Below are 113,487 nucleotides of genomic sequence, written 5' to 3'. Positions count from 1 at the left end.
GACAGCCGTCGATCACTTCGCCCAGATTATGCGGCGGGATATTGGTCGCCATGCCGACCGCGATGCCGCCCGCGCCATTGACCAGCAGGTTCGGGAAACGCGCCGGGAGCACCGTGGGTTCGCGCCGCGAGCCATCGTAATTGTCGGTGAAATCGACCGTGTCCTTGTCGAGATCGTCGAGCAGCGAGTTGGCCACCCGCGCCAGCCGCGCTTCGGTATAACGCATGCTGGCCGGCGGATCGGGATCCATCGAGCCGAAATTGCCCTGGCCATCGATCAGCGGGACCCGCAGCGACCAGTCTTGCGTCATGCGCGCCAACGCATCGTAGATCGCGGAATCGCCGTGCGGGTGATAGTTACCCATCACGTCGCCGACGATCTTGGCGCTCTTGCGGTAGGCCCGTCCGGCGACGAAGCCGCCTTCCTGGCTGGCGAAAAGAATGCGCCGGTGGACCGGCTTGAGGCCGTCACGCACATCGGGGAGCGCCCGGCTCACGATCACGCTCATCGCGTAATCGAGATAGCTGGTTTTCATTTCATCGACGATGTCGATGCGCGCGTATTCTTCACCGCCGGGAGCGGGAATATCGAGAAGATCGGTATCGTCGGACAAGATGTGTTTCCGTACTGCGAAATGCTTATGTTCTGATGGTTTGGAGCCTAGGCGAAAGGGCGCGCCAGCGCCACTCGCGAGCGGGAACCAAAGCCCGGTTTCGCGCGCTTTTTCCACATATGGGTGGTGCAGTCGCGAATAGTAACCATGAACCGAGGGGCGAAGGCGCATTCAATGCGCGTTCAGCCCCGTTCCGGTAGAAGAATTTGCAATGAGCGCGCGCACGCGGCATGTGCCGCCCAGTCCTTTTCATACCGGCGCCCGGCGCGCTCAGCCCCCTTTTCACTCTTGGGAGTTTACCACATGATTTTCACTCATCTCGCCCGCAAGAACGGCGCAGCTTCGACCTTCGCTCTGGCCATCGCTCTGGCGACCGGCGGCGTGATCGGCGCCGCGGCAATCGAAACTCCGGCGTTCGCGCAGAAGAAGTCGAAGCCGAAATATTCGAAGGCCTTCATCGCGACCTACCAGCCGCTCGAAGTCATCGCGACCACCGAGCCGCTCGACTATCCCGCGCTCAAGGCGGGCTTTCCCGGCCTGATTGCAGCGACCGAGAACAATGACGACCGCTATGCGGCCGGCAGCTTCATCTATTCGAACGCTGCCAAGCAGCAGGACCAGGCGGTCGCGCTGCAGGGCATGGAGCTGATGCTGCAGAGCGGCAATGTGCCCGAAGAAAACATCGGCCAGTTCAACTTCGTTGCCGGGCAACTCGCCTATGCGGCGGAGGATTATGCCAAGGCACGGCCCTACTTCCAGGCGTCGGCAGATGCCGGCTATACCGACAATGATCCGCTGATCTTCGTTGCGGAAAGCTACTTCGCGGAAGACCAGGCGCAGCAGGGTCTTACCTATCTGAGCGACCTCATCAACGCCAAGGTCGCTGCCGGTGAACCGGTCGACGAGGCATGGCTGAAGCGCGGTCTGGCGCAGGCTTACAACAACAACCTCAACGCCGAGGCCAACAAGTATTCGAGCTGGTACGTGACCCAGTACCCGGGCGAGGACAGCTGGGGCGATGCGGTCGCCATCCTGCTGAACACCGGTGGTTACGAGAACCCCGAGATCCTCGACCTTCTGCGTCTCGGCAAGCGGGTTGGCGTCCTGCGCGACGGCAAGCTGTATCTCGAATATGTCGACGCGGCCGACTATCGCCGCCTTCCCGCGGAAGTGGTTTCGGTGATCGACGAGGGCTATGAGAAGGGCTTCCTCGACCGGACCGATCCCTATGTCACCGATACCCGCCGCCAGGCCGCCGAGCGCACGGCAGCCGACCGGGCCGATATGGACGGGCTGATTGCCGACGCGAACAAGGCGGGTGCGACGATCAACACCGTTCTCGCTGCCGGTGACACCCTGCTCAGCCACGATCGTCCGGCGGATGCGGAAACCTTCTACACGAAGGCGCTCACCATTCCCGGTGCCAATACGGCGATGATCATGACCCGCCTTGGGATCGCCCAGTTCGACCAGGGCCAATTCGCCGAAGCCGAAGCGACCTTCAACAAGGTCGAAGGCGCGCGCAAGCCGATCGCCAATCTGTGGGCGATCTACACCGCGCAGCAGGCTGCAGACACGATGTAAGAGCGTTGAGCTCGGATCGAATGGGAAGGGCGCGGACTGCGGTTCGCGCCCTTTTTCGTCAGCGCAGCCGCTTGACGAAGCTCTGGCCGTTGCCGCGGCGTTCGACCGAGAAATTGGGGATCGTCTCGATCAGATCGGTGAGGCGGGCAAAGCCGTAATTGCGGGTGTCGAAGCTCGAGCGGTTGCCCGCGCGCTGGCCGACTTCGGACAAATTGGCGTAACCCTTGTCGTCGCGCTTGCTGGCGGCATAGGCATCGAACAACAGGTCGAGCAGTTCCTTGTCGAGGACGTTCGATTCCTTGCTCGGTCCGCCTTCCTTGCGGCTGCCCTTTTCGGCCTTGATCAGCGCATTCACGTCGATGAACCGCGTGCACGCCTGGCGGAATGCCTCGGGGGTCTTGGCGCCGCCGAAACCGTACACCGGCAGGCCGTCCTGCCGGATACGCATGGCAAGCGGCATGAAATCGCTGTCCGAACTCATGATCCCGAAACCGTGGACACGGCCGCGATAGAGCAGGTCCATCGCGTCGATCGTCATCTTCATGTCGGTGGCGTTCTTGCCCTTGGTCATGTCGAACTGCTGCTGCGGTTCGATGCCATAGCGGTGCATCAGGTCGATCCAGCCCTTGAGGCTGGTCTTGCGCCAATTGCCGTAGGCCCGGCGGATATTCACCTGGCCCAGCTCGGCGAGGACGGTCAGGACCGGATCGATCCCCGAGGGGCTCGCATTATCCGAATCGATGAGAAGGGCGATGTTGCGCTGTTCGAATTCCGACATGCCCGCTCCATGACCGCAGGACCCGCGCGGCGCAAGTCACGAGGCGGGCAGGAACTCCCCGCTGGCTTCGTCGAGCAGGTGAAGGATGCCATCCGAAATCGCGAAATAGGCGCCGCGCACGGCGAGCGATCCGTCGGCTTCCTTCTCCCGCACGCAGGGAAAGGTGCGCAGGTTTTCCAGGCTGACCTTGACCGCCGCCAGTTCCATCGCGCGCTCTGCCGCGCGTCCGCTGGTGCCCTGCGTGGCGGCGATCGGGCCGCGTACCGTATCGAGCATGTCGATCCAATGCGCGACGAAGCCGCCTTCGCCGAGCTCATTGCCATGCAAGTCCTGTGTCAGCGCGGCCTTGCAGCCGCCGCACATGCCGTGGCCCATGACGACCACTTCGCGCACCTTGAGGAACTGGACGGCAAATTCGAGCGCGGCCGATACGCCGTGACGTCCGGGGGTGGTTTCGAACGGCGGGACCAGTGCCGCGACATTGCGGACGACGAATATCTCGCCCGGGTCGACGTCGAAAATCTGCGCCGGATCGACCCGGCTGTCCGAGCAGGCGATGACCATGACCTGCGGCGACTGGCCGCCCTTGAGCTGTTCCCAGCGATCGTGCTGGCGCTGCCAGTCGCCTTCGCGGAAACGGCCATATCCTTCGATCATATCGGCAAATGTCTTCATGCGCCCTCCGCTGCCCCGAAACGTGGTGCGACGCAAGTACCGGTGCGACTGGCGGTGGGTTGCCGTGGGCGGGGAGGGGGCCTAGATGGGCGGCGACATGAACGACCTCTCCTCCGCACCCCAGCCCGAGGGCGAACGCCCCAAGATGCAACGCAAGCCCGACTGGATCAGGGTCAAGGCGCCCGTCAGCAAGGGCTATCAGGAAACGCGCAAGCTGATGCGCGAACTCAATCTGCACACGGTGTGCGAGGAAGCGGCCTGTCCGAACATTGGCGAATGCTGGACCAAGAAGCACGCCACGGTGATGATCCTTGGCGATACCTGCACGCGCGCCTGCCGGTTCTGCAACATCAAGACGGGCATGCCGATGCCGGTCGACCCGCTCGAGCCCGAGCACACCGCGACCGCTGCGGCGGCGATGGGGCTGGAGCATATCGTGATCACCAGCGTCGACCGCGACGATCTGCCCGATCGCGGGGCAGGCCAGTTCGTCAAGGTCATCAACGCGCTGCGCCGCGAGACGCCCAACACGACGATCGAAATCCTCACGCCCGACTTCAAGGGACGGATGAAGGAGTCGATCGCCGAGATCTGCGAAGCCGGGCCCGATGTGTTCAATCACAATCTCGAGACCGTGCCGCGGCTCTATCCCACGATCCGCCCGGGTGCGCGCTATTACGCTTCGCTGCGCCTGCTCGAAGAGGCAAAGGCAAACAATCCGCTGATCTTCACCAAGTCGGGCATCATGCTCGGCCTCGGCGAGGGCCGGCTCGAAGTGCACCAGGTGATGGACGACATGCGCAGTGCGGGCATCGATTTCATCACCATGGGCCAGTATCTCCAGCCCACGCCCAAGCATGCCAAGGTCGAGGATTTCGTCACGCCGAAGCAGTTCGCTGCCTTTGGTTCGATCGCCCGCGCCAAGGGCTTCCTGCAGGTCGCCTCGAGCCCGCTCACCCGGTCGAGCTACCATGCGGGTGACGATTTCGCCGAAATGCGCGCCGCGCGCGAAGCAAAGCTAGCCAAGCAGGGCGCCTGATGCCCGGCATTCGTGAGAAACGGCGGCTGCCCTACAGCCAGGAGCAGATGTTCGACCTCGTCGCTGATGTCGGCAGCTATGGCGAGTTCCTGCCGTGGGTCGTCGCGACCCGCGTGCGCAGCGACAGCGAAACCGAAATGACCGCCGACATGCTGGTCGGGTTCAAGGCAATCCGCGAGAAGTTTACCTCACGCGTCGTCAAGCAGCGGCCCGAGCATCTCGAAGTGTTCTACGTCGACGGGCCGCTCAAGGATCTCGACAACAACTGGACCTTCACGCCCACCGAAGACGGCGGGTGCGAGATCGATTTCTGCGTCGATTTCACCTTTCGCAACGCCGTGTTCGAGGCGCTGGCCGGGCAGTATTTCGACCGCGCGTTCCGCAAGATGGTGCAGGCCTTCGAAGACCGCGCCGATGCGCTCTATGGCCGGGAAAACGCGGCTGCCAACCTCTAGGGTAGCAGTAGCTCGAGCGCGCAAATCGTCGCGGCGCGGCGGATATTCGCACGCGAGGTCGGTTCGAAGAGCTTGAGCTCGCCCTCGGGCTCACCCTCGGCGCCGCGCACCACGCGCGCGAACACAACCGTGCCGACAGGCTTGAGATCGGTGCCGCCGCCGGGTCCGGCAACGCCGCTGATCGCGACCGCGACATCGGCCTTGCTCTTCTCCAGCGCGCCCTTGGCCATCGCCCAGGCACAAGCGATCGACACCGCGCCGAAGGTTTCGATGATCTCGAGCGGGACGCCGAGCGTTTCCATCTTCGATTCGTTGGAATAGGTCACGAAGCCACGATCGAACATGGCGGACGATCCGGGAATCTCGGTCAAGGCCGCGGCGACCAGGCCACCGGTGCAACTTTCCGCCACGGCGACCTGCCGGCCGGCGGCAGAATTGGCTTCGACGACCGTGCGCGCGAGTTCTTCGATATCCGGCGGGAGAAGGGCGGTGGTCATGGCCGGTCGGGATCGCATACCTGCGGATCCCTTACCTTGGAGACATCCAGCACGAAGGCCAGCAAGCCGCCAAAATTCTTGGGCGGCAGCGGGGCGAGCAATTCCATCGCGCGTTCGATCTTCGCGCAATCGTCGGGTTTGATCTCCTCGCCGATTTTCTGTGCGAGGAAAGCATCCACGAAGGGACGCAGCGCTTCGGGCGGCAGGCTCCTGAACATCTCTGACCGCTCGCTCGCGGCCCCGTCCTCTTGCCCGCTGGTGGCGAAGTTCATGAATACGCGCAGGGTTCCGGGCCAGCTTTCGGTCTGCATCGCGGCATAGGGCGCGACGAACTCCCCGCCGCGGGACGCGAAGAACCCGTCCGATTCGAGATAGGGCGTGCAGGATGCCGCGAAGCCTTCGGCTATCACCGGAACCGCGTAAATTCCGGCATCGGTTAGGTCTTCAGGCGCGATGCACTGCTGCGCGAACGCCGCTTGCGCGTGCAGCAGCCCAATACTCGCCACTGCTCCTGCAGCGATCTTGCCGTAGTTCGATTTGCTCACCCGTTACTCCCTGATAATCGTTGCGACGGCCTGCGCCGCGATCCCTTCACCGCGTCCGGTAAACCCCAGCCGTTCGGTGGTGGTGGCCTTTACCGATATGGCATGGATGTCAACGCCGAGCAGTTCGGCGATCCGGGTCCGCATGGCTTCACGGTACGGGCCGATCTTGGGTGCCTCGCAGATGAGCGTCAGGTCGATATTGCCGATCGCGTAACCGGCATCGCCAACGAGCTGCGCGGCATGGGTCAGGAAACGGTCGCTGCTGGCACCCTTCCATTGCGGGTCGCTGGGCGGGAAATGGCTACCGATGTCGCCATTGCCGATCGCTCCAAGCAGGGCATCGACGATGGCATGCAGGCCGACATCGGCATCGCTGTGCCCCGCCAGCCCCTTGTCATGCTCGATGCGGATACCGCCGAGCCAGAGTTCCTCACCTACGGCAAGGCGGTGGACGTCGTATCCCATCCCGGTCCGTACGGGTGGCAGTCGGGTCATGAAATCCTCCGCGAAAGTCAGTTTGGCCAGACGTTCGTCACCCGTCACGTGCGCGACCTCGCCGCCGGCCGCGCGCAAGACCTGAGCATCGTCTCCCGCGGGGGCGTCGCCCTGCCAGGCATTGTGAGCGGCGAGGATCGTCGCGAAGCGAAACGCCTGCGGGGTCTGCACCCGGCGCAATTGCTCGCGCGGGGCCGTCCCTCTCATCATGCCGCCTGTATCGAGCGACAGGCTGTCGACCACCGGCAGCACAGGAATCGCTCCGGCGTAGTCATCGAGAGCAGCAAGCAGACGCTCGATAACGGTACGGGGGAGGTCGGGACGCGCTGCATCATGGATGAGCACGCGTTCGGCCGCGCCTACCGCTCGCAGCGCGTGGGCAACCGATTGCTGGCGCGTCTCGCCGCCAGGCACCAGGCAATATCCCTCGAGCCCCGACAGCGCCGCATGCGCCGCCTGATCGCCATTCTCGGGCACTGCGATGACCAGGGGGCTGGCACCCGCCGCGAGCAGGCTTTCGACCGAGTGCCGCAGCACCGGCTTGCCCCGCCAGCGCGCAAATTGCTTGGGCAAGGGCTGTCCTGCGCGCAGGCCCTGACCGGCCGCGACCACGATCGCGGCGAAGCCGGGGAGGGGAGCTGGATCCTGCATACGAAAGCAGCGCGCTAGCGGCTTGCCGTTTGCGCTGCAACGCACTATGTGCCTGCCCAATATTTAGGCAATGAACTCCGGCATGACCTTGCATCCCCTTCCTCCGGCTCCGCCGCAGCCGATCCTCGTCGGTGACGTGTCGATCGACACGCCGGTCGTGCTCGCGCCGATGACCGGGGTGACCGACCTCCCGTTCCGCCGCCTGGTGCGGCGCTATGGCTCGGGCCTCAACGTGACCGAGATGATCGCCAGCGAAGCGGCGATCCGCGAAACGCGCCAGAGCGTCCAGAAGGCGGCTTGGGACGCGATCGAGGAACCGGTGTCGATGCAGCTGGTCGGCTGCGACCCGGTGAGTATGGGCGACGCGGCGAAACTCCAGCAGGACAATGGCGCGGCGATCATCGACATCAATTTCGGCTGCCCGGTGCGCAAGGTCGTCGGCCAGCTCGCCGGATCGGCGCTGATGCGCGAGGTGCCGCTGGCAACGAAGCTGATGGAAGCGACGGTCAAGGCGGTTGACGTACCGGTGACCGTCAAGATGCGGATGGGCTGGGATCATGCCGATCTCAACGCCCCCGAACTTGCGCGCATTGCCGAGGACCTGGGGGTCAAGATGATCACCGTCCACGGCCGCACGCGCAACCAGATGTACAAGGGCCACGCCGACTGGGCGTTTATCCGTAAGGTAAAGGACGCGGTCTCGATCCCGGTCATTGCCAATGGCGATATCTGCACGATCGCCGATGCCGCGGCCGCGCTCGAACAATCGGGTGCCGACGGGATCATGATCGGGCGCGGGGCTTACGGCAAACCGTGGCTGCTGGGCCAGATCATGCATTGGTGGCGCACGGGCGAAGTGCTCGAAACCCCCTCATTCGACGAGCAATACGATGTGCTGGTTGAGCATTACGAGTCGATGCTCGACCATTATGGTGAAGGGGTCGGCACCAAGATCGCGCGCAAGCATCTGGGCTGGTATACCAAGGGCATGCACGGCTCCGCCGAGTTCCGCAATTTCGTCAACTTCATCGACGATCCGCGCAAGGTGCTCGAGGAAATCGAAACCTTCTACGAACCCTTCCTGCGGCGCCGCGCCGCGTGAGCACACTCGCCGGCGCACCCGATGCGCGCGCCCAGCTCGCCGCGCTGATCTTCGCGGTCCTGCTGCTCGACGAGGATGACAATATCGTCGAAGCCAACCACGCGGCCGAGGAGATGCTTGGCCGCAGCGCACGCAAGCTGTGCGAGAAGCGCTTCTGGGACGTCATCGGCATTTCCGACGAACGCCTGAGCGAAAGGCTGGCGACCGTCGATGCGCAGGTTATCGCGCGCGGCGTCACGATTGCGACCGCCATCGGCGACCGGCGCGTCAACATCAGCAGCTCTCCCATGCATGGCGAGGCGGGGTGGCGGGTGATCACGCTTTCCGATGCGGGACAACCGGCAAATGACGAGGATGAAAACGAGCGCGTGGAATTGCGCGCGCCGGCAGTTCTCGCCCACGAAATCAAGAACCCGTTGTCGGCCATTCGCGGGGCGAGCCAGCTGCTGGCCCGGCGGGTCGCGGGCAAGGACAAGCCGCTGGCGCAGATGATATCCGCCGAAGTGGACCGGATTGCCCAGCTGATTGACCGGATGCAGCAGCTCGGCGCGAAACCGGTGGAGATCACCGGGCCGTGCAATTTGCACGAGGCGATCCGCAATGCCATGGCCACGGTGCGCACCGGGCGCAGCGCGCCCTGCGAACTGGTCGAGGAATTCGATCCCTCGCTGCCCCCCGTGGCTGCCGATCAGGGCGCGCTGGAGCAGGTGCTGATCAATCTGATCGCCAACGCCTGCGACGCGAGCGCGGGCATGGACAATCCCCGCGTCAGCGTGCGGACGCGGTTCGTCAGCGGGCTGGTGTTCAACACGATCCGGCTGGGCAAGGCGACACGCCTCCCGATCGAGATCACCGTGACCGATGGCGGTGCGGGGATCGATCCGGCGCTGCGTGATCACGTGTTCGAACCCTTCGTATCGAGCAAGCCACATGGGCAGGGCCTTGGGCTCGCGCTCGTGCGCAAGCTGCTGCGCGATATGGGCGGGCGCGTCTCGCATGCGCGTGACGAGCGGGCGGGCGAAACCCATTTCCGCATCAACCTGCCGGTGGCGGGCTAGGGAGAACGATGGCGCATACTGTTCTTCTGGTCGAAGACGACAAGGGCATCGCGACGGTGATTACCGAGGCGCTGCGCGAAGAAGGCTTCGATGTTACCGCCTGCGAGAGCATAGCGCGGCGCGATGCCTTGCTGGCCGACAACCGCTTCGACGTGATGCTCACCGACGTGATGCTGGAAGATGGCGACGGACTGGCATCGATCGACACCGTTCGCAGGCTGGCCCCAGCCATGCCGGTCATCGTATTGTCCGCGCAGAACACGCTCGATACGGCGGTGCGTGCGAGCGACAGCGATGCGTTCGAATATTTCCCCAAGCCGTTCGACCTCGACGAACTGACGCAGGCGGTGGCGCAGGCGGTCGCCAATCGTCCTTCGAGCGAGCGTGAGGATGAGGCCGAGGACAGCGCGCTGCCGCTGATCGGGCGCAGTCCTGCGATGCAGGGCGTCTACCGCATGATCACCCGCGTGCTGCGCAATGATCTCACCGTGCTGATCACCGGCGAAAGCGGCACGGGCAAGGAACTGGTTGCCGAGGCGATCCACCAGTTGGGCTCGCGCAAGACCGGACCCTTCGTTGCGGTCAACATGGCGGCGATCCCGCACGATCTGCTCGAAAGCGAGCTGTTTGGGCACGAGCGCGGCGCGTTTACCGGCGCAGTGAGTCAGCAGATCGGCAAGTTCGAGCAGGCCAATGGCGGCACGCTGTTTCTCGACGAGATCGGCGATATGCCCGCCGAAGCGCAGACGCGCCTGCTGCGCGCGCTCCAGTCGGGACGGATCCGGCGGGTTGGCGGGCGGCAGGAAATCGGCGTCGATGTGCGCATAGTCGCAGCGACCAATCGCGACCTCGCCCCCATGATTGCCGACGGGCGGTTTCGCGAAGACCTCTATTATCGGCTCAACGTCGTCCCGATCCATTTGCCGCCCCTGCGCGAACGCCCGGAAGACATCGGCGCCCTGGTGCGCCACTTCCTCGGCCAGGCGGCGGGCGAGGGGCTTCCGCTTCGTCAGGCGAGTGCCGATGGGATCGAAGCGCTCAAGGCACGGGCATGGCGCGGCAATGTCCGCGAATTGCGCAATGCGGCGTTCCGGCTTGCGCTGATGGCGCGCGACGACACGATCGACCGCGCGGCGGTTGAAGACGTGCTCCCGACCGCCCGGACCGATGCGGACGATGGCAACAAGCATGGTTTCGAGGCCGCGGTCGAGGCATGGGTCGACACGGCGCGTCCGGCGGATGGCGCGGTCTATCACGCCGCGCTTGCTGCCTTCGAGAAGCCCTTGTTCGAATTGGCGCTCGAACGGACCGAGGGCAATCAGCTTCGCGCGGCGCGCCTGCTGGGTATCAATCGCAACACTCTGCGCAAGCGACTTTCAGAGCTCGACATCGCGCCGGAAACCTTCACCCGCAGGCGATAGCGTCGACATCCATCCGCTGCCGTCCACAACTGATCGAATTTGCACTTGCAACTTTGCAACAGTCCCGTTGTATGTGCGCCACGATGACGACAAGCATAGCAGGAACAAGGCGGCAGATACCGCGCTGGTGGCGCAGGTTCGTGGTTACCTCGCGGCGGCAGAACCTGTTTGGCTATATCGAAGTCACTGCAGCGGTTGCTTTCCTGATCATGGTGGCCAGCACCTGGGCCACCTTCACCAATGCGCCGCCCGATGGTGCATTGCTGCCATCGCGCCAGGTCGCAGGTCTGCTTATCGGCACGCTTATTCCCGCCATGGCACTGCTGGTGCTGGCCGGCCGGCGCGTGGCACTGAAGCGTGCAGCCGGAAGCACGGCGCGGCTGCATGTCAGGCTGGTGTTCTTCTTCTCGCTGATCGCGGCGGTGCCGACGCTGCTGGTCGCGGGCTTCGCTGCCTTCCTGTTCCAGTCGGGGGTGGACTTCTGGTTCTCGGACAATTCGCGCGGGCTGATGGAGAATGCCAACCAGCTGGCCGAAGGATATTACGAGGAGAACCAGCTCGATCTCGGCAATGAGACGATCTCGATGGCGATGGATATGCGCGCCATCCTCGGCCGGGTCGAAGTGACCGATCCCAATTTTGCGCTCGTCTATCAGTACCAGGCCGAACCGCGCGATGTGATCGAGAGCGCCATCCTGCAGGCGATGCCCGATGGTTCGATGCGCACTGCGGTGGTTTACGGTCTCAACGAAACCAGCGATCCGCGCGCCTTCGCGCAGAACTCGCTGGAGCGGTTGTCGAGCGGCGAACAGGTGGCGGTGCGCGGCAGCGCCGAGCGGATCGAAGCGGTCGCGCCGATCGATCGCGCCGCCGGGATCTATCTTTATACTGCGCGCAATGCGGAAGCAGGCTCGTTCCGCAGCTGGCAATCGGCGCGCTCGATCTCGACCGCCTATGACGAATTGACCAAACGGGCGCGCGCGCTGCAGCTGCGGTTCAATCTAGCGCTGTTTTTCGTTTCGCTCGCATTGGTCGGCCTCGCGGTGTGGTTTGCGCTACGCTTTGCCGACCGCCAGGTCGAGCCGCTGACCGAGCTGGTGGCGGCGGCGCACAAGGTGGGGGCGGGCAATTTCGCGCTGCGCGTCGAAGGGCGCACCGGGGCGGATGAAATCGGCCTGCTCAACCGCGCTTTCAACCGCATGACCGCGCAGCTCGAAAAGCAGACCGACGCGCTGCTGTCAGCCAATACCGAGCTGGAAGAGCGCCGCAGCTTCATCGAGGCGGTGCTGGAATCGGTCAGCGCGGGCATTATCTCCGTCGATGCCGATCTCAACGTCCTGCTGATGAACGCCGGAGCGCAGGCGATGCTCGGCAACGAAACCGGGGAAGGGCACCTGCCCGAGACACTCGACGAGCTTGCCCCGCAGATCGGTGCGATGGTCCGGGCGGGTCTCTCGCGAGGGGTCATCTCGCACAGTCGCAATGGCGAACTGCTTACGCTGGCGGTCAAGATCGGTCCCGAAAGCGACGGCCATGTGATCACCTTCGAGGACATTACCCGCCAATTGCTCGACCAGCGCCAGGCCGCCTGGTCCGATGTGGCGCGGCGGATCGCGCATGAGATCAAGAATCCGCTGACGCCGATCCAGCTCGCGACCGAACGCCTCAAGCGGCGCTACCGCAAGCAGATCGAAATCGATGGCGAGCTGTTCGACGAGCTTACCAATACGATCGTGCGGCAGGTCGGCGACCTGCGGAAGATGGTCGATGAATTTTCCAGTTTCGCGAGGCTGCCCAAGCCGACCTTCCGCACCGAGGATGCGATCGACCTTATCCGCCAGTCGCTGTTTCTGCAGGAAGTGGCGCATCAGAACGTGGATTACCGCTTCCACACCACCGCAGCCCCCCCGGTGCGGATCCAGTGTGACCGGCATCAATTGGGGCAGGCGCTGACCAATACGCTCAAGAACGCCTATGAGGCGATCGAGGCGAAGGCGCACACTGCCGATGTCGATTACCGCGGCAAGATCACGGTCGAGGTCGAACCCGGCGACGAGGACGTCACCGTGTCGATCGAGGACAATGGCATCGGCCTGCCGCAGGACCGCGTGAATATCCTCGAACCCTATGTGACGACGCGCGAGAAGGGCACCGGCCTCGGGCTCGCGATCGTCAACAAGATCGTCGAGGAACACGGCGGCGAAATGACATTCACCTCGGTCGAAACCGGGGGCACGCGCGTGACCATGCGGTTCGCGCGCGATCCGCTCGCCCTCGATGGCGACGCGCAGACAAGCATGAAAAAAGAAGGATAGGGACGCATGGCGCTGGATATTCTCATCGTCGACGACGAACGCGACATCCGCGAACTGGTTGCCGGAGTGCTGAGCGACGAGGGCTATGAATGCCGCACCGCGGGCGACAGCACCTCGGCGCTTGAGGCGATCGACGACAAGCGGCCGAGCCTGGTCCTGCTCGACGTGTGGCTGCACGGCAGCCCGATGGACGGGCTGGAGGTGCTCGACGCGATCAAGGCACGCGAGCCTGACCTGCCGGTGATCATCTTTTCGGGCCACGGCAATATCGACACTGCGGTCAGCGCGGTCAGCCGCGGCGCGGTCGATTTCATCGAGAAGCCGTTCGAGGCCGAGCGCCTCCTGCATCTGGTCGAGCGTGCCACCGAGACCGAACGCCTGCGCCGCGAGAACACGCGCCTGCGCGAGAACCAGGGGCAGGGCGACGAGTTCACCGGCAACTCGGCGGTCATCAACGCCGTGCGCGCCACGCTCAAGCGGGTCGCCAGCACAGGGAGCCGGGTACTGGTGACCGGTCCTGCCGGCGCCGGCAAAGAGGTCGCCGCGCGCCTGCTCCACAGCTGGAGCTCGCGGACGGACAAGGCCTTCGTCATTGTCAATTCTGCGCGGATTACGCCCGAGCGGTTCGAAGAGGAACTGTTCGGCGAGGAAGCCGATGGCAAGCTGGTCCGCCCGGGACTGCTGGAAACCGCGGATGGGGGCACGCTGTATCTCGACGAAGTTGCCGACATGCCGCTGTCGACGCAGGCCCGCATCCTGCGTGTCCTGACCGAGCAGAGTTTCGTCCGTGTCGGCGGGACACGGCAGATCGGCGTCGATGTGCGCGTCGTCTCCTCGACCTCGCGCGATCTGGCGGGTGAAATGGAAGAGAAACGCTTTCGCGAGGATCTGTTCTACCGGCTGAACGTCGTTCCGGTGGAAGTCCCCTCGCTGGCCGCGCGGCGCGACGACATCCCGGCGCTCGCCGACAGCTTTTTTGCCCGCTATGCGACCGAGCAGGGCCTGCGGCCACCCACGATCAGCGAAGAGGCGATGGCCGCACTCCAAGCCTATGACTGGCCTGGAAATGTGCGCCAGCTGCGCAATGTGGTCGAGCGCACGATCATCCTGACCCCGCGCGACAGCCTTGAACGGATCGAGGTCGACATGCTTCCCGAAGAAGTGCTTGGCGGCAAGGCCGGCGGCAGCGGCGGAGTGGGGGCGATGATGGGCGCCCCGCTACGCGAAGCGCGCGAGAATTTCGAACGCGAGTATCTGACCGTGCAGATCCGTCGTTTTTCCGGGAATATCTCGAAGACCGCGAACTTCATCGGCATGGAACGCTCGGCGCTGCACCGCAAACTCAAGCTGCTGGGTATGGTCGAGCGCAAGGGACCGGAGCGGAAGAACTGACGCGTCCCGCGAAAGTTGGACATTGTCTGACAAAACAAGGAATCCGTTGCGCTACTTGGGATTGTCTTCCACAATAGGCAGGTCCGCGAAGATTTGCGGATACACTCGGGCGTGGTGGGCGCCCAGATTGCGGCCTTTCCACGGGCTGCCAAAAACGGGAAAAGTACATGTCCGGCGATCGAACACTTTCGGCACGACCGCGCCCAAAATCGCCCGAAACGGGCCCGGCAAGCCGCCCTGCCAACCTGCAGGACGCCTTCCTCAACCTGCTCCGCAAGAACAAGGCTCCGGTGACCATGTTTCTGGTCAAGGGCGTCAAGCTTCAGGGCATCGTCACGTGGTTCGACAATTTCTCGATCCTGCTGCGCCGCGATGGCCAGTCGCAGCTTGTCTACAAGCACGCGATCAGCACGATCATGCCTTCGCAGCCGGTCGATACCACGCAATTCGCCAGCCAGGGTTCGTCCGCCAGGCAGCGCCTGTTGCAGGACGTTTTCCTCAGCCGGGTGCGCCAGGCCGAAGCCCAGGTGACCATGTTCCTCGTTAATGGGGTCATGCTGCAGGGGCGGATCGCCGCATACGACCTTTTCTGCATGCTGCTCGAGCGCGACGGCTACGTACAGCTGGCCTATAAGCACGCCGTGTCGACGATCCAGCCAGCCACCCCGGTCGATCTGACCGAGGAGTGGGAAGAAGACGAAAACTGAGCTTCGACGATGACCTGATGGGCGAGGTTTCGCGCGGGGCGCGGGCACTAATTGTGTGCCCGGACATCCGCGGGATGGCCTATGATCTCGACGCGCAGTCGCGGCTTGCCGAAGCCGAGGGGCTGGCGCTGGCGATCGGCATTGCCATCGCCGACAGCTTCGTGCTGCCGGTGCGCGACCTGCGCCCGAACCTGCTGTTCGGGGCGGGGCAGGTCGACAATATCCGTATCGCCTGCGAGCAGAACGAGGCCGAGCTTGTCGTCGTGGACGGAGCTTTGAGCCCGATCCAGCAGCGCAATCTGGAAGAAAAGCTCGCCCGCAAGGTCATCGACCGGACCGGGCTGATCCTCGAAATCTTCGGCGAGCGTGCGGCGACTGCCGAAGGCCGGTTGCAAGTCGAGCTCGCGCATCTCGATTACCAGCAAAGCCGCCTCGTGCGCAGCTGGACCCACCTTGAACGCCAACGCGGTGGCTTCGGCTTCCTCGGCGGTCCGGGTGAAACCCAGATTGAGGCCGACCGCCGGATGATCCGCCAGCGGATGGGGCGGCTGCGCAAGGAACTCGAACAGGTCCGCAAGACGCGCGGATTGCACCGCGAACGCCGCGAACGTGCGCCATGGCCGGTGGTGGCGCTGGTCGGCTATACCAATGCGGGCAAATCGACGCTGTTCAACCGCCTCACCGGAGCTGCGGTGATGGCGGAAGACCTGCTGTTCGCCACGCTCGACCCGACCATGCGCGCGATCACCCTGCCGGGGGTGGAGAAGGCGATCCTGTCGGATACGGTGGGCTTCATCTCCGATCTCCCGACGCAGCTGGTGGCCGCTTTTCGCGCGACGCTGGAGGAAGTGACCTCGGCCGATGTCATCTGCCACATCCGCGATATTTCCAACCCCTCGACCGCTGCACAAAAAGCGCAGGTGTTGCAGATCCTGCGCGATCTCGATGTGATCGAAGGGGAAGGGGAGGCATCCTCGATCCCGATCCTCGAAGTGTGGAACAAATGGGACCAGCTTGAGCCCGCGCTGGCCGAGGAATTGGCCGCCCAGGCCCAAACGAACGAGGATATCGTCACCACATCGGCGTTGACCGGCGAGGGAGTGGACCTTCTGCTCGAACGCCTGGGCGAGATGCTGACCCGAAATGCGGCACTGCGGACTTTCGAGGTTCCGGCGGGCGATGGACGCCGGATCGCGTGGCTGCACGCGCATGGTGAAGTGATCGAGGACATCGAGAGCGAGGACGGCGGTTCGCGGCAGATTACCGTAAGGCTCAACCCCAAGGAACTGGGGCAGTACGAGGCGCTGGCCTAGCCGGTTTCGCGCTTGGCGCGCTGCCAGTATTCTTCCTGCCGATCGAGATCGAGCGCGGCGAAATCCTCACCTTCGTTCTTGGATAGCTGTTCCATTACCTTGAAACGGCGTTCGAATTTGGCATTGGAGGCGCGCAGTGCCTGTTCGGGATCGACGCCGTAACGGCGCACGATATTGACCGCGACGAAGAGGACGTCGCCGGCTTCGAGCAGTCGCTCCTCCTCGGTTTCAGCCTCGTCGAGTTCCGCCAGTTCTTCTTTCAGTTTTTCGAGCGGACCGACGCTATCGGGCCACTCGAACCCGACGCGCGCCGCGCGTTTCTGTAGCTTGTGCGAGCGGAGCAAGGCGGGCAGCGCCTTGGCAACGCCGTCCATCGCGCTGGTCGCCCCCGATGCTTCGCGCTCGGCCGCTTTGAGATCTTCCCAGCGGCCGTCTTCCATGACGCCGCCTTCATTGCCGAAGATATGCGGATGCCGTGCTTCCATCTTGTCGCAGATATCGCGCGCGACATCGGCATAGGTGAAGCTGCTGGCTTCCTCGGCCATGCGCGCGTGGAAGACGACCTGGAACAGCAGGTCGCCAAGCTCTCCGCGCAGATCGTCCATGTCGCCGCGTTCGATCGCATCGGCGACCTCATACGCTTCCTCGATTGTATACGGCGCAATGGTCGCGAAATTCTGCGCCGTGTCCCATTCGCACCCGGTTTGCGGATCGCGCAGGCGTGCCATGATGGCGAGGAGTCGGTCGGTTTGCTTGGACATGGTCAAGACTTACCGCCGAGGGGTAGCAATCGGAAGGGCTCCTCTGGCGGCTTCCACGGCAAGAATGTCAGTGTGATAATATATATTATGTTAAATGAAGGGGTGGTCTAGCGGGCCAGGTCGATAAACAGGATCACGACCGCGAATATGCCTGCCCACGCTCCCGCCATGAAGAACCCTTTCCTCCAGCCGACCTCGCGCGCCCGAAACCCGGCGGCAACCAGGACCAGGAAGCCCGTCAGCGAAATCAGCGAGACAATCTGGTGTTCGTTCACGCGGCCATCACCAATCCGTCGAAACCGACCGTTACATGGTCCGGCACGTCCGCGCACAGGCTGCGGTAATCCATGCTCTTGTCCATATGCGTCAGCACGGTCCGTTTGACCTTCGCCTTGCGCGCGAGATCGATCGCCATGTCGAGATGCGCATGCGTGGGATGCGGCCGCCTGCGCAGGCAATCGACCACGAGGATATCAGCGCCTGCAAAGCAGCGGACCATCGCAGGCGTTATCTCGCTGAAATCAGTCGCATAGACGATCGACTTGCCGTCCGCGTCGAAGCGGAAACCCGTGCTGGTCACCGGTCCGTGCGGCATTTCGACATGGTCGAACGAAAACCCCGCAACCAGTTGAACATCCTTGATATCTTTGAGCGATACCATCGTCGGATAACCGAACTGGCCTTCGAAGACATAATCGAACCGCCGCCGCAGCCGTTCGCAGGTCACGCTGCTGGCGAAACCCGGCAAGGGATTGCTGCGGTCGTAGCGCATGACGCGCAGATCATCGATCCCATGGCAGTGATCGGCATGGTCATGCGTCCAGAACACCGCATCGACTTTCTCGATATTGTTGCCGAGCAATTGCGCGCGCAAATCGGTCGAGGTGTCGACGAGGATCTTCTGGCCAGCGTCGTTTTCGACGATTACCGACACGCGCGAGCGCCGGTTGCGCGGTTCGGCGGGATCGCACTCACCCCAGTCATTGCCAATCCGCGGCACCCCGGTGGAGGTGCCAGAGCCGAGCATCAGTACCTTCACGCGTCCGCCTTGCTGAAGAGCGCGTAGAAGTTGCGTGTCGTATAGTCCGCCAGGCTCTCAAGGCTTTCCCCGCGCAGATCGGCAAGGAATTGCGCCGTATCGCGCACGAAGCCCGGCTCGCACGGCCGGCCGCGGTGCGGAACGGGCGCAAGGAACGGGCTGTCGGTTTCGACCAGCAGCCGATCTGGCGGGATATCCTTGGCGAATGCCTGCAAATCCTTCGCGTTCTTGAAGGTCACGATCCCCGAGATCGAAACCGACAGGCCGAGGTCGAGCACCCGCTCGCCGAATTCGGCGGAGGCGGTGAAGCAGTGGATCAGCGCGGGGAAAGCGCCCTTGCCCAACTCGTCCTCGAGGATCGCCAGCGTATCATCCTCGGCATCGCGGGTATGGATGATGACGGGCAGCTGCACTTCGCGCGCGACATCGATATGGAGGCGGAACAGCCGCTGCTGCGCTTCGCGGTCGGAATGGTCGTAATAATAATCGAGCCCGGTCTCGCCGATCCCGATAACATTGGGATCGCGCGTGGCTTCGAGCAATTCGGTGCGGGTCAGGTCGAGGTGTTCGTCGGCGTTATGCGGATGGATACCCACGCTGGCGAAGACATCCGCCTTTGCCTGCGCGGTCCCGACGACCTGATCCCATTCGGCCCGCTTGGTGGAGATGTTGAGAAAGGCCTCGACCCCTGCCTCGCGCGCACGGTCGAGCGCTGCGGACTGACCTTCGACCAGACCTTCGTATTCGAGATGGCAATGGCTATCGACAAGCATCAGGCTGCCTCCTCTTGCACCAGCTCGAGCCGCGGGAAGACGGGGGTCGGTTTGTCGATCGTGTGGCCCGTAGCGGCCAGCCCTTCGAACCATGCCGTATCGGCGAGATCGGCGTAGTTCCGCCGGTCACCCGCAATTCCCAATTGATCGAGCACCGCGCCGGCCTTTTCGGGGACCACGGGCTGGATAGCGATCGCGAGGTCGCGAATGGCGATGAACAGCGTTTGCAGCACGGCTTTCATGCGTTCGGGATCGGTCTTCTTGAGCGCCCAGGGCGCCTGTTCGTCGACATAGGCATTGCAGGCATAAACCGCCTTGAGCCATGCCTCGATCCCGACCGAGAAGTTGAGGCACTCGAATTCGCGCGGCAGAATCTCGGCGCAGGCTTCGCCGACCTTTTCTAGCAACGCCTTGTCGTCCGCTGCCGTGCTGAAACTCTCGAGCTTGCCGTCCATATTCTTGGCGATCATCGACAGCGTGCGCTGCGCGAGGTTGCCGAAGCTGTTCGCGAGTTCGGCATTCACCTTGTTTACAAGCGCTTCTGCCGAATAGCTGCCATCCTGCCCGAAGGTGACCTCGGCCATCAGGAAGTACCGCAGCGCATCGACGCCGAATGTCTCTGCGAGTTCCATCGGGTCGGTGACATTGCCCGCCGATTTCGATTCCTTCACTCCGCGATTGAGCAGGAAGCCGTGTCCGAATACCTTCTTCGGCAGCGGCAAATCGGCGCTCATCAGGAAGGCGGGCCAGTAGATCGTGTGGAAACGGACGATGTCCTTGCCGATCAGGTGCAAGTCGGCGGGCCAGAATTTCTCCCACATCTCGCCGCCATCGGGATAGCCGACACCGGTGATGTAATTGGTCAGCGCATCGACCCAGACATACATCACATGCGCGTCGTCGCCGGGGACCTTCACGCCCCAGTCGAAGCTCGTCCGGCTGACCGACAGGTCCTGCAATCCGCGTTCGACGAAGGCGATCATTTCATTGCGGCGGCTCGCCGGCTCGATGAAGCCGGGCTTGGCGAGCAATTCGAGCAGGGGCTCGGCATAGTTCGACAGGCGGAAAAACCAGGTTTCTTCCTCGGTCCATTCGACCGGCGTGCCCTGCGGCGACAGTTTTTGCCCGCCTTCGCCCTCGACCAGTTCCTTCTCGTCGTAATAGGCTTCGTCGCGGATCGAGTACCACCCCTCGTAGCGATCCAGGTAGAGATCGCCCTTGGCCTCCATCGCCTGCCAGATCGCCTGGCTCGCGCGGTGGTGATCGGCATCGGTCGTGCGGATGAAGCGATCATAGGAAATGTTCAAAATATCGAACAATTCCCTGAAATATCCGGACATTTCATCGGCCAGTTCGCGCGGCGTAACGTCCAGGTCGCGCGCCTTCTGCGCCATCTTCAGCCCGTGCTCGTCGGTGCCGGTCTGGAAGCGTACTTCGCGCCCTTGCTGGCGCTGGAAGCGGGCGATTACGTCGGCCGCGATCGTCTCATAGGCATGGCCGATATGCGGCTTGCCATTGGGATAGTGGATCGCGGTCGTCAGATAATAGGGTTCAGCCATCGGCCCGCTCGCTAGCCGTAGCGGCGTTGGCGAGCAAGGTGCCGATTTCCATCGCAAGCAATCCGGCGTCGAAATTATAGGTTGGCTGTTCGCCCGTGAGCCGGACCAGCTCGCTATGCGTATCGATCACCGGACGCGGATCGGCGAGGCCGGGGTCAAGCCGCTGCGCGACGACCGAGCGCGCCAGCTCGAGCACGGCACGTATCCGGTCGCGGTCGGGCCGCGCGCCGATCAGCCCGGCGAGCGTGCCGCGCAGCTGGAAATCGGGATCGCCGCGGTCGAGAATATTGCGCATCGCCTGTGCGACCTTGCCGAGCTCCATGTCGACGAACTGGAGCGCCGCGCCGGGTGACCCGGCTGCTGCGGCGATGGCCGCCGCGCGTGTCAGATCGTCTGCGCTGGGGGCCAGATCCGCGAGCAGGCGATCCATGTCCATGTCCGGAATCGTCGGGAAACGTAGCACCCGGCAGCGCGAGCGGATCGTCGGGAGCAAGCGTGCGGGACTGTGCGCGACCAAGAGGAAGAACGTGCCGACCGGTGGCTCCTCGAGGCTCTTGAGTAGCGCATTGGCGGCGTTCCGCTCGAGGTCGTCGGCGGGATCGATGATGATCGCGCGGCGGTCGCCCAGGGTCGGCCGGGTGCTGAGGCGGGTCTGCATGGCGCGGATTTGCGCGATACGAATACTGCGCGCCTGCTCGAAAGGCTTGCCATCGGCGCGCTTGCGCTCTTCCTTGTCGTCCTTGGGCCCGTAGGTCAGCGTATGGATGTCGGGATGGTGCGCTGCGTCCCCCTCGCCGGCGCCGACCAGCGCGCGGGCTGCGGCCAGCGCGAAGGTGGCTTTGCCAAGCCCCCGGCGACCGGCGAGCAGCCAGGCATGATGCATCCGCTCCCCGCCGAGCGCTTCGCGCCATTCGCGCCAGGCGGTCTCGTGACCGAGCAGCATCAGGAAGCCGTCCCGAAGTGCCGTTTGACGGCACCGAGAACGCGCTGGTGGACCTCTTCGACCGTCCCATTGCCATCGACGATCGCGAAGCGTCCGGGCTCGCTGCGCGCAAACTCGAGGAACGCTGAATTGACCGATGCGTGATAGTCGGCCGCGCGCCCGCCGATCGCATCGCTGGTGGCCCCATCGCGCTGCACAAGCCGTGCTGCGACATCTGCCGGCGGGACGTCGATGACGATCGTCAGATCGGGCAGCAGGCCCGCGCTGCCGATCTCGTGCAACGCTGTGACACAGCCGTCCCCGAGCCCCCCGGCCATCCCCTGGTAGGCGCGACTCGAATCGAGAAAGCGGTCGCACACTACCCAAGCGCCGGCGTCGAGCGCAGGGCTGATCCGGCGTGCGACATGGTCGGCGCGCGCGGCGGCGAACAGCAGCGCTTCCGCCTCCAACGTCCAGCCCTCGCCCGGCGGTGCCAGAAGCAGGGCGCGGATCTCTTCGGCACCCGGCGTACCCCCCGGTTCGCGCGTCAGCTCGACCTCATGGCCCTGTTCGCGCAGGTCCTCGGCAAGCAGGCGCGCCTGGGTGGATTTGCCCATGCCCTCCCCGCCCTCGAAGGCGATGAATGTCCCGCGGGTCAAGCGACCCAGCTCCGCATGGCATTGAAGACGCGCTGGAGCAGGGTTGCCTCGAGCACCTCCTCGCTGGCGACGAGCGGGACGCGGTGGTCGGGCATACCCTCGATCGAGACGATCAGTTCGGCCACCTCCTCGCCCTTGGCGATCGGCGCCTGCAACGGGCCTTCATAGCGCAGCGCCAGCGAAACCTCGGGATCGGTTCCCTTGGGCACCGATATCCGCACCGGTCCCGCCGCGGTCAGCCCGACTTCGCCGGCGCCGCCCTGTTGCACACGGGCGCTGGCGATGCGCGCACCATTGGTGAACAGCACACGGCTGTCGAAATGCTGGAAGCCCCATTCGATGAATTGGCGCGAGGCCGCATTGCGCTCCCGCCCACCCGGGCTGCCCGCGACGACCATGACCAGCCGCCGCCCGTCGCGCTGCGCCGAGCCGAGGAAGCCGAACCCCGCCTGGTTGGTGTAGCCGGTCTTGATCCCGTCCGCTCCCGGTACCACCCCGATGATGGGGTCGTGGTTGCGTTGCTCGATCCCGTTGTATTTGAGGCCCTTCGCGCCGACGAAATGGCGGTATTTCGTCGGATGGCGGGTGACCATGGTCTGCGCCAGTGTCCCCAGATCGCGCGCGGTGACGAAGGTCTTGCCGTCGTCCATCCAGCCATTGGGGTTGCCGAAATGGCTATCCGCCATGCCGATATCGCGCGCCTTGGCGTTCATTGCCGCGACCCAGTCTTCGACCGATCCGGCAGCGCCTTCGGCAAGAACGACGGCGCCATCATTGGCCGAGACGGTGGTTACGCCGTGGAGCAGATCGTCAACCGTCACCCGCGCATCGGCAGGCAGGAACATGGTCGATCCCTTGCGATGCCACTTGCGGAAGGTGTCGGGCCGGACGCCATAGACCTGCTGCGGGAACAGCCGCCCCTCCTCCATCCATTCGAAGGCGAGGAAGGTCGTCATGACCTTCGTGATCGAGGCGGGCATGAAGCGACGGTCGATATCGCGCGCGTAGAGGATCTGCCCGCTCGACGCGTCGAGCAGGTAGGCGATCGGCGCATTCTCTGCGGGCGGGATCCTCGCGCTCGGGGCGCTTTGTGCACCGAGCGGTGAAGCGACGAGGGCTGTTGCCAATACAGCCAGCGAATTCAGGCAATTACGCAAGGTTGCTCCCGTGCCGGGCGAGAGCCGCGGCGTATCAGTCGAGTGAACGTATTTCCGCGTCGCTATAACCGCGCTCGCGCAGCTTGGCGAGCGCCTGCTCCGCCTGTCCACGGGTGGCGAAGGGGCCAACCCGGACAAGCGCGAGATTGCCGCTGGTCTCGACATAGCCCTGGACCTCGCGCGCCAGCCGATCGGCATTGGCGCGGACCGAAAACGCCCCGAGCTGGACCGTGTAGGTCCCATCCGCGGTCACCGGGACCATCAGCGGTGCGCGCGCTGGGCCGCCCTCGACCGCCATCGGCAGTTCGGGGCGGGTAACCGCACTATCTTCGGCGGGAGCCGGCGAGCTATCGGGATCGTCCTGGGTCGGGGCCACTGCAGCTTCCTCGTCGGGGTCGAGCGTGGCGATAGCACCGGGAACCGGCGCGATGCCACTGACCTGCGCCTGCCTTGCATCGCCCAGCGGCGCCGAACCGCGTTCGGGCAAACGCCGCTTGAGCACTTCGAGCAGGCCCGCAGGCGTATCCATCCTCGGCGGTGCCTCGCCCCCGGCGCGCAGCTGCGCGCGTTGCTCTTCGGGGGGATTGACCCGGCGCATCCGTACCGGCGCACCTTCGCCAATGCCCAGCTGCGCCAAAGCCGCTTCGGAAAGCGAGACGAGGCGGTCGTTGGTCATCGGTCCGCGCCGTTCGATCCGGACGAGCACGGTGCGCCCCGTATCGAGCGCAGTGACTTCGACATAGCTGGGCAGCGGCAATGTGCGGTGCGCGCCCGTGACGCCCGCAGCGCCGGGCTCGTCGACGGTGGCATAGCCGACCTGGTCGTAATTCATCGTGTCGACGGGGGTGTAGGTGATACCGTCAACCGTGAACGGATCGCCGACCACCACCGGATAATCCTCCGCCGGTCCGTTTGCGATCGAACGCTCCACGGGACCGGAAGCAGTCTGCGCGGTGCTGGCGCAGGCGCCGAGGCTGAGCAGCGCGAGACCCGCGACCGAGGCGAACGATATCCTAATTGGCAATTTCATCGGCCAGCAGCCCTACACTCATCGCGTAATAGTTCGAGCAATTATACTCGAGGATCACCCGATAATTCGAGGTTAAGAGCCAGGCCGGTGTTCCCGGACCGTCGGGCTGGAACAGCGTGACGAGCGTATTCTCGTCGAGCGCGCGCTGGGGCTGGACGCCTAATGCGCGCCAATCGGCCACGGTCTTGTAAACACTGTGCCGCTCATGGACGCGTGAACACACCGGGGCGACAATGCGCGTGCGATGCGCAGCGACATCGAAGCCTGAGGGCAGGTAAGCGCGTACGCCCCAGGGCTGGCCGGTGCGCCACCCGGCATCGCGGAAGTAGTTTGCGATCGAGGCCAGCGCATCGGCGCCGTTGTTCATGATGTCGGCGCGCCCGTCGCCATTGCCGTCGGCGGCAAGGCGCAAATAAACCGAAGGCAGGAATTGCGGATTGCCGAAGGCGCCCGCCCAGCTGCCCTTGAGCTCGCCGCGCGAATAACCCTTGTCGGCCACTTTCATCAGCGCGACCCACTCGCTCGAGAAAAGCTCGCGGCGGCGCCCTTCCCAGGCAAGCGTTGCCAAGGCCTGCGACAGGTCGAACCCGCCCTTCACCGCGCCATAGGCGGTTTCATGCCCCCAGATCGCGACCAGAACCTCGCTGGGGACGCCATATTCACGCTCTATCGCGCGCAAAGATCCCGACCAGCTTGCCCGCGCGTCGCGGCCGCCGCGAATGCGCGCCGCATCGACATGCGAGGCGATGTAGGGCGCGAGCGGCGGATAGCCCGTGCTGGTGGGCGCGCCGGGTTGGCCGCGGTCGAGTTCGATAACCCGGTAATTGGGTGCGAGCCCCGCGGTCATCCGCTGGAGCGTGCCCTCGCCCACCCCTTCGGCCCTGGCCCGCGCCATGAGCAGCTGGAGGTAGGCGTCGAAGCTCAAGCCCTCCTTTGCCTGGGCGGGGATGGCGGGGAGCGAAAGGGCGATGGCCCCGAGGGCAGCGAGCAAGCGTCGGAAAATCATGCGCTGATTGTCGCAGAGCGAAGCTGAACGGCAAGTGTCATTCGTCGTTTACGGGAAACCTCCCGTCCCTGTTCCTGGAAATGCGTGACAAGGCGCAGCGATTTGACTAGCTAGCGCCGCGCTCGCGGAGAGGTGGCAGAGCGGTTGAATGCACCGGTCTTGAAAACCGGCAAGGGTGCAAGCCCTTCGTGGGTTCGAATCCCACCCTCTCCGCCACGATCCCCGGTCAGTCCTTGTCGCCTGGTTTGCGGACCAGCGACTGGGCCTTGCGGTCGCCCTTCGGATAGTCCTCCGGATCGATCGATGACTGGTTCTGCAATGCCTTGTGATCCTTGATCGTCTTGCTGTCATCGGCGTCCTGCGCCGCGTCGTCCTGGGCTTGCGGGGTATCGCGTTCGGGAATGGTCATCATGGTCTCCTTTCCCCACCAACGCCCGTCATGCCGACAAGTTGCGTCTAGCGGCCTCGCGCGGCGATCTCGTCCATCGCCTCGCGCAGCTTGGGGTCCCATTCGGCCTTGAGTTCCCTGATCTTGGCGAGCAGTTCCTCGTTCTCGTAGGCAGGGATGTCGAGCCGGTAGGTATCGGCCACCTCGCGCATCGAGGTCCGGTCCATCGTCTCGAAGGCCTCGACCATGGCGATGGCAGACTGGCGATCGAAGCCCAGCGCCTCATAGACCGAGCGGCCCATCCGCAGGCTGCTGTCGTAGGTTTCGCGGACGATGTCGCGGCAGCCCATCGCCCACAGGTGATAGACATGGTCGCGGTCCTTGGCGCGCGAGACGACGTGCAATTGCGGGAAGTTGGCGCAGGCATAGCGTACCAGCTTGTCGATCTGCTCGCGCTCGTCGAGCGCCACGACGAGGATACGCGCGCGTTCGATCCCCGCGCTGGCGAGCAGGTCGGGCCGGGTGGCGTCGCCGTAATAGGTCGAGACCCGAACTTCTTCAGGACCTCGAGATGCTCGCTGTTGTAGTCGATCACCGTGACGCGGTGGCCCGAGGCATCGAGCATCCGGTCGACAATCCCGCCGACCCGCCCGCGCCCGGCGATGATGATCGGGTTGTCCTCGTCGATCGCATCGGCCTCGCGGTCGCCCTGCCCCGCGCAATAGGCATGCGCGATCAGCTTGTCATAGGCGATGAACAACAGCGGGGTGACGAGCATGGTCAACGCGACGATGAGCAAGAGCTGGGCCGCGAACTCGGGGGCGAAGACCGCATTGGCGACGCCGAAGGCGATCAGCACGAAGGCGAACTCGCCCGCTTGCGGGAGGCTGAGGCAGAACAGCCACAGCGCCTGATGCCGCAGCCCGTAGAGCCAGCCCACGACCAGCAGCACCCCCATCTTGGCGGCGATGGTGACCGCGGCCCAGAACAGCACCGAATCCCAGATCGTCGCGGCGAGGCCGAAGTCGATCCCCGCCCCCACGGTGATGAAGAACAGGCCCAGCAGCAGTCCCTTGAACGGGTTGATATCGCTTTCGAGCTCGTGCCGGTACTCGCTGGTCGCGAGCACCACGCCGGCGATAAAGGCACCGAGCGCGGGCGACAGGCCGACCAGCGACATCAGCAGCGCGATCCCGATCACCACCACCAGCGCGGCGGCGGTGAACAGCTCGCGCAGATTGGCGCGCGCGATGTAGCGGAACAGCGGGCGGATCGCGAAGATGCCGATGGCGATCACCGCCGCCACCGCGCCTACGCGCGTTACCGCCGCTACCCAGATCGACATGGGCGCGGTGAGGTCGATCCCGCCATGCGCCCCGCCCTCGCCGTGACTTGTGGCCAGTGACGCAAGCTCGGGCAGCGCGAGCAGCGGTACCAGCGCGAGGATCGGGATGACCGCGACATCCTGGACCAGCAGCACCGAGAAGCTGGCCTCGCCGCCCTGCGTGCGCATCAGCCCCTTCTCGGTCAGCGTCTGGACGATGATCGCGGTCGAGCTGAGCGCGAGGACCATGCCGACCGCCAGCGCGGTCTGCCAGGGTTGGTCGGCGAGCAGCGCGATACCGGTCAGCACCAGCGTGGTCAGCACCACCTGCCCGCCGCCGAGCCCGGCGAGCTTGCCGCGCATCGCCCACAGCCGCTTGGGTTCCATCTCGAGCCCGATGATGAACAGCATCATCACCACGCCGAATTCGGCGAACACCTGCAGCGCCTCGACATCGACCGACAGCGCGGCGAGCAGTGGTGCTATCGCCATGCCTGCAAGCAGGTAGCCGAGCACCGAGCCAAGCCCGAGGCGGGTGGCCAGCGGCACCGCGAGGACCCCGGCCAGGAGGATCAGGAAAGCCAGGATCAGGAAACCGGTCACGCTGTCATCCCCCTCGCGCCGCGGCGCGTGTCAGGCCTCAGATATGAAGCGCGCGGCCATAGCTCGCAAGCACGCTCTCATGCATCGATTCGCTGATCGTGGGATGCGGGAACACCGTCTGCATCAGCTCGGCCTCGGTGGTCTCGAGCGTCTTGCCCACGACGAAGCCCTGGATCATCTCGGTGACCTCGGCGCCGATCATATGCGCGCCGAGCAGTTCGCCGGTCTTCGCATCGAACACGGTCTTCACGAAGCCCTCGGCCTCGCCCAGCGCGATCGCCTTGCCATTGCCGATGAAGGGGAAGGTGCCCGCCTTCACTTCCCGGCCCGCTTCCTTTGCCTTGGCCTCGGTCAGCCCGACGCTGGCGATCTGCGGGCGGCAATAGGTGCAGCCCGGGATGTTGGCGCGGTCGAGCGGGTGCGGGTGGACGTCCTTGTTGCCGAGTTCCTTCGCAATCGCCTCGGCGGTGGTGACGCCTTCGTGGCTCGCCTTGTGCGCCAGCCACGGCCCCGGTGTGCAGTCACCGATCGCCCACAGACCCTTCGATTTGGTGCGCCCGTAATCGTCGATCTGGATGAAACCGCGGTCCATTTCGGCCAGCTTTTCCAGCCCGACATTTTCGGTGTTGGGGACTATGCCGATCGCGGTGATGCAATGGCTGAATTCGGTCTCGCTTATCTTGCCCTTGCTGTCCTTGATCTTGGCGGTCACGCCCTTGGCAGTAACCTTGAGGTCCTCGACCCCCGCGCCGGTCATGATCGTCATGCCCTGCTTGGTGAGGCTCTTCTCGAGGAAGGCCGAGACCTCCGCATCCTCGACCGGCACCACGCGGTCGAGCATTTCGACCACGGTCACATCGACGCCCATGTCGTTGTAGAAGCTGGCGAACTCGATCCCGATCGCGCCGCTGCCGATCACCAGCAGCTTCTTCGGCATTTCCTTGGGCGTCATCGCGTGGCGGTAGGTCCACACGCGTTCGCCGTCCGCCGGAGCGAAGGGCAGGTCGCGTGCGCGCGCGCCGGTGGCGACGATCACATGCTTGGCGGTGAGCTTCTCCTCGCCCTTGTCGCCCTTCACGGTGAGGCTGGTGGGGCCGGTCAGCGTGCCCTCGCCCATACGCACCGCGATCTTGTTCTTCTTCATCAGGTGCGTGACGCCCTGGTTGAGCTGCTTGGCGACCCCGCGGCTGCGCTTGACCACCGCCTCGAGATCGGCCTCGATCGCGCCTGCGATCTTGAGCCCGTAATCCTTGGCATGCTGCGCATAATGCAGGATCTCGGCCGAACGCAGCAGCGCCTTGGTCGGGATGCAGCCCCAGTTGAGGCAGATCCCGCCGAGCAGTTCGCGCTCGACGATGGCGGTCTTGAGCCCCAGCTGCGCGCAGCGGATGGCCGCGACATAGCCGCCGGGGCCGCTGCCGAGCACGATGACGTCGTATTTGGTGTCAGCCATGATTCGTCTCTGTAGTCTCTCGTTTGGTCGCAGACATGGACCGGGTGTTACACGGTCCAAGCGAAGAAAATCCGGGTCGCGCGGGACCGCGAATTGCGGCGGTCCGGAGCGGGAAATGCGTGCGGGTCATGCGGCTGCGTATCGCATGGACCCGGGCCTGTAGGACAGCGCTCATAGCCCCTCTCCCCTTGCGGGAGAGGGTCGGGAGAGGGGGCTGCGACATTCCTATCAAGCCCACCGCTCCGCCACCGCGCGCGGGCGGTCGTTTTCGTCGAGCAGGACGAATTTGAACGTGCCTTGCGCGACCTTGGTTTCGGCTTCGCCATTACGCTCGCGCCCGATCGCTTCGGCAGTGATGGTGAGCGAGGTGGTGCCGGTCGCGGCGATATCGCAATAGACCGACAGCTCGTCGCCCACCTGCATCGCGCCGGGAAATGCGAAATCACTTGCCGAGACGACCACCGCCTTGCCCTTCCCCTCGCGGCTCGCGAGCGACCCGGCGCCGAGCGCCATCTGGCTCATCAACCACCCGCCGAACACCCCGCCATAGGGGTTGAGGTCGGTGGGCATGGCGGTGACGCGGATTAGGGGGAAGCGGTCAGTCATGCTCGCGACGGCTCCTCACCTCATCATTCCGCTCCCTCAAACTCTCGAGATATGGATCGCTCTCGACCGCATTTTTTGCCCTCAAGAAGAAGAAGGCGCCATGAAATGCGATGGCGATTATCCAAAAAAAGATCACCACGTGACGATAAAATTCCAGAGGGTCTTCACAACCGGATCGCGACCTGCACCTAGGCGAGTCTGGCCATAACCAAAACTGAAGGACGACAGCAGCCAAAAGCAACGCCAACTTCCACTCGATTCTTTCAACAATCAGCGAGATGCTGAGCGCGACTAAAGCCGAAGCAGAAGTCAGAATGCCGATGGGAATGAGAACCGGCGAGGCAAACAAATACCAGATCAGGTCTTGAGACCTAACGGAACTTAGAGAACCGCTAAAATACGCGAACTCGGCTACTACCAACAGAAAGCCAAGAACAATTGCAGTAGCAGCCCGGCTGGAGATCGAGTCGATCAAACCACCAGCCCCATCGGGTTCTCGCACAGTTGCTGGAAGGCTTCCATCAGTCGCGCGCCGTCGGCGCCGTCGATGGCGCGGTGGTCGAAGCTGCCGGTGGCGCTCATCACCGTGGCAACGCCGAGCGCGCCGTCGATCACATGCGGGCGCTGCTCGCCTGCGCCGACCGCGAGGATCATCGCCTGCGGCGGGTTGATCACCGCGTCGAACTGCTTGGTGCCGAACATGCCGAGGTTGGACAGGCTGGCGGTGCCGCCCTGGTATTCCTGCGGCTGCAGCTTGTTGTCCTTCGCCTTGGCCGCCAGCTCCTTCATCTCGGTGCTGATCTGCGCGAGGCCCTTCCTGCCCGCATCGCGGATAATCGGGGTGATCAGGCCCGAGGGCGCGGCGACGGCGACCGAGATGTCCTCGCGCGAATACTGGTACAGCTCGTTGCCCTGGAAGCTGACATTACATGCCGGAACGCGCTGGAGCGCGCGGGCGAGCGCCTTGATCAGCAGATCGTTGACCGAGAGCTTCACGCCATCGGTTTCGAGGCTGGCATTGAGCTGCTTGCGCAGGTCGAGCAGCGCATCGAGCCGCACGTCGACGGTGAGGTAGATATGCGGGATCGTCTGCTTGGCCTCGGTCAGGCGGCGCGCGATGACCTTGCGGACATTGTTGAGCTTGGATGCTTCGTAGGGCGCATCGAGATCGCCGCCGAGCGTCGCGGGCCTGGGCGGCGCGCTGGCCGCGGGCGCGGACGCTTCGGCCTTGGCGGGGGCCGCCCCGGCTTCGAGCCCTTCGACATCGGCCTTGATGATCCGGCCGCGCGGGCCGGAGCCGGTCACGTCCGCAAGATCCACGCCCTTCTGTTCGGCGATCCGGCGCGCGAGCGGTGAGGCGATGATGCGGTCCTTGCCCGTCGCCCCAGCGGAAGCTGGGGTCGCTTTCGGTTGCGCGGTGTGGGTAGCGGTCCCAGCTTGCGCTGGGACGACGTCCTTTTCTTTCGGCTGAGCGGGGATGGTTTCCGGCTCGCTTTCCGCTTCGCTCTTCGTATCCGCGGGCGCCGCAGCGGCCGCTTCGTCGAGATCCTCGCCCTCTTCGGCGAGCATCGCGATCACGGTGCCGACCTTCACCCCTTCGCTGCCTTCCTCGACCGCAATGCTGGCGATCGTGCCTTCATCGACGGCCTCGAATTCCATCGTCGCCTTGTCGGTTTCGATCTCGGCCATGATGTCGCCGGCCTCGACCTTGTCCCCCGGCTTGACCAGCCATTTGGCGAGCGTGCCCTCCTCCATGGTGGGCGACAGGGCGGGCATCTTGATCGGCGTGGGCATGGTCTGACGTTACGTCCTCGCTGGGGAGAGAGTTGTGCCGCGACCTCTGCCGAAGATGCCCCTGCGCTGCAAGGTCCTTGCGCAGAATACGAATTTACGGGTAACCCGCGCGCAAGGATCGGGGAGCAATTATGCGCACATACCTTGTCGTGATGGACGAGACCGAGGAGGCCAAGCAGGCGCTGCGGTTTGCCTCGCTGCGCGCGCAGAAGACCGGCGGATCGGTGCATATCCTCGCGCTCGTGCCGCAGCAGACCTTCAACGCCTTCGGCGGGGTCCAGGCGACTATCGAACAGGAGGCGCGCGAACGCGCCGAGGTGATGGCCAATTCCGCCGCGGGCAACATCTTTGCCGAAAGCGGCAAGATGCCCACCATCGCGGTGCGACCGGGATCACCTGCCGATGTCATCCGGAAATATATCGACGAGCACGGCAATATCGCCGCGCTGGTGCTGGCGACGCATGCCGAGGGCGGCTCGGGCCCGCTGGTGACGCATTTCGCAGCGCATGCGGGGCAATTGCCCTGCCCGCTCTATCTCGTCCCCGGCGGGCTCAGCCGCGAAGAGATCGACCGCCTCGCCTGAGCGATCAGGTCAGCGTGCCGCGGGTGGGATAATCCTTGTCCAGCGTGAAGCTGATACCGCTGAGCAGGTCATCGAGATCGGGCCGCGTGAATGGCGCGTTCTGGACCACGGCGAAATGCAGCGTGCCATCGGGCTTGACCAGGAACAGTCCCGGTTCGGAGAAGATGTCGGGTTCTTCGCTGCCCTCCCGCTTTTCGCTGATGTAGAGGCCCCATTCGCGGGCCTTTTCCTCGCTCAGCGAATGCGCCAGCGGGACCTCGCCCGTGTCCCATTCCTCATGGCTGACCGCGGCGCGTTCGGGGCTGTCCATCGACACTGCGAAGACGTTGATGCCCTTGTCGGTGAACTGGTCGAGCTTGCCGCTCAGTTCGGTGAGGTACTTCTTGCAGATCGGGCAATGCTTGCCGCGGTAGAACACCAGCAGGGTGAACGCCTCGGGCTGCTGCTTCGACAGTTCGAAGCGCGCATCGATGGTCAGCGGCAGGTCGAGATCGGGGACGCTCTGGCCGGGGATAAGCTGGGTCATGAAGGCTCCTTCACCAACCCAATGAGCCGCCCCCCGGCGTGTTCCGTTACTTCTTCTTGCGCCCCTGATGGCGGATGTTCCCCGGGCGCCCGCGCTTGCCTGCGGGGTGCGACTGGCGCGGGGCACCCTGGCCCTTCTTCGGACCCTTGTTCTGGTGCGTCCGCTTCTTTTCCGGGGCGCGGTTGCCGCGCGGTTCGATCCCCGCGCCATCGCTGTCGGGCACTTCGAACTTGAGCGCGCCGGTCAGCGCATTGGCTTCGGCGAGCTTGAGCTTGAGCCGGTCGCCGACGGCATATTCGGTGCCGCTGCGTTCGCCGACGAGCTTGCGCGCGCCTTCGTCATAGCTGAAATATTCGCGCCCCAGCGTGCTGACCGGGACCAGCCCGTCGCCGCCGAGCTGCTCGATCGTGGCGAAGAAGCCGAAGCCCTGCACCCCGGTGATGCGCGTGTCGAAGGTCTCGCCCACGCGGCCCGAGAGCCAGGCCGCGACATAGCGGTCGATCGTGTCGCGTTCGGCCTCCATCGCGCGGCGTTCGGTCTGGCTGATCGCGTCGGTGATCTGGTGCAGCGCGGTTTTGTCACGGTCGGACAGGCCCGAGCCTTCGGGCAGGTCGACCTTTGGTTTGGGCTGTTCGAGCTTGTAGGCATCGACCAGCGCGCGGTGCACCAGCAGGTCGGCATACCGCCGGATCGGCGAGGTGAAATGCGCATAGCTGCCGAGCGAGAGGCCGAAGTGGCCCGCATTCTGCGGCCCGTAAAACGCCTGCGTCTGGCTGCGCAGCACCGCTTCCATGATGAGCGCTTTTTCCGCCGGCTCGGAAATGTCCTTGAGCATGCGGTTGAACAGGCCCGGCGTGATCACCTGGCCCAGCGCGAACTTCTTGCCCTGCGTGGCGAGATATTCGCGGAAGGCGAGCAATTTCTCGCGGCTCGGCTGTTCGTGGACGCGGTAGACCACCGGCGCGGCCTTGGCCTCGAGCGCCTTGGCCGCCGCGACATTTGCAGCGATCATGAAATCCTCGACCACGCGGTGCGCGTCGAGCCGTTCGCGGATCGCGATCTCCTCGATCACGCCCTCGTCATTGAGGCGGACCTGCCGTTCGGGCAGTTCGAGATCGAGCGGGTCGCGTGCCTGCCGCGCCTTGAACAGCAGCTTCCACGCGCCCCACAGGTTCTGCAGATATTCGGGCGCGTCGCCCGCATCGATCGCGGCCTGCGCGTCCTCATAGGCGATGTTCTTCGCCAGCCGGACGATGGCGCGGGTAAAGCGCCAGTCGCTGACCTTGCCGTCCTTGTCGATGCTTATGTGGCAGGCCATCGCGGCGCGGTCGACATCCTGCTTGAGGCTGCAGACATCGGCGCTGAGCACTTCGGGAAGCATCGGCACGACGCGGTCGGGGAAATAGACCGAATTGCCGCGCTTGCGCGCCTCGCGGTCCAGCTCGCCGCCGGGGCGCACGTAGTAGCTGACATCGGCGATCGCGATGATCGCGCGGTAACCGCCCTTCCCGTCAGGCTCGGCCCAGATGGCATCGTCATGGTCGCGCGCATCGGCGGGATCGATCGCGACGATGGGGACGTTGCGCAAATCCTCGCGGTGATCGGGCGAGAGCGGCAGGTCGACCGCGCGCTCGGCCTCGGCGATGGTTTCGCTCGGGAAGACATGCGGGATGCCATGCTTAGCGATGGCGATCAGGCTGAATGCCTTGGGTGCCAACGGGTCGCCGATCACCTCGACCACCTTGACCTTCGCGCGGGCGGATTTGCCCATGCGTTCGGCCAGCACCAGCTCGCCTGCCTCCGCCTCGCCCAGATCGCCGATCGGCGCACTTTCGCGTACGCGCTTGTCGACCGGAGCGAGCCATGGCTTGCCCGCGCCATCGAATTCGACGACGCCCATCATGCCTTCGGTGCGCGCGGGAAGCTTCTTCATCGGCGTCGCGCGCCAGCCGTCATCGGTTTCCTCGTTGCGCGCGAGGATCCGGTCGCCGCGCTTCAGCGCAGCCATCTTGGTCGTTTCGCGCACCACCAGCCGCGGCGGCTTTTCCTTGCTGTCGGGGGCCCAGTTCTCGGGCTCGGCAATTACTTCGCCATCCTCGATCGCGACGACCTTGAGCACGGTCACCTTGGGCACGCCGCCCATCCGGTGATAGGCAGTGCGCTTGCCGTCGATGAGGCCTTCCTCGGCCATGTCCTTGAGACGCTTTTTCAGCGTGATCTTTTCCTGACCCTTGAGCCCGAAGGCCTTGGCGATTTCGCGCTTGCCAGCGGGCGTGTCGGAGGTCTGGATGAATTCGAGTATCTGTTCTTTCGACGGCATCCCCTGACGCCGCCGGTTCGTGTTCTGTTTTGTCATGCGCGCCATATGGGGATGGCAAGGCCCGGTGTCACGGTCTGACTAATAGGCCTTTGCCAGCAGCACGCGCTCGACCGCGGGTTCGCCGGTGAAGATGCACGCGCCATCGACCGCCTCGGCCCCGATCGGCACGTTGCGGATGGTGAGCTTGTGGTCCTTCAGCCGCTCGACGACCTGTTCCAGCGCGGCGCCGGTCGGCTTCGACCATTGCACCTCGACCCAGCCGGGATAGCGCGAGGCGGAGAAGTGCTTTTCCACCTCGGCGAAATCGGTGACCCCGCGGGTGATGTTCGCATCGCGGCGCTCGGCAGCCCGGGCAAGCAATGCTGCCTGCATGTCGGTGAGGATCGCGGGAATGGCCTCCCCTGCGGCTTCGCGCGTCGGGTTCTCGAAGGCGGGCTTGCCGGTTTCGGCATCCCACAAACGGTCGCGGCGCAGCATGCTGACAACGCCATTGTCCATGTCGCGCCCGCCCACCTCGACGATCACCGGCGCGCCCTTGCGGACATAGTCCCAGCGCTTCTGCGCGGCCTTGCCCGGCCGCGTGTCGAGCAGCACGCGGAGCGGTTCGCCAAGCACGCTCTGGCCGGCCAGCGTCGCGCGCAGGACCTCGCAATAGTCGATCAGCGCCTGGTCTTCGGGCTTGTCGCGCAGCATCGGCAGGATCACCACCTGCTGCGGCGCGATCTTGGGCGGCAGGCGCAGGCCGTCGTCATCGCCATGCGTCATGATGACGCCGCCGACCATCCGCGTCGAAACGCCCCAGCTGGTGGTATGCGCCAGGCTCTCGCCGCCCTCGCGGTTCTGGTACTTGATCCCCGAAGCCTGCGCGAAATTGGTGCCGAGATAATGGCTGGTGCCCGCCTGCAGCGCCTTGCCGTCCTGCATCATCGCCTCGATCGACCAGGTCTCGACCGCGCCCGGAAAACGCTCGTTCTCGGGCTTTTCACCGGGCACCACTGCCAGTGCGAGGTCCTCGTCGGCAAAGGCCCGGTAAACCTCGAGCATGGTCAGCGTGTGCTCTTTCGCCTCCGCCTCGTCGGCATGCGCGGTATGGCCTTCCTGCCACAGGAATTCGCTGGTCCGCAGGAACATGCGCGTGCGCATTTCCCAGCGCACGACATTGGCCCACTGGTTGAGCTTCAGCGGCAGGTCGCGCCAGCTCTGGATCCAGCGCGCCATGGCATCGCCGATGATCGTTTCCGAGGTCGGGCGCACCACCAGCGGTTCTTCCAGCTTGGCCTCGGGATCGGGGATCAGCCCGCCATCCTTGCCCGCGATCAGCCGGTGATGCGTGACCACCGCCATTTCCTTGGCAAAGCCTTCGACATGCTCGGCCTCACGCTCGAAATTGGAGAGCGGGATGAAGATCGGGAAATAGGCATTTTCATGCCCCGTCGCCTTGATCCGGTCGTCGAGCAGGCGCTGCATGCGCTCCCAGATGCCGAAGCCCCACGGGCGGATCACCATGCAGCCGCGCACGCCCGATTCCTCGGCCATTTCGGCGGAGCTGATGACGTCCTGGTACCAGGCGGCGAAATCATCGTCGCGGCGTGTGTTCAAGGCATGGCGGATCTGGGCCATGGTCAATATCCCGTAATTGCTGGTCGGAGCGGCGCGCGGGCCGATGCCGTCATTTGCTCATCTCGTCCAGCTTCTTCTGCATCGCGGCCATCTGCGCGCGCATCTCGGCAAGGTCGTCGGACTGTTCGGGCCTGGGGGACTTGGACGCGGCGGGGATGAACGCCTCGGCGGCATTCTGCATCATCTTGAAATTGGCCTCGGCCATTTTCGCGAGCGGATTGGCTTCGATGCCCTTGGCGAAGGCCGACTGGATCTGTTCGCGGTTGCGGTGCAAATTTGCCATGCTGGCTTCGAGATAGCTCGGCATCATCGCCTGCATCGAATTGCCATACATGCTGATCAGGTCGCGCAGGAAGCTGACCGGGAGCATGTGCGTGCCGTGGCTTTCTTCCTCGACGATGATCTGCGTCAGGATGGTATGCGTGATATCGTCGCCGGACTTCGCATCGAGGACGTTGAAGTCGACATTCTCGCGGACCATCTTGGCCAGATCGTCCAGCGTGATGTAGCTGCTCGTATCGGTGTTGTAGAGCCGCCTGTTGGCGTACTTCTTGATGATGATCGGTTCGCCCTCGGCGGTCCGCTTGGCCATTCTCGCATGCTCCCCAATTGTGCAATGCGAGACGCTTAGCACGTGCACAAAGTGCGACGCAACACAGCGCGCTGCTCAGCCGAAGCGGTGACCGAGGATTGTCAGTAATTCATATTGCGAAAGAGTGGTTTGCCGCGCAGCATCGGGCAGGTGATAGGGCAGCGCGACCCAATCGCCCTCCCCCACGTCCGGCGCATCGGACAGGTCGAGGACGATCATATCCATTGACACCTTGCCAAGGATCGGCAGCCTGCACTCGCCATGCGTAAAATGCGCCCCTGCCCAGCTGCGCAGGATGCCGTCGGCATAGCCCAGCGACACCACGCCGATGCGCATGGCGCGGGATGCAGTAAAGGTGGCGTTGTAGCCGACCGTTTCCCCCGCCCCGATCTCGCGGCACTGGATCACCCGCGCTTCGGGATAGGCCACCTGGCGGATATCGCCCGCCAGCTCGCTGCGCGGGATGCCGCCATAGAGCGACAGTCCGGGGCGGGTCAGATCGAAGCCATAGTCGCCACCCAGCGCAATACCGGCGCTGTTGGCGAGGCTGGCCTCCTTGTGGCGGACCGCGGAGCGGCAGGTGCGGAAGGCGTCAATCTGGCGCGCATTCATCGCGCTGTCCTCGTCGGCGCAGGCCAAATGGCTCATCAGCACTTCGATCTCGAGCTGCTGGACGGCCGGGTGGGGCAGGTCGGCGGGGGATATGCCGAGGCGGTTGATCCCGGTGTCGACCATTAGATTGCACGGCCCGCCGCCGCTCTCGAGCCACAGGCGCGCCTGGCGCAGGCTGTCGATGACCGGCCTGACCCTTACCGCCCGCGCATAGGCGGCTTCCCCGGCGTCGATCGGACCGTGCAGCACCGCCACCTGCCCGGGCGGGACATGGCGCAGCACCGCGGGCACTTCGCTCCAATGCGCGACGAAGAAATCGCGGCACCCGGCCTCGCGCAGCACCGGCACGCAGGTCTCGACGCCCAGACCATAGCAATTCGCCTTTACCGCCGCCCCGGCGCGCGCGCTGCCCGACAGCGCGTCGAGCGCGCGCCAGTTATGCGCGAGGGCATCGCGATCGATACGCAGCAGCAGGGTCGGCGGCGGGAGCGTGGTCATCGGCGGCTCACGGAAGGACGGGAGACGCCGGCGGATCCTGCCCGCTATCCTCGAAATCGCGCGGCGGCCCTTCGGGCAGGCCCCACCAGGCCACGACCAGCCCGAAGCCGACCACCGCCATCGTGTACCACAGGCCCGAATAGGCATTGCCGGTCATTGCCACGATATAACCCGCGATCAAGGGCAGGAAGCCGCCGAGGTAGCCCGCCCCGATATGATAGGGGATCGACATCGAGCTGTAGCGGATCCGCGCGGGGAACATCTCCGACAGAAGCGCGGCGACCGAGCCATAGGTCAGCGCCGACAACAGGCCGAGCACCAGCAACAGGCCGATGATCCCGGCGATGCTCGCGAGTGACGGGGTCTGGCGTTCGAAGGAATAGCCATTGGCCTCAAGCCAGCTCTGGATGATCGCACGGCGCGTGTCATCGGGCAGGGCCTCGTAGCCATAGGTCGCGCTGCCGATTGCCAGTTCGGTGCGGGTGTCTTCGGTAATGGCATAGGGAACGCCAAGCGCGGTCAGATCCTGCAGCGCGCGGCCGCAGGCGCTGGCCTGGACTTCGGCGAAGGGATCGTATTCGCATTCGGCTCCGCTGATGGTGACGGGCGCGGCGCGCGCGCTGTCCTGCAGGCCCGGATTCGCGAGCGCGCCGATCCCCCAGAACACCGGGAACAGCAGCGCAAGCGCGGCGATCGCCCCGATAATGATCGGCTTCTTGCGCCCGACGCGGTCGGACCATTTGCCGACCACGATGTAGAACCCCATCGACAGCGTGCCCGCGATCAGCAGCATCCATTCGACCACGCCCTCGTCCACGCGCATCGGTCCGCGCAGGAACGACAGGCCCGAGAAGAAGGCGGTGTACCAGATCGTCGTGAGCACACCGGTGATGCCGAACAGCGCCACGAAGATGCGCTTGGGATTGCCCGGATAGGTGAGGCTTTCCTTGAACGGATTAGCCGAGGTTTCGCCTGCCGCCTTCATCGCTTGGAACACCGGGCTTTCGGACAGCTTGAGGCGCATCCAGAGCGAGATGAACAGCAGCACGATCGACAGCAGGAAGGGAATGCGCCAGCCCCATGCGGCGAAATCGTCGGCCGGGATCAGCGCGCGGCAGGCGATCACCACCGCGATCGACAGCACGAACCCGCCGACCACGCTGGCCTGGATGAAGCTGGTGTAGAAGCCGCGCTTTTCGGGCGGGGCATGCTCGGCGACATAGATTGCCGCGCCGCCATATTCGCCGCCCAGCGCCAGCCCCTGCAAGATGCGCAGGCCGATCACGATGAGCGGCGCGGCGATACCGATGCTGGCCGCGCTCGGGATCAGGCCGACACCGGCGGTGGCGATCCCCATCAGCGTCACGGTGACGAGGAAAGTGTATTTGCGCCCCAACCGGTCGCCGAGAAAGCCGAACAGGATCGCGCCAAGCGGGCGGAAGCCGAAACCGACCGCGAAACCGGCCCACACCAGCAGGATTTCCAGCGTCTCGTTATCGCTCGGGAAGAAGGCTGCGCCAATCAGCGCGGCGAGCGTACCGTAGATGAAGAAATCATACCATTCGAAGATCGTCCCCGCGCTGCTCGCGGCAATGACCAGGCGGATTTCCTTTTCGGACGGCTCCCTGTGCGGTGTGACGGCACCCTCGGGCATGTCGCGCTCCCTCCCTCGCGATTGTTCTTGGCGTGAACGCGGGTCTAGCGGGGGTCGCGGGGCTTGGAAAGCGCGTCCAGCGCAGCTCTCCACGGCAAGAGAATCGCCTCGTGCCGCCCGCGGTGCGGGCGGGCCGGTTCCAGCAGCGTGAGCCGGGGGAGGAGCGAGCTTGGCGCCTCGCCCTCGAGCCATTTGGTCAGCGACTGCAGGGTGCGCGCGATTGCCGCTGCATCCATGCCCCGCGCCTCGCGCGCGAAAATCGCCGCGGAGGCCTGGCCGACCGCGCAGGCGGTAACCTTGAGGCCGATGGTTTCGAGCCGGTCATCTTGGCTGGACGACAGGTCGATCACGCTACCGCAACTGCGCGAGCGAGCAGTGCCGCTTGCAATGGCCGCATGGTCGTAGGGATAGTTGGCCAGCTCCACCGCCAGGGCGAGCAGCTCGGGCGAATAGAGCGCAGGCGCGCGGGTGGTCGCCATCACTCGGGCGCGGCGGCCTGCTCGCGCAGGATGGCGCGGCGGTCGGCCAGCACTTCGACCAGCGCGCGCGAGCTGGCATCGACGAGTTCGTAACTGCGCGCCGTGGTGATCCAGGTGGGCCGCCCCTTGAAGCCCCACACCGTATCGTAGCCCAGCACCAGCAGCGAGAAGGCGATCACCACGATCACCATGCCCTTGAGCGCTCCGAAACCGAAGCCGAGGACGCGGTCGACCGGGCCCAGCACCGAGCCGCGCGAAGCGGTCCCGACATTGTTGGCGATGACTTTCATCGCGGCATAGGGGATCAGCAGCAGCAAGGTGAACGACAGCAGCGAGGTGGTGATATGCGCGCCGATGTACTCCTGCAGCGCAGTCGTCAGCGGCGTATGCAGGAACCGGATCGCAAAAGCGGCCAGCACCCACGCGGCAAGCGAAAGCACTTCCTGCATGAACCCACGCAGGAAACCGCCCACGGCGGCGATGCCGACGATCGGCAGGACAATGTAATCGAAACCCGTCATTTCTCTACCATGGACCGGGACTTATGAATTCCCGATTATCCGGTCAACGAGATTGGCCAATTGTCCCAAGCCGTCATAGGTCAGCGCCTCCGACCCGCCCTTCACATCCGCCGGTCCAAAGCCGCGGTCGAAGCCGAGCTTGGCGGCTTCACGCAGGCGCAGTCCGCCATGTGCGACCGGGCGGATTTCCCCGGCGAGCGAAACTTCACCCAGCCACACGCTGCGCGGCGGCAGCGGCTTGTCGGCCATCGCGCTGACCAGCGCCGCGGCCACCGCAAGGTCGGCCGCGGGATCGGACAGGCGATAGCCGCCCGCGACATTGAGATAGACCTCGGCCGAAGAGAAATTGAGCCCGCAGCGCGATTCGAGCACGGCGAGCAGCATGGCGAGCCGCCCGCTGTCCCACCCGACCACCGCGCGGCGCGGTGTGGCACCCGATTGCAGCCGCACGATCAGCGCCTGGATCTCGACCAGCACCGGGCGCGTCCCTTCGATCGCGGGGAATACCGCACTGCCGGCCATCGGCTCGTCGCGGCCCGAGAGGAACAGCATGGAGGGGTTGTCGACTTCCTCCAGCCCCTCCCCCGCCATCGCGAAGACGCCGATCTCGTCGACTGCGCCGAAGCGGTTCTTGAGCGCGCGCAGGATGCGGTACTGGTGGCTGCGCTCGCCCTCGAAGCTCATCACGACATCGACCATGTGCTCGAGCACGCGCGGCCCGGCAATGCTGCCGTCCTTGGTCACATGCCCGACCAGCACCAGCCCGACCCCGTTTTCCTTGGCGTAGCGGATCAGTTCGAAGGCGCAGCCGCGCACCTGGCTGACCGTGCCCGGCGCGCCTTCGATCGTGTCCGAATGCATCGTCTGGATCGAATCGATCACCAGCAGCTTGGGCGCGTCCATCGAACCCAGCGTGGTCAGGATATCGCGCACCCCGGTCGCGGCGGCGAGCTTGATCGGCGCGTCCGACAGCCCGAGCCGCGCGGCGCGCATGCGGATTTGCCCGGCAGCTTCCTCGCCGCTGACATAGACGACGCCATGCCCGCCGCGAGCGATCTTGGCCGCGGCCTGAAGCAGCAATGTCGATTTGCCGATGCCCGGATCGCCGCCCAGCAGGATCGCCGAACCCGGGACCAGCCCGCCGCCCAGCGCGCGGTCGAATTCGGCAAGGCCGGTGGGCTGGCGCGTCGGCAGGGCGCCGGGCTTGTCGAGCTCGACGAACTCGACCGCGCGCCCCCCGCTCGACAGATCGTGTTTCATCGAGAACACCGTCGCCGGGGCATCCTCCGCCAGCGTGTTCCATTCGGCGCAATCGGGGCATTGCCCCTGCCAGCGATTGGATACGCCGCCACAGGCCTGACAGACATAGCGTTTCTTGGGTTTCGCCATGCGCGCTTGCTAACCGGAACATTTCGCGAACGCAATTGCCTTTGTCGGTTTATCCCGTCATGAGGTCCGACAATGCGTCAAAAGGAATTGCGGATAGCGCTGGTCTGCTACGGCGGAGTGAGCTTGGCCATCTATATGCATGGCGTGACGCGCGAGCTGTGGCAGCTTGCCCGCGCCAGTCGCGATTTCCACGCGCAGGGGCCCGCGCGCGGCGGCGTGGAAGCGGTCTATCGCGCGCTGCTCGGACGGATCGCCGACGAACATGACCTGCGCTTGCGCGTGCTCCCCGATATCATGAGCGGGGCCAGCGCGGGCGGGATCAATGCCGTGTTCCTCGCGCAGGCGGTCCATTCGGGCCAATCGCTCGAACCACTGACCGACCTGTGGCTCGAATTGGCCGATGTCGACGAACTGGTCGACCCCGCGGCGCGCCTCAAATGGCGGTTTTCGAAGATGTGGGCGCAGCCCTTCGCCACCTGGCTGCTCAGCCGGCCCGGCAGCAACCTGGCCGATGCGGTGGCCCCCGAGACGCAGGCCGAGGTCGAGCGCAAGGTGTCGCACCTGATTCGCGGCCGGTGGTTCGAACCGCCGTTCTCGGGCCTCGGCTTCTCGCGCATGCTCGAACGGGCCTTCTCGGCCATGGCCGCGAGCCCGGTGGAAGAGCCGCTGCTGCCACCCGGCCATCCGCTCGACCTCTATGTCACCGCGACCGATTTCCACGGCTATCTCGAATTGCTGCGGCTGCACAGCCCGCCGGTGGTCGAGGATACCGAACACCGCATGCCGATTTCCTTCCGGACGCGCACGCCGATGACCGGCGGCATCGATATCGCCAATCCGCTCGAGCTGGTGTTCGCTGCCCGCGCGACAGCCAGTTTCCCGGGGGCCTTCCCGCCGCTGCGGATCGAGGAAATCGACCAATTGTCCGACCTCACCGAACGCAGGTGGCCGGAGAGGGAGGCGTTTCTCGAACGGATCATGCCGGTGCATGTCGCGCGGGAAACAATTGATAATGTGTCGCTTATCGACGGGTCGGTGCTGGTCAACAAGCCGTTCGCCGGGGCCATCGCCGCCTTGCACGAACGCCCCGCGCAGCGCGAAGTCGACCGCCGGTTCCTTTATGTCGATCCGCGGCCCGACCGCTATGGCGATGATGGCGGCAAGCGTGAGCCGGTGGGCTTCTTTTCCGCGATCTTCGGGTCGCTTTCGACGCTCCCCCGCGAACAGCCGATCCGCGACAATCTGGAACAGCTCGAAGAGCAAAGCCGCGAGGCCGAACGGCTCAGCCGCATGGTCGCCGCGCTGCGCCCCGAAGTTGATGCCGCGGTCGACCGCCTGTTTGGGCGAACGCTGTTTCTCGACCGGCCCACCCCTGCACGGCTGAAAGCGTGGCGGCAGAAGGCGCAGCAGGCCGCCGCCGAGCGTGCGGGTTATGCCTTCCATGCCTATGCGCAAGCGAAGTTCACCGGTATCGTCGTCCGCCTCGCGCGGTTGGCGTTGGCCGCTGCGCCCAAGCTGGGGTTCGACGATCCCGCCCCGATCGAGGCGGTGCTGCGCGAGGAGTTGATCCGGCGCGGGCTGAACACGCTGGCTGCGCCCTCGGGCGGTGCATCGCCCGAAGCGATCGCCTTCTTCCGCGAACACGACATCGGTTTTCGCATCCGCCGGTTGCGTCTGCTCGCGCGGCGGCTTGCGCGCGACTGGGAGGCCGATCCCGACATTTCCGACGAGGCACTCGAACAGGGCCGCGACACGGTCTACCGGATACTCGCGCTCTATTTCGAACGCGAGGGCGTTGCCGCGCTGGGCGCCGATTTCGTGCCCCTGGCCGAGGGGGTGATGCGCGACCCGGGGTCGCTGCTCGACATGATCGAGGCGAAGCGCCTGCTTCCCGGGCTCGACGACCGCGCCGAGGAAATGCTCGCTGCCGCGCTCGAGCAGATGCCCAAGAACCTGCGCCGCCGGATGCTGCTGAGCTATCTGGGCTTTCCCTTCTACGATGTCGCGACGCTGCCGCTGCTGCGCAATGAAGGACTGACCGAATTCGACCCAGTCAAGGTAGACCGCATCAGCCCCGACGATGCGCGCAGTATCCGCGAAGGCGGAACGCCGGCCACGCTGCGCGGGGTCGAGTTCTATAATTTCGGCGCCTTCTTCAGCCGGGCTTACCGCGAGAACGATTATCTGTGGGGCCGGTTGCACGGGGCGGAGCGGATGATCGACCTGGTCTGTTCGACGCTGGAAAAGCCCTTTGCCGCCGAAACCTGTCGCCACTTCAAGCGCGCGGCCTTCCACGCGATCCTCGACGAAGAGCAGATGGCGCAGCGGTGTACACAGCGCCTGATCGACGAGATCCGCGCCGAACTTGTCGAACGAATGCCCTAGCCCGCGGCGCGGCCGAAGAAGAGCAGCATCACCAGCCGAGCGCTTTCGGCGTCGGTGCCGAAGCCCGGCGCGGCATTGTGGAACTGCCAGGGTGAAAACAGCACGAGCCGGTTGAAGCGCATCGGGACGCGCATCACGCGCTCCCATTTGCCCGCCTGCGTGGTATCCTTATTGACTACATCGCCGACCAGCGTGTCGAGATCGGCATAGCCCGACGCTGCAAGTTCGGCGCCATTGGCGGGCACGCGTTCGAGGCCGGTACGCTTGTGGCGAAAGAAATCGGTCCCGCCGGCCCCCGGTCTGGCGCAATCTTCGGGGCGCGAGAGGTAGAGGATGCCGGAGTAGAAAGCGGGGTCGATATGCACCCCGCTGCGGCCCTTGTCCGCTTTCAGCGTCATCCGGCAACGGCCATGCTCGGTCTTGTCCGCCCCCTTGAGCGCGAGCCCGAGATGCCGCGAGACCGAAGCGTTAATCCCGTCCATCGGCAACGCGCCGGTTGAATCGCGGCCCGGATAATTCCCCCCGTTCCCGGCGGCGCATAGTCGAGCGCGAGCGCAGCCCGCCGCGCGGCCCAGGGGTCGGACAGGAAATCGTCGATGATCGTCAGCGAAGGCAGCATGGGCCGCGCTTATCGCCAGCGCAGCCCTGCTTGGCAATCACCCGCCGATCACATCCTTGAGCTTGTTGAAGAAGCCGCGGCTTTCAGGGCATTCGTCGCCGGTTTCCAGCTCGCGGAACTGTTCGAGCAGCGCGCGCTGTTCCTTGCTCAGCTTGGTCGGGGTCTCGACTGCGATCTCGACCACTAGGTCACCGCGTCCGCGGCCCTGCAGTACGGGCATGCCCGCACCGCGATGGCGCAATTGCTTGCCCGACTGGATACCCGCCGGAATTTCGATCGTCACATCCTCGCCATCGAGGTTGGGAATATCGATCGACCCGCCCAGCGCAGCGGCGGTGAAGCTGATCGGTACGCGCGTGGCGAGCGTGGTGCCTTCGCGCTGGAAGATCGCATGCGGTTTCACATGGAGGAAAATATAGAGATCGCCCGGAGGCGCGCCGCGCGGTCCGGCCTCGCCCTTGCCCGACAGGCGGATGCGGGTGCCGGTATCGACACCGGGCGGGATTTCGACCTCGAGCGACTGCGCCTTGTCGACGCGTCCCTCGCCGCGGCAATCGCGGCATGGCGAGCTGATGACTTCGCCGCTGCCATGACAATTGGGGCACGGGCGTTCGACGACGAAGAAACCCTGCTTGGCGCGGACCTGGCCCTGGCCGTGGCACAGGTTGCAGGTGCGCGCGCGCGTTCCGGGCGTTGCGCCCGAGCCGTGGCAGGTTTCGCAATTCTGCGAGACTTCGATCTCGATTTCGGTCGATTTGCCGTGGAAGGCTTCCTCGAGTTCGATCTGCAGATCGTAACGCAGATCGGCACCGCGGCGCGGACGGGCACGCCCACCGCCGCCAAAGGCGCTGCCGAAGATGGTCTCGAAAATATCCCCGATATCGCCAAAATCGGCGCCGGGATGGCCGCCGCCACCGGGGCCGCCCTGCTGGAAAGCGGCATGCCCGAAGCGGTCGTAGGCCGCGCGCTTCTGCGGGTCCTTGAGCACTTCATAGGCGGCGCTGAGCGCCTTGAACTTCCCCTCGCTCTCGGTGCAGCCGGGGTTGCGATCGGGATGGTGCTTCATCGCGAGCTTGCGATAGGCCGACTTGATCGTCGCCCCGTCGGCATCGCGGCTCACTCCGAGCAATTCGTATAGTTCGGTTTCGGTAGTCGACATGGCTTCCCAATGACTAATCGCCACCGGTGCGTTGGGGCACCGGTGGCGATTGGTTTTTCATCGTCCGATCAGTTCTTCGCGTCTTCGTCGACTTCGGAGAACTCGGCGTCGACCACGTCGTCCTCGGCCGCGCTATCCGCTGCTTCGGCATCTCCGGTAGGCGCGTCGGCAGCATTGGCCTGCTCCTGCTCGTAGATCGACTGGCCCATCTTCATCGCGCTCTGCGACAGGTCCTGGGCCTTGGCGTTGATGTCGGTAGCGTCATCACCTTCGAGCGCGGTCTTGAGCGCCGCGACCTTCTCTTCGACTTCGCTCTTCAGCGAAGCGTCGATCTTGTCGCCATGCTCTTCGAGCTGCTTCTCGGTTGCGTGGACGAGGCTGTCGGCCTGGTTGCGGGCCTCGGCGCTTTCGCGGCGCTTCTTGTCCTCGTCGGCGAACTTCTCGGCATCCTGGACCATCTGGTCGATATCGTCATCGGACAGGCCGCCCGATGCCTGGATGCGGATCTGCTGCTCCTTGCCGGTGCCCTTGTCCTTGGCACTGACGTTGACGATGCCGTTGGCGTCGATGTCGAAAGTGACCTCGATCTGCGGCACGCCGCGCGGGGCAGCCGGGATACCGACCAGGTCGAACTGGCCGAGCATCTTGTTGTCCGCGGCCATTTCGCGTTCGCCCTGGAAAACGCGGATCGTCACCGCGTTCTGATTGTCCTCGGCGGTCGAATAGGTCTGCGTCTTCTTGGTCGGGATCGTCGTGTTGCGATCGATCATCTTGGTCATGATGCCGCCAAGGGTCTCGATGCCCAGCGAGAGCGGAGTCACGTCGAGCAGCAGCACGTCCTTGACGTCGCCCTGGAGGACGCCGGCCTGGATCGCTGCGCCCATGGCGACGACTTCATCGGGGTTCACGCCGGTATGCGGCTTCGAACCGAAGAATTCTTCCACGACTTCGCGAACCTTGGGCATGCGGGTCATGCCGCCGACGAGGATGACCTCGTCGATCTCGTCCTTCGAGACACCGGCATCGGCCAGCGCCTTCTTGCACGGTTCGAGCGTACGCTTGATCAGGTCGCCGACGAGCTGTTCGAGCTTCGAGCGGCTGAGCGTTTCGACGAGGTGCAGCGGGGTCGAGCTGCCGCCTTCCATGCGCGCGGTGATGAAGGGCAGGTTGACTTCGGTCGAGGCCGAGCTCGAGAGTTCGATCTTGGCCTTCTCGGCGGCTTCCTTGAGGCGCTGCAGCGCGAGCTTGTCAGTCCGGAGATCCATGTTCTCCTTCTTCTTGAACTCGTCCGCGAGATATTCGACGATCGTGCTGTCGAAATCTTCGCCGCCCAGGAAAGTGTCGCCATTGGTCGACTTCACTTCGAACACGCCGTCACCGATTTCGAGGACCGAAACGTCGAAGGTACCGCCGCCAAGATCGTAAACGGCGATGGTCTTGCCGTCTTCCTTGTCCATGCCATAGGCGAGCGCCGCGGCGGTCGGTTCGTTGATGATGCGCAGCACTTCGAGACCCGCGATCTGGCCGGCGTCCTTGGTCGCCTGGCGCTGCGCGTCGTTGAAGTATGCGGGAACGGTGATGACCGCCTGGGTGACGGTTTCGCCAAGATAGCTCTCGGCGGTTTCCTTCATCTTCTGCAGGATGAAGGCGGAAACCTGGCTGGGCGAATAGTCTTCGCCGCCGGCTTCGACCCATGCGTCGCCGTTCTTGCCCTTGACGATGTCGTAGGGAACCAGGCCCATGTCCTTCTTGGTCAGCGGGTCATCGAACCGGCGACCGATCAGGCGCTTGATCGCGAACAGCGTGTTGTCGGGATTGGTCACCGCCTGGCGCTTGGCCGGCTGACCGATCAGACGTTCGCTGTCCTTGGTGAAGGCAACGATCGACGGTGTGGTCCGCGCGCCTTCCGAATTCTCAATGACCTTGGGCTTGCCGCCGTCCATCAAGGCGACACAGCTGTTGGTGGTGCCGAGGTCGATACCGATAACTTTGCTCATGGTTTCCCCATCTGTTTCAAGTCGTTGGACACCGCACTTTGGGTTCCCCAAAGCTGGCGGAACCGGTTGGCGGCTCTATCCGGTGGTGTGTTACCCGCGTGATATAGGTGCGGTTTTCCTTGGCACAAGGGAGAGCGCGCGCTAGTTTTTGCGCAGGACGAAGAGGGGATGAAATCCATGAAATTCACATATTTCGCACCAGCAGCGCTGGCTTTCGCTACGGTTACACTGGCCGCTTGTTCGGGCGGCGCCGAGGAAGCAGCGGCACCCGCGGTCGACGAGGTCGCACTGGAACTGAGCGACGCACGCCTGATGCTGCCGGCGGTATCTGGCAATCCGGGCGCGATCTATTTCACCGTCGCCAATACCGGCGAGCGCAATTACGCGATCCGCCGCGCCGATGTGGAAGGCGCCGGCCGTGCAGAACTCCACGCATCGATGCAGATGGATGGCGAAATGACCATGGACAGCGTGGGCCAGGTATTGGTCAATGCGGGGGATGAAGAGACTTTCGAACCCGGCGGCTACCACGTTATGGTGTTCGATCTCGACCCGGCAATCGCGGCGGGCGACACGGCCGAGATGACGCTGACCGTTGTGGGCGGCAAGCAGAAGAGCTTCCCGGTCGAAGTCCGCGCCGCGGGTGACGAACGCTGAGCGATGGGCGCGACACGCTGGGGGTTGCTGCCCATGACGAAGCGGTCGCGCCAACCTGCCCCGTAGGAGGGGAACGTCCGCTGACAGCGGGCGAGATTGCGCTCGCCCAATCGGTTTTCGGGCACGCGATCGATTATGCCAGGGTGACGATCCGGCGGCGGAAGTGGTTTCCCTTCCAGCCCCGCCGGATCACCATGGCCCCGCGCGGACACGTGCATTTCCACCCTCGCGGCGATGCCTATTGCGATGATTTCTCGACCACGCATGTGCTGCGCCAGGGGTTGCTGATCCACGAGCTGGTGCATGTCTGGCAGGTCCAGACCAGGGGCGACTGGTATTTGGTCACGCGCCGGATGCCATGGGCGCGCTATGATTATGCGCTCAAACCCGGTTGGCCGCTCGAACGCTATGGCATCGAGCAGCAGGCCGAGATCGTGAAACACGCCTTCTGGCTGCGCAATGGTGTCAAGGTCGCGGGCATCGCCGATCCCGCAGCATACGACCTGCTGGTCCGCTTCCCCGGGGCCGAGCGCTAGGAAGTGCGGGCAGCCGATGCAAAAAGGGCCGCCCCATGCGGGACGGCCCTTGTTCGTTCGGTCGGATGTTCATCCGACCAGGCGATCAGCGCCAGTAGCGGGCGTAGCGATCGTCGTCACGGCAGTCGTCGTCGACATAGCGGCCATCGCCGTAATAGCCGTCGCAATCGTCGTCCTTGTCGCTGACATAGCCGATCACCCCGCCGATCGCGGCACCGGCTAGCGCGTAAGTTTCGAGGTCTTCGCCCAGCAGTGCGCTCAGCCCGGCACCGGCAGCCGCGCCGGCAGCTGCGCCCTCGACCGCGTAATTCTGGGCGCAGGCGCCCAGTCCGAGGCTCGAGGCGAGTAGCGCGGGTGCGAGTAACAGCTTGGTGTTCATGGTATCTCTCCGTTTGCGTCCCTGTCGGATCACCTACGGACGAGCGGCTTCGCCGTTCCTCAGTCGTAGGTCACGCCGGGCAAACCCTGCCCGCCATCGGCGATAAAGGCATTGATGCGCGCTTCGAGCGCGGGCAGCGGCACCGAACCGAGCGACAGCACCACATCGTGGAACTTGCGGATGTCGAACGCTTCGCCGAGTTCCTCTTCCGCCTTCGCACGGACGCGGCGTATCGTCATCTCGCCCAGCTTGTAGGCCAAGGCCTGACCCGGCCAGCTGATGTAGCGATCAATCTCGGTGCCCACTTCGCGGTCGGACAGGGCAGTATGGCTCGACAGGTAATCGACCGCCTGTTCGCGGCTCCAGCCATAGTGGTGGATGCCGGTATCGATCACCAGCCGCGCCGCGCGCCACATCTCGTAGGACAGCCGCCCGAACTTCTCATAGGGCGTGCGATAGATCCCCATCTCCTCGCCGAGATATTCGACATAGAGCCCCCACCCCTCACCAAAGCCCGAAAAATAGGTCTGGCGGCGGAACCGCGGGGCTTCCTCCTGTTCGAGCGCGACCGCGCCCTGGAAACTGTGCCCGGGCGCGCATTCGTGCAGCGTCAGCGCGGGGATGTTGTAGAGCGGGCGCGAAGGCAGGTCGTAGGTGTTCATCTGGCACGCATCGAGCCCGCCGCGCCCCGCGGTGTAGAAGGGGGCGATTGCCGGATCGACCGGGCGGATCGTGAACCGGTGACGCGGCAGGAAGCCGAAATAGTCGGCGAGCTTTCCATCGACGCGCTTGGCGACATAGGAGGAAACCCCCATCAGCTCATCGCCGCTGCGCGCCACGAATTGCGGATCGGTGCGCAGGAAGGTGACGAATTCGGCAAGCGTGCCGTCGAAGCCCGCCTCGTCCTTCACCTTTTCCATTTCGGCGGTGATCCGCGCGACCTCGTCGAGCCCGATGCGGTGGATCTGCTCGGCGGTCAGGTCGAGCGTGGTGTATTGGCGGATCTGCTGCGCGTAATAGGCCGCGCCATCGGGGAACTCGCTCGCGCCAAGGGTCGTGCGCGTATTGGGCAGATATTCCTCGCGGAAGAAGGCGAGCCATTGGGCATAGGCGGGCGTTACGTGCTTCGCGATTGCCGTGCGCCCGGCTTCGCGCAGGCGCTCCTGCTCGTCCGCGGGAATGCTGCGCGGCATATCGGCGAAGGGCGCCCAGAAGGGGCTCTGCTCGGGATCGTCGACGACATAGGATGCGATCGACACATCGCGTCCTTCCAGCGTCACCCGCGGAACCGAAAACCCGCGCGCCAGACCGGCCCGCGCATTGGCGGTCTGCTCGGCGAAATAGCGCGGGATATCGCGCATCCGCCCGATGTAGTTCCGATATTCTTCGGCCGTGGTGAAGCCGCCGCGCGGGGCCAGATAGGACCAGAAATTGCTGTCGCTGTCGAAGGGCATTTCCCATTCGGCAAAGCGCGCATCACCGATTTCGGCCTCGAGCAGAGTGCGCAGCACCAAGGCGTCGGTCCGCCCCTTTGCGCCCAGCGCGGAACGGTCGATTGCCTCAAGCTCACTAAGGTATTCTACGTAGCGTGCCGCCCGTGCCCGCTGCGCTTCGGGCGTGACCGACCACAGGCTGGCGCCGCGCTCGGTGCTGCCATTGACGTTTTCGGTCAGCCCGAATTGCTCGAGCTGGTAATCGTAATAGCTGTCCGCCACCGCCGCGAGCCGCGCATCGGCCGCCTCTTCGGCAGCGAGCGGCGATGCAGAAACGACGGCAAGGGCGCATGCGGCCGCCCCAAAAATCCAATGCATTATCAACCCTCCGTTCTTGTCCCGCCAGTGGCCGTGCCATCAAGGAACGGAATTATTGCTTGGAGCAATGAGCCGCCCTCTTCTACGAGACCCGACTGCGGGTAAAACTCGCTCACGCGGTAGTCGAGCCCAATCCCAATGGGCGTGATATGCTCGCGCTTCTCGATTTCAGACATGGCCTCAACCATATCTTTGAACAGGAAACTGTTCCCGTTCGCTGCGAGCGTCGCGTCGTCCACTGGCGCCCCATCCGACAGGACGACAAGCATCTTGTTGGGTGTTCGCTCCTGAACCAATCGGTCCGCCGCCCATCGAAGCGCTTCGCCATCGACGTTCTCCCGAAGAATATCCGTCCTGAGCAGCGCATCCCAGTCATCGTCGCCACCGGGCGAACCGAAATCGGAAACAACAATGTGAACTAGGGCGCACAATCGCCCGGGGTATTCGGGCGATCCATCTGCAAGCCAGTTTTTCCGTACCGGACCGCCCCGCCAGCCGCGGGTTGTGAAACCATACACCGCTACGTTCGACTCATGCTTCGTGAGCCATTCCGAAATTGCCCTGACTTCTCCTAGCACTTCCGGTAGCCGCTTTGCCATCGATCCAGACAGATCAATCAGAAGGCAAACCGACGCCGGTGGCTTGGGAGGGCGAAACTCGACCAAACGAGAAATACCGTGCGCACGCGCTGCAAGGTATGCTTCCCTTCGCCTATCGATATCCCGCTCGAAATCACCGCTGGGGCTCTCACCAGCAGTCCCATCGGCGTCGAGCAGAGCGGGAAGGTCTCGTGCCCTTATCTCGAGATCAAATTCCTCAGTATATGACGAGTATACCTGCTCAGGCCAGTCCGCGACCGCCGAGACAGGGCGCGCCTGAGCCCGCCTCCCAAGCCACCATAGAAACAAGATAACGGCGCCCCAAAAAATGCCGGTCAGGGCGCCGTTCAGCACAGGCTATCAGTCCGGCTTCTTCGCCACGCCGACCATGGCCGGGCGCAGCAAGCGGTCCTTGATCATGTAGCCGGCCTGCATTTCCTGCACGATGGTGCCCGGCTCGACCTCGTCGCTCGGCACTTCCATCATCGCCTGGTGCTGGTTGGGATCGAGCGGCATGCCCTTGGCGGCGATGCGCGTGATGCCATTGCCGGCAAACACCTTCTCCAGCTCGCGCTGGGTGGCTTCGATGCCCGAAATGAAGTTCTTGGCCTTCTCGTGCTCGCGCAATTCGTCGGGCACATGGTCGAGTGCGCGCGCCAGATTGTCCGCCACGCTGAGGATATCGCGCGCGAAGTTGGTCGCGGCATAATTGCGCGCATCTTGCACGTCCTTTTCCAGGCGGCGGCGCACGTTCTGCGTCTCTGCGCGCGCGTAGAGCACGTCCTGCATCGCGGTTTCGAGATCGCCCTTGAGCTTGCCGAGTGCATCGTCGAGCGAGCTTTCCTCGCTGTCCTCATCGGTATCGCCACGAAGGTGTTCGGGCACGCCTTCCATTTCGCGTAGCACTTCGTCGTCGACCGCCTTTTTCTGCGGTTCGTTGTTGTTTTCGTCGGTCACGTAATAACCCTGTCAGCCTATGCGTTTGCCCAAGGATCGGGCGGTGAAATCAACCATGGGGACGACCCGCGCGTAATTCAACCGAGTCGGGCCGATCACCCCCAGTACGCCGACCACCCTGCCCTCGCGGTCGCGATAGGGCGAGGCGATGACCGACGAACCCGAAAGTGAGAACAGCCGGTTCTCCGCGCCGATAAATATCCGCATGGCTTCAGCGCGGCGTGCACGTTCGAGCAGGCTGGCGACCGACTGCTTGCTTTCGAGATCGTCGAGCAGCGAGCGGACGCGTTCGATATCGCCCAACGCGGCTTCGTCGAGCAAATTGGCCTGCCCGCGCACAATCATGACCGGGCGCTTGGCCGCATCCTCGCTCCATGTCGCGAGCCCGCGCCGCACCAGGTCGCTGCTGGCTTCGTCGAGCGCGGACTTCCCGCTGGCGATCTCCGCTTCGACCGTGCTGGCCGCCTCAGCCAGGGTGCGACCGGAGCTGCGTGCGGTGAGGTAATTGCTGGCCTGTTCGAGCGAGGTGCCGAGTGCTTCGGCGGGAAGCGTGATGATGCGGTTTTCGATCTGGCCGTCTTCGCCGACCAGCACCGCCAGCACGCGGTGTGTGTCGAGTGCGGTCAATGAGACCTGCGCCAGACGCGGCTCGCGCGTCGGGACCATGACCATGCCCGCTGCCCCCGAAAGGTCGGACAGCAGCGCGCTGGTTTCCTCGAGCGCGCGTTCGATCGGACCGGGTTCGCCCAACCGCTGCTCGATCGCGTCGCGTTCCTCGCGCGTTGGTTCGGCCACCTGCATCATCGCATCGACGAACAGCCGCAATCCGGTATCGGTGGGCATCCGCCCCGCGCTCGTATGCGGCGCCGCAAGCAGCCCGCGCGCCTCGAGATCGGCCAGCACGTTGCGAATCGAAGCGGGGGAGAGATTGACCTGCCCGCCGCCCGCCAACGCTTTCGATCCTACCGGCGAGCCGCTGTCGAGATAACCTTCGACGACGAGACGGAATATCTCGCGGGCGCGTTCTGTCAGATCGTTCAGCGGCGGGGAATTCATGCCCCCTATCTAACCACTCCCCTTGCGGCCTCAAGGGGCTTGCGCCACAGGCACTCGCGAGATCTCGACTGCAATGGAGAACCCCATGCGACCTTCCGGCCGGGCGCCCGACGAAATGCGCGCCATCACTATCGAAACCGGTTACACCAAGCACGCTGAGGGCAGCTGCCTGATCAGCTTCGGCGAAACGCGCGTATTGTGCACCGCCAGCGTCGAAGAACGCATCCCGCCGTGGCTGCGCGGCAAGGGCGAAGGCTGGGTCACCGGCGAATATTCGATGCTCCCGCGCGCCACGCATACGCGCGGCCAGCGCGAGGCGGCCAAGGGCAAGCAGAGCGGCCGGACGCAGGAAATCCAGCGGCTTATCGGACGAAGCTTGCGCGCGGTCGTCGATCACAAGAAGCTCGGCGAACGGCAGATCACGCTCGATTGCGACGTGATCCAGGCCGATGGCGGCACGCGCACGGCTTCGATCTCCGGCGCCTGGGTCGCACTGCGCCTCGCAGTCGACGGGCTGATGAAATCGGGCGACATCACGCAGGACCCGATCACCGCGAAGGTCGCGGCGGTTTCCTGCGGGGTCTACCAGGGCACGCCCGTGCTCGACCTCGACTATCCCGAGGACAGCAATGCCGATGCCGATGCCAATTTCGTGCTGATCGAAGGCGGCAAGATCGCCGAGGCACAGGCGACTGCCGAAGGCGCGCCCTATGACGAGGAAGCCTTCCTGCGCCTGCTGCGGCTGGCGCAGATGGGCTGCGCGCAGATATTCAAGGCGCAGGACGAGGCTACGCGCAAATGACGCGCCGGCTCGGTTCGGGCTCGCTGGTGATTGCCACGCACAACGCCGGCAAGCTGAAAGAGATTTCCGCGCTGCTCGAGCCGCATGGCATGAAATGCCTGTCGGCCGGGTCGCTGGGTCTGCCCGAACCGGCCGAAACCGGCACCACCTTCGTCCAGAACGCGCTGCTCAAGGCGCGGGCTGCGGCGGAGGCGTCGGGCATCGTCGCGCTGGCCGACGACAGCGGCCTGTCGGTCGCTGCGCTCGGCGGCCGGCCGGGCGTCTATACCGCCGACTGGGCCGAGCGGCAGTGGTTCGAGGGCGATCCGGGCCGCGACTGGTACATGGCGATGGGCAAGGTCGAGGGGCTGTTGCAGGAACAGGGGCCAGACGTTGACCGGTCCTGCGCGTTCCGTTGCGTGCTGGCGCTGGCATGGCCCGATGGCGAGCACGCGGTCTACGAAGGCACCGCTCCCGGCAGCCTCACCTGGCCGCCGCGCGGCGAAATGGGTTTCGGTTACGATCCGGTGTTCGTGCCCGAGGGCAGCGAGCAGACCTTTGCTGAGATCGAACCGGCGCAGAAACACGCGATCAGTCACCGCGCCGATGCGTTTGCTAAGCTGGTCTCCGAACAGTTCGGCCAGGAAACTCAGTAGGCTTTCTGGCCCCAGACATTTCCGGCGGGCCAATACCGGCAGACCAGCACATCGTTGCCCGCGGCGGTGGCCACCGCGCAGCCGACTTCCTGCGTGTCGCGCCAGACCACTTGCGAGTAATGCCCGACGTCGGCCCAGTTCCCCGTTTTCGAAATGTCGGGGAAGTGCGCGTGGCGGTAATGCTTTTTCTCGGCGATGAACATGCCGACCATGGTTTCAACCGGCCAGTGTCCGGCGGTGCCGATCCAGAGGTTTTCGCCCGTCTGGTTGCGGCCCTTCTGGCTGGCGTGTTGCAGCATGCCCTTGCGCGACAAGTGACGCGCCCAGTCCTGCGCCTCGCGCTCGAGATGGGTGTTCCACTTGAGGGGCTGGAGGCGCAGGCGCAGGCGTTCGTCATTGTGCGTCCGCAGGATGCGTGCGGCCAGATGGACGTCCGAGCTTCCCCGACCATCGATCGAGCGTGATGCGGGAATCGGCTTGTCCTGCGAAAGCCAGCGCGACGATCCGCTTGCGGCCACGGCAGTCCCCGTGGCACAGAGTAGAGCAACAGCGCCCATTAGCGGCGCGATCCAGTTCTTCGTCCCATTCATGGGTCCGGCTCTTCAGCCGATATAGTTAAGAATGATTGAAGGCACTTTTGGCCCGCGCACTCTACATCCATTGGCCCTATTGCATCGCCAAATGCCCCTATTGCGATTTCAACAGCCACGTCCGCAAGACCGCGGATATGGCGGAATGGAAGACAGCGCTGCTGGCAGATATGCGCCACGAATTCGACGCGACCGGGTCTGAGGAACGCCTCGCAAGTGTCTTTTTCGGCGGCGGAACTCCGTCGCTGATGCCGCCGTCTCTGGTGGCAGATCTGCTGCGCGAGGCGGAGCGTTTGTGGGGCTTCGATCGGGCGATCGAGATCACGCTGGAGGCCAATCCGAGCAGCGTCGAGGCTGCGAAATTCGCCGATCTGGCGGCGGTCGGGGTCAATCGCGTGTCGCTGGGCGTGCAAAGCCTGCGCGATGAAGCGTTGCGTTTTCTCGGCCGGTTGCACGGAGTCGAGGAGGCACTGACCGCGCTCGAGCTGGCGCAGAGCCACTTTCAGCGCGTGTCGCTCGACCTGATCTATGCCCGGCCCGGACAAAGCATGGCCGATTGGCGCACCGAGCTTGGCGAAGCACTGGCGCTCGGCACCGATCACATGTCGCTCTACCAGCTGACCATCGAACCCGCGACGCGCTTCGCCACCGATGTCCGCCGCGGGATGTTCGAACCGCTCGACGACGACAATGCCGCCGACCTGTTCGCACTGACCCGCGAGATGACCGTTGCCGCGGGCCTGCCCGCCTACGAGATCAGCAACCATGCGCGCCCCGGGGAGGAAAGCCGGCACAATCTGACCTACTGGCGCTACCAGGACTATATCGGGATCGGCCCTGGCGCGCATGGACGGCGCGGCGACGTGGCCACGACGCGGCACCGCAAGCCCGAGAACTATATTGCCGCGGTGGCCGAGACGGGTCACGGGATCGCCGAAGCGCGCCCGCTCGACCGGAGCGAACAGGCAAGCGAAGCGCTGCTGATGGGTCTGCGTTTGGCCGAGGGCGTCGATCTGGCCGCCCTCACCCGCCGGTTCGCGGTCCCGCCCACCGGATTGATCGACCCTGCCAAGCTCGCGCTCTATCGCGACCTTGGGCTGGTGCGTACGGATGAGGGATGGATCGGCGTCACCCCGCAGGGCATGCCGCTGCTCGATGCGCTGCTGGGCGAGCTGGTCCAGGCCGATCTCGTCGCCTCATGAGCCGCGCGGAACTGCTCGAAGCGTGGCACGGCCATCTCGCGCTCGGGCTGCGGCGTTCGCCGCATACGGTGCGCGCCTATGACAAGGCAGCCGAGCGGCTGCTGACCCGGCTGGACCTGGCGGAATGGGACGATGTCGCCGAGCTATCGACCGCGGCGCTGCGCACCCATCTGGCGTCACGCCGCGCCGACGGCCTGTCGAACGCTTCGACCGCACGCGAACTCTCCGCGCTCAAGGGGTTCATTGCCTTTGCGCGGACGCAGGCGGGGCACGCGGTATCCGATCCCCCGCGCCTGCGCGGCCCGCGGATTAAGAAGGGCCTCCCGCGCCCGGTCACTCCCGACGATGCCATAGGCCTGGCGGATACGGTCGAAGCGCTCGCCGCCGACGACTGGATCGGGGCGCGCGACCGCGCGGTGCTGCTTTTGCTCTATGGTGCGGGCATGCGGATTGCCGAGGCGCTGTCGCTGACCGCATCCGCGCTGCCGCTGGGCGAACGGCTGACCGTAACCGGCAAGGGCGGCAAGCAGCGCGTCGTCCCCCTCATCCCCATCGTGCGCGAGGCGGTGGCGGACTACGCCGAGCGCTGCCCCTGGCCCTTGCCCGCGGAGGAGCCGCTGTTTCGCGGCGCCAAGGGTGGGCCGCTCGTACAAGGCGTCGTGCAGCGGACCACCGCGCGCGCGCGCAAGGCGCTGGGCCTGCCCGACAGCGCGACGCCGCATGCGCTGCGGCACAGCTTCGCCACGCATCTGCTGGGTGCGGGGGCCGACCTGCGCAGCCTGCAGGAATTGCTCGGTCATGCGAGCCTCGGGTCGACGCAGATCTATACCAAGGTCGATGCGGCCAGCCTGCTCGAGACCTATCGCAGCGCCCATCCGCGCGAACGGGACTAGCGCTCGGCGCGCGGTTTCCAGCTGACGACCCGCCATAAATAGCCGGCGAGCGTCAGCCCGAGCAGGCCAAGCGTGATCCAGCCGAGCACCTCCTGCGATTCGGCGAGCCATACCGCCAGCCGCCGCCCGCTTTCGACCAGCAGGAGGTTCCAGATGAACGCCCCGGCAAAAGTAAAGCCGAGGAACCGCCAGAGCCCCATATGCGCGAGTCCTGCGGGGAGCGAGATCATCGTGCGAAAAACGGGGGTGAAGCGGAACACGAAGACCACCCAGGGGCCATGCCGCTGGAAGAAGCGCTGTGCGCGCTCGACGTCTTCCCATTCCATCGTCAGCCAGCGCGCCCAGCGGTTGACGAAGGGTTCGAGCCGGGTCCGCCCCCAATGGTCGCCCAGCCAGTACCAGACGTAATTGCCCGCGGTCGATCCGATGGTGCCGACGATCATCAGCGGCCAGAAATCGATCGTGCCGCGCGATACCGCGACTCCGCCCAGCCCCATGATCACTTCGGACGGGATCGGCGGAAAGATGTTCTCGACCGCCATGAGCAGGAAAATGCCCAGCAGCCCGCCCTGCTCGATCGCGCGGATAATGAGTTCGTGCATGAAACCGTAACCAGCGGGCCCGCGAAGCGGTCCTAGAGCTCCGCGTGGCGGCGCTTGATCGCATCCCAGATCAGCCCCGCGGTGTCGGTGCCGTTGAACTTGTCGATTGCGACAATACCCGTTGGCGAGGTCACGTTGATCTCGGTCAGCCACTTGCCGCCGATCACGTCGATCCCGACGAACACCAGCCCGCGGCGCTTCAATTCGGGACCCATCGCCGCGCAGATCTCTTCCTCGCGCTCGGTCAGCGCCGTCGCTTCGGCATGGCCGCCCTGCGCAAGGTTCGAACGGAACTCACCTTCGCCGGGGAAGCGGTTGATTGCCCCGGCAAATTCGCCGTCGACCAGCACGATACGCTTGTCGCCCTCGCTCACCTCGGGGAGGAAGGGCTGGACCATATGCGGTTCGGGCCAGGTCTGGTCGAACACTTCCGACAGCGCCGACAGATTGGTCCCGTGCTTGTCGATACGGAAAATCGCCTTCCCGCCATTGCCGTGCAGCGGTTTGACCACGACCGAGCCGTGCTTCTTCTGGAAGTCGCGCAGATCGTCGAGATGCCGCGCGACCAGCGTCGGCGGCATGTATTGCGCGTAGTCGAGCACGAACATCTTTTCCGGCGCATTGACCACTTCGCGCGGATCGTTGGCCACCAGCGTGGTCCCCTTGAGCCGGTCGAGCAGCAGTGCCGAACTGATATAGCCCAGGTGGAACGGCGGATCCTGCCGCATCAGCACCACGTCGATGTCGCGCGCAAGGTCGATCCGGCGGCGGTCGCCGGCGTGGAAATGGTCGCCCTCGACCCGCTGGACGGTGACGGGCGCGGCATGCGCGGTGATGCGGCCATGCGGACTGCCATCGCTTTCATAGGCGAGCGTCGCGACGTCGTAATGCCACACCTCGAACCCGCGCGCCTGCGCCGACAGCATCAGCGCAAAAGAGCTGTCGCCCGCGATATTGATGTTTTCGAGCGGGTCCATCTGGACGGCGACGCGTAGGGACATTCCTATTCCTCGTAGTCAGGCGAGCGGCGGGAAGAAGCGAAGATTACGGCTGCCAGGCATTGGGGATGTGGCGAGGGAAGCTGCCCGGCGCAAGCAGGATCACGTCGATCCGGATATCCTCGCCGTTTTCGGCGTAGCGATGCGCCACCGCTTCCGCCGCCGCAGCGACGCGCGAAAGCCGGTATTCGTCGATCGCATGGTCAAGATCGGCGCGCTTGCGGCGCCATTTCACTTCGACGAACGCGACCACCCCGCCGCGTCTGGCGACCAGGTCGATCTCACCCGCGGGTGTCCGGACCCGCCGGTCGAGCACTTGCCAGCCCTTCGCGCGCAACCACACGGCTGCGCGTGTCTCGCCCTCGCGGCCGCTTTTCTCGGCCAGCTGGCGGGTCATTCGGAGCGCAGCGCCATGGCCCGCGCATACAGGGCCTTGCGGTCCATCCCGGTGGCCTTGGCGACCTGCCCCGCTGCTTGAGAGGCTTTCATCGTGCGCAGAGCGGCGACCAGCATGATCTCCGCCTCTTCCTCGCTCGCCACGCTTTCGGGCGGCGGGCCGATCAGCAGGACGATTTCGCCGCGCGGGGGATTGGCATCGAAATAGGCGCGCACGCCCGCGGGCAGGCCGCGGCGCATTTCTTCGTGCAGTTTGGTCAATTCGCGCGCGACCGCCACTTCGCGTTCGGGAAGAACCTCCTCGATCGCTGCCAGCGATTTCGCCAGGCGCGGCGCGGTCTCGTAGAAGATCAGCGTGCTGTCGACCCCGGCCAGTTCCGCGAGCGTTTCGCGGCGGGCCTTGTCCTTGCTGGGCAGGAAACCGGCGAACAGGAAGCGGTCATTGGGCAGGCCCGACAGCGCCAGCCCGGTCACGGCCGCGCAGGCCCCGGGCAGCGCGGTAACGGGAATGCCTTCCGCCCGGCAATCGTTGACCAGCCGGTAACCGGGATCGGAGACCATCGGGGTGCCCGCATCGCTGACCAGCGCCACTGCCCGGTCGCGCATGGATTCGACCAACCGGGTGCGGTCGCGATGTTCGCTGTGATCGTCATAGCGCCACATCGGCTTGGAGATGTCGAGATGCTTGAGCAGCTTGCCGGTGACCCGCGTATCCTCGCAGGCGATCCCGTCGCAGCGGCGCAACACATCGACTGCGCGCAGCGTGATATCCCCAAGGTTGCCGATCGGGGTGGCGACGATATAGAGCCCCGGTGTAAGGGAATCTTCGGAAGGGGTCGCATCAGTCACCCTTCCCCCATGAACCAATATTGAGGGACGCGGCAAGATGAAGCGCTGGACTTTCGACCGTCGGGCAATGGTAACCCTCGGGCTGGCAGCCCTGCTGGGCGCCTGCTCGGTCATTCCCAAGGCCCCCGAACGCGCGGGGCCGGTGACGCCGACGCCTTCAGCCGAACCGACGCAGAGCCTGCCGACCGACGAGACACGGCACCGGATCGCGTTGCTGGTCCCGATGTCGGGCCGCAACGGACCGGTTGGCCAGTCGATCGCCAATGCCACCACCATGGCGCTGCTCGACACCAATGCCGGCAATCTGCGGATCACCACTTACGACACCGCCAAGGGTCCCGAAGCCGCCGCGCGGCAGGCGATCGCGGAAGGCAACAAGCTGATCCTCGGCCCCTTGCTCGGATCGAACATCCCTTCGGTCACCGCCCCGGCGCGTGCGGCGGATGTGCCGGTGATTTCCTTCTCTAACGATACCGGCGCCGCGGGGCCCGACGTGTTCATCATGGGGCACATCCCCGAACAGTCGATCACGCGCACGGTCCAGTATGCCCGCAGCCAGGGCGCGCAGAATTTCGCCATTATCGCCCCCGACGGGGAATATGGTTCGCGCGCGGAAGACGCGGTGCGGCGCGCGGTAGCGGCCTATGGCGGCGCAGTCGTGTGGACCGAACGCTTCGCCCGCGGCAACACCTCGATCGTCAGCGCGGCGGAACGGCTGAAAGCGCATGGCGGCTATGACACCGTGCTGGTCGCCGATGGCGCGCGCCTTGCGGCGCAGGCCGCTGGCGTGCTCAACCCGGGCGGCGCCATGACCACCCGGCTGCTGGGCACCGAATTGTGGAGCGGCGAAGGATCGGTCACGCGCGCATCGGCGCTGACGGGGGCGTGGTTCTCCGCCGTGTCGGACGATCGCTACAAGCGCTTTACCGACAGCTATGAGGCACGCTTCGGCAGCCAGCCCTATCGCATTGCGACGCTGGGCTATGACGCGGTGCTGCTGACGCTGCGCGTGGCGCGGGACTGGCGTCCGGGCCGCGATTTCCCCGCTGGCGCGCTGCGCAGCGAAGACGGCTTCCTTGGTCTCGACGGAGCTTTTCGCTTCGGGCGCAACGGGCTGGTCGAACGCGCCTTCGAAGTGCGCGAAGTGCGCGATGGTGCGGTTGTCGTGGTGGAGAATGCACCCAGCCGCTTCTGAGCAGGGCGGATAACCCTGCCGGCGCGCTTGTAGCGGCGGGAAACCGCACGATATAGCAGCTGTATGTCCGACGATCTGTTCGAAAACACGCCGACCTCCAGCGGCGACTATGACGCTTCCTCGATCGAGGTCCTCGAAGGGCTCGAGCCGGTGCGGCGCCGCCCCGGCATGTATATCGGCGGGACCGACGATCGCGCTCTCCATCACCTCGTTGCCGAAGTGCTCGACAACTCGATGGACGAGGCGGTTGCTGGCCATGCCACGCGGATCGAAGTGCGGCTCGAGGAAGGCAACCGCATCACTATCGCGGATAACGGCCGCGGCATGCCGGTGGATGAGCACCCCAAGTTCCCGGGCAAGTCCACGCTCGAGGTGATCCTCTCCACGCTGCACTCGGGCGGCAAGTTCTCGGGCAAGGCCTACGCCACAAGCGGCGGCCTGCACGGTGTCGGCATCTCGGTGGTGAACGCGCTGTCGAGCGATACGCGGGTCGAAGTGGCGCGCGACAAGCAGCTGTACGCGCAGAGCTTTGCCAAGGGGCAGACGCTCGGCCCGCTCGAACAACTCGGCCCAACGCCCAATCGCCGCGGCACCACGGTCAGCTTCGTCCCCGACACCGAGATTTTCGGCGACCGCCAGTTCAGCCCAAAGCGGTTGTTCAAACTGGCGCGGTCGAAGGCCTACCTCTTCGCCGGGGTCGAAATCCGCTGGAAATGCGCGGACAGCCTCGCGAGCGATGATGTCCCCACCGAAGCGGTGTTCAAATTCCCCGGCGGCCTTGCCGATCATCTGGCCGAGCAGATCGGGTCGCGCGAATGCGTCACTGCGGAGCCCTTTGCGGGCAGCCAGGACTTTCCCGATGAGGCGGGCCGCGTCGAATGGGCGATTGCCTGGCCGCTCTATTCGGACGGTTCGACCAGCTGGTATTGCAACACCGTGCCCACGCCCGATGGCGGGACGCATGAGCAGGGCCTGCGCGCGGCACTGACCAAGGGCCTGCGCGCCTTCGCCGAACTGACGGGGGTGAAAAAGGCGAAGGAACTGACGGCCGACGACGTGATGGTCGGCGCGGAGGTCATGCTCAGCGTCTTCATCCGCGATCCGCAGTTCCAGTCGCAGACCAAGGACCGGCTGACCTCGCCCGAAGCCGCGCGGCTCGTCGAGAATGCGGTGCGCGACCATTTCGACCATTTCCTCGCCGACAATATGGACCGCGGCAAGGCCTTGCTCGGCCAGGTGATGGAGCGGATGGACGAGCGCCTGCGCAGGAAGCAGGAACGCGAGATCAAGCGCAAGACCGCGACCAATGCCAAGAAGCTGCGCCTGCCGGGCAAGCTCACCGATTGTTCGGGCGAAGGCGAGGCGGAAACCGAACTGTTCATCGTCGAAGGCGATTCGGCGGGCGGCAGCGCCAAGCAGGCGCGCGCGCGCAAGAGCCAGGCGATCCTGCCGATCCGCGGCAAGATCCTCAACGTCGCCAGTGCCACCGCCGACAAGATCCGCGCGAATAGCGAGATCGCCGACCTCACGCTCGCGATGGGCTGCGGCACGCGCAAGGATTGCGACCCCGAGAACCTGCGCTACGACCGCATCATCATCATGACCGATGCCGATGTCGATGGCGCACATATCGCGACGCTGCTGATGACGTTCTTCTTCCAGGAGATGACCGAGGTGGTGCGCGGCGGGCATCTCTACCTCGCGCAGCCCCCGCTCTACCGCCTGACCTCGGGCAAGGAGAGCCGCTATGCCCGGGACGACGCGCACCGCGCCGAGCTTGAAGCCACCGTGTTCAAGGGCAAGAAGGTCGATGTCGGCCGGTTCAAGGGTCTGGGCGAGATGAACCCCGCGCAGCTGCGCGAGACCACGATGAACCCGGCTACCCGCAGCCTCATCCGGATCACGCTCCCGCCCGAGTTCGAGGACCGCGCGAAGGTCAAGGAACTGGTCGACCAGCTGATGGGCCGCAATCCCGAACACCGGTTCAACTTCATCCAGAACAATGCCGGCGACATGGACCGCGAGATGATCGACGCGTGACGGCTGTGCCGAACGCCTTGGATCGATAGCGGTTGGGCTGTAGTGTCCCCCTGCACCGCGGGAGACAGCCGATGAACAGGATCGCCTTGGGACTGCTGACCGCGGCCGCCGGCTTACTCGGTGCGTGCAGCCTCCCCTCGCCCAGCCTGTCGCTGCTGGCGAGCGATTGCGGGGACCAGTTCGGTGCGCCGGGGGACGTCGCGCCAAGCGATGTCTTCTTCATGGCCAGCAATATGGCCGACTGCCGTGAGGATTCGCTCCAATTCGCCATCTTCCGCTCGGACGAGCTGTCCTACGGCTTCGTCAAACCGGCCGATCACGATGAAGAGTCATCGGACGCGCACCGCGCCAAGCTGCTGGCCGAAGACCAGTGGCTGGCCGCGCTGACCGACCAGATCGAGCAACCCGGGAACGAGAACCGCGTGCTGCTGTACATTCACGGCTACCGCAGCGATTTCGACGATGCGCTCGACCGCACGGTCACGGTGCGCAACCTCAATGCCTATTCGGTCCCGACCGTGTCGGTGGTGTGGCCCTCGCGCAAACGCTATCTCAGCTATCTCTACGATGCCTCGAGCATCGCCTGGTCGCAGGGCTATATCGACAGCCTGCTGCTGGCGCTGGTCGAGAAGAGTGACAACATCACGCTGGTGGCCCACAGTATGGGAGGGCGCGCGCTGGTCGGGGCGATCAGGCGCCTCAACCTCGCCAAGCCCGACAAGGCGGCGCATGTGCACCGGCTGATCCTCGTGTCACCCGATATCGATCGCCACCAGGTCCTGCGCGATGATGGTTCGATCGCCGAACTGCTGAAGGGCGGGCGTTCGGTGACGATCTATTCCTCACAGGAAGACCTCGCGCTGCGAACCTCGCGCTCGCTCCACGGCTATAGCCGGCTCGGCAGCTCGGATTGCAGCTATTCGGTCGACTATGCGGAACGCAGCCTGGGGCGTGACGGAAATTGCCACCTCGGCCCGGACTTGCCGGGATTGAGCATGGTGGATACCTCGGCCGCAGTAGCCGAGGGCGGGCTGCGGCATGCCGACGTGTTCGATACCTGCGTCGGCCGTGCCGATCTGGCCGCGGTACTGAATGGCGAGCCCACCCCGTGGCGCGAAACGGTGACGCCGCGTGGGGGCCGCACGGGCTACCGCCTCACCCACGCATCCTACACCGCGCAGCGGGACGACTGCCCCGCCTAGACCCCGGTGGTATGCACGTGGAGATCGCTTTCCAGCGTGCGATGCACCGGGCACTTGTCGGCGATGGCGATGATCCGGCTCCGCTGGTCGTCGGAAAGCTTGCCGCCATGCAGTTCGATCCGGCGGACCAGCGCCTGCATCGGGCGCCCCTCCTCCATCGCCTCGACATGGTCGCATTCGTCCTGGTGCTTGCGCTCATGCGTCACCTCGACCGTCGCCCCCTCGAGCGGCCAGCCCTTGCCATCGGCGTACATCTTCATCGTCATTGCGGTGCAAGTGCCCAGCGCGGCGTTGAGCAAATCATACGGCGTCGGCCCACTGTCGTCGCCGCCGTAGCTTTTGGGCTCGTCGGCGATGAAACGGTGGGTGCGGGTGTGCACCTCGGTGCCGAACTTGCCATGACCGGTTTTCACCACGACGCCCTTGGCGGGCATCGGCCAGTCGTCGCGAAGCGGCAGATAGCGGCTTGCCCAGGCGGCGATCATGCTGGCGGCGAAGCGCGCATCGGCCTCGTCGAGCAGCAGATGGTCCGCGCCCTCGAGGCTGACGAAGCTCTTGGGATGTTTGGCCGCGCGGAACAGCGCGCTGGCGTTCTCGATCCCGACGATTGCATCGGTGGGGGAATGCAGGAACAGCAGCGGGCGCTTCAGTCGTCCGACCTCCTCCAGCAGGTCGATATTCTCGACCCGTTCGAGGAAATCGCGGCTGAGTGCGAAATCGCGGCCGCCGATGGTGACCTCGCCCTCGCCTTCCTTGCGGATCGCCTCGAGATCGCCGTCAATCCGCTGGAGCACATGCGGCACATCGCTGGGCGCGCCGATGGTGGCGATCGCGGCGACCTTGTCGAAGCCCAGGTCATCCGCCGCCGCCAGCACCGCCGCGCCGCCGAGGCTGTGCCCGACCAGCAGGATCGGCTGCGCGAAACGCACCAGCAGCTCCTCCGCTGCCGCAACCAGATCGGCGACATCGGTGGCAAAACCCGCGCGCCCGAATTCGCCATCGCTCCCGCCCAGCCCGGTAAAGTCGAACCGCAGGCAGGCGATGCCCTCCTGCGCCAGCGCACGCGCTACGCTTACCGCCGCGCGGCTCTGCTTGGTGCAGGTGAAGCAATGCGCGAACAGCGCCGCCCCGCGCACCAGCCCGGTGGGCAGTTCGAGCGAGCCGGTCAGTTCGTGGCCGGCATCGGTGGCGATAGTAATCTTTTCGGTCGGCATGATTTCTTCCTCGCGTCTGAAGCCATAACGCCCCCTTGCACGAGCGGTGCCCGGTCCCTAACGCTAACGTAAAGTTGCAAGGGAAAACCGATGACAGAACCGACCCGTTTTGAAGGCACGCAGGCCTATATCGCCACCGAAGACCTCAAGGTCGCAGTCAATGCAGCAGTGACGCTGCGGCGTCCGCTGCTGGTCAAGGGCGAACCGGGCACGGGCAAGACGGTTCTGGCGCACGAGATTTCCAAGGCGCTCGACGCGCCGCTGATCGAGTGGAACGTCAAATCGACCACCAAGGCGCAGCAGGGCCTATATGAATATGACGCGGTAGCCCGCCTGCGCGACGGCCAGCTGGGCGACGAGCGCGTCCATGACATTTCGAACTACATCCGGCGCGGCAAATTGTGGGAGGCATTCACCGCCGAACAACTGCCCGTGCTGCTGATCGACGAGATCGACAAGGCCGACATCGAGTTTCCCAACGACCTGTTGCAGGAACTCGATCGCATGAGTTTCGATGTCTATGAAACGCATGAGCGGATCGAGGCGAAGGAACGCCCGATCGTGGTCATCACCTCGAACAACGAGAAGGAACTGCCCGACGCCTTCCTGCGCCGCTGCTTCTTCCACTATATCAAGTTCCCCGACACCGAGACGATGCGCGAGATCATCGAGGTCCACTTCCCCGGCATCCAGAAGACGCTCGTCACCAAGGCGATGGAAATCTTCTACGAAATCCGCGACGTGCCCGGCCTGAAGAAGAAGCCCTCGACTAGCGAGCTGCTCGACTGGCTCAAGCTGCTGCTCAACGAGGACATGCCGATCGAAGTGCTGCAGGATGCCAATCCCAACGCCGCGATCCCGCCGCTGCATGGCGCCTTGCTCAAGAACGAGCAGGACGTGATGATGTTCGAACGCCTCGCCTTCATGGCGCGCCGGCAGAGCTGACGCTCTCCTCACGAAAGAACAACGAACAGGGGCGCGAACCACATTCGGTTCGCGCCCCTTTTTCGTTATCCGCTCGCGGATCAGTCCAGGCTATAGGCCAGTTCGAAATCGCCCCAGCGGCGACCGTTGATGACCAGCGGCACATAGACATTGCGTACGACGAGATAGTTCTTGCCGTCGCCTTCCTGGCGATAGACCGCCATCATATAGGGTTCGGTCTGCGTCTTGGCGGTCTTGTCGATCGCGTAGAGCATGATGCGGCCATTGCGGCAGTGCTGCGTGTCATGCGCCAGATCGCCGGTCGGCGGGCGCGAATGTTCGCTGACATGTGTCGGCAGGAACCCGTTGGTATCCGATTGCGAACACATGATCACCGGGCGGCCTTCGCTGCTCACCGCGTCGTTGATCGGGCGCCAATGGGCATCGGCCCAGTCGCTCAGCCCCGTACGATAGAGCTGCGGGTTGGTGCCCGGTACCTCGCGGTAGTCGCAGTCGAACAATTGCTCCATCGTCAGCTCGCCCGCGGCGATCGCGGCTTCGGCCGCCGCGACGACCTGCGCGGCATGACCCTGCGCCTTCTCGACCATGACGCTGTCCTGCGGGGACAGGCCGGCCTTCACCAGCTTGTCGAACATGTCGCTGGCGATCAGTTCGAGCCCTTCCATCCGGTCATGCGCGGTCGCCAGCTTGTTCTCATTGTCGCTGACCGCGCCGTCGAAATCGCCGAGCACGTCCTGCACGCGGTGGACATGGTCCGAAATCTTGGCGGTGTTGCGCGCGATCAGATCCTGCTGGCCGTCGACCTCGGTCAACAGCTCGGTCACGCTGCGCATCGTGTCCTCGATCGAGCCGACCGAATCCTTCGCATGGACGCTTGCCTGGGCGCCGCTTTCGATCTTTTCGATCACCTGTTCGGCTTCATTGCCGAGCGTGTCGATGGTGCGGCCGATTTCCTCGGTCGCCTTGCGCGTTTCGCTGGCGAGCGTCTTCACTTCATTGGCGACCACCGCAAAGGTGCGGCCCTGCTCGCCCGCGCGCATCGCCTCGATCGTGGCATTGAGTGCAAGGATATTGGTGGTCTCGGCAATCTGGTCGATTTCCTGGCTCGACCGGCGCACCTGGTCCATCGCCGCGGCGAAACCGGTGACGTGTTGCGACAGCGTTTCGACGAGGCTGAGGAGGTTGCCGATTTCGTTCAGCGAATTGCTGATCAGCATCGACCCGTCGTTGAGCCGCTCGATCGCGCGTTCGGACAGCAGCCGGGCCTCGTCGCTGGCTTCGAGAACCTTGCGCTGGTCTTCGTCGAGCGCGGTGACCGTGCCCTGCAGCTCGACATATTCGCTGCGCAGGTGGCCGAAGGAATCGATGACCCCCTGGACGATCCCCGCCACGTCCGAACAGCCCACGGTTACCTTGCCGCAAGCTGCCGGTATCTGGTCCAGAGCCGACGCCCCCCTGGCATCGATCGCGCTGAGTTCCATTGCCTGTGTGACCCCCTTTTTGGTCTTGTTCTGCGTAGCTTACGCCGCGTTGGTTAGTGGGCAGTTAAAAAATACGCGCGATAAGTAACTGGTGCGGCGCCAAGGCACGCGCTAGGCTGCCGGCCATGTTCTTCAATTTCGTCGACGAGCTTCGCTCTGCGGGCATTTCCGCAAGCTTCAAGGAACACCTCACGCTGATCGAGGCGCTCGACCGCGACGTGATCGAGCAATCGCCCGAGGCGTTCTATTATCTCAGCCGGGCGACCTTCGTGAAAGACGAAGGCCTGCTCGACCGGTTCGACCAGGTATTCCAGAAGGTCTTCAAGGGCATACTGACCGATTACGGCCAGAACCCGGTCGAGATTCCCGAGGATTGGCTGAAGTCGGTGGCCGAGAAATTCCTCTCCGAAGAGGAAATGGAAAAGATCAAGGGCCTGGGCGACTGGGACGAGATCATGGAGACGCTGAAGAAGCGCCTCGAGGAACAGGAAAAGCGCCACCAGGGCGGCAACAAGTGGATCGGCACCGGGGGCACTTCGCCCTTCGGCAATTCGGGCTACAATCCCGAAGGCGTGCGGATCGGCGGCGAAAGCAAGCACAAGCGTGCAGTGAAGGTGTGGGACAAGCGCGAGTTCAAGAATCTCGACAACACCAAGGAACTGGGCACGCGCAACATCAAGATGGCCCTGCGGCGCCTGCGCCGGTTTGCGCGCGAAGGCGCTGCGGACGAACTCGACCTCGATGCAACGATCGACGGCACCGCCAAGCAGGGCTGGCTCGACATCCGGATGCGGCCCGAACGGCACAATGCGGTCAAGCTGCTGCTGTTCCTCGATGTCGGCGGGTCGATGGATCCGTTCATCAAGGTGACCGAGGAACTGTTCAGCGCGGCGACGGCGGAGTTCAAGAACCTGGAATTCTTCTACTTCCACAACTGCCTTTACGAAGGCGTGTGGAAGGACAACCGCCGCCGCTGGCAGGAACGCACCAAGACCTGGGACGTGCTGCACAAATACGGCCACGACTACAAGATCGTGTTCGTCGGCGATGCCGCGATGAGCCCCTATGAGATCACCCATCCGGGTGGCAGCGTCGAACATATGAACGAGGAAGCGGGCGCAACCTGGATGCAGCGCGTGACCAATACCTATCCCGCGACCGTCTGGCTCAATCCGGTGCCCGAAAAGCAGTGGTCCTATTCGCAGTCGACCAAGGTGATGAAGCAGCTGGTCAACGACCGGATGTATCCGCTGACGCTCGGCGGGCTCGACGACGCAATGCGCGAACTGAGCCGCAAGACCGGGGCCTGATTTGCGCCATTCGCGGTTCGCCGCGGTTCGCGCGCGGCTCGAATGCTTCGATCCGGGTCCCGGCTGGCGGCTGTGGCTGTACGAATTCCTGCTGTTCGGCTTCAAACAGGCCTGGGCGTGCCTGTTCGGCGGCCTGCTGCTCGCGCTGCTGCTCGGCACGCATTTCTTCTATCCCGAAGATGCGGCGCTGCATCGCTATGATTTCCTGACGCTGGCGGCGCTGGCGATCCAGGGGGCGATGCTGGCGTTCCGGCTCGAGACCTGGGCGGAGGCCAAGGTCATCCTGATTTTCCATGTCGTCGGCACGGTGATGGAGCTGTTCAAGACCGCTGCGGGATCGTGGATCTATCCCGAGGCAAGCGTGCTCCATATCGGCGCGGTCCCGCTGTTTTCGGGGTTCATGTACGCCGCGGTCGGTAGCTATATCGCGCGCGTCTGGCGGATCTTCGACTTTCGCTACAGCGCCTATCCGCCGCGCTGGGCGACATGGGTGCTGGCGGGCGCGATCTACGTCAATTTCTTCGCGCATCACTGGTTGCCGGACATCCGCCTGGTGCTGTTCGCGGCAACCATCCTGCTGTTCGCACGCACGCGCGTCCACTTCCGCAACTGGCGTGTGCATCGCTGGATGCCGCTGCTGGTGGGCTTCGGGCTGGTGGCGATGTTCATCTGGGGGGCGGAGAATATCGGCACCTTCGCGCAGGCCTGGACCTATCCCGGGCAGGAGCATGGCTGGCGCATGGTCAGCCCCGCCAAGCTCGGCAGCTGGTTCCTGCTGATGCTGATCAGCTTTGTGCTGGTCGAACTCGTCGCCCCGGTGCGCGAACCCGACTAGTCCTTCTGGTCGAGTTCCTCGTTGAGGCGTAGCGAACAGCGCCAGAAGAAGAACGCCGGCAGCAGCCCGAGGAACGTCGCGCCATAGAGCACATAACGGACGCTCTCTTCGCCATAGGCGGGTTGCAGCAGGTCGGACATCATCCCGAAGAACAGCGGCCCGAGGCCAAGCCCGATGAGGTTCTGGAAGAACAGCAGCACTGCGGCTGCGATCGCGCGGGCGCGCAGCGGTACCAGCCCCTGCACGCTCGAATAGGTCGGGCCGTAATAGAGCGAATTGCAGATCGTCGGCACGATCAGCAGGAACAGCGCCATCAGCCAGTTGTCGCTCATGAAGGCAAGCAAGGCGAAGGGAATCGTGATGACCATGCCCACTGCAGGTGCAGTGAGGACGTGGCGGCGGTTCTTGGACCCCCAGCGATCGGCGATATAGCCGCCCAGCACGGTACCGGCGATGCCTGCCCCGCCATTGACCAGGCCGAACCACAGCCCTGTTTCACCCGGGGTCAGCCCGTGGGTGCGCTGGAAGAAGATCGTGATCCAGGTCACCTTGCCATAGGCGAGGAAGGCAGCCGCCGATCCTGCCGCGACCAGCAGGACGAAGGCGCGAGAACTGAACATGGCCTTGAGCGCGGTTTTTATCGGCATCTGTTCGGTCGACTGCTGCGACCCGGCCTGCATCATGCCGGTGCGGCGCGGGTCCTTCAGAAAGATGAACACGACCACCGCGAGCGCCAGCCCCGGCAGGCCCACGATCAGGAAGGCATTGCGCCAGCCCACCGAATCGGCGAGCAGCCCGCCGATCAGCATCCCCAACAGTGTGCCGATCGGAATACCGAGCGCGTAGAAGGCGAGCGCGGAGGATCGCTTGGCGGGTTCGACCATATCCGCAATCAGCGAATGCGCGGGCGGCGTACAGCCGGCCTCCCCCACCCCCACACCGATCCGCGCGAGCAGCAGCTGGACGAAGTTCTGCGCCAGGCCGCAGAGCGCGGTCATGGCGGACCAGATCGCCAGCGCGCCGCCGATCAGCCACGGCCGATTGGTCGTGGACCGGTCGGAGAAGCGCGCAATCGGCAAGCCGAGCACGGTATAGAACAAGGCGAAGGCCAGCCCCGTCATCAGGCCGATCTGGGTATCGCTCAGCCCCAGCTCCATCCGGATCGGTTCGGCAAGGATATTGACGATTTGCCGATCGATGAAATTGAAAATGTAGACAATCAGCAGGATCCACAGGGTTACCCTGACCGATCCGCCTGTTTGCCGTGCTGCCACAGTCGCCATTCAAACCTCTCCCGAAGCGCGGGTATGCCCGTCACTTTGGCCCAAGCTCCCTTTCTTGGCGTAGTTCGTCAAGGCCATTGGTCGAAAATCGAACAGACGGTTGGGGACTTGTCCGGTCAGCCCGCGCTATCCACGGCGGCGAACAGCGCGGCGATCTGCGCGTGTTCGATCGGCTCGAGTTCGGGACGCCAGACATCGAACAGCAGGACGAGCCGGTCTTCGCCCGAATTGTTCCACGCCTCGTGCTCGATCGTATCGTCGAACGCGATGAGTTCACCCTTCCGCCATTCGCGCTTTTGCGAGCCCAGACGCAGCGCGCCATTGCCTGGAACGATCAGCGGTAGGTGGCAGATATAGCGCGGGTTGAGCATGCCGTGATGCGGCGGGATCTTCTTGCCCGCCTTGAGCAGCGAAAGCAGCAGCGTCGGTGCGCGATTGGGGATGGTGCAGACGGGTACTTCCCGAGTGATCGTCTGGTAGGCCACGGGGGCATGGGCGATATGCTCGGCAACCGGCTCGCCCTTCTCGATCAGGTCGAGCGAACTCCAGTCCTCATTGCCAAGCATGCCGTGCATATCGCCCTGCGGCCGGTCGGCCTCGGCCTCGACATAGGGCTTGAACGTGCCCGATCCGGCCAACAGTTTGCGCGCTTCCTCGGCGATGTCCTCGGTGCGCTCCTCGACCGCCTCGCGCCAGTCGAACTGGTGCGTATCGGCGAATTCCACATGCGGCAGGCCGGGGTAGTAGTAGACACTGGGCATCGCCGGAAAGGAGCGCGATTCCGGCGCGCGCTGGGCTGCACCCACCATCATCGCCAGCGAGTTGGCGAAGCGCGGGTGCCAGTCTTGCTGCGGGTGCCCGGCCTCGGCCAGCGAGGTGACGAGATGCCGGACGAATTGCTGCTGGATGTCCTGCATCGCCTGCGCCGCACGCGCCGCTTCGCGTCCGTCCGCCGGACGCCCGCTCTGAGCGACCGAGACCGCCATTCCGTAGAACGAACCCGCCGCGCGCAGTTCGCCGCGAGCGTAATGATGGTCGCCCTTCGCCATGAGCGCGGCAAAGTCGTAATTATCCTTCGCCAGCCGAATATCGGCTTGTGCGGGGGACATCGTCGGAGGCTGCATCACCGGTATAGTCGGTCCCACATGGTTCGGAGGCCGAACTCTCACCCAGCGGGACGCGAACGTCAAGCGCGGTTCGGCTCTCCGAAAACAGCGAGCAGCCTATCGAGATGGCCCGCGTAATTGCGCCAGCGGTTGCACGATCTCGTGTAGAGCGGCTCGCGCACCTGCCACGCGCTTGCGGTGCGTACCTGGGCGGTGCCGCGGTGTGGCGTCAGGCAGGCATCCTCCCACTCCAGATCGAGGAACGAGAGCAGCCCGGCGATTTCGGCTTCGGGATCGCTAACCAGCGCATCGTAATCCGCGACACGGACATCATCGGGGTAGAGCTCCAGCCAGTGCGCGGCCAGACGCTCATATTCCCGATACCAATGCGCGGCGCTGTCGAGCGAGGCGGCATAGGTGAGCGCTGGATCGAGATGCGCGAAGTAGATCGACAGGCAATTGTCGAGCGGATTGCGCCGGGTGAGCACGATCTTCGCCATCGGGAAGATACGTTTGATCAGGCCGAGATGGAGGAAATTGTCGGGTCGCTTGTCGGTGAGGCCAGCGGTGGGCAGATCCATCTCGCCCAGCCCCTTCAGATAGCGTTGCCGCAAGCCGGTGTAGAAATCGGCGTCGCGGCCAACCAGCGATTCGGGATAGGGCTGCAATTGCTCGCGGACGATACGCGGCAGGATCGGCAGTTCGCCGCCCGCGGTCACCCGGCTGTGTGATGCCAGAATGCGCTCCACCAGCGTCGACCCCGAACGAAACATGCCGCAGATGAAGACGGGCGCAGGTTCCGGCCCCGCTTCCGTCTCCGCCGCATGGGGAAAGGCTGCTATCAGCCGGTCGATAAAGGCCTCTGCCGCTTGAGGATCGTAGGGATGCGCCGCGAGCGCCCGGCTGCCTTCATTGGCGGTGCGATAAGCGGCGAACGCCTCGTCGTAACGCGCGCATTGATCGAGCGCACGCCCCAGCGCGTACCCCAGGTCGGCCCGTTCCAGCGGGGCAAGATCGGTGCGGGCGACTGCGCCCCGAAGCCGCTCGACAAGCGGGTGGGCGGGGTCATCGAACACGGTCACTTCGGCGAGGCGCATCAGCGCAAGCGCGCTTCCGGGTTCGAGCTCCAGCGCCTGCGCATAAACCGCCCGCGCCCGGTCGCGGTCACCCGCATCCTCGTGCAGATTGCCGAGATTGAGCAAGGCCGGGACATAGCCGGGCCGGATCGCGAGCGCCGCTTCGAGCGCCGCCTGCGCTGCGGCGGGATCGCCGAGGTCATCGGCGAGAACGACCGCACGGTTGAGATGGACCTCTTCGGGCCCGGTTACCTTGCGTTTCAGGGCACTGTCATAGGCGGCCAGCGCTTCGCGAAAGACCCCCTGCCGCTTGAGCAGCAGGCCGAAGTTAACCCAGTCATCGGGTCGATCCGGATCAAGTGCGAGCAGGTGCCGATAGGCTTCGCGCGCCTCATCATAGCGCGCCGAGCGATACAGCGCGGCCGCCTTGCGGGCGAGCGCATCGGCCGTGTCCGCCATCAGCCGTAGATCAGATGCGGCGCAATCGTTTCGCGCCAGGCTGTTTCGTCCGCGCCGGCCAGTTCGTCGAGATCGTCGGGCACGGCCTCGCTGTCGTCGACCCAATCGCGCAGGGCCGGGCCGCCGTTGATGACATCGATTGCCAGCCGGTCGAGCTCGTATTCATAGGGGAAGTCGCGCCAGAGCGGATAGTCTGGGTAGAGCTTGCGGATTGCCTTGAACGCCAGCGCCTGCAGGCGCCATGGCTGGAACGCGTAATGATCGTAGAACTTGCCTTCGGCATGGATCATCAAGCCGTTGCACAGCGTGCCGACATGCTTGTGGAAGGTGGGTTCGAACCAGCATTCGCGGATCGCACAGCCGCGCATCCAGACCGGAGCAAGTGCGTGCATTTCGGCGAGCACCGCCTTGGCATCGACATCGGGAGCGCCGAACAGCACTTCGAGCGGGCGGGTGGTCCCCCTGCCCTCGCTCAGCGTGGTTCCCTCGAGCATCACCGTGCCGGCATAGGCACGCGCCATGTTGAGGCTGGCGGCATTGGGGCTGGGATTGATCCATACGCGTTCGTCCGACCAGCCATAGCCGGGGGCCTTGCCGGGCTTCCACCCGCTCATCTCGATCACCTGGAGATCGACGTCGAGCTTGAAATGCGCGACGAACCAGCGCGCCATTTCGCCCATGGTGAGGCCGTGGCGCATGACCATCGGGCCCGCCCCGACAAAGCTTTCCTGACCGGGCTGCAGCAAGGTGCCTTCCACCGGTCCGCCCGCGGGATTGGGCCGGTCGAGCACCCATACGCTCTTGCCCGCCTTGGCCGCTTCCTCGAGCAGGTAGAGCAGCGTGGTGACGAAGGTGTAGATGCGGCAGCCGAGATCCTGCAGGTCGAACAGGAAGATGTCCGCGCTGGCCATCATCTCCGCGGTCGGACGGCGCACTTCGCCATAGAGGCTGAAGATCGGGATACCGTAATGCGGGTCGATCTCGTCGCGTGTCTCGACCATATTGTCCTGCTTGTCGCCCTTCAGCCCGTGCTGCGGCCCAAAGGCGGAAGAGACGCTGATCCCGCGGCCGATCAGCGCATCGAGCGAATGATCGAGACTGGCGGTAACCGAAGCCGGATGCGCGACCAGCGCCACGCGCTGCCCTTCGAGCGGGGCGCGCAACCCCTCCTCGGTGATGAGACGATCGATGCCGAATTTCATGCGCCGCTCGGTGCCGCAAGCCGCGCGGTGAAGCAAGCCGGATCGTGGAAATCGGGCTGCTCGCCGCGATGCTCCAGCGCCCAGAAGCTCTTGTGCCCCCCGGCCTCCTCGATCACGCAGGTGAGACCCATCGCGCAATCGGTGTCCGGCAAAGCGGCGGCAGGCAGTGCGGCATCGAAGATCGCGAAACTGCTACCCATGCGCATGGTGCAGACCGGTTCGCGCGGGATCGGGCGCTCCGCCATCCCTTCGCGGTGCGCGGCGAAGTCGTAGGCGTTCCAGCGTTCGGATGGAGACAGGTTGAATTCACAATAGGCGGTTCCGCCATCGGGGCGCAGGAATAGCTCGAAGCAGGTGGTCTGCCACAGCCCATCCGCCCGCCCCTTGCCCGCGAATTTGGGCACCACCAACTCACCGCTGCCCTCGATCCGCCAGCGCAGGCGCAGCCAATTGTCATCGCGCCCGATGATGCGGGCATCGACCCCGGATACCGCGCGCGGCGGATGCCCCGGATGGGGCTGCAATCGATACGTTTCCATGCCGCCCCTTACCTGCTAGCGCGCGCTTCGTCATGAGCAACTACACCTCCGATCTCCTGCGCGTGCTCGACGAGCGCGGCTATATCCACCAGGTCACCGACGCCGAGGGCCTCGATGCGCTCGCCGCCAAGCAGATCGTGCCGGGCTATATCGGTTTCGATGCCACCGCGCCTTCGCTCCATATCGGTAGCCTCGTCCAGATCATGATGCTGCGGCGGTTGCAGCAGGCAGGGCATAAGCCAATCGTGCTGATGGGCGGCGGGACCACGCGGATCGGCGACCCCACGGGGCGCGACGAAAGCCGCAAGATGCTGTCCGATGCCGCGATCGACGAAAATATCGCCGGGATCCGGACGGTGTTCGAGCGCCTGCTCGTTTTCGGCGACGGGCCGACCGATGCGGTGATGGTCAACAATCACGACTGGCTGAGCGGGCTTGGCTATATCGAGATGCTTCAGAAGGTCGGGACGCATTTCACCGTCAACCGGATGCTGACCTTCGATTCCGTGCGCCTGCGGCTCGAGCGCGAGCAGCCGATGACCTTCCTCGAATTCAACTACATGATCCTGCAGGGCTACGATTTCCGCCATCTGGCGCAGGAAATGGGTGTGCGGTTGCAGATGGGCGGCAGCGACCAGTGGGGCAATATCGTCAACGGCATGGAGCTGGGCCGCCGGATGGACGGGAGCGAGCTGTTCGGCCTCACGACCCCGCTGCTGACCACCGCCGATGGCGGCAAGATGGGCAAGACCGCGGCCGGCGCGGTGTGGCTCAACGAGGCGCAGCTGCCGAATTACGACTTCTGGCAATATTGGCGCAATGTCGATGATCGCGATGTCGGGCGGTTCCTGCGGCTGTTCACCGATCTGCCGCTCGATGAGATCGCCCGGCTCGAAGCGCTCGGCGGGTCCGACATCAACGAAGCGAAGACAGTTCTTGCCAATCAGGTAACCACACTCGTTCGGGGTGAAGAAGCGGCCAGACTGGCTGCGCAAACGGCTGCGGAAACCTTCGCCGGCGGGGGTGCCGGCGCGGAGCTTCCGACGCTCGATGTGGGTCCTGACGGCATGCGCATCGGGGCCGTGCTGACGGCGCTCGGATTCACGGCTTCCAACGGGGAAGCCAAGCGCAAACTGGCCGAAGGCGCAGTCAAGCTCGATGGCGAGACGGTCACCGATCCGGGCTATCTGGTGAGCGTTGCGGCGGGCACCGAAGCCAAGCTCAGCCTCGGCAAGAAGAAGCACGCGGTTATTCGCTGTTAACCAGCGACGAAACGCCCTTTTTTACCGTCGAAGCACCGGGCCGGTTTACCAATTGGCAGGCTTTTGCCGCCATAAGGAGCTTTGATGTCCGATACCCCCACTCCCCCCAACCCCAACCGCAAAGGGATCGCCAGCATGTCTGCCGGAGCACAACTGAGCGTCACCGACCAGCGGCGCATGACCCGTCACCCGGTCGACCATCCCGTCATTGCCGAGCATTTCGGCAAGGGCGACGTGCGGCTGCATATTGCGAATATCTCCGCCAACGGCTTCATGGTCGACAATGGCGACGGCATCGGCCGCGGCGAACGCGTGATCGTGCGCCTGCCGGTTATCGGCCGGATCGAAGCCTATTGCATCTGGACGCGCGACAACCGTGCGGGCTTCCAGTTCGAACGCATCATCCGCGTCGACGACTTCCTCGCCATGATCGATACGCTGCAGCCCAACCCGCGGCTGCGCAAGCTGCGCTAAGCCGCAACAGCTTCTACTAGAACAAAAAGCAGGCCCGTCTTCACAACCGAAGGCGGGCCTGCCATGCGTCCGGCGTGAGTGAAACCGCCGCGCCCTCCCCCGACAGTTCGCCGCTCCGGATAGCGAATTTCCGCGCCTATTGGTTCAGCCGCCTATCGATGACGCTCGCGCAATATGCGATGATGCTGATTATCGGTTGGCAGACCTATAACATTGCGCGCGACAGCGGGCTGGGGATCGCCGCCGCATCGGGCCAGTTGGCGTTGATCGGGCTGCTGCAATTCGTGCCGCTGTTCCTGCTGACGCCCTTTTCGGGCTGGGCGGCGGATCATTTCGACCGGCGCAATCTGGCGCGGCTGACCGTTATCGCACAGCTGGGCTGTGCGGGCGCGCTGGCGTGGCTGACCTGGAGCGGAAGTCTTACCCTGCCCGCCCTGTTCGGGGTGGCGATCGTGCTCGGTGTGGTGCGGTCGTTCAACGGCCCGGCGCTGTCGGCGCTCGCACCCAATCTCGTGCCCAGGGCTATCCTGCCGAACGCCATCGCACTGTCCAGCATCGCCTGGCAGGTGGGCATGATCGTGGGACCCGCGATCGGCGGTTATACCTATGCGATCCTGCCCGCGCTGCCCTATTTCGTGGCTTGCGGGCTGTTCGCCGCAGCGCTGGTCGCGCTGTCTTTCATCGGCAAGGTACCGCAGCCCCCGCGCGCGGCCAACAAGCGCCCCATCCACCAGATGGTCGAGGGCCTGCGCTACGTGGTGCGCAACAAGATGGTGCTCGGCGCGATCACGCTCGACCTGTTCGCGGTTTTCCTTGCCGGGGCAACCGCGCTCTTTCCCGTTTATGCGCGCGATATCCTGCAAGTCGGCGAGACGGGCCTTGCGCAGCTCGCCATGGCTCCCGCGGTCGGCGCGGCGCTTACCGCGCTGTGGTTCAGCTTCCGCCCGCTCAAGACCAATGTCGGCCCCAAGATGCTATGGGCAGTGGCGATCTTCGGCCTCGCCACCATGGTGTTCGGCCTCTCGCGCTGGATGCCGCTAAGCTTGGCGATGCTCTTCATCATCGGCGCGGCGGACATGTTCAGCGTCTATATCCGCCAGTCGCTGATCCAGCTGCACACGCCCGACGACAAGCGCGGACGGGTGTCATCGGTCAGCCTGCTGACCATCAGCGCGTCGAATGAATTCGGCGATTTCTTCTCCGGCAGCCTCGCCTACCTTGTCGGCCCCGCGCTGGCGGTGGTCGGCGGCGGGGCCGGCGCGATCGTGACCGTCGCCGTCTGGGCGCGCATTTTTCCCGTCCTGCGGACCACGCGGACCTTTGACCCGCCTGACGAATTGTTAGACACTCCCCCCGAAGAGAAATTGCAGGAGCAGATGCCATGAAAGCCGACTCCGTCCTCGCCACGATCGGCGATACCGCCCACATCCGCCTGTCGCGCCTGTTCCCCGACCATGAAGTCTGGGTGAAGAACGAGCGCGCCAATCCGGGCGGTTCGATCAAGGACCGCATCGGCCTCGCGATGATCGAGGATGCGGAGGCAGCGGGCCTGCTCAAGCCCGGCGGCACGATCGTCGAACCGACCAGCGGCAATACCGGAATCGGCCTCGCGATGACCGCCGCGGTCAAGGGCTACAAGCTGGTGCTGGTCATGCCCGAAAGCATGAGCGTCGAGCGGCGCCGGCTGATGCTCGCCTATGGTGCCAGTTTCGACCTGACCCCCAAGGAAAAAGGCATGAACGGTGCAATCGAGCGCGCGCAGGAACTGGTCGCACAGACCCCGGGCGCATGGATGCCGAGCCAGTTCGACAATGAGAGCAACTGGAAGGTCCATGCGCGCACCACCGCGAAGGAAATCCTCGACGATTTCGCCGACACACCGATCGACGCGCTGATCACCGGCGTCGGCACCGGCGGCCACCTCACCGGCTGTGCCGAAGTGCTGAAACAGAGCTGGAGCGGCATGAAGGCCTATGCGGTCGAGCCCACGCTTTCGCCCGTCATCAGCGGCGGCCAGCCCGGCCCGCACCCGATCCAGGGCATCGGCGCAGGCTTCGTGCCGCAGAACCTGCACACGCAGGCGATCGATGGCGCGATCCAGGTTGCTCCCGAGGACGCGAAGGAAATGGCGCGCCAGTGCGCGGCCAAGGAAGGCTTGCTGGTGGGTATCTCCAGCGGCGCAACGCTCGCCGCGATCAAGCAGAAGCTGACCGACATGCCCGCGAATTCGCGCATTCTCGGCTTCAATTACGATACCGGCGAGCGGTATCTTTCCGTGCCCGACTTCCTGCCCGAATGATGGAGCAGGTCGGATATCGCGACGGCGCGGTCGAACTGACCGGTCTCCACGCGCGGCCCGCGGGCAAGCCCCGCGCCGCGGTGGCGATCTATCCGACCTTCATGAACACGACTGCAGTCGTCGAGGCCAAGGCCGCAGAGCTCGTTGAAGCCGGCTATGCCGTCCTGATCGGCGACTTCTATGGGCCGGAGACGCCCGCAGACGGTGATGCTGCCTTTGCCGCAATGAGCCGGTTGCGCAGCGATCCAGCATCCATGCGCCAGCGGCTGCGCGCGACGCTCGACCTCCTGCGCAAGCTGGAGCCCGACCTCCCGCATCTCGCGATCGGCTTTTGCCTCGGCGGGATGGCGGTGCTGGAAATGGCGCGCGACGGGCAGGACCTCGCAGCAGTCGTCAGCTTTCATGGTTTGCTCGAAACCTCCCTGCCCGCCGATAGGCCGATCACACCGCGTATCCTCGTCTGCCACGGCGATGCCGACGCGCTTGTGCCGCGTAGCCAGGTGACCGCGTTCTGGGAGGAAATGGACGCGGTGAAGGCTGACTGGCACTTCCACAGCTATGCAGGGGTCGAGCATGGCTTCACTGCCCCGCACCGGCCCACCGGGGCGGTCAATCCCGCCTATGATGCGAGTGCCGACCGCCAGAGCTGGGCGGCGATGCACAGCCTCTTCAACGAAGTGCTCGGTCGATAGCAAAAAGGCCCGGACGCGGCGTCCGGGCCTTTTCGTTTCCCTATCGCAGAACGATCAGGCAGCGGTGGCGAAACCCTCTTCGCCGAGCGCCATCGTGCTGTCGCTGCCTGCCTCGAGCTTGCGGCGCAGCGCGCCGGCATCGGGCAGATACCGATCCATGTAATAGCGCGCCGTGGCGAGCTTGGCCTCGTAGAACGCCTTGTCTTCGGTGCCCGCAGCCAGCGCCGCCTGCGCGACCTTGGCCATCCGCAGCCACATCCAGCCCAGCGTCACGATGCCCATCATGTGCATGTAGTGATGCGCGCCCGCACCGAGGTGGTTGGGGTTCTGCATGGCATTGTTCATGAACCACATGGTCGCCGCCTGCTGCTGGCCCAGCGCCTTTTCGAGCGCTTCGGCCAGCGGGCCGAGGTCCTCGCCCTTGGCGGCACCGATATCGTCGCCCACCGCCTTGAAGAAGGCCTGGATTGCCGCGCCGCCCTTCTGCGCGAGCTTGCGGCCGCACAGATCCATCGCCTGCACGCCATTGGTGCCTTCGTAGATCTGCGCGATCCGGGCATCGCGGACGAACTGGCTCATGCCCCATTCCTCGATGTAGCCATGGCCGCCGAAGACCTGCTGCATGTTGGTGGCGACTTCATAGCCCTTGTCGGTGCCATAGCCCTTGATGACCGGTGTCAGCAGCCCGATAAGCATGTCGGCCTGTTCGCGCTCTTCCTCGGTCTTGGCCTTGTGGGTCAGGTCGACCTGCAGCGCGCCCCACAGGCACAGTGCACGCATGCCTTCGGTAAAGGCTTTGGCGTCCATCAGCATGCGGCGCACGTCGGGATGGACGAAGATCGGATCGGCCTGTTCGTCGGGCTCGGCCGGGCCGGTCAGCGCGCGGCCCTGGCGCCGGTCGAGCGCATAGGCAACCGCGTTCTGATAGGCGACTTCGGCCTGGCTGAGACCCTGGATACCGACGCCGAGACGCGCGGCGTTCATCATGATGAACATCGCGGCGAGACCCTTGTTCTCCTCGCCGACGAGCCAGCCCTTGGCACCATCGTAATTGAGTACGCAGGTCGCGTTGCCATGGATGCCCATCTTGTGTTCGATCGAGCCGCAGGCGACGCCATTGCGCTCTCCCGGGGTGCCGTCTTCATTGACGATGAACTTGGGCACGACGAACAGTGATATGCCCTTGGTGCTGTCGGGCGCGCCCGGCGTCTTGGCAAGCACGAGGTGGATGATGTTGTCCGCCATGTCGTGCTCGCCGGCGGAGATGAAAATCTTGGTGCCGGTAATCGCGAAGCTGCCGTCGGCCTGCGGTTCGGCCTTGGTCCGGATCATGCCCAGATCGGTGCCGCAATGCGGCTCGGTCAGGTTCATCGTCCCGGTCCATTCGTTGGAGATCATCTTGGGAAGATATTTCTCCTTCTGCTCCTGGCTGCCCTTGGCGAGCAGCGCGGAGACCGCACCGTTGGTCAGGCCCGGATACATGCCGAAGGCCTGGTTGGCGCTCGACACGAATTCCTCGAAAGCGAAGCCAAGGACATGCGGCATGCCCTGCCCGCCGAATTCTTCGGGCTGCGAGAGCGTGCCCCAGCCCGCTTCGCGGAACTGGTCGAAGGCTTCCTTGAAGCCCTTGGGCGTGGTGACCGAACCGTCTTCGTGGCGGGTGCAGCCTTCCTGGTCGCCCGACTGGTTGAGCGGGGCGAGGACTTCGGCGCAGAACTTGCCCCCCTCGTTGATCACCGCATCGGTGACATCGGGGCTGGCCATTTCGAAGCCGGGCAGGTCCCCGTAGCTCGCGAGATCGAGCATCTCGTTGATGATGAAGCGAGTGTCGCGGGTAGGCGCGGAATAGCGGGGCATCAGTAAGTCCTTGGGTCTGGGGTCTGTCGGTTATCTCGCCGGGGAGGCAAATCAGTCGAGATCGACATCGAGCGTTTCGATATGCTCGATGAATTCGGTGAGGTCGGTGATCGAGCTGTCGATATCGTCACGCTGTTCTTTCAGCTTGGCGACATGCGCCTTGCATTTCTCGACCGTGACGCGGCGCTGTTCGACGCGGCCGTCACCGAGATCGTAGAGATCGATCATTTCGCGGATTTCGGTTAGCGAGAAGCCGACGTTCTTGGCGCGCATGATCCATGCGAGGCGGGCGCGATCGCGTTTGGAGTAGATCCGCGTGAGGCCGATCCGCGAAGGCGCAATCAGCCCTTCGTCCTCGTAGAAACGCAGCGCGCGGGCGGTGCAGCCGAATTCACTGGTGAGGTCGGAGATCGAATATTGTTCGCGGCCCAGTTCGTCCGGCCGTTCGATATGGGCGCCGGCATGGCGGCGATCGCCATTCTCGGCACGGAAGTCGTTGGGCAGCGGCTGTGTCATGAGCCGACTCATACGCCCACGTTTACGTAAGCGTCAAGTCTTGACGGGTTGGAGAACATCGCCCTCGAGTCGGCGGTAAAAGCAGCTCGGCGCACCCGTGTGACAGGTCGGACCCGCCGGGCGGCAGGACAGGACGAGCGCGTCCTGGTCGCAATCGACGAGGATTTCCTCGACCTCGAGGACGTGGCCCGAACTTTCGCCCTTCTGCCAGAGCTTGCCGCGCGAGCGCGAGTGGAAATGGGCGAGCCCCGTGGCGCGCGTCGCGGCCAGCGCCTCGGCATCCATGAAGGCCACCATCAGCACCGCGCGACTGGCGTGATCGACGACGACTGCGCACAGCAATCCCTTGTCGTCGAACTTGGGCATGAACCGCGTACCTGCCTCGCGCTCGGCCTGATCATTCACTGCGACACCTTTCAAATCCCATTCTCGGGCGGCTTTTGTTGCACGATAACCACAAAGTCGACCCAAAATCCGACATTCTTGCAAATGCCTGTTTGATGATGGCGCAGTTTCGGGAACAAACAGCCGCGCAGGCGAAAGTGAGGCCTGCCCACCGGAGCAGCGGTGCCAACAGAGCGCCAGGTTCAGGGGGTCAAACGGATTCGCAGCCGCGATAGAGGGTTTACGCGGCGCATCCGGTAACGATGAGGGATGGGCCAAGGTGCATGCTGGGGGGCTGCACCTGTGTCGCAAGGCAGGTCCGGTTATATTCGTCACGTGGCGCCCGGGATCGCAAGGTCCCGGGCGTTTCGTTTGTCGCCTAATGGGGAAGCGCTTCGTCGAGCACACGCGAGAAGCAGGCAATCTGGACGCTCCTCGCCCCGCCCCGCTTCAGTGCCTTGACGCACGCAGTACTGGTCGCGCCGCTGGTGAGCACGTCGTCGACCAGTATGATGTCCGCACCTTTGACCTTGGCTGTCCGGCTGCTCCGCAACGTGATCGCGCCTTGCAGCGTGCGGGCCCGTGCCCGCTTGCCCAGACCGCCCAGCGCGGGGGTCGGCTTGGTCCGCACCAGGGCATCGACGCACATCGTGCCGTGCCCCATTTTCTGCAATTGCCGCCCGAGCAGCGCCGCCTGGTTATAGCCCCGGTGCCACAGGCGGCTGCGATGTAGCGGCACCGGGACGATCACCCGCTCGCTGTCCGCTGCGGGTAGCCGCGCGGCGATCAGCTTTGCCAGCAGCGGCGCCAGCGCGATGCGGCGACCGTGCTTGAATGCCAGCACCAGCCTGCGCGAGGTATCGGTATAGAGCGTCCCCGCCGCGATCCCGTCATGCCCCGGCGGATCGGCCAGGCAGGGCGCGCAGATCGCCCCCGCCTGTGGTCCATGATCGCCAAAGGGACGCTGGCAAGCGGCACAGCAGGGGTCGGAGGGGATGACGAGGTCGCTCCAGCACGCACTGCACAGGCCGCCCTGTTCGCCCACCCCACTCCCGCAGGCCGGGCAGCGCGGGGGATAGATGAAATCCAGCACCGGGGCGAAGCTTTCGGCGAGCAGGCGGCTTGTCGACATCTTCGCATGCTGCGCCGCTTGCGCGAGGCTGGCAAGCGCGGCAGGGCGATGCGCGATGGCTAGCCAGGCACCGCCCCGCATCTTCTCCCGCCAGCGCCGCATTGTCGGCCTGCGCCGCGCCCGGGTGCGGCAGGCCCACCGCGATGCGGCGCGCTACATCCTCGACGACATGGTCGAGGACGTGCTCGACCGGCTCGAATTCATGCGCCTGGCGCCCAATCGCGTGCTGGTGATCGGTGACTGGACCGGCACGCTGGCCTTGTCGCTGCGCGGCGCAGGCTCCGAGGTCGAGGAGCGCGATGTCGCCACGCTCGACGAGGAACAGCCCGTCCCGGGCGCGCCCTACGACTTGATCGTCAGCTTGGCCTCGCTCGACCGGGTCAACGACCTGCCCGGCGCGCTGCTCCACCTGCGCAATGCGCTGGGCGATGACGGCATGCTCATCGCCAGCATCGTGGGTGCAGGCAGCCTGCCGCATCTGCGCCGCGCGATGCTTGCCGCGGAACCCGACAGGCCGGCTGCACGGATGCATCCGCTGGTCGACAACCAGGCCGCTTCCGCGCTGCTGCAACGGGCGCTGTTCAAGCGGCAGGTGGTCGACAGCCGTTCGCTGACCGTTTCCTTCGGGACGCTCGAACGACTGGTGTCGGACTTGCGCGACCAGGGCCTTGGCGGCACGCTGGCGAGCGCCCCGCCACCGCTGGGCAAGGCCGCGCTGGAACGTGCCGAACAGGCCTTTCGCAAGGCAGCCAACGACAAGGGCCGCGTGCTCGAAAGCTTCGAGATCCTGACCCTTACCGGCTGGAAGGACTAACCCGCGCGCAGGCTGGCCTGCGCCGCCGCGAGCCGCGCGATCGGAACGCGGTAGGGCGAGGCGCTGACGTAATCGAGCCCGGTCTTCTCGCAGAAGGCGATGCTGGCCGGGTCGCCGCCATGTTCGCCGCAGATGCCCAGCTTGAGCCCGTCGCGCGTCGCGCGCCCGCGTTCGGCGGCGAGTTCGACCAGCTGGCCGACGCCGTCGATGTCGAGGCTGACGAAGGGATCGCGCGCGAAGATGCCCTTGTCGACATAGGTCGTCAGGAAGCGGCCCGCATCGTCGCGGCTCACGCCCAGCGTCGTCTGCGTCAGGTCGTTGGTGCCGAAGCTGAAGAATTCGCCCACTTCGGCGATTTCGCCCGCCATCAGCGCGGCGCGCGGCAGTTCGATCATCGTGCCGACGAGATATTCGAGCGTCGTGCCGGTGGCCGTAAACACTTCCTTGGCCACGCGGTCGACGACATCCTTGAGCAGTTCGAGCTCGCGCCGCGTTGCGACCAACGGGATCATGATCTCGGGCACCGGCGCATCGCCGCTATCCCTGGCGACCTGGCAAGCGGCCTCGAAGATCGCGCGCGCCTGCATTTCGTATATCTCGGGATAGGTGATCCCGAGCCGGCAGCCGCGATGACCCAGCATCGGGTTGAATTCATGGAGCTCACCGGCGCGGCGACGCAGCTTCTCGATATCGACACCGGTGGCCTCGGCCAGCTCCTCGAACTCGGTATCGCCATGCGGCAGGAATTCATGCAGCGGCGGATCGAGCAGGCGGATCGTGCACGGCAGGCCCGCCATGACCTCGAAGATCGTCACGAAGTCGCTGCGCTGTTCGGGCAGCAGCTTGTCGAGCGCGGCGCGGCGGCCGGCTTCGCTATCGGCGAGGATCATCTCGCGCACCGCGCTGATGCGGCCGGCATCGAAGAACATGTGCTCGGTGCGGCACAGGCCGATGCCTTCGGCGCCGAACTGGCGCGCCATGCGGCATTCGGTCTCGGTCTCGGCATTGGTGCGCACGCGCATGCGGCGGTGCTTGTCGGCCCATTCCATCAGCGTGCCGAAGTCGCCCGCCAGTTCGGGTTCGATGGTGGCGACTTCGCCCGCCATCACCTGCCCGTTGGCGCCGTCGATGGTGATGACATCGCCTTCCTTGAGTTCGCGGTCGCCGATGGTGAGCGTGCGGCCTTCGCGCGCGATCGACACCTGCGATGCGCCCGACACGCAGGGGCGGCCCATGCCGCGCGCCACCACGGCGGCGTGGCTGGTCATCCCGCCGCGCGCGGTGAGGATGCCGGTGGCGGCGTGCATGCCGTGGATGTCCTCGGGGCTGGTCTCGACGCGCACGAGCACCACCTTCTCGCCGCGTCCGGCCCACAGTTCGGCAGTGTCCGCATCGAGCACGATCTTGCCGCTGGCGGCGCCGGGCGATGCCGGCAGGCCGGTGGTCAGCACGTCGCGCGGCGCTTCGGGATCGAGCGTCGGGTGAAGCAGCTGGTCGAGCGCCATCGGGTCGACGCGCAGGATCGCGGTCTTCTCGTCGATCAGCCCTTCGCCGACCATGTCGACCGCCATCTTGAGCGCCGCCTTGGCAGTGCGCTTGCCGTTGCGCGTCTGGAGCAGCCACAGCTTGCCCTGCTGCACGGTGAACTCGATGTCCTGCATGTCGGTGTAATGCCGTTCGAGCAGGTCGAACACACGCGCGAGTTCGGCGAAGGCCTCCGGCATGGCTTCTTCCATGCTCGGCTTGTCCGCCCCGGCCAGTTCGCGCCGCGCCCTGGTGAGGTATTGCGGCGTGCGGATGCCCGCGACCACGTCTTCGCCCTGCGCATTGACCAGCCATTCGCCGTAATAGGCCTTCTCGCCGGTCGAGGGGTCGCGGGTGAAGGCGACGCCGGTGGCGCTGGTGTCGCCCATATTGCCGAACACCATCGCCTGCACATTGACCGCGGTGCCCATGTCATGCGGGATGTCGTTGAGGCGGCGGTAGATCTTTGCGCGCTCGGTATCCCAGCTGTCGAACACCGCGCTGATCGCACCCCACAGCTGCTCGATCGGGTCCTGCGGGAACGGCGAGCCGAGCTCGCGCTCGACGATCGCCTTGTATTCGGCGACCAGCACCTTCCATTCTTCCGCGCTCAGCTCGGTATCGGCGTAATAGCCCTGGTCTTCCTTGGCGATTTCGAGCGCTTCCTCGAACAGGCCGTGATCGACGCCGAGCACGACATCGCCATACATCTGGATGAAGCGGCGGTAGCTGTCCCAGGCGAAGCGTTCGTCGCCGCTGGTATTCGCCAGCCCGGCGACGGTGTCGTCGTTAAGGCCGAGGTTAAGCACGGTATCCATCATGCCGGGCATCGACACTGCGGCGCCCGAGCGGACCGAGACGAGCAGCGGATCGGCGGCATCGCCGAAGCCCTTGCCCACGGTCTTTTCGACATGGTTCAGCGCGGCGGCGACATCATTGCGCAGCTTGGCGGTGAAGTCGCTACCGCCGGCAAGGTAGGTGAGGCATTCCTCGGTCGCGATGGTGAAGCCCGGCGGGACCGGTAAGCCGATGCTCGCCATTTCGGCGAGGTTGGCGCCCTTGCCGCCGGTCACGGTCTTGTCCTTCTGCCTTGCATTCGTATGCGGCGCGTTCCCGCCGAAGGTGAAGACCGTGTCGTTACTCATCAAGGCAATTCCCACAACTTGGACCACATGGACCACGGTCCATGGAGCAAAAATTCATCAGCCCTCGATGCGGCTGAAATCGGCGACTTTGTGCACTGCAGCACGGAAGCGCGCAAGCAGGTCGAGACGGTGCGCCCGCTTGTTTTCTTCATCCGCATTTACCGTCACTTCTTCGAAGAACCGGTCGATCGGCGCCCGCAATGCAGCCAGCGCGGCCATGGCGGCGGAAAAGTCTTCATCTTCAATGGCTCGGCTTGCCGCCGGTTCCGATTTCGCAAGCGCATCCATGAGCGCCTTCTCGGCGGGTTCGGGTGCGTAGGAAAGCTCTTTCGCATGGCGCTCGGCCATCTTGGCCTGGATCACCGCTGTCATATCGGGATCGTCGACCAGCGCGAGCGGGTCTTCCTCGCCTGTGCGGGCGATCTCGCCCTCGGCGCCGTGCCAGTCTTCCTTCTTGAGGATATTGGCCGCGCGCTTGTAGCCCGCGAGCAGGTTGGCGCCGTCTTCGGTGTCGAGGAAGCCGGCGAGCGCCCTCGCCCGGGCTTCGACGCGATCGATCCGCTGGTCGGGGCGCCCTTGCCAACTGCGCGAAGCCTGCACGTAGTCGTGGCGAACCCCTTCGTCGCGCAACTGCACGGCAAGACGGTCCAACAGGAAATCGGCCAGCTTTTCCGCGAGTTTGGGCAAGGGTCTGCTCGCCCAGGCGTGAGCCACTTCGTCGAGCGACAGCTTGAGATCATTGACCTGCACGAGCCGAAGATAGCCGAGCGCTGCGCGGCGCAGGGCAAAGGGATCCTTCGAGCCGGTGGGCAGGATGTCGATCTTGAAGAAGCTGAGCAGATTGTCGAGTTTGTCGGCAAGGCTCACGGCAACCGCAGTCGGAGCTGTGGGGACCTCGTCGCTCGCGCCAACCGGCCTGTAATGATCGCGGATCGCATCGGCGACCTCGATGGGCAAGCCTTCGGCCTTGGCGTAATATCCGCCCATCAGACCCTGCAGTTCGGGAAACTCACCGACCATCTCGGTGACGAGATCGGCCTTGCTGAGTTCAGCCGCCTGTCGCGCCAGCTTGGGGTCGCCGTTCGGGGCCTTGGCATCGAAGACCAGCCAATCGGCCAGCTTAGCCACGCGTTCGACCTTGTCGGCCACGGTGCCCAGCTTTTCGTGGAAGGTGATTTGCTCCAGCCCCTTGGTGTGTTCGGCGAGCGTCTTCTTGCGGTCGACGTCCCAGAAGAAGCGCGCGTCGGACAGGCGGGCGGCGAGGACCTTGCGGTTGCCGTCGACCACGCGCGCGCCGCCATCCTCCGCCTCGATATTGGCGGTGCAGATGAAAGCGTTGGCGAGTGTGCCCGCGCTGTCTTCACACACGAAATACTTCTGGTTGACGCGCGCGGTCAACTGGATCGTCTCGGGCGGGACCTCGAGGAAATCCTCCTCGAACCGGCCGAGCAGCGGAACGGGCCATTCGGTCAGGCCGGCATTCTCGATCACCAGCCCCTCGTCCTCGACGAGGCGGAGGCCGGCTTCGCTCGCAACCTTGGTGGCGCCCGAGCGGATCAGGTCCTGCCGTTCCTCATGGTCGACGATGACGTGCCCCGCGCGCAGCTTCATCGCGTAGTCGTCGGCATTGCCGATGGTGATGTCGCCCGAATGGTGGAAGCGGTGCCCCAGCGTGACCGCACCGCTGGTGACGCCGTGCACTTCGCAGTCGACCACTTCGTCGCCCAGCAGCGCGACGATGCCCGACAGCGGGCGCACCCAGCGCAAGGATTCGGTGCTGATCGAGGCACCACCCCAGCGCATCGACTTGGGCCAGCTGAAGTCCCGCACGATCGCGGGGATCGCTTCGGCGAGCAGGTCCGCCGTGGCGCGGCCGGGTACGTTCTTGACCGCGAAATAGGTTTCGCGGCCCTTGATCTCTCGAATTTGGAGATCGGCCTTGTCGACGCCAGCCTTGCGGCAGAAACCGTCGACCGCCTGTTCGGGCGCGCCGACGGGCGGACCTTTCAGTTCTTCGCTGACCGCCTCGGTCGCCAGCGGGAGCCCGCGCGCGATGAGCGCAAGGCGGCGCGGGGTCGACCAAACGGTGATCTCGCCCGCTTCGACACCGGCGGCATCCATTTCGCGGCGGAACAGCTTTTCGAGTTCGGCGCGCGCGCCCGCCTGCATGCGGGCGGGGATTTCTTCGCTGCGCAGTTCGAGGAGGAAATCAGACATTCGCCACCTCCGTCGCCCCTGCGCAGGCAGGGGCCCAGATAAGGGCTGTGGCGCGCGCAAGGGAGGTTATCTGGACCCCCGCCTGCGCGGGGGTGACGAAGTACGGTTTAGGACTGGCAGAGATCATTTCGACCACTCCGGATATTTCTCGGCCCAGACGGGCGCTTCCTTGGCCATATGCGCTTCGCAGCTGCCGCGCGCGAGGTCGCGGACGCGGCCCATATAGCTGGCGCGTTCCTGCACACTGATCACGCCGCGCGCCTGCAACAGGTTGAAGATGTGGCTGGCCTCGACCGCCTGCTCGTAGGCGGCGATCGGCACGTCATTGGCGAGCGCGTTCCGGCACTCGGCTTCGGCCTTGTTGAACAGGTCGAACAGCGCATCGGTCTCGGCGACCTCGAAGTTCCACTTCGACATCTGCTTCTCGTTCTCGAGGAAGACGTCGCCATAGCTCACGCCGCGATCGTTGAAGGCGAGATCGTAGACGCTGTCGACGCCCTGGATATACATGGCCAGGCGTTCGAGCCCGTAGGTCAGTTCGCCCGCCACCGGCTTGCAATCGAACCCGCCCATCTGCTGGAAATAGGTGAACTGGGTGACTTCCATCCCGTCGCACCAGACTTCCCAGCCCAGACCCCAGGCGCCCAGCGTCGGGCTTTCCCAGTCATCCTCGACGAAGCGAATGTCGTGCTTGAGCGGATCGATGCCGATCACTTCGAGGCTCTTGAGATAGAGGTCCTGGATATCGGGCGGGCTCGGCTTCAGGATCACCTGGTACTGGTAATAATGCTGCAGCCGGTTGGGGTTCTCGCCATAGCGCCCGTCGGTCGGGCGGCGGCAGGGCTGGACGAAGGCGGCGTTCCACGGCTCGGGGCCGAGCGCGCGCAGTGTCGTCGCGGTGTGGAAGGTGCCTGCGCCCATGCGCATGTCGTAGGGTTGCAGGATGAGGCAGCCCTGCGCGCTCCAGAAATCGTGCAGCGCGAGGATCATGTCCTGGAAGGAATTTTGCGGATTGCGGTCCATGGCGCGGGGCAATGGCGCAAGCGTCAAACAGGGTCAATGCCGCAGCGCAGCGCGGCTTGCGCTGCAATATCCACCGGCGACTTGGCAATTCGTCGCAATGCTCGGTATCGCGGCCTTCAACGACAGGGAATCACACCGCATGAACCGCATCTCGATCCGCCCGGCGCTCGCCTGCCTCGCCCCGCTCGGCCTGGCGCTGCAGGGCTGCGCCGCGCTGCCCGAAGCCGACGTTGCGGTCGCCCCGGCTATGGCCGAGGCTCCCGTCGCTGCGGGTCCCGGCCTGTGGCAGGTCGCCGATGCGGATACCACGATCTACCTGTTCGGCACCGTCCATGCACTTCCCGAAAGCATCGAATGGTACAAGGGGCCGATCGAGACCGCGCTCGCCGTCTCGCAGGAACTGGTCACCGAGATCCCCAGCAATGCGGCGCATGACCCCGCCGCGCAGCAGATGGTGATGACCAGTGCACTGCTGCCCGCCGATGAGACACTGCGCGACATGCTCTCCGAACCCGATCGGACGAGCTATGAACTCGCGCTCACCAAGCTGGCCATGCCGCCCGCGGCCTTCGACCGCTTCGAGCCGTGGTTTGCCGGGATGACGCTGGCGGTCGTTCCGTTGCTGCAGGCGGGCTATACCGCCGAAAGCGGGGTGGAGGCGAAGCTCGAGGAACTGGCCCCCGCCGACGTCGCGCGCGGTGCGCTCGAGACGCTCGAATGGCAGATCGAATTGTTCGACACGCTGCCGGTCGAATCGCAGATCGCCTTCCTGATGGTGTCAGCCGACAATATCGACCAGGTCGTACCGATGATGGACGACATGGTCGCCGAATGGCTCGAAGGCGATGCCGATGGCCTCGCCGCGCTGATGAACGACGGGCTGACCGACCCGGTGCTGGCGCATGCGCTGCTCTACGACCGTAACGAGCGCTGGGCCGAGTGGATCGATGGCCGCCTTGACGAGCCGGGCACCGTCTTCGTCGCGGTCGGCGCGGGCCATCTGGCCGGGCGTGGCAGCGTGCAGGATTACCTTGCCGGACGCGGGCTGTCCGTGACGCGCATCCAGTAATCGTCCCGCGACCGGGCACGGGCAATTCCCGACTTGCCACGGTGAGTAAACCATGCAGGGAGGAGGCGTGACCCGCCGCTTTCTTCCTTCGCTGTGCATCGCACTCGTGCTGCTGCTCTCCGCCTGCGGGAAGCAGGCCGATCCGGCCAAGCCCGAAGGACCCTACCCCGCGCTGTGGGAGATCGCCGACAGCAGGGGCGCGGTCGAAGGCTGGTTGTTCGGGACCATCCATGCACTGCCCGACGGCGCGAAATGGCGCTCGCCCCAACTCGACGCCGTGCTGGCCGAGGCCGACATGCTGGTGGTCGAGGTCGCCAATCTGGAAAATGGCGATGAGCTGTCGACGCTGTTCGAGGAAATGGCCTTCGATCGCCCCGCCGGGCCGCTGGCGCAGCGGATCGATCCCGCCTTGCGCGACGAGTTCGAGACGTTGCTGGTCAAGGCCAAGGTCCGCCGCGGCTATTTCGATCCGATGGAAAGCTGGGCCGCCGCGCTGGCGCTGGCGCAGGTGGCGCAATCCTCCAAGTCGGAAAATGGCGCCGACCGCGCGCTGCTGGCCGTGTTCGACAAGCGCGAGGTGGTCGAGCTCGAAGGCGCGCGCAAGCAGCTGGCGATCTTCGATACGCTGCCCGAGAGCGAGCAGCGCGACCTGCTCAATGCCGTGCTCGAGGAATCGCGCGCCAATGAGGGCGAAATCTCCACGCTCGCCACCGCCTGGCTCGAAGGCGATACCGAACAGCTCACGCAGCTCACGAGGCGGGGCATCCTGGCCGATCCCGAACTGGCGCAGGCGCTGCTGCGCGACCGCAATGCCGATTGGGCGGCGCAGATCGAGAACCTGCTGTCGGCGCGCGACAAGCCGCTGATCGCGGTGGGCGCGGGCCATCTGCTGGGTGCGGACGGCCTGCCGACCATGCTCGAAGCCCGCGGTTTCACCATTCGCCGGGTCGAATAAGCCCGCCTCCCCCGGGCGTTCTTGCTTGCCTTTCGGCCCCGCCCTGCTATGCGCGCGGCCTTCGGCACCATGGTCATCCCTGGAGGCGTGGTGGACCGAGCAACCAAATAGCATTCGAAAGGTAAGTGCCATGAGCGACGCTCTGACCCTGCCGGCCGAGGCGCGCGAACGGGCTGGCAAGGGAGCCTCCCGTCAACTGCGCCGTCAAGGCCGTGTCCCCGCCGTGATCTACGGCGGCAAGGAAGAACCCACGATGATTCACGTGGAAGAGAAGGAGCTGATCAAGCAGCTCGACACCGGCCACTTCATGAACTCGATCGTCGAGCTCGAAGTGGACGGCAAGAAGCTGCGCACGCTCCCCAAGGACGTCGCTCTGCACCCCGTCACCGACCGCCCCGAGCATGTCGATTTCCTGCGCCTCGCCAAGGGCGGCAAGATCGAAGTTTCGGTTCCGGTCGTGTTCCTCAACGAGGAAGCCAGCCCCGGCCTCAAGAAGGGCGGCGTTCTGAACGTTGTCCGTCACGAGCTCGAACTGGTCTGCGAAAACGACAAGATCCCGGGCGAGATCGAAGTCGACGTCACCGGCAAGGAAGTCGGCGATTCGATTCACATCAGCGAAGTGCAGCTGCCCGCGGGTAGCGAAAGCGCGATCACCGATCGCGACTTCACCATCGCCACGCTGGTTGCTCCCTCGGCGCTCAAGAAGGCCGAAGGCGATACCTCGCAGGATGAAGGCGAAGCCGATCCGCAGGATGTCCCCGCCACCGAACAGGGTGTCGACGAGGACGCGGCACAGGAACAGGCAGACAAGAGCGCATAATCGCCTCTTGCCTCACCGCAACGAAGCGCCGGTCCCGCAAGGGGCCGGCGTTTTGCGTTTGGCCCCACCATCGCTAGAGGACCCCGCATGCAGATCTGGACAGGCCTTGGAAATCCCGGACCGAAATATGCGATGAACCGGCACAATGTCGGCTTCATGGCGGTCGACGTCATCGCGGCGATGTACGATTTCGGCCCGGTCCAGAAGAAGTTTTCGGGCTGGGCGCAGGAAGGCCGGATCGGCACGCACAAGGTGCTACTGCTCAAGCCCGCGACCTTCATGAACGAAAGCGGCCGCGCGGTGGGCGAAGCGCTGCGGTTCTACAAGCTCGACCCCGATGCACTGACGGTGTTCCACGACGAGCTCGACCTCGCCGCGTTCAAGGTCAAGGTCCGCATGGGCGGCGGGCTGGCGGGCCATAACGGGCTGCGGTCGATCAACCAGCACCTCGGCCCCGATTTCCGCCGCGTGCGGATCGGCATCGGCCATCCCGGATCGAAAGAGCGCGTCCACGGCCATGTGCTGGGCAATTACGCCAAGAGCGAAATGGACCCGCTGGCCGACATGCTGGCGGCGATGGCGGCCGAAGCCGAATGGCTGGCCAAGGGCGACGACGCCCGCTTCATGAACGATATCGCGCTGCGCCTGCAGGACTGAGCCTGTGAACCGGATCATGATCCTGGGGCCGTGCGGGAGCGGGAAATCGACCCTCGCGTGCAGGCTTGGCCAAATGCTCGACCTGCCATCCTACCATCTCGACCAGCTGATGTGGTCGGCGGGTTGGGTCGAGCGGGACGAGTGTGACTGGCGGCCTGAGCTCGAAGCAATCGTCCGGTCACCGCGCTGGGTCATCGACGGCAATGACGCCAGCACGATGGAACTGCGGCTCGCGCGTGCCGACCAGGTGGTGTTTCTCGAATTCTCGGCCGCGCGCTGTCTGTGGCGGGTGATGCGGCGCATCTGGTCGGCGCGCGGCACCACGCGGCCGGACATGGCCCCCGATTGCCCCGAGCGCTTCGATGCGGGCTTCCTCTGGTATGTGGCGACATGGCATAATCGACCGCGCAAGCGGATCGAGCGGGCTCTCGCGGGACATGAAGACAAGGTCCTCTACATCCGCTCTCCGCGCGAACCCGAACGCTGGCTCGCTTCGCTTTCGCCGCGGTAATTGCTAGGCTGCAGTTAAAGGGAGACTGCCATGCCTGATTTGACTCGCCGCACCCTGCTTGCCGGAGCCGCCGCCACCGGGGCGCTTGCCGCCACTGCCGTCCGGGCGCAGGACGACAAGCTGATCCCCGCGCCCGACCTGACCGGCAAAGCGATCCTGATTACCGGGTGTTCCTCCGGTTTCGGGCGCCTCGCCGCCGAACATTTCGCCCGCGCCGGAGCAACCGTCTTCGCCACCATGCGCAACACACCGCGTCCCGAGGCCGAGGAGCTGATGCAGTTGGCGCGCGACGAATCGCTCGATATCCGCGTGATGCGGCTCGACGTACTGCTCGACCACGAAGTGGCCGATGCCGTCGCCAGCGCCGAGCGCGAAATCGGCCGCGGGCTCGATGTGCTGGTCAACAATGCCGGGATCGGCATCACCGGGCCGGTCGAGGTCCAGGACATGGAAGCGACCAGGCTCGCCTTCGATACCAACGTGCTTGGCTACCACCGGCTTGCCCGCGCGGTGCTGCCCGGAATGCGCGCGCGCAAGCAGGGACATATCTTCGCCGTGTCGAGCCAGCTGGGCCGCGTCATCGTCCCCTATGCGGGCCACTATTCGGCGACCAAATTCGCGGTCGAGGCGATGTTCGAACAGCTCGCTTACGAGCTGGTCCCGCACAATATCGGCGTCACGATTATCGAACCGGGCGGGTATCCGACCAAGGTGTGGGTCAATCGCAACCGCTATTCGCTGGAGCTCAAGGACCGCGCCGCGCCGCTCCATCTCGACGGCTATCCGCAAGTGGTCGCCCGCATGGGCGCCGAGGACGGATCGGGCCGCAGCGCCGATCCGATGGACATTCCTCGCGCCATGTCGCACGTGCTCGGCATGGCGCCCGGCACGCGCCCCGTGCGCCTCCCGGTCAGCTCCGGCGCGATTCCGCAAACCGCAATCAACGAGGTTAGCGCGAAGACGCAAGTCGGATGGCTGGGCGAAAGCGGTTACGGCCCGCTGATCAAGGCGGTGCACCAGAAATAAATTTCCGCCGCGATTTTCTTTCACTTCTCATTTACTTCGCCCAACTAATTTCTCAGAATAAATCTCTGGGGGACCTCATGGGGTACAAGTCTTTTCGGCTCGTTGCGACTGTCGCGATCGGATTATTCATAGCGGCCATTTTTCTCTGGCCCGCCATCGCAACTTGGGCCGCCGGTAGCAGCGGATGCAGGGGTGCGGGAGGAGGCGCGTGCGGTGCGTTTCTCGTGAACTTCGGTATTTTCGGTCGGCAGGCACTGACCAGCGTGATCGCACTGGTATTCCTGGTGATCGTCGTGCTTCGCAGCCGCACTCTGGGCCTTCCTCTATTGGTCACGTTGCCAATCCTCGCAGCGCTCCCCCATCTCAACTCTGCCACGACGGCGCTCAACAATTTCTGGGGTGTCGGGTTCGCGACCGGTCTGGGTAACTCTATATTCGGGTATCTATCTCTGATCATGGCGATTGGCCCCACAATCGTCGCAGGCTTCATCATCTGGAACCTCGCTTCACGCCGCCGTGAAGCTGCCCTGCTCGGACGCGACCCGGACAGCTTCGAAGCAAGAGCCCTCAAGATTTTTTCCGCCCTCTATCTCGCGGGAAATCTCATTGCTCTCCTTTCTCTCCTCTCGCCGCTGATCGGGATCTTGGCCATCCGCACCGTCACCAGGACGATTGCTCCACTGGTGGTTCCTCTCACCGCGGTGAATGCGCTCATCGGCATCGGCCTCATCTGCTTCTTGTGGTATGCGATCGGCCGAAATCAGGGCGTTGCGGAAGACGAATGGGATGTGAGCGAGAGCGACTTTGCCGACGACGAGTACGAGAGAGGCTAAGCAGGCTGGCCAAATGCTAGGGTAATCGCTATCCGGCGCGTCTTTCAAAATATGAGAAAGACGTATCCATGGGTTTCCGCTGCGGGATCGTCGGCCTGCCGAATGTCGGCAAGTCCACCCTGTTCAACGCATTGACCGAGACGCAGGCCGCGCAGGCCGCGAACTATCCGTTCTGCACGATCGAGCCGAATGTCGGCCAGGTCGCCGTGCCGGACGAGCGGCTCGACAAGATTGCCGCGATCGCCAAGTCGGCCAAGATCCTGCCGACGCAGCTGGCCTTCGTCGATATCGCCGGACTGGTCAAAGGCGCGAGCCAGGGCGAAGGGCTGGGCAACCAGTTCCTCGGCAATATCCGCGAAGTCGATGCGATCGTGCACGTGCTGCGCTGCTTCGAGGATGACGATATCCAGCATGTCGCCAACAAGGTCGATCCGCTGGCCGATGCCGAAGTGGTCGAGACCGAGCTGCTGCTGGCCGACCTCGAAAGCCTCGAGAAGCGCGTTCCCGCTGCCGCCAAGCGTGCCACCAGCGGCGACAAGGAAGCCAAGCTGATGGCCAGCGTGCTCGGCCAAGCGCTCGAACTGCTCAAGGAAGGCAAGCCCGCGCGGCTGACCGAACCCAAGGACGAGGAAGAGGCCCGCGTTTTCCAGCAGGCACAGCTGCTGACCGCCAAGCCGGTGCTCTATGTCTGCAACGTTGCCGAAGAAGATGCCGCGAGCGGCAATGCGCTGTCCGAGCTGGTTTTTACCAAGGCCAAGGCCGAGGGCGCCGAGGCCGTGGTGGTTTCCGCGGCCATCGAAGCCGAATTGGTCACGATGCCTCCCGAAGACCGGACCGAATTCCTCGCCGAACTGGGGCTGGAAGAATCGGGACTGAGCCGGGTGATCCGCGCCGGCTACAAGCTCCTCGGCCTGCAGACCTTTTTCACCGCCGGTCCGAAGGAAACGCGCGCTTGGACTTTCCCCACCGGGGCCAAGGCACCGCAGGCCGCAGGCGAAATTCATACCGATTTCGAGCGCGGGTTTATTCGCGCTGAAACAATTGCCTACGATGATTACCTTGCGCTTGGCGGCGAAAGCGGTGCGCGCGAAGCGGGCAAGCTGCGCCAGGAAGGCAAGGAATATCTCGTGCAGGACGGGGATGTCCTGTTATTTAAGTTCAACGTCTGAGGTCACTTCCATGAACCGGATTGCCGCCGCCCTCGCCCTTGGCTTTGCCAGCGTCCTCGGCGGGTGCGCCGGCTATACCGATACGCCGGTTGCAAGCGCGGCGGTGGCCGAACAGCGGGCACCGGTGACGATCCTCGTCTCGATCGACGGGTTCCATCCGGACTATCTCGAACGCGGGCTGACACCGACGCTGTCGCGGTTGGCCGGCGAAGGTGCGCGCGCGGCGATGCGGCCGTCCTTCCCGACCAAGACCTTCCCCAATCACTGGACGCTGGTAACGGGTCTGGTGCCCGATCATCACGGCATCATTGCCAACCGCATGGAAGACAAGACGCGGCCCGATGAAGCCTTCACCATGGCCACGGTCGATCCCTATTGGTGGAACGAGGCCAAGCCGGTGTGGGTCGAGGCCGAGGAAGCGGGCATCCGCAGCGCAGCGATGTTCTGGCCCGGTTCGGCGGTCGCCTGGGGCGGTACGGCGGAAGGATATGGCCCGGTACCGGATGGCACCATGGCAAGCGACTGGCAGGCCTTCAGCATGCAGGTCACCAATACGCAGCGCGTCAATTCGGTGCTCGACTGGCTGCGCCGCCCGGCGGAGATCCGCCCCGAATTCGTGACGCTCTATTTCGATACGGTCGACAGTGCAGGACATGGCGGCGGACCAGTGGGCGAGGAGATCGACGAGGCGCTGCGCGACGTCGACAGCCATATCGCCGATCTGCTCGCGGGGCTCGAAAGCCTGGGCCAGCCCGCCAATCTGGTGCTGGTGTCGGACCACGGGATGGCCCCGACCGGATCGAACAAGATGATCGTGCTCGACGAGATCGTCGATGCGTCGCTCTACCGCGCCGTCGAAAGCGGGGCCTATGCGACATTCGAAGCCACCGAAGGGAACACCGCGGCGCTCGAAGCGGCGCTGCTGCGGGACCATGCGCATATGGAATGCTGGCGCAAAGGCGAGATTCCCGCCCGCTACCAATATGGCACGCACCCGCGCATTCCGCCCTATTTCTGCCTGCCCGATACCGGCTGGACCATCACCACCCGCGCTTCCGACGCGACGTGGAGCGGCGGCAGTCATGGCTACGATCCATTTGCCCCCGAAATGGCATCTCTGTTCATCGCCCACGGACCCGCCTTTCGTAGCGGTGTGACGATCGAAACCTTCCAGAACACCGCGATCACGCCTTTGCTGCGGCATCTGATCGGCCTGCCACAGGCGGCGCGCGCGGATGGCGATCTGGCCGATGTCGCGGATGCGCTCGCCGCGCAAAATTAGGCGGTGTGCGGAACGAGCACGCGCCCTCCCCGTTGCCAAGCAAAGCTCAACGGGGAGACATACGTGGTCGATAAATCGGAAAAGTTCAGCACGCTGGTGCGCGTCGGCTATTTCAGCCGGGCAATTCTCTATTCGGTGCTCGGACTGATTGCGCTGACCAGCGCGGGCCGGATCGGCCAGGGTACCAATGGCATCTTTCAGGCCATCCAGGATTTCCCGCTCGGCACTGCCATCCTGTGGCTGATGGTGGTCGGCCTGCTCGCCTATGCGCTGTTCCGTTTCGCCTCGACACTCCTCGATGTCGAACACCACGGCACCGACAAGACCGGCTGGGCCACGCGGATCGGCCATGCGGGGAGCGCGATCGGCCACCTCGCGCTGGCCTATTCGGCCTATAAATTCGCCACCACGGGCAGCGACAATGGCGGCGGCGCGCAGGAAGCGGCGTCGGGCGTGCTGGCAATCGAGTTCGGCGGCGTCGTGCTTGGCCTGCTGGGGATCGCCTTCTTCGCCACCGCGGCTTTCCAGGCCAAGAAGGGCCTGACCGGCAGCTTCATGAACCGCATCAGTCCGCGCGCGCCCTCGCAGACCCGCTGGATCGGCGGCACAGGCTATCTGGCACGCGCGGTCGTCTTCCTGATCATCGGCTGGTCGCTGTTCCAGGCCGGTTTCATGAGCGGCGGATCGGACCAGGTGAAGACGCTCGGCGATGCCGTCGCCAGCCTCGCGGGTGAAGGCATCGTCTTCAAGCTCGTCGCGATCGGCCTGCTCGCCTTCGGCCTCTTCAGCCTCGTCCTCGCACGGTATCGCATCATCCCCGATCTGGGCACCGAAGGACGCGTGCCCCGCTTCCGCGCATGAGCGCGGCGGACGCAGCTTCCCCCGGGGCCAAGACCGCGCGGCTGTACCGCATGGTTATGGACAAGCATGTCTGTCCATATGGCACGAAGTCCAAATGGCTGCTCGAGCGCGAAGGCTTCGCGGTCGAGGACCATTGGCTGACCACCCGCGAACAGACCGACGCGTTCAAGGCGCAGCACGGCGTCGACACGACCCCGCAGACCTTTATCGGGGACGAGCGGATCGGCGGTTACAGCAAATTGCGGACGCATTTCGGCTACGATGATCCTAGCGCTGGCGACACCAGCTACACGCCGGTTATCGCGGTGTTCGCCGTCTGCGCGGCGCTGGCAGTCGCGCTCAGCCTGTTCGTCTATGAAGCCGCCTTCACCGCGCGGACCGCCGAATGGTTCGTCGCCTTTTCGATGGCGATGCTCGCCATGCTTAAGCTGCAGGATGTCGAACAGTTCTCGACCATGTTCGTGGGCTACGACCTGCTCGGCCGGCGCTGGGTACCCTACGCCTATGCCTATCCCTTCCTCGAGGCCGGCGCGGCGGTGCTCATGGCGGGGCGGCAATTGCCCTGGCTCTCGATCCCGGTAGCACTGACCATCGGCGCGATCGGCGCGGTCAGCGTTTTCTACGCGGTCTACATCCAGAAACGCAGCATCAAATGCGCCTGCGTCGGCGGGAGCGGCAATGTCCCGCTCGGATTCGTATCGCTCACCGAGAACCTTGCGATGATCGGCATGGGGATTTGGATGTTGCTTCGCCCCGCGCTTTGATACATTGCATTTTGCAATGCAGTTCTACGAAGACATCGCCATCGGGCACAAGCAGGCCTTCGGCCGTTACGAGGTCACGCGTGAAGAGGTGATCGACTTCGCCTCGAAATACGATCCGCAGCCGTTCCACCTCGATGACGAGGCCGCGGCGCAGACCCATTTCGGCCGCATCTCAGCCAGCGGCTGGCACACCTGCGCGATGACCATGTCGATGCTGGTCGAGAATTTGACCAAGCACAAGCAGGCGGGCCTGGGTTCGCCGGGTGTCGATCAGCTACGGTGGAAAAAGCCGGTCTATCCGGGCGACACGCTCCGGTGCGAAAGCGAAGTGATCGAGAAACGCCGCAGCGCCTCTCGCCCCGAAATGGGCATCTTCAAGAGCCATCTCACCGTCTTCAACCAGAATGACGAGCCGGTGATGGAAATGGTCTCGAACGGGCTGATCCGCACACGCGACCCGGAAGGGACGGACTAGCTCAGACGCCGCATTGCGCGATGCCGGTCTTGCGATAGACCTCGGCCTCATGCGCGTCGCGAATGGTCAGCGTGGCGGAATAATCGCTGACTTCCTCACCGACCTGCTCGCCCGTTTCCTCGTCGAGCTCGAGCGTCATCGAAAACGCGGTCCCGTCATACTTGCGGCGCGCCAGATAGGGCAGTTCGGCGCTACCCTTGTCCGCGGCCAGCGTGACCAGTTCGCCATTGTGGAGGAAATGCCCGGTCTCCGCCATTGCGAGCGCGGTCGCCGCAAGGCCGCCGCCCTTGGGCGCGAAGCTGCAGCCTGCGCCATACAGATCGTGCTGTTCGATTTCGCGATAACGGATGGGGTCGAGCACCAGCGGTTGCGGCGGCGGGGTCCGATGCGCCTCGACCTCGGCGACCGCGGCGGCGCGTTCTTCCTCGGTCGGTTCGCTGGAACAGGCGGCCAGCGCCAACGTCACCAGCAGTGCAATCTTTCGCATAAGTGCCTCCCGAACAGTTTCTCGACGTCTTCCTCCGACAGTTTGACCCCAGTCGAGACATAGAACGCACGGTCTGGTCCAGCATTTCCGGGCTTCGGTCAATGTCTGATTTGAGTTAATGTGAAGCGGAGTCGCTAGGTCCGACTTTGGGGCGGGGAACTGACATTGAATGGCGGCTGAGAGTATGCTGAATTACTAGTTCTGTAGAAGCAGTGCCTAAGGAACCTACATAATTTGGTCACGCTCTTTACGTCCGGCCTGCGCACTCGTAGGCATCCTTAACAATACCAAAATTGAGACAACCTTTCGAAGTGTAAAATGGCCATGGATCACGAGGAAGCGATCAACTTATACGCTGAAGTGGAGCGGCTAGTCGGTCTTGATAGCGATTGGCGCAAGGCGAACGCCGCATTGATAATTACAGTAGCAAAAGATGCGATTCATGCCTTTGGCTCAACGGAGGCTCAAAAGCGCGTGTGGCTACAGTCGATCATCGATGAGCATTTAGTGCATTTGCCAGCCAAGAATTGGTCTGATCAGCTGAAGCGCGCAGAACAATGTATTTTTCAAAGATTGCCCGGAAGAAAAGCGCTGGCAACAATAGCGATCGCGATATTCGCTTTTTCGACGTTCTGGAGTTTCGCGGGGACAAGCATTGGCAGTTTTGCAAATAGTTTCAACGAATGGTACTACTCAAATCACCGTTCGGAAATATTAATTTGGCGACTGCAGTCACCCCAAGAAGAAAGTTTGCCGCCTGATGTAATCAGTCAAAGTGCTCGTAGCCTTACAAATGATATGGGTGTTTCCTTTACCGTCAAATCAATTCCATTCAGAGACCGAATTGCTGAATTTAAGCAAGCAAAAGAGAATGGAACCCTCCCCGAGTTAGTTGTTTTCACTAACTATGGGGTCATGGAAGGCAATGGGGAGACGGGGCTCGCCGATTACCTTGGTGCGGAAAATTTGATTGAAGTAATCGGACCCATTGCTTCGGAGATTGTAGAAAGGGGGTGGGTTAGCCTCCTGCGGGATAGCCTGAATGCGGATCGAGTGAGAGAACTTCTTCTGCAACAAAGTGGTTGCCCAGAGTCGCCCAAAGTTTCTGAGCAGGTTGACGGTGCCCTAGAAACACTGCTAATAAGCAAGCGTGCCGAAAGCAAACATGTCTCACTATGTTCGGTTAGTCGCGCTGGAAAGATAGCAATTGTTGGCGGCACAGAATTCATAGACTCTGAGAGACAAATCGGCGTTGAACAGTTTGTCGCTGTGGTGGAGTTTATTCTTGATGAGCCCTCGATCTTAACTATCACTAATGATCCCGTATCTACCAGACTTCTAGATCCCAACTACGTAATCACTACAGAAACTGCTGGCGCAGATTTCGGCTCTATTTCGCCCCAACAAGCTCTCGCGCGTCTCAATGGAAATCGGGCGACGGGCGCAACGCCCCCTGTTCTTCTCACAAGTGGAGAAGTCATAGTTATCGAGGATGATGTTTGGAACTCATTTCGATGGAGGACGCCGGAAGTTGAGCACGTTGCGTTTCAGATCGTGATCTTCAGCTTCGACGGCTCTGATGACAGGGTGTTTTTTACTCAAGCGAGCGAAGAAGGTTTTTTACCGGCTGGACTACTTTGGGGCGATGGTGGTGTTTGGAGAGTAGTAAACGTGAGGCGAGATGGTAGGATGCTGTCCAGCGAAAACCAATCGTACTGGAGTGTTTGGCGCTAGCAATGTGCGAATAGGTAAAACCGCAAGCCGCACTCAGACTCGAAACGATGAATCAAACATGGTCGAAAGCGGCAGCAAACGGGTCGCAGCCTGACAGTCCGCATTTGGCCTCTACAGCGTAAAAGTTGTCGAGCAGAGGCGGAGGCTAGCCCAGCCTAATGTCTGCCAAACAGTTTCTCGACGTCTTCCATCGACAGTTTCACCCAGGTCGGACGACCGTGGTTGCATTGGCCTGAACGCGGGGTGCGTTCCATTTCGCGGAGCAGCGCGTTCATTTCGTCGACCCGCAGCACGCGTCCCGCGCGGACCGAGCCGTGGCAGGCCATCGTGGCCAGAACGAGATCGAGCTTTTCGCCGAGCAGCAGCGCCTCGCCATTGAGCGCGAGGTCGTCGTCGATGTCGCGCAGCAGCTTTTCCGGATCGGTGCGTGCGATGGCGTGTGGCAGGCTGCGTACCAGCATGGCGGACGGGCCGAAACGTTCGAGTGCGAGCCCGTGTTCGGCGAGCTTGGGCGCCGCCTCCTCGAGCCGGTCGCAGCTGGTTTCGTCGAGTTCGACCACTTCGGGGATCAGCAACGCCTGGCTGCGCGCGACCGCTTCTTCCGCCCCCGCCTCGCGTAAGCGTTCCAGAACGAGGCGTTCGTGCGCCGCGTGCTGGTCGACCAGCACCAGCCCGTCCTGCGCCTCCGCGACGATATAGGTATTGGCGACCTGCCCGCGGGCGATGCCCAGCGGATAGTTCTGCGCGGATTCCGCCACCGGGGCCGCTTCCTCGGCCCTTCCGCGCGGTTCGGCCATGATGTCGCCCTCGGCCGCGCGCCAGGCGCCGCCGGGTTCGGCCACGCGTTGCTGCGGTGCAGACCAGTCGCGCCCCTCGAAGATCGAGCGCAGCGCGGGTGATGGTTCCTCGCGCGCCGGTTCCTGCTGCCAGCGCGACATGGCGCCCGCATCGGGGCTTTGCGCGCTGCGCTTGTCGCCGGTTGCCAGCGCCTGGCGCAGGCCCGAAACGATAAAGCCGCGCACACCTTGTGCATCGCGGAAGCGCACCTCGGTCTTGGCGGGATGCACGTTCACATCGACATCCTCGCACGGGAGTTCGAGGAACAGCGCCAGCACCGCGTGCCGATCACGCGCGAGCATATCGGCATAGGCGCCGCGCACTGCGCCGGTCAGCAACCGGTCTTTCACCGGGCGCCCGTTGACGAACAGATACTGGTGATCGGCGACGCCGCGATTGTAGGTCGGCAGGCCGGCGATCCCCGTCAACCGCATCGCGCCGCGTTCCATGTCGAGCACGACGCCATTGTCCTTGAGCTCGCGCGCGATCAGCTGCGCCACGCGATTGGCCAGCCCTTCCCCGCCCTGCAGGCCGAAGATCCGCCGGTCGCCATGGTCGAGCGTGATCGCCACGTCGGGCCGCGCCATCGCAAGCCGCAGGACGACATCCTTGCACGCGGCATATTCGCTGCGCGGCGTGCGCAGGAACTTGCGCCGTGCGGGGATCTTGCCGAAGAGGTTTTCGACCCGCACCCGCGTCCCGGGCGGCAGCGCGGCGGGGCCCTCGGCGGCAATCTCGCCGTGATCGACCACCCGTTTCCAGCCCTGCTGGGCCCCGGCCGGACGACTCTCGATGGTGAAGCGGGCGACGCTGGCAATGCTCGGCAGCGCTTCGCCGCGAAACCCCAGTGTCGCGACCTGTTCGATCGCCTCGTCGGGCAATTTGGACGTCGCGTGCCGTTCGAGCGCCAGCGCCATTTCATCCGGCGTCATCCCGCAGCCATCGTCGGTTACCTCGACGCTCGTCAGTCCGCCTTCGACCAGCTTGACCGCGATCCGCGTAGCGCCCGCGTCGATCGCATTTTCGACCAGTTCCTTGAGCGCCGAAGAGGGCCGTTCGACCACCTCGCCGGCAGCGATACGGTTGACCAGATTCTCGGGCAGGCGACGGATTTGCGGCATGGTCGCGCGGTTGTAGCGGTGAAGCGTCACGAATCCGAGACGGCGCGTTCAGCTATCCCCCGCAGCCATAGCGGAAATTTTTGGCATTCCATTCGTATTATCGCTAAGGCTCCGCCACCATTTCCGCCCGGAGAGGTGCGAGCGGGTCGCATCCCTCTCGTCGGACCACGCGACAACATGGAAAATCGAATAAACATGGGCTTCTGGAACAATCTCTTCAAATTCGGCGTGCAAAATATGGCGATCGATCTCGGAACCGCCAACACGCTGGTTTATGTGCAGGATCAGGGCATTGTCCTGAACGAGCCGAGCGTGGTCGCACTCGAGACGATCAATGGCATGAAACGGGTCAAGGCCGTGGGCGACGATGCCAAGATGATGATGGGCAAGACGCCGGACAGCATCGAAGCCATCCGCCCGCTGCGCGACGGTGTGATCGCCGACCTCGACGTGGCCGAGGAGATGATCAAGCACTTCATCCGCAAGGTGAACGGGCGCAAGAGCCTGATGCGGTATCCCGAGATCACTATCTGCGTGCCGTCGGGGTCGACCTCGGTCGAGCGCCGCGCGATCCGCGATGCCGCATCGAATGCGGGCGCCAGCCAGGTCTATCTGATCCTCGAACCCATGGCCGCGGCGATCGGCGCCGACATGCCGGTGACCGAACCGGTCGGCAGCATGGTCGTCGATATCGGCGGCGGCACCACCGAAGTCGCCGTGCTGTCGCTGCGCGGCCTCGCCTATACCACCTCGGTCCGCACCGGCGGCGACAAGATGGACGAAGCGATCGTGTCCTATGTCCGCCGACACCACAATCTGCTGATCGGCGACAGCACCGCCGAACGGATCAAGAAGGATTTCGGTGTCGCTCGCCCGCCCGAAGACGGTGTGGGCGAAAGCATCACGCTGAAGGGCCGCGACCTCGTCAACGGCGTACCCAAGGAAATCACCATCAACCAGGGGCACCTCGCCGAAGCCTTGTCCGAACCGATCGGGGCCATCGTCGAAGGCGTGCGCATCGCGCTGGAAAACACCGCGCCCGAACTGGCCGCCGACATCGTCGACCAGGGCATCGTGCTCACCGGCGGCGGCGCGCTGATCGGCGGGCTGGACGAATATCTGCGCGAGGAAACCGGCCTGCCGGTGACCATCGCGGAAGATCCGCTGTCCTGCGTCGCTCTCGGCACGGGCCGCGCAATGGAGGACCCGATCTATCGCGGCGTCCTGATGACGGCTTAAGAAAGGCAGGGGAATGGCGCCGACAGGCTCACGGCGCTCGGGGTTTTCTCGCAGGGCGCAATACAACCTCTTCACCGGCTATCTGATCGCGGGCGCTGGCGCGCTTATCGGCGCCATCCTCCTCACCCTGTCCTTCTTCCAGCCCCAATTGTTCGGCGGGCTGCGTGGGGCGGCGCAGACCGGTGTCTCGCCCGCGACCGAGACCGCGGCCACGGTGAGGACCGGCAGCAAGGGCTTCTGGGAAACCGTCAGCGGCTATTACCGAGCGGGGTCGAAGAATGCCGATCTCAAGCGCGAGATGGAAATCGCGCGTATCCGGCTGGCCGAAGCCGACGCGGTCAAGCAGGAAAACCGGCGGCTGAAGGGCCTGCTCGATCTGCACGACAAGGAGATCGAACCCGTTGCCGTCGCGCGGCTGGTGGGGTCCTCCGCCTCGAGCACTCGCCGCTTCGCCTATCTCGGCGCCGGGTCGAACGACGGGGTGGCGATCGGCATGCCGGTCCGCTCACCCCGCGGCGTGGTCGGACGCATCCTCGAAGTCGGGAGCGACAGCGCGCGCGTGCTGCTGCTCACCGATACCGAAAGCATCCTCCCGGTGCGCCGGGCCAAGGACGAGGTCGTGGCCTTTGCCGAAGGGCGCGGCGATGGCCTGCTGCGCATCAGGCTGATCAATCTCGGGATCAATCCGCTCAGCCCCGGCGATGTCTTCGTGACCAGCGGCGCGGGAGGATACTACCCCCCGGGTATTGCGGTCGCCATCCTCACCGAAACCACCGATGACGGCGGTCTGGCGCGCATCGTCAGCGATCCCGCTGCAACCGATTACGTCAGCGTCGAGCCGATCTACGAACCCGACGCGGCGCTCGGCGCGGCCACCCCGATCGAGCGCGAGCTGACCGACTGATGGAGCGCAACGACCCGCGGGCGCGCAGCGATGCCTATGGCAGCCGGATCAACCGCTCGCACTCGCCACTGCTCGCCAATAGCGTGCCGTGGATCTCGATTGTCATCGGGTCGGTTTTGCCGATCTTCCCGATTGCCGCCGGCCTCCCGATGATGCCGCCCTTCGGCCTGCTCATGCTGCTCGCCTGGCGGCTGGTGCGGCCCGGATTGATGCCCGTATGGGCGGGTATTCCGCTGGGCTTGATCGACGATCTCTACAGCGGGCAACCCTTCGGCTTCGCGATCATGACATGGTCGCTGATCATGCTCGGCATTGAGTTGATCGAGGCGCGCATGCCCTGGCGTGCGTTCTGGCAGGATTGGTTCACTGCGGGTATACTGATACTCGGGTACCTCGTCGCCGGCTGGCTGTTCTCCGGCGGCCAACCGACCTTCCATTCGCTCATGGCCCTGGTTCCGCAGCTCGTGCTCACCATTCTCTTCTTCCCCATCGCAGCGCGGCTGGTCGCGGTCCTCGACCGGACCCGTCTCAAGCGCTGGAGGGCACGCTGATGCGGTTGCGCAAGCGCGCGCGCCCGCGCGAAGTCGTCACCCAGTCGACGCTCGAGAACGCCTTCGACCGGCGGACCTTCGTCATCGGCACCGCGATGGGCGGGCTTGGCGTGCTGCTGGCAGCGCGGATGGGCTATATCGCCATTGCCGAGAACGAGAAATACGAGCTCGAGAGCGAGAGCAACCGCGTCAACCTCTCGCTGATCCCGCCCCGGCGCGGCTGGATACTCGACCGCAACGGGGCGCCGCTGGCATCGAACCGCGCGGACTTCCGCGTCGATATCATTCCCGAACGCACACCCGACCCCGATGCCACGCTCCTCGCGCTTACCGATATCCTCAAGCTCGACGAGAACCAGGCGGCGGACATCCGCAAGCGGATCGACGACGGTCCCGGCTACCAGCCCGTCGAGATCGCCTCGGGTATCAGCTATGACGAATTTGCCGCCGTCAGCGTGCGGCTGCCCGACCTGCCCGGGGTGGTTCCGCAGCGCGGCTTCTCGCGCTTCTATCCCACCGGCCCGACGGTCGGCCATCTGCTCGGCTATGTCGGCCCTGCGAATGCCGAGGAGTATGAGGAGCAGGATCGCAATCCGCTGCTGATCACGCCGGGGTACAAGATCGGCAAGGATGCGCTGGAACGCCAGTTCGAACTCGATCTGCGCGGCATCCCGGGCGCGCGCCGGGTCGAGGTCACCGCGTCGGGACGGATCGTCCGCGACCTGGAAACGCGCGAGGACGTCCAGGGTGATCCCGTCCGGCTGACGATCGATGGTCCGCTGCAGGATTACGCCGCACGGCGGATCGGGCTCGAAAGCGGCTCGGCGGTGGTGATGGATTGCGAGACGGGCGACATATTGTGCATGGCCTCGATGCCCAGTTTCGATCCCAACAGCTTTTCGCAAGGGATCGGGCGCGTCGAATACGGCATGCTGCGCGACGACGAGCGCGTACCGCTGCGCAACAAGGTGCTTAAGGGCCTCTATCCCCCCGGATCGACGATCAAGCCGATGCACTGCATGGCGTTCCTTGATGCGGGCATCAAGCCGGACGAAGCGATCATGTGCGGCGGCGGGCGCCGCATCGGCAATCGTTTCTTCAATTGCTGGAGCAACCATGGCCGCGTCGACATGGCCAAGGCGATCTACCAGAGCTGCGACAGCTATTTCTACCATTTCGCCCAGCAGGTGGGATTCGCCAAGGTCGCCGAATGGGCGCACAAGATGGGTCTGGGCGAAGAATTCCCGCTCCCCGTCACCAGCCAGTTCTACGGCACCGTGCCATCACCCGAATGGAAACAGCGGCGGCACGACAGCGCATGGCAGCCCTATGACACGGTCAATTCCTCGATCGGCCAGGGCTATTACCTGACCAACCCGCTCCAGCTGGCGGTGATGAGCGCGCGCATGGCGACCGGGTACAAAGTCATGCCGCGGCTGCAACTGGGGGGAGACAAGCCCCAATTCGAGCATTTCGACTTCAGCCCCGAGGAAATCGGCTACGTCCGGCAGGCGATGAGCGATGTCGTGAACGGCCCCGGCACGGCGGGCCGCGCGCGCCTGCCGTTCGACGATATCAAGATGGCGGGCAAGACGGGCACCGCGCAGGTCGTTTCGCTCAGCGTCTCCAACGGCAAGACCGGTCCGTGGAAATATCGCGATCACGGCCTGTTCGTGTTCTTCGCCCCGTTCGACAAACCGAAATACGCCGGCGCGGTGGTCATCGAACATGGCGGCGGGTCGGGCGCAGCCTATCCGATCGCGCGCGATGTGATGACCTTCCTGTTCGATCCGGCCAAGGGCATGGACGCGCTGCGCCCGCTCGAAGAGCAATGGGGCGGCACTGCGCAGCAGCGGCTGAATGCGAAATATCGCGCCTATGCCGCAGCACAGGGCGAGACCGTGCCCCCCGCCCCATCGCGCGACGAGGATATCTTCGACCAGGTCGAAGCCGAAGCGCGCGTGGCCGCCCGCCAGCCTGAAGGCATCGCCGAAGAGGCCAGTCCTTCGCGCATCGACACGCGCTCGCCCGAGGAAGTGTCGCAAGCCTCCGCCTCGGCCAGACCGACCTCCGCCCGGAGCACCCCGGCGCCGGATGCCACAGACACGCCCGAATGACCGGTCTCGTCCCCGCTCCCATCGCGCGTCAGCCATGGCAGATGCTGTTCCCGTTGTTCGTGCTGATCGGCTTCGGCGCGCTGGTGCTGTATTCCGCCGCGGGCGGGAACTGGGATCCCTATGCGTCCTCGCATGTCATCCGCTTCGGCGTGTTCCTTGTCATGGCCTTCGTGCTCAGCCGGTTCTCACGCGATCTGGTGATGCTGTTCGCCATCCCGATTTATGGGGTGGTGCTGCTGATGCTGGTCGCGGTGGAAGCGATCGGTTTCGTCGGGGGCGGCAGCCAGCGCTGGCTCGACCTGGGCTTCATGCAATTGCAGCCCTCGGAGTTGATGAAGCCGGCAATCGTGCTGGTCCTCGCGCGCTATTACGCGACCTTGCCGGTCGGCATGGTGCCCACCGTGCGCGCCCTGATTGCACCGGGGGCGCTGATCCTCGCCCCGGTGGCGCTGGTGCTGCTGCAGCCCGATCTGGGCACCTCGCTGGCGATCGTGTTCGGCGGTGCGGTGATCATGTTTTCCGCAGGCCTGCCGCTGCGCTGGTTCGTCGGTGCAGGGGTGGCTGCCGCCGTGCTCGCCCCGGTGGCCTTCTTCTTTGGCTTGCAAGACTACCAGCAGAAGCGCGTGTTCACCTTCCTCGACCCCGCCAGCGATCCGCTGGGGGATGGCTACCACATCACCCAGTCCAAAATCGCGATTGGATCGGGGGGCTTTTCAGGCAAGGGCTTCAACGAGGGCTCGCAGAGCCATCTGCATTATCTGCCGGAACCGCACACCGACTTCATCTTCGCCACCATGGCCGAGGAATGGGGCTTCATCGGCGGGCTTGTCGTGCTCGGCGCTTTCGCCATGATTTTCGGCTGGGGCCTGGCCGTGTCACGCGCGAGCACCGACCGGTTCGGCAAGCTCGTGGCGCTCGGCATGACCGCCACGATCTTCTTCTATGTCGCGATCAATCTGATGATGGTCATGGGCCTGGCCCCGGTGGTCGGCATTCCGCTCCCATTCATGAGCCATGGCGGTAGCTCGATGCTCACCAACATGATCTGCATCGGCTCGCTGATGATGGTCCACCGCTGGAACCGCAAGGCCCCGCGCACCGGGCTGATCCGCTAGAGTTCGATCAGTCCCAGCTTGAGCGCGCGCACGGTCGCGGTCACGCGGTCGTTGGTCTGCAGCTTGTCATAGACCCGGCGCGTATAGGTACGCACGGTTTCGG

At 64.5% G+C, this 113,487-nt stretch carries 109 protein-coding genes, 1 tRNA gene and 1 pseudogene (2 of these 111 only partly in view); 49 read left to right on the top strand and 62 right to left on the bottom strand.

Annotation, left to right across the window (positions count from 1 at the left end):
* On the bottom strand, positions 1-613 hold the start of the coding sequence (gene gyrA / locus VWN43_RS06430) for a DNA gyrase subunit A (protein WP_320180196.1). 2,225 nt of this gene lie to the left of the window's left edge; 613 of the gene's 2,838 nt are visible here — the first part of the coding sequence; the start codon lies at positions 611-613; its stop codon lies off the left edge, out of view.
* Between the two features lie 303 nt (positions 614-916).
* Between gyrA and VWN43_RS06425 the strand changes: the two genes are divergently transcribed.
* Positions 917-2,197, top strand: a complete 1,281-nt coding sequence (locus tag VWN43_RS06425; protein ID WP_320180197.1) for a hypothetical protein — start codon at positions 917-919, stop codon at positions 2,195-2,197.
* 58 nt (positions 2,198-2,255) lie between these two features.
* Here VWN43_RS06425 and VWN43_RS06420 read toward each other — a convergent pair whose 3' ends face one another.
* Together VWN43_RS06420 and VWN43_RS06415 are read right to left on the bottom strand one after the other, a co-directional pair.
* A complete protein-coding gene (locus VWN43_RS06420; protein WP_253515577.1) occupies positions 2,256-2,975 on the bottom strand; it encodes an NYN domain-containing protein in 720 nt (239 codons plus the stop codon).
* 36 nt (positions 2,976-3,011) lie between these two features.
* Positions 3,012-3,650, bottom strand: a complete 639-nt coding sequence (locus VWN43_RS06415) for a carbonic anhydrase (RefSeq protein ID WP_253515578.1) — start codon at positions 3,648-3,650, stop codon at positions 3,012-3,014.
* A gap of 97 nt (positions 3,651-3,747) precedes the next feature.
* Here VWN43_RS06415 and lipA point away from each other — a divergent pair, with 97 nt between their 5' ends.
* Positions 3,748-4,689: a lipoyl synthase gene (lipA, locus tag VWN43_RS06410; protein WP_320180198.1), complete on the top strand. Its 942-nt coding sequence runs from the start codon at positions 3,748-3,750 to the stop codon at positions 4,687-4,689.
* Entirely contained in the window at positions 4,689-5,144 is a 456-nt protein-coding gene (locus tag VWN43_RS06405) for a type II toxin-antitoxin system RatA family toxin (protein ID WP_253515580.1), read from the top strand. The genes lipA and VWN43_RS06405 overlap by 1 nt, the downstream gene beginning before the upstream one ends.
* Here the strand turns inward: VWN43_RS06405 and VWN43_RS06400 are convergent.
* Genes VWN43_RS06400 through VWN43_RS06390 form a run of 3 tightly spaced genes read right to left on the bottom strand, consistent with a single transcriptional unit; the run spans position 5,141 to position 7,332 of the window.
* Positions 5,141-5,641, bottom strand: coding sequence for a CinA family protein (locus VWN43_RS06400; RefSeq protein ID WP_320180199.1), 501 nt, complete (start codon positions 5,639-5,641; stop codon positions 5,141-5,143). The genes VWN43_RS06405 and VWN43_RS06400 overlap by 4 nt on opposite strands.
* On the bottom strand, positions 5,638-6,186 hold the full coding sequence (locus VWN43_RS06395) for a hypothetical protein (RefSeq protein ID WP_320180200.1): 549 nt from the start codon (positions 6,184-6,186) through the stop codon (positions 5,638-5,640). Before VWN43_RS06395 ends, VWN43_RS06400 begins: the two co-directional genes overlap by 4 nt.
* A 3-nt stretch (positions 6,187-6,189) precedes the next feature.
* Positions 6,190-7,332, bottom strand: a complete 1,143-nt coding sequence (locus VWN43_RS06390) for a bifunctional 2-C-methyl-D-erythritol 4-phosphate cytidylyltransferase/2-C-methyl-D-erythritol 2,4-cyclodiphosphate synthase (protein WP_320180201.1) — start codon at positions 7,330-7,332, stop codon at positions 6,190-6,192.
* An 82-nt stretch (positions 7,333-7,414) separates the two neighbouring features.
* Between VWN43_RS06390 and dusB the strand changes: the two genes are divergently transcribed.
* The 7 genes from dusB (at position 7,415) to hflX (ending at position 16,640) form a co-directional block, all read left to right on the top strand.
* Entirely contained in the window at positions 7,415-8,434 is a 1,020-nt protein-coding gene (dusB, locus tag VWN43_RS06385; protein WP_320180202.1) for a tRNA dihydrouridine synthase DusB, read from the top strand.
* Complete coding sequence (locus VWN43_RS06380) at positions 8,431-9,492, top strand: two-component system sensor histidine kinase NtrB (protein WP_320180203.1); 1,062 nt, start codon at positions 8,431-8,433, stop codon at positions 9,490-9,492. Before dusB ends, VWN43_RS06380 begins: the two co-directional genes overlap by 4 nt.
* An 8-nt stretch (positions 9,493-9,500) precedes the next feature.
* Positions 9,501-10,913, top strand: coding sequence for a nitrogen regulation protein NR(I) (ntrC, locus tag VWN43_RS06375; RefSeq protein WP_320180204.1), 1,413 nt, complete (start codon positions 9,501-9,503; stop codon positions 10,911-10,913).
* 83 nt (positions 10,914-10,996) lie between these two features.
* Positions 10,997-13,228, top strand: a complete 2,232-nt coding sequence (locus VWN43_RS06370) for a sensor histidine kinase (protein WP_253515592.1) — start codon at positions 10,997-10,999, stop codon at positions 13,226-13,228.
* 6 nt (positions 13,229-13,234) lie between these two features.
* Positions 13,235-14,620 (top strand): nitrogen assimilation response regulator NtrX, encoded by a 1,386-nt coding sequence (ntrX, locus tag VWN43_RS06365; RefSeq protein ID WP_253515593.1) that lies wholly within the window; start codon positions 13,235-13,237, stop codon positions 14,618-14,620.
* A gap of 167 nt (positions 14,621-14,787) precedes the next feature.
* Positions 14,788-15,327, top strand: coding sequence for an RNA chaperone Hfq (hfq, locus tag VWN43_RS06360; RefSeq protein WP_320180205.1), 540 nt, complete (start codon positions 14,788-14,790; stop codon positions 15,325-15,327).
* A gap of 17 nt (positions 15,328-15,344) precedes the next feature.
* On the top strand, positions 15,345-16,640 hold the full coding sequence (hflX, locus tag VWN43_RS06355; RefSeq protein WP_320180206.1) for a GTPase HflX: 1,296 nt from the start codon (positions 15,345-15,347) through the stop codon (positions 16,638-16,640).
* On the opposite strand, the gene mazG is transcribed toward hflX, so the two are convergent.
* The 10 genes from mazG to VWN43_RS06305 all read right to left on the bottom strand — a co-directional run bounded on the left by mazG (position 16,637) and on the right by VWN43_RS06305 (position 25,546).
* Positions 16,637-17,401 carry a nucleoside triphosphate pyrophosphohydrolase gene (gene mazG, locus VWN43_RS06350; RefSeq protein ID WP_320180207.1) on the bottom strand — a complete coding sequence of 255 codons (765 nt, stop codon included), beginning with the start codon at positions 17,399-17,401 and terminating at the stop codon, positions 16,637-16,639. The two genes, hflX and mazG, sit on opposite strands and share 4 nt — an antisense overlap.
* Positions 17,402-17,508: 107 nt before the next feature.
* Positions 17,509-17,676 carry a hypothetical protein gene (locus tag VWN43_RS06345; RefSeq protein ID WP_320180208.1) on the bottom strand — a complete coding sequence of 56 codons (168 nt, stop codon included), beginning with the start codon at positions 17,674-17,676 and terminating at the stop codon, positions 17,509-17,511.
* Entirely contained in the window at positions 17,673-18,440 is a 768-nt protein-coding gene (locus tag VWN43_RS06340; RefSeq protein ID WP_320180209.1) for an MBL fold metallo-hydrolase, read from the bottom strand. The genes VWN43_RS06345 and VWN43_RS06340 overlap by 4 nt, the downstream gene beginning before the upstream one ends.
* Positions 18,437-19,213, bottom strand: a complete 777-nt coding sequence (locus VWN43_RS06335) for a TatD family hydrolase (RefSeq protein WP_320180210.1) — start codon at positions 19,211-19,213, stop codon at positions 18,437-18,439. Before VWN43_RS06335 ends, VWN43_RS06340 begins: the two co-directional genes overlap by 4 nt.
* Entirely contained in the window at positions 19,213-20,772 is a 1,560-nt protein-coding gene (metG, locus tag VWN43_RS06330; protein WP_320180211.1) for a methionine--tRNA ligase, read from the bottom strand. Before metG ends, VWN43_RS06335 begins: the two co-directional genes overlap by 1 nt.
* The gene (locus tag VWN43_RS06325) at positions 20,765-21,715 is read right to left on the bottom strand and encodes a DNA polymerase III subunit delta' (protein WP_320180212.1); all 951 of its coding nucleotides are present in this window, start codon (positions 21,713-21,715) and stop codon (positions 20,765-20,767) included. Before VWN43_RS06325 ends, metG begins: the two co-directional genes overlap by 8 nt.
* Positions 21,715-22,353: a dTMP kinase gene (tmk, locus tag VWN43_RS06320; protein WP_320180213.1), complete on the bottom strand. Its 639-nt coding sequence runs from the start codon at positions 22,351-22,353 to the stop codon at positions 21,715-21,717. The genes VWN43_RS06325 and tmk overlap by 1 nt, the downstream gene beginning before the upstream one ends.
* Positions 22,350-23,480: a D-alanyl-D-alanine carboxypeptidase family protein gene (locus tag VWN43_RS06315; protein WP_320180214.1), complete on the bottom strand. Its 1,131-nt coding sequence runs from the start codon at positions 23,478-23,480 to the stop codon at positions 22,350-22,352. The genes tmk and VWN43_RS06315 overlap by 4 nt, the downstream gene beginning before the upstream one ends.
* A 64-nt stretch (positions 23,481-23,544) precedes the next feature.
* Positions 23,545-24,540, bottom strand: a complete 996-nt coding sequence (locus tag VWN43_RS06310; protein WP_320180215.1) for an SPOR domain-containing protein — start codon at positions 24,538-24,540, stop codon at positions 23,545-23,547.
* Positions 24,524-25,546, bottom strand: a complete 1,023-nt coding sequence (locus VWN43_RS06305) for a lytic murein transglycosylase (protein WP_320180216.1) — start codon at positions 25,544-25,546, stop codon at positions 24,524-24,526. The genes VWN43_RS06310 and VWN43_RS06305 overlap by 17 nt, the downstream gene beginning before the upstream one ends.
* Positions 25,547-25,672: 126 nt before the next feature.
* Here VWN43_RS06305 and VWN43_RS06300 point away from each other — a divergent pair.
* Positions 25,673-25,762: transfer RNA gene (locus VWN43_RS06300), tRNA-Ser, on the top strand.
* Positions 25,763-25,772: 10 nt separating this feature from the next.
* Here VWN43_RS06300 and VWN43_RS06295 read toward each other — a convergent pair.
* From VWN43_RS06295 to VWN43_RS06265, 7 genes and pseudogenes are all read right to left on the bottom strand, one after another.
* On the bottom strand, positions 25,773-25,955 hold the full coding sequence (locus VWN43_RS06295; RefSeq protein WP_320180217.1) for a hypothetical protein: 183 nt from the start codon (positions 25,953-25,955) through the stop codon (positions 25,773-25,775).
* 47 nt (positions 25,956-26,002) lie between these two features.
* Positions 26,003-26,656, bottom strand: a complete 654-nt coding sequence (locus VWN43_RS06290) for an NAD-binding protein (protein ID WP_330768583.1) — start codon at positions 26,654-26,656, stop codon at positions 26,003-26,005.
* 92 nt (positions 26,657-26,748) lie between these two features.
* A pseudogene (locus tag VWN43_RS06285) lies at positions 26,749-27,774 on the bottom strand (cation:proton antiporter domain-containing protein); the annotation flags it as partial.
* Positions 27,775-27,898: 124 nt separating this feature from the next.
* On the bottom strand, positions 27,899-29,314 hold the full coding sequence (lpdA, locus tag VWN43_RS06280) for a dihydrolipoyl dehydrogenase (protein WP_320180219.1): 1,416 nt from the start codon (positions 29,312-29,314) through the stop codon (positions 27,899-27,901).
* A 228-nt stretch (positions 29,315-29,542) separates the two neighbouring features.
* On the bottom strand, positions 29,543-29,920 hold the full coding sequence (locus VWN43_RS06275; RefSeq protein WP_320180220.1) for an acyl-CoA thioesterase: 378 nt from the start codon (positions 29,918-29,920) through the stop codon (positions 29,543-29,545).
* A complete protein-coding gene (locus tag VWN43_RS06270) occupies positions 29,913-30,395 on the bottom strand; it encodes a hypothetical protein (protein ID WP_320180221.1) in 483 nt (160 codons plus the stop codon). Before VWN43_RS06270 ends, VWN43_RS06275 begins: the two co-directional genes overlap by 8 nt.
* A complete protein-coding gene (locus VWN43_RS06265) occupies positions 30,392-31,714 on the bottom strand; it encodes a pyruvate dehydrogenase complex dihydrolipoamide acetyltransferase (protein ID WP_320180222.1) in 1,323 nt (440 codons plus the stop codon). The genes VWN43_RS06270 and VWN43_RS06265 overlap by 4 nt, the downstream gene beginning before the upstream one ends.
* A gap of 131 nt (positions 31,715-31,845) precedes the next feature.
* Between VWN43_RS06265 and VWN43_RS06260 the strand changes: the two genes are divergently transcribed.
* Positions 31,846-32,298 (top strand): universal stress protein, encoded by a 453-nt coding sequence (locus VWN43_RS06260; RefSeq protein ID WP_263606834.1) that lies wholly within the window; start codon positions 31,846-31,848, stop codon positions 32,296-32,298.
* 4 nt (positions 32,299-32,302) lie between these two features.
* Here the strand turns inward: VWN43_RS06260 and VWN43_RS06255 are convergent, their stop codons facing one another.
* The 9 genes from VWN43_RS06255 to radA all read right to left on the bottom strand — a co-directional run bounded on the left by VWN43_RS06255 (position 32,303) and on the right by radA (position 42,509).
* Entirely contained in the window at positions 32,303-32,824 is a 522-nt protein-coding gene (locus tag VWN43_RS06255; protein ID WP_320180223.1) for a peroxiredoxin-like family protein, read from the bottom strand.
* A 46-nt stretch (positions 32,825-32,870) separates the two neighbouring features.
* Positions 32,871-35,189 carry a ribonuclease R gene (gene rnr / locus VWN43_RS06250; RefSeq protein ID WP_320180224.1) on the bottom strand — a complete coding sequence of 773 codons (2,319 nt, stop codon included), beginning with the start codon at positions 35,187-35,189 and terminating at the stop codon, positions 32,871-32,873.
* Positions 35,190-35,222: 33 nt separating this feature from the next.
* Complete coding sequence (proS, locus tag VWN43_RS06245) at positions 35,223-36,764, bottom strand: proline--tRNA ligase (protein WP_320180225.1); 1,542 nt, start codon at positions 36,762-36,764, stop codon at positions 35,223-35,225.
* Between the two features lie 49 nt (positions 36,765-36,813).
* Positions 36,814-37,356, bottom strand: a complete 543-nt coding sequence (phaR, locus tag VWN43_RS06240) for a polyhydroxyalkanoate synthesis repressor PhaR (RefSeq protein ID WP_320180226.1) — start codon at positions 37,354-37,356, stop codon at positions 36,814-36,816.
* 75 nt (positions 37,357-37,431) lie between these two features.
* Positions 37,432-38,466 carry an alanine racemase gene (locus VWN43_RS06235; RefSeq protein WP_320180227.1) on the bottom strand — a complete coding sequence of 345 codons (1,035 nt, stop codon included), beginning with the start codon at positions 38,464-38,466 and terminating at the stop codon, positions 37,432-37,434.
* 7 nt (positions 38,467-38,473) lie between these two features.
* Positions 38,474-40,120 (bottom strand): MFS transporter, encoded by a 1,647-nt coding sequence (locus VWN43_RS06230; protein WP_320180228.1) that lies wholly within the window; start codon positions 40,118-40,120, stop codon positions 38,474-38,476.
* 44 nt (positions 40,121-40,164) lie between these two features.
* On the bottom strand, positions 40,165-40,599 hold the full coding sequence (locus VWN43_RS06225; RefSeq protein WP_320180229.1) for an iron-sulfur cluster assembly scaffold protein: 435 nt from the start codon (positions 40,597-40,599) through the stop codon (positions 40,165-40,167).
* Entirely contained in the window at positions 40,599-41,120 is a 522-nt protein-coding gene (locus VWN43_RS06220; RefSeq protein ID WP_320180230.1) for a CvpA family protein, read from the bottom strand. Before VWN43_RS06220 ends, VWN43_RS06225 begins: the two co-directional genes overlap by 1 nt.
* Before the next feature lie 21 nt (positions 41,121-41,141).
* Positions 41,142-42,509 (bottom strand): DNA repair protein RadA, encoded by a 1,368-nt coding sequence (gene radA, locus VWN43_RS06215; protein ID WP_320180231.1) that lies wholly within the window; start codon positions 42,507-42,509, stop codon positions 41,142-41,144.
* A 72-nt stretch (positions 42,510-42,581) separates the two neighbouring features.
* Between radA and VWN43_RS06210 the strand changes: the two genes are divergently transcribed.
* Positions 42,582-44,894, top strand: a complete 2,313-nt coding sequence (locus tag VWN43_RS06210; RefSeq protein ID WP_320180232.1) for a patatin-like protein — start codon at positions 42,582-42,584, stop codon at positions 44,892-44,894.
* Here VWN43_RS06210 and VWN43_RS06205 read toward each other — a convergent pair.
* From VWN43_RS06205 to dnaK, 3 genes are all read right to left on the bottom strand, one after another.
* A complete protein-coding gene (locus tag VWN43_RS06205; protein WP_320180233.1) occupies positions 44,891-45,376 on the bottom strand; it encodes a DUF6445 family protein in 486 nt (161 codons plus the stop codon). The two genes, VWN43_RS06210 and VWN43_RS06205, sit on opposite strands and share 4 nt — an antisense overlap.
* A gap of 174 nt (positions 45,377-45,550) precedes the next feature.
* Entirely contained in the window at positions 45,551-46,672 is a 1,122-nt protein-coding gene (dnaJ, locus tag VWN43_RS06200; protein WP_253515635.1) for a molecular chaperone DnaJ, read from the bottom strand.
* A gap of 68 nt (positions 46,673-46,740) precedes the next feature.
* Entirely contained in the window at positions 46,741-48,669 is a 1,929-nt protein-coding gene (gene dnaK, locus VWN43_RS06195) for a molecular chaperone DnaK (protein ID WP_320180234.1), read from the bottom strand.
* A 177-nt stretch (positions 48,670-48,846) separates the two neighbouring features.
* On the opposite strand from dnaK, the gene VWN43_RS06190 reads away from it, so the two are divergent.
* Entirely contained in the window at positions 48,847-49,326 is a 480-nt protein-coding gene (locus tag VWN43_RS06190; protein ID WP_320180235.1) for a copper chaperone PCu(A)C, read from the top strand.
* A 17-nt stretch (positions 49,327-49,343) separates the two neighbouring features.
* On the top strand, positions 49,344-49,862 hold the full coding sequence (locus VWN43_RS06185) for a vgr related protein (RefSeq protein ID WP_320182113.1): 519 nt from the start codon (positions 49,344-49,346) through the stop codon (positions 49,860-49,862).
* 85 nt (positions 49,863-49,947) lie between these two features.
* Here the strand turns inward: VWN43_RS06185 and VWN43_RS06180 are convergent, their stop codons facing one another.
* From VWN43_RS06180 to hrcA, 5 genes are read right to left on the bottom strand one after another with little or no spacing between them, the layout of a single operon-like run.
* The gene (locus tag VWN43_RS06180; protein WP_050600536.1) at positions 49,948-50,241 is read right to left on the bottom strand and encodes a YMGG-like glycine zipper-containing protein; all 294 of its coding nucleotides are present in this window, start codon (positions 50,239-50,241) and stop codon (positions 49,948-49,950) included.
* A gap of 59 nt (positions 50,242-50,300) precedes the next feature.
* Positions 50,301-52,052 carry a DUF885 domain-containing protein gene (locus VWN43_RS06175; protein ID WP_320180236.1) on the bottom strand — a complete coding sequence of 584 codons (1,752 nt, stop codon included), beginning with the start codon at positions 52,050-52,052 and terminating at the stop codon, positions 50,301-50,303.
* Positions 52,053-52,054: 2 nt separating this feature from the next.
* On the bottom strand, positions 52,055-53,005 hold the full coding sequence (locus VWN43_RS06170) for a cobaltochelatase CobT-related protein (protein WP_320180237.1): 951 nt from the start codon (positions 53,003-53,005) through the stop codon (positions 52,055-52,057).
* 6 nt (positions 53,006-53,011) lie between these two features.
* Entirely contained in the window at positions 53,012-53,608 is a 597-nt protein-coding gene (gene grpE / locus VWN43_RS06165; RefSeq protein WP_320180238.1) for a nucleotide exchange factor GrpE, read from the bottom strand.
* 12 nt (positions 53,609-53,620) lie between these two features.
* Positions 53,621-54,664: a heat-inducible transcriptional repressor HrcA gene (gene hrcA / locus VWN43_RS06160; protein ID WP_320180239.1), complete on the bottom strand. Its 1,044-nt coding sequence runs from the start codon at positions 54,662-54,664 to the stop codon at positions 53,621-53,623.
* Between the two features lie 85 nt (positions 54,665-54,749).
* Between hrcA and rph the strand changes: the two genes are divergently transcribed.
* A complete protein-coding gene (gene rph / locus VWN43_RS06155; protein ID WP_067466735.1) occupies positions 54,750-55,466 on the top strand; it encodes a ribonuclease PH in 717 nt (238 codons plus the stop codon).
* Entirely contained in the window at positions 55,463-56,101 is a 639-nt protein-coding gene (rdgB, locus tag VWN43_RS06150; RefSeq protein ID WP_320180240.1) for an RdgB/HAM1 family non-canonical purine NTP pyrophosphatase, read from the top strand. The genes rph and rdgB overlap by 4 nt, the downstream gene beginning before the upstream one ends.
* Here the strand turns inward: rdgB and VWN43_RS06145 are convergent.
* Entirely contained in the window at positions 56,095-56,691 is a 597-nt protein-coding gene (locus VWN43_RS06145; protein WP_320180241.1) for a CAP domain-containing protein, read from the bottom strand. The two genes, rdgB and VWN43_RS06145, sit on opposite strands and share 7 nt — an antisense overlap.
* A gap of 47 nt (positions 56,692-56,738) precedes the next feature.
* Here VWN43_RS06145 and hemW point away from each other — a divergent pair, with 47 nt between their 5' ends.
* Positions 56,739-57,893 (top strand): radical SAM family heme chaperone HemW, encoded by a 1,155-nt coding sequence (gene hemW, locus VWN43_RS06140; RefSeq protein WP_320180242.1) that lies wholly within the window; start codon positions 56,739-56,741, stop codon positions 57,891-57,893.
* The gene (locus VWN43_RS06135; protein WP_320180243.1) at positions 57,890-58,786 is read left to right on the top strand and encodes a tyrosine recombinase XerC; all 897 of its coding nucleotides are present in this window, start codon (positions 57,890-57,892) and stop codon (positions 58,784-58,786) included. The genes hemW and VWN43_RS06135 overlap by 4 nt, the downstream gene beginning before the upstream one ends.
* Here the strand turns inward: VWN43_RS06135 and VWN43_RS06130 are convergent.
* The 4 genes from VWN43_RS06130 to rsmI are packed head-to-tail and all read right to left on the bottom strand — an operon-like array spanning position 58,783 to position 61,631.
* Positions 58,783-59,388, bottom strand: coding sequence for a DedA family protein (locus tag VWN43_RS06130; protein WP_253515658.1), 606 nt, complete (start codon positions 59,386-59,388; stop codon positions 58,783-58,785). The genes VWN43_RS06135 and VWN43_RS06130 overlap by 4 nt on opposite strands.
* A 32-nt stretch (positions 59,389-59,420) precedes the next feature.
* Complete coding sequence (gshB, locus tag VWN43_RS06125) at positions 59,421-60,389, bottom strand: glutathione synthase (RefSeq protein ID WP_320180244.1); 969 nt, start codon at positions 60,387-60,389, stop codon at positions 59,421-59,423.
* A gap of 43 nt (positions 60,390-60,432) precedes the next feature.
* Entirely contained in the window at positions 60,433-60,783 is a 351-nt protein-coding gene (locus tag VWN43_RS06120) for a YraN family protein (protein ID WP_320180245.1), read from the bottom strand.
* Positions 60,780-61,631 carry a 16S rRNA (cytidine(1402)-2'-O)-methyltransferase gene (rsmI, locus tag VWN43_RS06115; protein ID WP_320180246.1) on the bottom strand — a complete coding sequence of 284 codons (852 nt, stop codon included), beginning with the start codon at positions 61,629-61,631 and terminating at the stop codon, positions 60,780-60,782. Before rsmI ends, VWN43_RS06120 begins: the two co-directional genes overlap by 4 nt.
* Before the next feature lie 37 nt (positions 61,632-61,668).
* Between rsmI and VWN43_RS06110 the strand changes: the two genes are divergently transcribed.
* The 3 genes from VWN43_RS06110 (at position 61,669) to VWN43_RS06100 (ending at position 66,068) form a co-directional block, all read left to right on the top strand.
* Positions 61,669-62,826: a penicillin-binding protein activator gene (locus VWN43_RS06110; protein WP_320180247.1), complete on the top strand. Its 1,158-nt coding sequence runs from the start codon at positions 61,669-61,671 to the stop codon at positions 62,824-62,826.
* Between the two features lie 63 nt (positions 62,827-62,889).
* Positions 62,890-64,866, top strand: a complete 1,977-nt coding sequence (gene parE / locus VWN43_RS06105) for a DNA topoisomerase IV subunit B (protein ID WP_320180248.1) — start codon at positions 62,890-62,892, stop codon at positions 64,864-64,866.
* A gap of 71 nt (positions 64,867-64,937) precedes the next feature.
* Positions 64,938-66,068, top strand: coding sequence for an alpha/beta hydrolase (locus tag VWN43_RS06100; RefSeq protein ID WP_320180249.1), 1,131 nt, complete (start codon positions 64,938-64,940; stop codon positions 66,066-66,068).
* Here VWN43_RS06100 and VWN43_RS06095 read toward each other — a convergent pair.
* Positions 66,065-67,282, bottom strand: a complete 1,218-nt coding sequence (locus VWN43_RS06095; protein WP_320180250.1) for a bifunctional alpha/beta hydrolase/OsmC family protein — start codon at positions 67,280-67,282, stop codon at positions 66,065-66,067. The genes VWN43_RS06100 and VWN43_RS06095 overlap by 4 nt on opposite strands.
* 90 nt (positions 67,283-67,372) lie before the next feature.
* Between VWN43_RS06095 and VWN43_RS06090 the strand changes: the two genes are divergently transcribed.
* Positions 67,373-68,227, top strand: a complete 855-nt coding sequence (locus VWN43_RS06090; protein WP_253515678.1) for an AAA family ATPase — start codon at positions 67,373-67,375, stop codon at positions 68,225-68,227.
* A gap of 80 nt (positions 68,228-68,307) precedes the next feature.
* On the opposite strand, the gene VWN43_RS06085 is transcribed toward VWN43_RS06090, so the two are convergent.
* Positions 68,308-69,708 (bottom strand): methyl-accepting chemotaxis protein, encoded by a 1,401-nt coding sequence (locus VWN43_RS06085; RefSeq protein WP_320180251.1) that lies wholly within the window; start codon positions 69,706-69,708, stop codon positions 68,308-68,310.
* A gap of 125 nt (positions 69,709-69,833) precedes the next feature.
* Here VWN43_RS06085 and VWN43_RS06080 point away from each other — a divergent pair, with 125 nt between their 5' ends.
* Complete coding sequence (locus VWN43_RS06080) at positions 69,834-71,018, top strand: vWA domain-containing protein (protein WP_320180252.1); 1,185 nt, start codon at positions 69,834-69,836, stop codon at positions 71,016-71,018.
* 1 nt (position 71,019) lies between these two features.
* Positions 71,020-71,853 (top strand): DUF817 domain-containing protein, encoded by an 834-nt coding sequence (locus VWN43_RS06075; protein ID WP_320180253.1) that lies wholly within the window; start codon positions 71,020-71,022, stop codon positions 71,851-71,853.
* Here VWN43_RS06075 and VWN43_RS06070 read toward each other — a convergent pair.
* The 5 genes from VWN43_RS06070 to VWN43_RS06050 form a co-directional block, all read right to left on the bottom strand.
* The gene (locus VWN43_RS06070; RefSeq protein ID WP_320180254.1) at positions 71,850-73,136 is read right to left on the bottom strand and encodes a spinster family MFS transporter; all 1,287 of its coding nucleotides are present in this window, start codon (positions 73,134-73,136) and stop codon (positions 71,850-71,852) included. The genes VWN43_RS06075 and VWN43_RS06070 overlap by 4 nt on opposite strands.
* 116 nt (positions 73,137-73,252) lie before the next feature.
* On the bottom strand, positions 73,253-74,245 hold the full coding sequence (locus VWN43_RS06065) for an aspartyl/asparaginyl beta-hydroxylase domain-containing protein (RefSeq protein WP_320180255.1): 993 nt from the start codon (positions 74,243-74,245) through the stop codon (positions 73,253-73,255).
* A gap of 77 nt (positions 74,246-74,322) precedes the next feature.
* The gene (locus VWN43_RS06060) at positions 74,323-75,777 is read right to left on the bottom strand and encodes a tetratricopeptide repeat-containing sulfotransferase family protein (RefSeq protein ID WP_320180256.1); all 1,455 of its coding nucleotides are present in this window, start codon (positions 75,775-75,777) and stop codon (positions 74,323-74,325) included.
* Complete coding sequence (locus tag VWN43_RS06055) at positions 75,777-76,979, bottom strand: exo-beta-N-acetylmuramidase NamZ family protein (protein ID WP_320180257.1); 1,203 nt, start codon at positions 76,977-76,979, stop codon at positions 75,777-75,779. Before VWN43_RS06055 ends, VWN43_RS06060 begins: the two co-directional genes overlap by 1 nt.
* Positions 76,976-77,518, bottom strand: a complete 543-nt coding sequence (locus tag VWN43_RS06050; protein WP_320180258.1) for a DOMON-like domain-containing protein — start codon at positions 77,516-77,518, stop codon at positions 76,976-76,978. Before VWN43_RS06050 ends, VWN43_RS06055 begins: the two co-directional genes overlap by 4 nt.
* A gap of 32 nt (positions 77,519-77,550) precedes the next feature.
* Here VWN43_RS06050 and tyrS point away from each other — a divergent pair, with 32 nt between their 5' ends.
* The 5 genes from tyrS to VWN43_RS06025 all read left to right on the top strand — a co-directional run bounded on the left by tyrS (position 77,551) and on the right by VWN43_RS06025 (position 82,245).
* Entirely contained in the window at positions 77,551-78,780 is a 1,230-nt protein-coding gene (gene tyrS, locus VWN43_RS06045; RefSeq protein WP_320180259.1) for a tyrosine--tRNA ligase, read from the top strand.
* Between the two features lie 135 nt (positions 78,781-78,915).
* A complete protein-coding gene (locus tag VWN43_RS06040; protein WP_253522889.1) occupies positions 78,916-79,254 on the top strand; it encodes a PilZ domain-containing protein in 339 nt (112 codons plus the stop codon).
* Positions 79,255-79,328: 74 nt separating this feature from the next.
* The gene (locus VWN43_RS06035; RefSeq protein ID WP_320180260.1) at positions 79,329-80,639 is read left to right on the top strand and encodes an MFS transporter; all 1,311 of its coding nucleotides are present in this window, start codon (positions 79,329-79,331) and stop codon (positions 80,637-80,639) included.
* Complete coding sequence (gene cysK, locus VWN43_RS06030) at positions 80,636-81,553, top strand: cysteine synthase A (protein WP_320180261.1); 918 nt, start codon at positions 80,636-80,638, stop codon at positions 81,551-81,553. Before VWN43_RS06035 ends, cysK begins: the two co-directional genes overlap by 4 nt.
* Positions 81,550-82,245: a dienelactone hydrolase family protein gene (locus tag VWN43_RS06025; RefSeq protein WP_320180262.1), complete on the top strand. Its 696-nt coding sequence runs from the start codon at positions 81,550-81,552 to the stop codon at positions 82,243-82,245. Before cysK ends, VWN43_RS06025 begins: the two co-directional genes overlap by 4 nt.
* 54 nt (positions 82,246-82,299) lie before the next feature.
* Here the strand turns inward: VWN43_RS06025 and VWN43_RS06020 are convergent, their stop codons facing one another.
* The 4 genes from VWN43_RS06020 to VWN43_RS06005 form a co-directional block, all read right to left on the bottom strand.
* Positions 82,300-84,102 carry an acyl-CoA dehydrogenase C-terminal domain-containing protein gene (locus VWN43_RS06020; RefSeq protein WP_320180263.1) on the bottom strand — a complete coding sequence of 601 codons (1,803 nt, stop codon included), beginning with the start codon at positions 84,100-84,102 and terminating at the stop codon, positions 82,300-82,302.
* A 51-nt stretch (positions 84,103-84,153) separates the two neighbouring features.
* Entirely contained in the window at positions 84,154-84,618 is a 465-nt protein-coding gene (locus VWN43_RS06015) for a MerR family transcriptional regulator (RefSeq protein ID WP_320180264.1), read from the bottom strand.
* A gap of 33 nt (positions 84,619-84,651) precedes the next feature.
* Positions 84,652-84,984: a phosphoribosyl-AMP cyclohydrolase gene (gene hisI / locus VWN43_RS06010; protein WP_330768582.1), complete on the bottom strand. Its 333-nt coding sequence runs from the start codon at positions 84,982-84,984 to the stop codon at positions 84,652-84,654.
* Positions 84,985-85,381: 397 nt separating this feature from the next.
* The gene (locus VWN43_RS06005; protein ID WP_320180266.1) at positions 85,382-86,134 is read right to left on the bottom strand and encodes a ComF family protein; all 753 of its coding nucleotides are present in this window, start codon (positions 86,132-86,134) and stop codon (positions 85,382-85,384) included.
* Between the two features lie 55 nt (positions 86,135-86,189).
* On the opposite strand from VWN43_RS06005, the gene VWN43_RS06000 reads away from it, so the two are divergent.
* Entirely contained in the window at positions 86,190-86,948 is a 759-nt protein-coding gene (locus tag VWN43_RS06000; protein ID WP_320180267.1) for a methyltransferase domain-containing protein, read from the top strand.
* Here VWN43_RS06000 and ppdK read toward each other — a convergent pair.
* From ppdK to VWN43_RS05985, 3 genes are all read right to left on the bottom strand, one after another.
* Positions 86,945-89,617, bottom strand: coding sequence for a pyruvate, phosphate dikinase (ppdK, locus tag VWN43_RS05995; RefSeq protein WP_320180268.1), 2,673 nt, complete (start codon positions 89,615-89,617; stop codon positions 86,945-86,947). The genes VWN43_RS06000 and ppdK overlap by 4 nt on opposite strands.
* A gap of 57 nt (positions 89,618-89,674) precedes the next feature.
* Complete coding sequence (gene glyS / locus VWN43_RS05990) at positions 89,675-91,834, bottom strand: glycine--tRNA ligase subunit beta (protein ID WP_330768374.1); 2,160 nt, start codon at positions 91,832-91,834, stop codon at positions 89,675-89,677.
* A gap of 123 nt (positions 91,835-91,957) precedes the next feature.
* Entirely contained in the window at positions 91,958-92,857 is a 900-nt protein-coding gene (locus tag VWN43_RS05985; protein ID WP_320180269.1) for a glycine--tRNA ligase subunit alpha, read from the bottom strand.
* A gap of 139 nt (positions 92,858-92,996) precedes the next feature.
* Between VWN43_RS05985 and VWN43_RS05980 the strand changes: the two genes are divergently transcribed.
* From VWN43_RS05980 to VWN43_RS05925, 12 genes are all read left to right on the top strand, one after another.
* Entirely contained in the window at positions 92,997-93,926 is a 930-nt protein-coding gene (locus VWN43_RS05980; protein WP_320180270.1) for a TraB/GumN family protein, read from the top strand.
* A gap of 67 nt (positions 93,927-93,993) precedes the next feature.
* Entirely contained in the window at positions 93,994-94,881 is an 888-nt protein-coding gene (locus VWN43_RS05975; RefSeq protein ID WP_320180271.1) for a TraB/GumN family protein, read from the top strand.
* A 130-nt stretch (positions 94,882-95,011) separates the two neighbouring features.
* Positions 95,012-95,701, top strand: coding sequence for a 50S ribosomal protein L25/general stress protein Ctc (locus tag VWN43_RS05970; protein WP_320180272.1), 690 nt, complete (start codon positions 95,012-95,014; stop codon positions 95,699-95,701).
* Positions 95,702-95,788: 87 nt separating this feature from the next.
* A complete protein-coding gene (gene pth, locus VWN43_RS05965) occupies positions 95,789-96,358 on the top strand; it encodes an aminoacyl-tRNA hydrolase (protein WP_320180273.1) in 570 nt (189 codons plus the stop codon).
* Between the two features lie 73 nt (positions 96,359-96,431).
* Positions 96,432-96,869, top strand: coding sequence for a P-loop NTPase family protein (locus VWN43_RS05960; protein ID WP_320180274.1), 438 nt, complete (start codon positions 96,432-96,434; stop codon positions 96,867-96,869).
* Between the two features lie 30 nt (positions 96,870-96,899).
* On the top strand, positions 96,900-97,895 hold the full coding sequence (locus VWN43_RS05955; RefSeq protein WP_320180275.1) for an SDR family oxidoreductase: 996 nt from the start codon (positions 96,900-96,902) through the stop codon (positions 97,893-97,895).
* 224 nt (positions 97,896-98,119) lie between these two features.
* A complete protein-coding gene (locus tag VWN43_RS05950) occupies positions 98,120-98,728 on the top strand; it encodes a hypothetical protein (RefSeq protein ID WP_320180276.1) in 609 nt (202 codons plus the stop codon).
* A 68-nt stretch (positions 98,729-98,796) separates the two neighbouring features.
* Positions 98,797-99,897, top strand: a complete 1,101-nt coding sequence (gene ychF / locus VWN43_RS05945; RefSeq protein WP_320180277.1) for a redox-regulated ATPase YchF — start codon at positions 98,797-98,799, stop codon at positions 99,895-99,897.
* A 10-nt stretch (positions 99,898-99,907) separates the two neighbouring features.
* Complete coding sequence (locus VWN43_RS05940; RefSeq protein ID WP_320180278.1) at positions 99,908-101,179, top strand: alkaline phosphatase family protein; 1,272 nt, start codon at positions 99,908-99,910, stop codon at positions 101,177-101,179.
* A gap of 63 nt (positions 101,180-101,242) precedes the next feature.
* Positions 101,243-102,040 (top strand): DUF1206 domain-containing protein, encoded by a 798-nt coding sequence (locus tag VWN43_RS05935; protein WP_320180279.1) that lies wholly within the window; start codon positions 101,243-101,245, stop codon positions 102,038-102,040.
* The gene (locus tag VWN43_RS05930; RefSeq protein WP_320180280.1) at positions 102,037-102,804 is read left to right on the top strand and encodes a glutaredoxin family protein; all 768 of its coding nucleotides are present in this window, start codon (positions 102,037-102,039) and stop codon (positions 102,802-102,804) included. The genes VWN43_RS05935 and VWN43_RS05930 overlap by 4 nt, the downstream gene beginning before the upstream one ends.
* 16 nt (positions 102,805-102,820) lie before the next feature.
* Entirely contained in the window at positions 102,821-103,279 is a 459-nt protein-coding gene (locus VWN43_RS05925) for a MaoC family dehydratase (RefSeq protein WP_253515788.1), read from the top strand.
* Position 103,280: 1 nt separating this feature from the next.
* On the opposite strand, the gene VWN43_RS05920 is transcribed toward VWN43_RS05925, so the two are convergent.
* Positions 103,281-103,766 (bottom strand): hypothetical protein, encoded by a 486-nt coding sequence (locus VWN43_RS05920; protein WP_320180281.1) that lies wholly within the window; start codon positions 103,764-103,766, stop codon positions 103,281-103,283.
* Between the two features lie 318 nt (positions 103,767-104,084).
* On the opposite strand from VWN43_RS05920, the gene VWN43_RS05915 reads away from it, so the two are divergent.
* A complete protein-coding gene (locus VWN43_RS05915) occupies positions 104,085-105,500 on the top strand; it encodes a hypothetical protein (protein ID WP_320180282.1) in 1,416 nt (471 codons plus the stop codon).
* Between the two features lie 155 nt (positions 105,501-105,655).
* Here VWN43_RS05915 and mutL read toward each other — a convergent pair whose 3' ends face one another.
* Complete coding sequence (gene mutL, locus VWN43_RS05910; protein WP_320182114.1) at positions 105,656-107,458, bottom strand: DNA mismatch repair endonuclease MutL; 1,803 nt, start codon at positions 107,456-107,458, stop codon at positions 105,656-105,658.
* Positions 107,459-107,653: 195 nt separating this feature from the next.
* Between mutL and VWN43_RS05905 the strand changes: the two genes are divergently transcribed.
* The 5 genes from VWN43_RS05905 to rodA are packed head-to-tail and all read left to right on the top strand — an operon-like array spanning position 107,654 to position 113,384.
* Positions 107,654-108,697, top strand: coding sequence for a rod shape-determining protein (locus tag VWN43_RS05905; RefSeq protein ID WP_253515794.1), 1,044 nt, complete (start codon positions 107,654-107,656; stop codon positions 108,695-108,697).
* 13 nt (positions 108,698-108,710) lie between these two features.
* Positions 108,711-109,601 (top strand): rod shape-determining protein MreC, encoded by an 891-nt coding sequence (locus VWN43_RS05900; protein ID WP_320180283.1) that lies wholly within the window; start codon positions 108,711-108,713, stop codon positions 109,599-109,601.
* Positions 109,601-110,152: a rod shape-determining protein MreD gene (locus tag VWN43_RS05895; RefSeq protein ID WP_320180284.1), complete on the top strand. Its 552-nt coding sequence runs from the start codon at positions 109,601-109,603 to the stop codon at positions 110,150-110,152. The genes VWN43_RS05900 and VWN43_RS05895 overlap by 1 nt, the downstream gene beginning before the upstream one ends.
* Positions 110,152-112,269 (top strand): penicillin-binding protein 2, encoded by a 2,118-nt coding sequence (gene mrdA / locus VWN43_RS05890; protein ID WP_320180285.1) that lies wholly within the window; start codon positions 110,152-110,154, stop codon positions 112,267-112,269. The genes VWN43_RS05895 and mrdA overlap by 1 nt, the downstream gene beginning before the upstream one ends.
* Positions 112,266-113,384, top strand: a complete 1,119-nt coding sequence (rodA, locus tag VWN43_RS05885; RefSeq protein ID WP_320180286.1) for a rod shape-determining protein RodA — start codon at positions 112,266-112,268, stop codon at positions 113,382-113,384. Before mrdA ends, rodA begins: the two co-directional genes overlap by 4 nt.
* Here rodA and VWN43_RS05880 read toward each other — a convergent pair.
* Positions 113,381-113,487, bottom strand: the final stretch of a protein-coding gene (locus VWN43_RS05880) for a helix-turn-helix transcriptional regulator (protein ID WP_320180287.1). Its footprint extends 604 nt past the window's final position; the window shows 107 of its 711 coding nt (coding positions 605-711); its start codon lies off the right edge, out of view; its stop codon occupies positions 113,381-113,383. The genes rodA and VWN43_RS05880 overlap by 4 nt on opposite strands.

Source organism: Qipengyuania sp. HL-TH1 (genome assembly GCF_036365825.1).
Classification (GTDB): Bacteria; Pseudomonadota; Alphaproteobacteria; order Sphingomonadales; family Sphingomonadaceae; genus Qipengyuania; species Qipengyuania profunda.
This window is presented reverse-complemented; position numbering and strand designations above follow the sequence as displayed.

Coding starts and splice junctions, on each gene's coding strand:
- VWN43_RS06425 (WP_320180197.1), top strand. CDS start 917: ATGATTTTCACTCATCTCGCCCGCAAGAACGGCGCAGCTTCGACCTTC.
- VWN43_RS06420 (WP_253515577.1), bottom strand. CDS start 2,975: ATGTCGGAATTCGAACAGCGCAACATCGCCCTTCTCATCGATTCGGAT.
- VWN43_RS06415 (WP_253515578.1), bottom strand. CDS start 3,650: ATGAAGACATTTGCCGATATGATCGAAGGATATGGCCGTTTCCGCGAA.
- lipA (WP_320180198.1), top strand. CDS start 3,748: ATGAACGACCTCTCCTCCGCACCCCAGCCCGAGGGCGAACGCCCCAAG.
- VWN43_RS06405 (WP_253515580.1), top strand. CDS start 4,689: ATGCCCGGCATTCGTGAGAAACGGCGGCTGCCCTACAGCCAGGAGCAG.
- VWN43_RS06400 (WP_320180199.1), bottom strand. CDS start 5,641: ATGACCACCGCCCTTCTCCCGCCGGATATCGAAGAACTCGCGCGCACG.
- VWN43_RS06390 (WP_320180201.1), bottom strand. CDS start 7,332: ATGCAGGATCCAGCTCCCCTCCCCGGCTTCGCCGCGATCGTGGTCGCG.
- dusB (WP_320180202.1), top strand. CDS start 7,415: ATGACCTTGCATCCCCTTCCTCCGGCTCCGCCGCAGCCGATCCTCGTC.
- ntrC (WP_320180204.1), top strand. CDS start 9,501: ATGGCGCATACTGTTCTTCTGGTCGAAGACGACAAGGGCATCGCGACG.
- VWN43_RS06370 (WP_253515592.1), top strand. CDS start 10,997: ATGACGACAAGCATAGCAGGAACAAGGCGGCAGATACCGCGCTGGTGG.
- ntrX (WP_253515593.1), top strand. CDS start 13,235: ATGGCGCTGGATATTCTCATCGTCGACGACGAACGCGACATCCGCGAA.
- hfq (WP_320180205.1), top strand. CDS start 14,788: ATGTCCGGCGATCGAACACTTTCGGCACGACCGCGCCCAAAATCGCCC.
- hflX (WP_320180206.1), top strand. CDS start 15,345: ATGGGCGAGGTTTCGCGCGGGGCGCGGGCACTAATTGTGTGCCCGGAC.
- mazG (WP_320180207.1), bottom strand. CDS start 17,401: ATGTCCAAGCAAACCGACCGACTCCTCGCCATCATGGCACGCCTGCGC.
- VWN43_RS06335 (WP_320180210.1), bottom strand. CDS start 19,213: ATGCTTGTCGATAGCCATTGCCATCTCGAATACGAAGGTCTGGTCGAA.
- metG (WP_320180211.1), bottom strand. CDS start 20,772: ATGGCTGAACCCTATTATCTGACGACCGCGATCCACTATCCCAATGGC.
- VWN43_RS06325 (WP_320180212.1), bottom strand. CDS start 21,715: ATGCTGCTCGGTCACGAGACCGCCTGGCGCGAATGGCGCGAAGCGCTC.
- VWN43_RS06310 (WP_320180215.1), bottom strand. CDS start 24,540: ATGAAATTGCCAATTAGGATATCGTTCGCCTCGGTCGCGGGTCTCGCG.
- VWN43_RS06305 (WP_320180216.1), bottom strand. CDS start 25,546: ATGATTTTCCGACGCTTGCTCGCTGCCCTCGGGGCCATCGCCCTTTCG.
- VWN43_RS06295 (WP_320180217.1), bottom strand. CDS start 25,955: ATGACCATTCCCGAACGCGATACCCCGCAAGCCCAGGACGACGCGGCG.
- lpdA (WP_320180219.1), bottom strand. CDS start 29,314: ATGGCTGACACCAAATACGACGTCATCGTGCTCGGCAGCGGCCCCGGC.
- VWN43_RS06275 (WP_320180220.1), bottom strand. CDS start 29,920: ATGACTGACCGCTTCCCCCTAATCCGCGTCACCGCCATGCCCACCGAC.
- VWN43_RS06265 (WP_320180222.1), bottom strand. CDS start 31,714: ATGCCCACGCCGATCAAGATGCCCGCCCTGTCGCCCACCATGGAGGAG.
- VWN43_RS06260 (WP_263606834.1), top strand. CDS start 31,846: ATGCGCACATACCTTGTCGTGATGGACGAGACCGAGGAGGCCAAGCAG.
- VWN43_RS06255 (WP_320180223.1), bottom strand. CDS start 32,824: ATGACCCAGCTTATCCCCGGCCAGAGCGTCCCCGATCTCGACCTGCCG.
- rnr (WP_320180224.1), bottom strand. CDS start 35,189: ATGGCGCGCATGACAAAACAGAACACGAACCGGCGGCGTCAGGGGATG.
- proS (WP_320180225.1), bottom strand. CDS start 36,764: ATGGCCCAGATCCGCCATGCCTTGAACACACGCCGCGACGATGATTTC.
- phaR (WP_320180226.1), bottom strand. CDS start 37,356: ATGGCCAAGCGGACCGCCGAGGGCGAACCGATCATCATCAAGAAGTAC.
- VWN43_RS06235 (WP_320180227.1), bottom strand. CDS start 38,466: ATGACCACGCTCCCGCCGCCGACCCTGCTGCTGCGTATCGATCGCGAT.
- VWN43_RS06230 (WP_320180228.1), bottom strand. CDS start 40,120: ATGCCCGAGGGTGCCGTCACACCGCACAGGGAGCCGTCCGAAAAGGAA.
- VWN43_RS06225 (WP_320180229.1), bottom strand. CDS start 40,599: ATGGCGACCACCCGCGCGCCTGCGCTCTATTCGCCCGAGCTGCTCGCC.
- VWN43_RS06220 (WP_320180230.1), bottom strand. CDS start 41,120: ATGACGGGTTTCGATTACATTGTCCTGCCGATCGTCGGCATCGCCGCC.
- radA (WP_320180231.1), bottom strand. CDS start 42,509: ATGGCGAAACCCAAGAAACGCTATGTCTGTCAGGCCTGTGGCGGCGTA.
- VWN43_RS06210 (WP_320180232.1), top strand. CDS start 42,582: ATGCGTCAAAAGGAATTGCGGATAGCGCTGGTCTGCTACGGCGGAGTG.
- VWN43_RS06205 (WP_320180233.1), bottom strand. CDS start 45,376: ATGGACGGGATTAACGCTTCGGTCTCGCGGCATCTCGGGCTCGCGCTC.
- dnaJ (WP_253515635.1), bottom strand. CDS start 46,672: ATGTCGACTACCGAAACCGAACTATACGAATTGCTCGGAGTGAGCCGC.
- dnaK (WP_320180234.1), bottom strand. CDS start 48,669: ATGAGCAAAGTTATCGGTATCGACCTCGGCACCACCAACAGCTGTGTC.
- VWN43_RS06190 (WP_320180235.1), top strand. CDS start 48,847: ATGAAATTCACATATTTCGCACCAGCAGCGCTGGCTTTCGCTACGGTT.
- VWN43_RS06180 (WP_050600536.1), bottom strand. CDS start 50,241: ATGAACACCAAGCTGTTACTCGCACCCGCGCTACTCGCCTCGAGCCTC.
- VWN43_RS06175 (WP_320180236.1), bottom strand. CDS start 52,052: ATGCATTGGATTTTTGGGGCGGCCGCATGCGCCCTTGCCGTCGTTTCT.
- hrcA (WP_320180239.1), bottom strand. CDS start 54,664: ATGAATTCCCCGCCGCTGAACGATCTGACAGAACGCGCCCGCGAGATA.
- rph (WP_067466735.1), top strand. CDS start 54,750: ATGCGACCTTCCGGCCGGGCGCCCGACGAAATGCGCGCCATCACTATC.
- rdgB (WP_320180240.1), top strand. CDS start 55,463: ATGACGCGCCGGCTCGGTTCGGGCTCGCTGGTGATTGCCACGCACAAC.
- VWN43_RS06145 (WP_320180241.1), bottom strand. CDS start 56,691: ATGAATGGGACGAAGAACTGGATCGCGCCGCTAATGGGCGCTGTTGCT.
- VWN43_RS06135 (WP_320180243.1), top strand. CDS start 57,890: ATGAGCCGCGCGGAACTGCTCGAAGCGTGGCACGGCCATCTCGCGCTC.
- VWN43_RS06130 (WP_253515658.1), bottom strand. CDS start 59,388: ATGCACGAACTCATTATCCGCGCGATCGAGCAGGGCGGGCTGCTGGGC.
- gshB (WP_320180244.1), bottom strand. CDS start 60,389: ATGTCCCTACGCGTCGCCGTCCAGATGGACCCGCTCGAAAACATCAAT.
- VWN43_RS06120 (WP_320180245.1), bottom strand. CDS start 60,783: ATGACCCGCCAGCTGGCCGAGAAAAGCGGCCGCGAGGGCGAGACACGC.
- VWN43_RS06110 (WP_320180247.1), top strand. CDS start 61,669: ATGAAGCGCTGGACTTTCGACCGTCGGGCAATGGTAACCCTCGGGCTG.
- parE (WP_320180248.1), top strand. CDS start 62,890: ATGTCCGACGATCTGTTCGAAAACACGCCGACCTCCAGCGGCGACTAT.
- VWN43_RS06100 (WP_320180249.1), top strand. CDS start 64,938: ATGAACAGGATCGCCTTGGGACTGCTGACCGCGGCCGCCGGCTTACTC.
- VWN43_RS06095 (WP_320180250.1), bottom strand. CDS start 67,282: ATGCCGACCGAAAAGATTACTATCGCCACCGATGCCGGCCACGAACTG.
- VWN43_RS06090 (WP_253515678.1), top strand. CDS start 67,373: ATGACAGAACCGACCCGTTTTGAAGGCACGCAGGCCTATATCGCCACC.
- VWN43_RS06085 (WP_320180251.1), bottom strand. CDS start 69,708: ATGGAACTCAGCGCGATCGATGCCAGGGGGGCGTCGGCTCTGGACCAG.
- VWN43_RS06080 (WP_320180252.1), top strand. CDS start 69,834: ATGTTCTTCAATTTCGTCGACGAGCTTCGCTCTGCGGGCATTTCCGCA.
- VWN43_RS06070 (WP_320180254.1), bottom strand. CDS start 73,136: ATGGCGACTGTGGCAGCACGGCAAACAGGCGGATCGGTCAGGGTAACC.
- VWN43_RS06065 (WP_320180255.1), bottom strand. CDS start 74,245: ATGTCCCCCGCACAAGCCGATATTCGGCTGGCGAAGGATAATTACGAC.
- VWN43_RS06060 (WP_320180256.1), bottom strand. CDS start 75,777: ATGGCGGACACGGCCGATGCGCTCGCCCGCAAGGCGGCCGCGCTGTAT.
- VWN43_RS06055 (WP_320180257.1), bottom strand. CDS start 76,979: ATGAAATTCGGCATCGATCGTCTCATCACCGAGGAGGGGTTGCGCGCC.
- VWN43_RS06050 (WP_320180258.1), bottom strand. CDS start 77,518: ATGGAAACGTATCGATTGCAGCCCCATCCGGGGCATCCGCCGCGCGCG.
- tyrS (WP_320180259.1), top strand. CDS start 77,551: ATGAGCAACTACACCTCCGATCTCCTGCGCGTGCTCGACGAGCGCGGC.
- VWN43_RS06040 (WP_253522889.1), top strand. CDS start 78,916: ATGTCTGCCGGAGCACAACTGAGCGTCACCGACCAGCGGCGCATGACC.
- cysK (WP_320180261.1), top strand. CDS start 80,636: ATGAAAGCCGACTCCGTCCTCGCCACGATCGGCGATACCGCCCACATC.
- VWN43_RS06025 (WP_320180262.1), top strand. CDS start 81,550: ATGATGGAGCAGGTCGGATATCGCGACGGCGCGGTCGAACTGACCGGT.
- VWN43_RS06020 (WP_320180263.1), bottom strand. CDS start 84,102: ATGCCCCGCTATTCCGCGCCTACCCGCGACACTCGCTTCATCATCAAC.
- VWN43_RS06015 (WP_320180264.1), bottom strand. CDS start 84,618: ATGACACAGCCGCTGCCCAACGACTTCCGTGCCGAGAATGGCGATCGC.
- hisI (WP_330768582.1), bottom strand. CDS start 84,984: ATGCCCAAGTTCGACGACAAGGGATTGCTGTGCGCAGTCGTCGTCGAT.
- VWN43_RS06005 (WP_320180266.1), bottom strand. CDS start 86,134: ATGTCGACAAGCCGCCTGCTCGCCGAAAGCTTCGCCCCGGTGCTGGAT.
- VWN43_RS06000 (WP_320180267.1), top strand. CDS start 86,190: ATGGCTAGCCAGGCACCGCCCCGCATCTTCTCCCGCCAGCGCCGCATT.
- ppdK (WP_320180268.1), bottom strand. CDS start 89,617: ATGAGTAACGACACGGTCTTCACCTTCGGCGGGAACGCGCCGCATACG.
- glyS (WP_330768374.1), bottom strand. CDS start 91,834: ATGTCTGATTTCCTCCTCGAACTGCGCAGCGAAGAAATCCCCGCCCGC.
- VWN43_RS05985 (WP_320180269.1), bottom strand. CDS start 92,857: ATGGACCGCAATCCGCAAAATTCCTTCCAGGACATGATCCTCGCGCTG.
- VWN43_RS05980 (WP_320180270.1), top strand. CDS start 92,997: ATGAACCGCATCTCGATCCGCCCGGCGCTCGCCTGCCTCGCCCCGCTC.
- VWN43_RS05970 (WP_320180272.1), top strand. CDS start 95,012: ATGAGCGACGCTCTGACCCTGCCGGCCGAGGCGCGCGAACGGGCTGGC.
- pth (WP_320180273.1), top strand. CDS start 95,789: ATGCAGATCTGGACAGGCCTTGGAAATCCCGGACCGAAATATGCGATG.
- VWN43_RS05960 (WP_320180274.1), top strand. CDS start 96,432: ATGCTCGACCTGCCATCCTACCATCTCGACCAGCTGATGTGGTCGGCG.
- VWN43_RS05955 (WP_320180275.1), top strand. CDS start 96,900: ATGCCTGATTTGACTCGCCGCACCCTGCTTGCCGGAGCCGCCGCCACC.
- ychF (WP_320180277.1), top strand. CDS start 98,797: ATGGGTTTCCGCTGCGGGATCGTCGGCCTGCCGAATGTCGGCAAGTCC.
- VWN43_RS05940 (WP_320180278.1), top strand. CDS start 99,908: ATGAACCGGATTGCCGCCGCCCTCGCCCTTGGCTTTGCCAGCGTCCTC.
- VWN43_RS05930 (WP_320180280.1), top strand. CDS start 102,037: ATGAGCGCGGCGGACGCAGCTTCCCCCGGGGCCAAGACCGCGCGGCTG.
- VWN43_RS05925 (WP_253515788.1), top strand. CDS start 102,821: ATGCAGTTCTACGAAGACATCGCCATCGGGCACAAGCAGGCCTTCGGC.
- VWN43_RS05920 (WP_320180281.1), bottom strand. CDS start 103,766: ATGCGAAAGATTGCACTGCTGGTGACGTTGGCGCTGGCCGCCTGTTCC.
- VWN43_RS05915 (WP_320180282.1), top strand. CDS start 104,085: ATGGCCATGGATCACGAGGAAGCGATCAACTTATACGCTGAAGTGGAG.
- mutL (WP_320182114.1), bottom strand. CDS start 107,458: ATGCCGCAAATCCGTCGCCTGCCCGAGAATCTGGTCAACCGTATCGCT.
- VWN43_RS05905 (WP_253515794.1), top strand. CDS start 107,654: ATGGGCTTCTGGAACAATCTCTTCAAATTCGGCGTGCAAAATATGGCG.
- VWN43_RS05900 (WP_320180283.1), top strand. CDS start 108,711: ATGGCGCCGACAGGCTCACGGCGCTCGGGGTTTTCTCGCAGGGCGCAA.
- VWN43_RS05895 (WP_320180284.1), top strand. CDS start 109,601: ATGGAGCGCAACGACCCGCGGGCGCGCAGCGATGCCTATGGCAGCCGG.
- mrdA (WP_320180285.1), top strand. CDS start 110,152: ATGCGGTTGCGCAAGCGCGCGCGCCCGCGCGAAGTCGTCACCCAGTCG.
- rodA (WP_320180286.1), top strand. CDS start 112,266: ATGACCGGTCTCGTCCCCGCTCCCATCGCGCGTCAGCCATGGCAGATG.